Below are 113,381 nucleotides of genomic sequence, written 5' to 3'. Positions count from 1 at the left end.
CACCACGCCGAGCTGGAGTGCGCCGGCCAGCGCCAGCGCCGCCGCCATGGCACCGGCGACGGCCGCATCGCCGGTCACCCATCGGGGAATCGCGGTGTAGGCGGCGAGCAGCAGCGCATTGACCGTCGCCGGCGCCGCGGCTGCGGCGAGGAACCGCTGTTCGGCGTTGAGCCAGGCGCCGACGAGGGAGGCGAGGGACGCCAGACCGACGAACGGCAGCATCAGCATCAGGTAGGTGCGCGCCGGCGCGAGCCGCGCGGGATCGCCGGCGAAGCCCGGCGCCAGCGCCAGCATCAGCGCGGAGGCGGCGAGCATGGCGAGCGCGGTGAGCACCGTCAGCCCGAGCCCGGCCGCGACGATCGCGTGGCCGGCGAAGCTGGCCGCCTGGGCGGAGCCGTGCTGGCGTCGCAGCCGCGCGTAGATCGGCACGAAGCCGGCGTTCAGGGCGCCTTCGCCGAGCGACCGCCGCAGCGCATTGGGCAGCCGGACCGCCGCCAGGAAGGCGTCGGCCACCGGCCCGGCGCCGAGCAGGCCAGCAACCGCGACATCGCGGGCGAAGCCCAGCAGCCGCGAGGCCGCGGTGGCGAGGCCGACGATGAGGGCGGGACGAAGCAGGGACATGCGGGGCGGCGGCTCGAACGGGAGGCGGGAGATCGGGCCACCTGCCTGCGCCCGGCGCACCAGCGGCCGTCGCGGCAGCTGGAGGCGACCCCGTCAGCCCTTCCGCTACGCGCGCGCCCGCGTTCCCACAAGGGGGAAGGCGGCTCCGTCGGTCGCGCCGCGCCGCCGGGCACGGGGGCATAACCGTCACGAAAAGCGGTCGTCCACTTTTCGGCGTCATGCTCTATGGTGGCCTCGACGCCCGGTGCGCGCCGCCCACCATCCTGCCGGGCCTTCAGCCGAAGCCGCCGATGAACCTCACCGTCAGCCCGATCGAGCCGCCGCCCGATCGCGAGCTCGCCGCAGCGCCCGTGGTGCCGCGGCGCTCCATCCTCCTGCTCGGCTTTGCCGCCTTCGTGTCGGCGGGCACGGCGCGCGTCGGCGATCCGCTGCTGCCGAGCATCGGTCACGCGTTCTCGGTGACCACCGGGGAGGCTGCCGCGGTCATGGCGGCATTCTCCATCGCCTATGGGTTGCTGCAGGCGTTCTACGGGCCGATCGGCGACAGCCTGGGCAAATACCGCATGGTGGCGCTGACCGCCTTGCTGTCGTCCGTGGGCGTCGGCGCCTGTGCGCTCGCCGACTCGCTCGAGGCCCTCGCCGCGGCGCGCCTGCTCTCGGGCGCGACGGCGGCGGCCATCATCCCGCTCAGCATGGCCTGGATCGGCGACGTGGTGCCCTACCAGCAGCGCCAGCCGGTGCTGGCCAGGTTCCTGTCCGGACAGATCCTGGGGGTGGTGCTGGGCCAGGCGGGCGGCGGCGTGCTGAGCGAGATCATGGGCTGGCGCCAGGTCTTCGTCGTGCTCGCGCTGCTCTACCTGGTGGCGGCCGTCGGTCTCGGGCTCGAGCTGCTGCGGCCGGGGCACCGCCGCAGCGTTCCCGGCACCGGCGGCGCGCTGGCCGGCATGCGGCAGATGTTCGGCCTGCTCCGCCGCCCCTGGCCCGCCACGGTGGTCGCAACCGTGTTTCTGGAGGGTGCCGTCGTGTTCGGCGCCTATGCCTATGTGGGCGCCGAGCTGCAGCACCGGTTCGGGGTCGGGCCGGGTGCCGCCGGCATCATCCTCGCCGCCTTCGGCATCGGCGGCCTCGCCTACGCCTTCAGCGCCAGGCGGCTGGTGGCGCGGCTCGGCGAAGGCGGGCTCGCCCGGCTCGGCACGGCCGGCCTCGGCGTTGCGCTCCTCGCCATCGCCTTGGCGCCGGCCCTGTGGCTGGCGCCGCTCGCAACGGTCCTCTGCGGGCTGTCCTTCTACATGTTCCATAACACCTTGCAGACCAACGCCACGCAGATGGCGCCGGAGGCACGCGGCTCGGCCGTGTCGCTGTTCGCCGCCGCCTTCTTTCTCGGCCAGACCGCCGGGGTCGCCGTGATCGGCCCCTTCTTCGACCGTCACGGCGGCGTGCCGCCGCTGATCGTCGCAGCGATCATGATACCGTTGCTCGGCCTGTGGTTCGCCGCGCGCCTTAAACGCAGACCGTTGTAGCCGTGGCGGCCCGTCCGCGTTATGGGCGTGTCGTGATTTGCAGGACAAGGTGAGCCGCACCGCCGCCGCCACGCGGCGGAGCGGACAGCGATCGCGGCCGAGAGCGCTTCACGATTGGGTGGAACCACCAAATCGCAGGTGAAGTGCTCCAGATTCAAAGACTTGGAGCATTCCTACCCAATCAGATGACTCCATCTGATCGGAAAATGCCTCGCCGTGGACCACGTCGTGCTCGCGACGCGGCCCGCGGAGCGGACGATTCGTTGGACCAACGAGCTTCGCATCCACCACACGAAACTCCGCACGGAAGGGGCGTGCCATGAACATTCGGACTGGTGGCGGACAGGGTTCGCCGGAAGCGATCGCCATGTCGGCGCGCTTGGGCAAAGAGCACGTCGGCGACATCGTCGAATACCTGAACCAGCGGACGCCCGATGAGGCCGCGGAGATCATCTCCCACATGCCCGACGCCTGGGCGGTGGAGGTGCTCGACCAGCCGGATTTCGAAGCTGCCTCGGAGGTGGTCGAAGCGCTGCCGGACGAGAAGGCGGCGAGCCTGCTCGAAGCCATGTCGGCCGACCGCGCCGCCGACGTGCTGCGCTGGGTCGATCCGGAGGCCAAGGCACGCCTGGAGAGCCGCCTCAGCCCGGAGACGCGCTCGTCGCTCGAGCAGCTGCTGGCCTATCCCAAGGACAGCGCCGGCAGCCTCATGACGACCGAGTTCGTCAGCGTCCCCGCCACCTGGACGATCGGGCGCACGCTCGACCATATCCGCAGCGTCGAGCGCAGCCGGGAGACCGTCTATTCGATCTACGTGCTCGATCCCGCCACCAGGAAGCTGGTGCAGTCGGTGTCCCTGCGCCGGCTGATCTCCGGCGATTCCGACGCCCCGATCCTCTCCGTCGCACCCGAGCACCCGCCCATCACCACCGGGCCGCTGGCCGACCGGGAGGCCGTCGCCCGTCAGATCTCCAAATACGACCTCCTCGCCATACCCGTGGTGGATACGACCGGGCACATCATCGGCATCGTCACCGTCGACGACGCCATCGATGCCCTGCTCGCCGAGACCAGCGAGGACCTTCAGAAGCTCGGCGGCATGGAGGCGATCGACGAGCCCTATCTGCAGATCGGCTTCTTCAGCATGCTGAAGAAGCGCGCCGGCTGGCTGTGCGTGCTGTTCCTGAGCGAAATGCTGACGGCCAGCGCCATGCAATACTATGCGGACGAGCTGGAGAAGGCCATCGTGCTCGCCCTGTTCGTCCCGCTGGTCATGAGCTCGGGGGGCAATTCGGGCTCGCAGGCCACCTCGCTGATCATCCGGGCGCTGGCGCTGCAGGAGGTGAGGCTGAGGGATTGGTACCGGATCGCGCTGCGCGAACTGCCGACCGGCATCGCGCTGGGCGCCATTCTGGGCGTCATCGGCATCCTGCGCATCACCATCTGGCAGCAGATCGGCCTCTTCGACTACGGCGAGCACTGGAGGCTCCTGGCGATCACCATCGCGCTGGCGCTGATCGGCATCGTCACCTTCGGCTCGTTCGCCGGCTCGATGCTGCCGTTCATCCTGAAGCGCGTCGGCTTCGACCCGGCCAGCGCCTCGGCACCGTTCGTCGCGACCCTGGTCGACGTGACCGGCATCGTCATCTACTTCAGCATCGCCTGGGTGATGCTGCACGGGACGATCCTTTAGTCCAGGTCGGCGACGACTGGTCGGTCGATGCCCGACCAGTCGTCGAAACTCAAAGAATGAACCGGCTCAGGTCGGCGTTCTTGGCGAGTTCGCCCACATGGGTGCGCACGTAGTCGCCGTCGATGGTGACGGTCTCGCCGGAGCGGTCGGCGGCGGTGAACGAAATGTCGTCGAGCACGCGCTCGACCACCGTCTGAAGACGGCGCGCGCCGATGTTCTCGACCGACGTGTTCACCTCCACCGCCACCCGCGCCAGGGCATCGACGGCATCGTCGGTGAAGGCGAGCGTCACCCCTTCGGTCGCCATCATGGCCACCGATTGGCGGATCAGATTGGCCTCGGTTTCGGTCAGGATGCGCCGGAAATCGGCCTCGTCCAGGGAGGTGAGCTCGACGCGGATCGGCAGGCGGCCTTGCAGCTCCGGCAGCAGGTCCGAGGGCTTGGCGACGTGGAAGGCGCCGGAGGCGATGAACAGGATGTGGTCGGTCTTCACCGCACCGTGCTTGGTCGACACGGTGGTGCCCTCGATGAGCGGCAGGAGATCGCGCTGCACGCCCTCGCGCGACACGTCGGCGCCGCCGCGCTGCTCGCGCGCGCAGATCTTATCGATCTCGTCGAGGAAGACGATGCCTTCCTCCTCGGTCTGGCGGATCGCCTCCTGCACCACCTGGTCCTGGTCGAGCAGCTTGTCGCTCTCCTCGGCGACCAGCGGCTCGTAGGCGTCGCGCACCTGCGTGCGGCGGGATTTGCGGGCACCGCCCAGCGCCTTGCCGAAGATGTCGCCCAGCGAGATGGCACCGACCGAGGCGCCGGGCATGCCGGGCAGCTCGAACATGGGCAGGCCGCCGCCGCCCGCCTGCACCTCGATCTCGATCTCCTTGTCGTCGAGTTCGCCGGCGCGCAGCTTCTTGCGGAACGATTCCCGCGTGGTGCTGCTGGCCTGCTGGCCGACCAGGGCGTCGAGCACCCGCTCCTCCGCGGCGAGGTGCGCGCGGGCCTGCACGTCCTTGCGCTTGGCCTCCTTGACGAGGCCGATGGCGACCTCGAGCAGGTCGCGCACGATCTGCTCCACGTCACGGCCGACGTAGCCGACCTCGGTGAACTTGGTCGCCTCCACCTTGAGGAAGGGGGCGCCGGCGAGCTTGGCCAGGCGGCGGGAGATCTCGGTCTTGCCGCAGCCGGTCGGGCCGATCATCAGGATGTTCTTGGGCAGCACCTCCTCGCGCAGCGGCCCGGTGAGCTGCTGCCGGCGCCAGCGGTTACGCAGCGCGATGGCGACGGCACGCTTGGCGTCGCGCTGGCCGACGATGAAGCGGTCGAGCTCGGAGACGATCTCGCGGGGGGAAAACGTGGTCATCGCGGCAGTTCTCGTCCTTCAGATCCGGTGCCAGGCATGATCGGAGACGCCCACGCGGCGCAAACGCGCACGCCGGCGCGGCTGCGAGCCGCGTCGCCGAAGGTGGTCATGCGCCGATGCTCTCGATCACCAGATTGCCGTTGGTATAGACGCAGATCTCGGCGGCGATCGCCATCGACTTGCGGACGATTGCGTCCGCATCGCCCTCGCCGTCGAGCAGCGCCAGCGCCGCGGCCAGCGCATAGTTGCCGCCGGAGCCGATGGCCATGACGCTGTGGCCGCCCCGCACCTCGGGCTCGACCACATCGCCGGTGCCGGAGAGCAGCAGGCTCACGTCCTTGTCGGCGACCAGCATCATCGCCTCCAGGCGCCTGAGGTAGCGATCGGTGCGCCAGTCTTTGGCGAGCTCGACGCAGGCGCGCGTGAGCTGCGCCGGGTACTGCTCGAGCTTGGCCTCGAGCCGTTCGAACAGGGTGAAGGCATCGGCGGTGGCGCCGGCGAAGCCGCCGAGCACGCTGCCGCCGGCGAGCCGGCGCACCTTGCGGGCGTTGGCCTTGATCACCGTCTGGCCGAGGCTGACCTGGCCGTCGCCGCCCATGACGACGCGGCCGCTCTTACGGACCATCAGGATCGTGGTGGCGTGAAAGGTCGCCGGATCGTTTGACTGCATGGGCTCCATCGCGTGCGAAGCCCCAGATGTAGGTGGCTTCGCGCCGCTGTGCCAGACGCCGGCGGCGCTCGACCCCGCCCACGCCCCCGGCCGAGCTCGCGTCGCCGCCGATCGCGGCATCGACAGCGGCCCGGCGAGGCTGCGAGTATGCCTCGTTTCCTGGTGGATCGGATGACCGGGGCGCAGCCGCGGTCCGACCGACCTGGGCGGGCCCGGCGTCGGACCGGCTCGTGCAGTCCTGTGGATTACGTGGATAAGTGTGGGAGCGGCACGATGAGTGGCTCGGATTCGTCAGCCGTGGCTGCGGCCAACGGCCCTGTGCAGGACCCCGGCGACCTGCGGCCTGGGGAGGAGATCGTTGATTTGCCGGCTCATCACGATGCCGGCCTCTATTTCATCGGCCGCATCCGCACGCCCTGGCCCGCACGGAGCGCCTGCCCGCGCCAGGGCGACATCGCGCACGGGCCGCTTTGCCGCATCGCGGTCGACGGGCGCTGGGCCCGCGCCCTGACCGGCATCGGCCGGCATTCCCACCTCCAGGTGCTGTACTGGATGGACCAGGCCCGGCGCGACGCCGTGCTGCTCAGCCCACGCGGCGCGGCCGCGCCGAGCGGCGCCCTGGCGCTGCGGGCACCGCTGCGGCCCAACCCGATCGCCAGCTCGACCGTGGCGCTTGTCGACGTCGACGGCTACGTGCTCACGGTGCGCGGGCTCGACTGCGTCGACGGCACCCCGCTCCTCGACATCAAGCCCGTGCGCTGCCCGATGGCCTCGGAGGAACCCATCACGACCTGATGGCGGCGCTCGCTGCGTCACAGCCGCGCGTCATCGCAGGACTTGATCCGGCCATCCATCGACAGGACCATGCCAGCCCGGTGGGGCCGCGCATGCGGGGCCGTTCATAGCGAATGGGGCTCAGGCCCGGCCATGATGGGTGTTCCGCGCCGCCAGCGATTCAGCCGAACTTCGAGAAGTCCGGCGGGCGGCGCTCCAGCACGGCGGCCATCGCCTCGCGGGCCTCGGGGGTGTGCAAGCGCTCCTCGAACACCTTGCCCTCCTCGCCCATGCGCTCGAGCGTCGTCACCGACGCGGTGCTCTTCATCAGCGCCTTGGTCGCCCGCACCGCGCCCGGTGGCTTGGCCGCGAGGCGGCCGGCCACCGCGCGCACCGTCTCTTCGAGCGCGGTCGCGGGCACGACGGCATTGACGATGCCGAGCCCGCGCGCCTTCTCGGCATCGAAGAAGTCGCCCAGCAGCAGCAGCTCGGCGGCGGCCTGATGGCCGGCGAGGCGAGGCAACAGCAGGCTGGACGCCGCCTCCGGCACGATCCCGAGACTGACGAAGGGCAGCTGGAACCTGGCCGTATCGGCGGCGTAGACGAAGTCGCAATGCAGCAGCATCGTCGTGCCGACGCCGACTGCCAGCCCGTTGACCGCCGCGACGAGCGGCTTGGAGAACGCCGGCAGGGCCCGGACGAAGCGAAAGGCGGCGCTCTCCTCGCCGGGCTTGGCGGCGAGGAAGTCCTTGAGGTCGTTGCCGGCGGTGAAGCTGTCGGCGGTGCCGGTGATGACCAGGACGCGGACGTCGGGCGAGCGGTCGGCCTGCGCCAGCGCCTCCGTCATGGCCTCGTACATCGCCTGGGTCAGCGCATTTTTCTTGTCGGGCCGGTTGAGCCGGACGGTCACGACGGCGCCGTCGCGGCTCAGGACGACCGGCTCGTTCACGAGATCCGTGCTCACGCCGGCCTCCTTACGCTGCTGCCGTGGTGGACGACCGGTAGGGCGCGCCGAGCCGGCTGACCTCGTCGAGGGCCTCCAGATACTCGCGCTTCAGCCGCGCCACCAATTCACCGGCGCCGACGATCTCCTTGACCGCACCGATGCCCTGGCCCGAGCCCCAGATGTCGCGCCAGGCCTTCACCTTCTTGCCGTCGTCGCCGAAGTTCATCTTCGAGGGGTCGGAGGTGGGCAGGTTGTCCGGGTCGAGCCCGGAGCGAATGATGGAGGCGCGCAGGTAGTTGCCGTGCACGCCGGTGAACAGGTTGGAGTAGACGATCTCCTCGCTGTCGGCCTCGACGATGCCCTGCTTGTACTCGGCCGTGGCGTTCGCCTCGCTGGTGGCGATGAAGGCGGAGCCGATGTAAGCGAGATCGGCTCCCATGGCCTGGGCGGCGAGGATGGCGCGCCCGGAGGCGATGGCGCCCGAAAGCGCCAGCGGCCCGTCGAACCACTCGCGGATGTCCTGGATCAGCGCCAGCGGCGAGATGGTGCCGGCATGGCCGCCGGCGCCGGCCGCCACCGCGATCAGCCCGTCGGCGCCTTTCTCGATCGCCTTGCGGGCGAAGCGGTTGTTGATGATGTCGTGCAGGGTGATGCCACCGTAGGAATGGATCGCCTGGTTCAGGTCCTCGCGCGCGCCGAGCGAGGTGATGATGATCGGCACCTTGTGCTTGACGCAAAGCTCGACGTCGTAGTCGAGCCGCTCGTTGGAGCGGTGCACGATCTGGTTCACCGCGAAGGGTGCCGATGGCCGGTCCGGATGCGCCGCGTCATGGGCGGCGAGCTCTTCGCGGATGCGGTGCAGCCACTCGTCCAGGAGCTCCTTGGGCCGCGCGTTGAGGGCCGGAAAGCTGCCGACGATGCCCGCCTTGCACTGGGCAATGACCAGGTCCGGGTTCGATAGGATGAACAGGGGCGAGGCGATGGCCGGCAGCGAAAGACGCTCGCTCAGGATCGGCGGGAGGCTCATGCAGTCAAACTCCTTGGGGGTGCGGCCGGGCGTGGCCGGCGCTGTCGATGCGCGATTACCTTCACCCGCCGGTATCAACGCAAGTGTAGATGCACGATCGGCGACCTGACAAGCCGATCGTGGCCGCATGCCGCCGCGGCGGCGGCCCGCTGGTCGGCGCGCGCCCGGCCGCTCGGGACATGCTCCGGCGGCACCCCCACCCCTCGCCCTGCCGCGTTGCCGGCGGCGTCGAAAGCCGCGACAGTCGGCGGGCCCGTGCGCATCTGCGACGCTGGCCCGCAACGAGACACAAGGGGGGAAGATGCCGACATCGACGCGCTGGACGCGCCGTCCCGAAGGATCGACCTGGGGCGATTTCGGACCCGACGATCAACTCGGGCGCCTCAACCTGCTGACTCCCGAGAAGGTGCGCCAAGGCGCGGCAGAAGTGACGGAGGGCCTTGCCTTTTGCCTGAGCCTGCCGCTCGAATATCCCGGTGGCAACGTGCTCAGCCCGCGCCGCTTTCCGCCCGTGGTGCGCCCCACCCTGCGCGGCGACCATCCCAACATGAACGTGCGGCTCGGCAAGGACATCAAGGGCGCGACCGACATCGTCAGCGACGATCTCGTGGTGCTACACCTGCAATATTCCACCCAGTGGGACAGCTTCGCCCACGTCGGCTCATTGTTCGACGTCGACGGCGATGGGGTGCCGGAGGCGGTCTACTACAACGGCTTTCGCGCTGGCGAGGACGTGGTCGGGCCGGAGAGCGCGGCGGATGCCGGCGTGCCCATGGGACCGGGCGGCGCCTCGACCTCCCAGGCCAAGCGCCTCGGCGTCGAGAACATGGCCGTGAAGGGCATGCAGGGACGCGGCGTGCTCATCGACCTCGCCGCCCACGTCGGCCGCGCCCGAGACTACATCGGCTACGATGAGCTGATGCGCATCATGGCGGCGGACCGGGTCGAGGTGGAGACCGGCGACATGGTCCTGCTGCACACCGGCTTCGGCGAGTTCCTGCTCGAACAAGGCGGCAAGCCGACCCATTTCGGGGTCGAGAACACCTGCGCCGTGCTCGATGGCCGCGACCAGCGCCTGCTGCAATGGATCACCGACAGCGGACTGGTGGCCCTGATGGCCGACAACTACGCCGTCGAGGCCACGCCGTCGCGCCCCGGCGGCGACGTCTGCGCCATCCTGCCCCTGCACGAGCATTGCCTGTTCAAGCTCGGCGTGCATCTGGGCGAGCTCTGGTATCTGACGGAGCTTGCCACCTGGCTCAGGGCGCACGGCCGCAACCGCTTCCTGCTGACCGCCCCGCCCCTGCGCCTGACCGGCGCCGTCGGCTCGCCGGCAACGCCGATCGCGACGGTGTAGGGGATGACGCCAGCCCCTCCCGGCCCCGACCAAGCGCGAGCCTGGCAGCTGGAGCGCCTTGCGATGGGGTGAACGACCCGATCGCAAGGCAAGCGCTCCAGCTTGAAACACTTGAGGCATTTCCAACCGATCAGATGCATCTGGTCGGGATAGGCTCTAGAATATGGTCTAGCTCACCAACTCGTGGGGCGCGGCGGGGCGGGCCTGCTCGCCATCCGGCGCCGCGCCCAGGTCGAAGGCGCCGGGGTCCCTGAGATAGGCGAGCAACGGCTCGGCGTTGATGCGCACATCCTCCTCGACGCCGCGACGGGCGGTGGCGCCGTCGCCGGCGCGCAGACCGTCGAGGATGGTCCGGTGCGGGTGGCGCCGCGGCAGGTTGGTCGGCCGGCAGACGAGCAGCGCGTTCATCAGCGGCCCGATCTGCAGCCACAGCGTCTCGGCGAAGCGGTAGTGCAGCGGCAGGTCGGCGAGCGCGCACAGGGCCGAATGGAAGCGCTGGTTCTCGACCAGCGACGCCTTGATCTCGCGCCCGTTCTTGAGCGCGGTCAGGCGCGCATGGATGGCCTCCAGCTCGTCCACCGCGGCGGGTGTCGCCCGTTCGGCGGCCCGCTCGGCGGCACGGCCCTCCATCTCGGCGCGCAGCAGGCAGATCTCGTTGAAGCGCTCCACGTCGATGTGCGGCACCCGCACCGAGCGATGGTCGAGCTGCACCACGGCCATGTCCGAAACGAGCCGGGCCAGGGCCTCGCGCACCGGCGTCGGGCTGACGCCCAGCTCCTCGGCGATATCGCGCAGCTTCAGCTTTTCGCCGGGATTGTAGCGGCCGCCCATCAGGTCGCGGCGCAACCTGTGATAAGCCTGATAGCTCAGGCTCTCGCGAGCGAGGGGGGCGTCGGCGGGGCGGTCGGATAGCAGAGACACGGAGTCAATCTAACCCGCGGGCCAGCTCCTGTCGAACTGTGATTTCGTATATGTGATGCGCTTATTGCGGTCGGCGGGCGTTTGTGCTGCAAAAGATCCCACTCACGACGGCTTGGCCCGAGCGCCCCCGCCGCGATCGCGGACGGTGACCCGGCAGACAAGTCCAGAAAGACAAGGCGGCCACCAGCGCACGCCGTACCAATCACGCGGAGGAGAATGCCATGCGATCCCTCGTCATTGCCGCGTCGCTCGCGCTTGGGGCCGCGGCCGCCTTTGGGGCCTCACTCGCCCAGGCCGACAACCTCAAGATCGGCTACATCGATCCGCTATCCGGCGGCGGCGCTTCGGTGGGCGAGGTCGGCCTCAAGCACTTCCAGTTCCTCGCCGACGAGATCAACGCCAAGGGCGGCGTCAACGGCCAGCAGATCGAGATCGTGCCGTTCGACGGAAAGACCAATCCGCAAGAGAGCCTGATCCAGGCGCAGAAGGCCATCGACCAGGGCATCCGCTTCATCACCCAGGGCAACGGCTCCTCGGTCGCCGGTGCGCTGCTCGATTTCGTCGCCAAGTACAATGACCGCAACCCGGGCAAGGAGGTCCTCTACTTCAACTACGCCGCGGTCGATCCCGTGCTCACCAACGACAAGTGCAGCTTCTGGCACTTCCGCTGGGACGCGAACTCCGACATCAAGATGGCGGCGCTGACCAACTTCCTGAAGCAGCGGCCGGCGGTGAAGAAGATCTACCTGATCAATCAGGACTATTCCTTCGGCCAATCGGTGCGCACCCAGGCGCGCGCCATGCTGAAGGAGAAGCGCCCGGACATCGAGATCGTCGGCGATGAGCTGCATCCGCTGCTCAAGATCACCGACTTCAGCCCCTACATCGCCAAGATCAAGGCGTCCGGCGCCGACACGGTCATCACCGGCAACTGGGGCCAGGACATCGCGCTGCTGCTCAAGGCCGCGGCGGATGCCGGCCTGCAGACCGACTTCTACACCTACTATGCCGGCGGCGCCGGCGGACCGACGGCGATCAAGCAGACCGGGCTTTCCGACCGCGTCTTCGACATCGTGGAAGGCAACGCCAACGACGCCCCGGCGTCGGCGCAGAAGACCGAGCAGGAGTTCCGCGACAAGTACGGCGTCACGCTCTGGTATCCGCGCGCCGTCAACGAGATGCGCATGTTCGCCAAGGCCGCGAACGAAGCCAAGAGCAACGATCCCAAGGCCGTGGCCGCCAAGCTGGAGGACATGAAGGTCGAGGGCTTCGACGGCGGCGAGATCGTGATGCGCAAGGACGACCACCAGCTGTTCCAGGACATGTTCGTGCGCAGCTTCGGCCCGCTGAAGCCCGGCCAGAAGTTCGACGAGGAGAAGACCGGCTGGGGCTGGACCACGCAGGGCCGCGTGGCCGGGAAGGACACCCTCCTGCCCACCACCTGCAAGATGGAGCGGCCCTGATCCAGGGCTTTCCGACGCCGATGGATGGCCGGGTCGAGCCCGGCCGTCCATCTACCCGGTTCTGACCCGCGGGGCTCTGCCGCATGCTCGAGCTGATCACCTTCTCGACGCTCAACGGCCTGCTCTACGGCATGCTGCTGTTCATGATGGCGAGCGGGCTCACCCTCATCTTCTCGATGATGGGGGTGCTGAACTTCGCCCATGCCAGCTTCTACATGCTCGGCGCCTACTTCGGCTTCGAGATCAGCCGGCGCATCGGCTTCTGGCCCGGCTTCGTGGTGGCGCCGCTGCTCGTCGGCGCCGTCGGCGCGCTGGTCGAACGCTACGGCCTGCGCCGCGTGCACCGCTACGGCCACGTCGCCGAACTGCTGTTCACCTTCGGTCTCGCCTTCGTGCTCGAGGAGCTGGTCAACATGTTCTGGGGCAAGCTGCCGGTCGACTACCGCGTGCCGCCCTCGCTCGACTTCGTCGCCTTCCGCCTCTTCGACACCACCTACCCGGCCTACCGCATGTTCATGCTGCTGGTGGCCGTCGCCATGTTCGCCTTCCTGATCGCCGTGCTGACGCGCAGCCGCGTCGGCCTGATCATCCAGGCGGCGCTGACCCATCCGGACATGGTCGCCATGCTCGGCCACAACGTGCCGCGCATCTTCATGCTGGTGTTCGGCGTGGGGGCGGCCCTGGCCGGGCTCGCCGGCGTCATCGCCGGCCCGGCGCTGGTCACCCAGCCGTCCATGGCGGCGCTGCTCGGGCCCATCCTGTTCGTCGTCATCGTCGTGGGCGGGCTGGGCTCGCTGGCCGGCGCCTTCGTCGCCTCGCTGCTGATCGGCCTGGTGCAGACCTTCGCCGTGGCCATCAACGTGTCGCTGGCCGACGTGGTGGGGGCCGAGGCGGCGGCGCGCCTGGGCGACCTCGGCACCGTCACCGTGGCCCAGATCGCACCGGTGATCCCCTACCTGCTGCTGGTGCTGGTGCTGATCTTCCGGCCCAAGGGCCTGATGGGGACACGCGAGACATGAGCGAGGGCGCAATCCTGTCCTGGCGCAGCTGGGCCCCGTGGGTCGCGCTGGCGCTCGCCCTGGTGCTGCTGCCGCGGCTGCTGAGCTCGGGCAGCTCGCTCACCATGATGAGCCTCATGGGCATCATGATCATCTTCGCGCTGAGCTACAACATGCTGCTCGGCCAGACGGGGATGCTGTCCTTCGGCCATGCCGTCTACTACGGGCTCGCCGGCTTCGTCGCCATTCACGCCATGAACGCGATCGCCCAGAACAAATGGGCGATCCCGTTGCCGGTGATCCCACTGATCGGCGGCCTCGCCGGGCTCGCCTTCGGCATCCTGTTCGGCTCGGTGTCGACCCGGCGCGGCGGCACCGTGTTCGCCATGATCACGCTCGGCGTCGGCGAGCTTGTCGCCTCCAGCTCACTCATCCTGCGCAGCTTCTTTGGCGGCGAGTCCGGCATCACGGCGAACCGCACCAAGCTCATGCCCCTGTTCGGCTACAAGTTCGGCCCGCAGATCGAGATCTACTATCTCATCGCGGGTTGGGCCTTCATCGCCATCCTGGCCATGTACGCCATCACCCGCACGCCCTTCGGCCGCATGTGCAACGCGGTGCGCGAGAATCCCGAGCGCGCCGAGTTCATCGGCTATTCGACCCAGACGGTGCGCTTCATCGCCTTTTGCCTGGCCGGGTTCTTCGCCGGCATCGCCGGGGCGCTCGCCGCCATCAATTTCGAGATCATGAACGCGCTGTCGCTCGGTGCCGCCCAGTCGGGCACCGTGCTGCTGATGGCCTTCATCGGCGGCATCGGCCTGTTCTGGGGACCGATCCTCGGCGCCATCCTGGTCACCTTTCTACAGGTGACGCTGTCGGATCTCACCGGTGCCTGGATGCTCTACTTCGGCCTGCTGTTCATCCTGGTGGTGATGTTCGCGCCCGGCGGCATCGCCGGCTGGCTGGCGCTGCACGGGCCAGCGCTGCGCAGCGGTCGGCTCGGCAGGCTGCTGCCCGCCTACGCGCTCGCCGCCGTGCCGCTGGCCATGGCGGCAGCCGGCGCCATCCTCATCGTCGAGCTGGCGCATCACATGCTGGTCAAGGCGAGCAGCGACGGCAGCCTCGTCCACGTCTTCTTCACCACCCTCGACGGGGCGTCGCCCTGGCCGTGGCTGGCGGCCCTGGCGCTGCTCGGCGTCGGCGCGGCGCTGACGCGGCTGGCCTGGGGTCCGGTGCGCAGCGCCTGGGCCGCTGTCCATGCCGCCAGCGCCCCGGTCGACGGGCCGGCAGAGGCGGCCGTCGTCCCGCCGGCGGCGCAGGGAGTGCTGCCCACATGAGCGCCGTCCTGTCCCTCGCCGACGTGCATAAGAGCTTCGGCCCCACGGCCATCATCCGCGGGGTGACGCTCAACGTACCGACGGGCGAGCGCCACGCCATCATCGGGCCTAACGGAGCCGGCAAGTCGACGCTGTTCCACCTGATCAGCGGCCGCTTCCCGGTGTCGTCCGGCACCGTGTCGCTGCACGGCCGGCCCATCACCGGCCTGAAGCCGTACGAGATCTACCGCCGCGGTCTGTCGCGCAGCTTCCAGGTCACCAACATCTTCCCGCGCCTGTCGGTCTACGAGAACATCCGCTGTGCCGTCTTGTGGGCTCTCGGCTACAAATACGCCTTCTGGCTGGGCGTCGACGCCCTGCGCAGCGTGCGCGAGCGCGCCGAGGCGGTGATGACCTCGATCGGGCTGACGCGGCGCCGGGACGTGCAGGCCGGGGTGCTGACCTACGCCGAGCAGCGGGCACTGGAGATCGGGCTGGCCATCGCCGGCGGGGCCGACGTGATCCTGCTCGACGAACCCACCGCCGGCATGAGCCGGGGCGAGAGCGAGCAGGCGGTGCAGCTGATCCGCACGGTGACGCAGGGCAAGACCCTGATCATGGTGGAGCACGACATGAGCGTCGTCTTCGGCCTTGCCGACCGCATCTCGGTGCTGGTCTACGGCCAGATCATCGCCAGCGACACGCCGCGGGCCATCCGCGAGAATGCGGCGGTGCGCGAGGCCTACCTCGGCCAGGCGGTGCACTGATGCGCAACCCGGCCGAGCCCATGCTGCAGGTGGACGACCTGCACGCCTTCTACGGCAAGAGCCACATCCTGCACGGGGTGAGCTTCACCGTCGGCCGCAGCGAGATCGTCAGCCTGCTCGGCCGCAACGGCGTCGGCCGCTCCACCACCATCAAGGCGATCATGGGCGACGTGCCGCCGCACGGCTCCATCCGCTTCAAGGGGCACGAGATCGCCGGCCTCAGGCCGCACCAGGTGGCGCGCCTCGGCCTCGGCTACGTGCCCGAGAACCGCGACGTGTTTCCCTCGCTGACGGTGGAGCAGAACCTGCTGCTCGGCTGCAAGTCATCGAAGCCCACGGGCCGCTGGTCCTACGAGGACGTCTACCGCATCTTCCCCCGCCTCAGGGAGCGGGCGACCACGCCGGCCGGCGTGCTCTCCGGCGGCGAGCAGCAGATGCTGACCATGTGCCGGACCCTGATGGGCGACCCCGACCTCGTCATGATCGACGAGCCGACCGAGGGCCTGGCGCCCATGGTGGTCGAGCTGGTCGGCAACCTGCTGACCGAGATCGCCCAGCGCGGCGTCTCGATCCTGCTGGTGGAGCAGAAGCTCGCCATCGCCCTGCGCATCAGCCACCGGCTCTACGTCATGGGCCATGGCCAGATCGTCTTCGAGGGCACGCCCGACGACCTGGCGGCCAACGCTCAGGTGCGCCGCGACTGGCTCGAAGTGTGATATCGTAAGGCTTTGTTTCGATAGCTCAAAGACGCGGGAGCCGAACGGGCCCGAGGCAGGCCGCCGTGCGCGGGGCTTGGCAGGGCGCGCAGCCGAGCCTAGACATAGTTCACACATAGACCATTCGACAGCTGCGGCAGGACACGACCATGGAACTGAGCTTCACCGCCGACGAGCAAGCCTTCCGCGCGGAGGTGCGCGAGTTCTTCCGGACCTCGTTGCCGGAGCCCATCCGCAAGAAGCTCGAGTCCGGGCACCACACCACCAAGGAGGAGCTGGTCGCCTGGCAGCGCATCCTCAACAAGAAGGGCTGGGCGGTGCCACACTGGCCGGTGGAGTGGGGCGGCACCGGCTGGGATCCGGTCAGGCAGTACATCTTCCGCGAGGAGCTGATGATGGCGCCCGCGCCCGAGCCGCTCGCCTTCAACGTCAGCATGTGCGGCCCGGTCATCATCGCCTTCGGCAATGAGGAGCAGAAGAAGCGCTTCCTGCCGCGCATGGCCAACCTCGACGACTGGTGGTGCCAGGGTTTCTCGGAGCCCGGCGCCGGCTCCGACCTCGCCTCGCTCAAGACCACCGCCAAGCGGGACGGCGATACCTATGTCGTCAACGGCCAGAAGACCTGGACCACGCTCGCCCAGCACGCCGACTGGATCTTCTGCCTGGTGCGCACCAATTCGGGCGCCAAGCAGCAGGAGGGCATCTCCTTCCTGCTCATCGACATGAAGACGCCCGGCATCACGGTGCGCCCGATCATCACCATCGAGGGCGGCCATGAGGTCAACGAGGTGTTCTTCGACGACGTGAGGGTGCCGGCGGAGAACCTGGTCGGCCAGGAGAACCGCGGCTGGGACTATGCCAAGTTCCTGCTCGGCAACGAGCGCGTCGGCATCGCCCGCGTCGGCGCCTCCAAGGAGCGCATCCGCCGCATCAAGCAGCTCGCCTCGGTGCAGCGCGACGGCGACGCCCGCATCATCGACAACCCGCGCTTCCGCGAGAAGCTCGCCGCCGTCGAGGTGGAGCTGAAGGCGCTGGAGATGACGCAGATGCGCGTCGTCGCCAACATCAAGAATCTGGAGAAGGGCAAGCCCGATCCCGCCTCCTCGATCCTCAAGATCAAGGGCTCGGAGATCCAGCAGGCCACCACCGAGCTGCTGCTCGAGGTGGTGGGGCCGGACGCGATCGCCTACCAGCCCGAGCAGGGCGAGGCGGGCTGGAACGAGCCGGCCGTCGGCCCCGACTGGGCGACGACCGCGGCGCCGAACTATTTCAACTACCGCAAGGTGTCGATCTACGGCGGCTCCAACGAGATCCAGAAGAACATCATCGCCAAGGCCATCCTCGGCTTCTGACCGCCGGAGCGCGTCGCGGCCGGGCGGTTCGCCCGCTCCGGGAGAAGCGTTCCAACAAGACGTGTCGGGGCATGTCGGTGCGATCGGATGAGCTCATCCGCCGGCGGCATGCTCCAGGCGGGCCCGGACGGGCCCGCGGCCCCGCCCTTCCAGCACCAAGGTTTTCGCCATGGACTTCGACCTTACCGACGAACAGCGGCTGCTCAAGGACAGCGTCGATCGGCTCGTCGCCGACCGCTACGACTTCGAGGCCCGCAACGCCATCCGCAAGCAGCCGGAGGGCTTCAGCCGCGAGCTGTGGGCCCAGTATGCCGAGCTCGGCATCCTCGGGCTGCCCTTCGCCGAGGAAGACGGCGGCTTCGGCGGCGGCGCCGTCGAAACGATGATCGTCATGGAGGCCCTCGGCCGGGCGCTGGCGCTGGAGCCCTATGTCGCCACCGTGATCCTGGCCGGCGGCGTGCTACGCCGGGCGGGTTCGGCCGCGCAGCGGCAGGAGCTGGTGCCGCAGATCGCCGGCGGCGAGCGGCTGCTCGCCCTCGCCCACGGCGAGCGCCAGGCCCGCTACAACCTGGCCGACGTGGCGACGACGGCGCAGAAGGACGGCGACGGCTGGGTGCTGCACGGTACCAAGAGCACCGTCCTGCACGGCGACGCCGCTGACACCCTGATCGTCAGCGCCCGCGTCTCCGGCGGCCAGCAGGACGCGGACGGCGTCACGCTGTTCCTCGTGCCAGCCGACGCCGCCGGGCTCAGCCGGCGCGGCTACCCGACCCAGGACGCTCAGCGCGCCGCCGACATCACCCTTGCTAACGTGCGCGTCGGCGCCGACGCCGTGATCGGCGCGCCGGGCCAGGGCATCGAGGTGGTGCGCCGGGTCGTCGACGAAACCATCGCCGCGCTCTGCGCCGAGGCGGTCGGGGCGATGGAAGCGACGCTCCATCTCACCGTCGACTACCTCAAGACGCGCACCCAGTTCGGCCGCCCGATCGGCAACTTCCAGACGCTGCAGCACCAGTCGGTCGACATATTCGTCGCCCTCGAGCAGGCCCGCAGCATGACCATGTACGCCACCATGATGGCCCGGAGCGACGATGCGGCCGAGCGCGCCCGCGCCGTTGCGGCGGCCAAGGTACAGATCGGCCGGTCCGGCAGGCTCGCCGGCCAGAAGGCCATCCAGCTGCACGGCGGCGTCGGCATGACCCAGGAGTACAAGGTCGGCCACTACTTCAAGCGGCTGACGATCATCGACCTCATGTTCGGCGACGCCGACCACCACCTGGCGATCCTCGCCCAGCTCGGCGGCCTCATCGCCACCGAGAAGGCGGCGTAGCGCCGCAGTCGCTTGGTTGGGTGGCCGGGTCAAGCTCGGCCATCCATCATACGAGGAAATGCGCCTTACGCCCCCATCAGCTTGATCGCCGCCGCCGGGGCGCTGCCGGCGGCCCAGGGGCGGTGGTTCACGCTGAGCACGCGCCAGTGGTAGGCCTCGGGCGCCCCGCCGAGATGGTCCAGGCGGGTGATCGAGCAATTGTCGATGGTGAAGGTGAGCGCCGCCTCCAGGTCGAGCCGGAGCGCGGCGGCGATCGCCGCCTTGATGGTGCCGCCGTGGGCCACGGCGACGATGTCGCGCCCGGCATGTTCCACCGACAGTTGCTCCACCGCGCCGCGCACGCGGTTGGCCAGATCCTCGAAGCTCTCGCCGTTCGGCGCCCGCACGCTCGGCGGCGAGAACCAGAAGGCGTGGGTGCGCTCGGGACTCGCCATGAACTCCGCGCGGTTGCGGCCCTGCCAGTCGCCCAGGTGCTGTTCCGCCAGCGCCGGTACCGCCACCGGCTGCCAGTGGGCGCCGTAGTCCTCGGCCGCGTGCGCGATCGCCTCGGCGGTCAGGCGGGTACGCTGGAGGTTGCTGGTCAGCCAGACGGCGTCGCGCGGCAGATCGCGCGCCAGCGCCTGGAAGACGATCTCGTCGGTGCAGTCGCACGGCAGGTCGCGCTGTCCGTAGATGTAGCCACCGTCGTCCACGGGCGCGTGCCGCACCCACCACCAGCGCGTCGTCGCTCGATTGCTCGTCGCCGCCATGCTTCGCTCCTCCATCGCCGTCCATGTCGCCGGCCCGCCGGCACCGGCCTCACCAGCGCGCCCCGCGCTCCGGGCACTTTCCGCTGGCACGGAATTCAGCGGGCGGCAACAATCGTTCCGCGTGCCGGTTGCCATTGCCGCGGCTCGTTTGCCGGCGGAAGCTATGGACGGCAGGCGGCACGGATCCTGCTCGTCCGGCGGCTGGCGGCAGGCAGGCCCGGTTCGGCCGTCATGAGGAGAAGCTCGCGTGGTCCGCGGCATCATTGCCAGCATCATGCTCGGGGTCGCGATCGGCAGCGGCATCATCTACCTCGGCCTGCAGCCGACGACGCTGAAGCTCGCCATCGCGGCGGAGGACAAGGTCGACCGCGCCATCTTCGAGGCGGCGGCGACGGCCCTGAAGGACAAGCGCCGCCAGGTGCGGCTCGCCATCAAGCTCAAGCCGACCAACGAGGATGTGGCGGTCGCGCTCGGTGCCGGCACCGCCGACCTGGGCGTCCTGCGCTCGGACGCGACGACCCCGACCGGCGTCGAGGCGGTGCTCATCCTGCGGCGCGAAGCCGTCGTGCTCGTGGCGCCCGAATGGGCCGAGGTCGGCAGCTTCACCGATCTCGCCGACAAGCGCGTCGCCATCGTGCGTCACGGCGGCCCGGCGGGCCACAACATCAACATCCTGCGCGACTACTATGGCTTGGCGGCGGCCCGGGCACACGATGCCGTCATCTCCTTCGAGGAGCTCGAGGAGGCGCTGGCCGCCAAGCGCTTCGATGCCTACGCGCTGGTCGGCAGCCCGACCTCCGGGCCCCTGTCGGCCAGCGTGCGGCGCATCGCCAACGCCTCCGACGGCAAGATCGTGTTCATCAACATCGACGAGGCGGAAGCCATCTCGCGGCGTGGCCCGGACGCGGAGGCGCTCCGCATCCCGGAGGGCACTTTCGGCGGCCGGCCGCCGCTGCCGCGCAAGGAGCTGCTGACGCTCGCGGCGCCCGTCCGGCTGGTGGCACGGCCCGATCTCGATGACCAGCCGATCAGCGAGCTGGCCCGGCAGCTCATCGCCATGCGCTCGGTGCTGCGGCGGGTCGCGCCGGGGGCCGAATCGCTCGAGACGCCGGACCCGGACACCTCGCAGATGCTGGTGCAAGCCGGCGCCCGCGCCTTCCGCGACGGCGACGAGCAGACCTTCCTCGACCGCTACAGCGACTATCTCTACCTCAGCCTGTTCCTCGTCGGCGGGCTGGGCTCGATGGTCACCGCCGTCACCGGCCGATTCCAGCGCCGGCAGCGGCAGACTGTGATGCGGGTCCTGGAGGAGGTGATGCTGACGCTCGACAAGCTGCCGCGAACACCCTCGCTCGCCCAACTCGACGAGGCGGACCTGCACATCGCCGACGTCTACCGCCTTGCCATGCAGCAGGCGGCGGAATGCAACCTGTCGGCCGATGACATCGCTGCCTTCTCCCTGGCGCTCAGCCACGCCCAGACGCGGATCGACGTGCTGCGCACCCGGGCCGAGCTGGCGGCCGCGCAGCCGCCGCGGCCGGTCGCGGCGGTCAGAACCGGTCCCGCTCCGATCTGACCCTCTGATCGCAGGCGCGCTGTCCACGCCCACAACCGCGGCAAAACGGCCACATCCGACAGACCGCTTGCATGGGACGGCTTGCGGCGCAGCCACGATGCAGAAATAGGATAGCGCGGACCCGATGCCCTAGCTTGGCCGCTTGCCCGTGGAGACGACGATGCGCAGCCTTCTGTTCGTGATGCCCTTCCTGTCGGCAGGGCTCCGCTTCGCCCCGGCCCCGGCGCTGTTCGGCGGCCTGCTGCTGGCCGGCGGCCTCATTGCGCCGGCCGCCGCGGAAGGCGTGCCGAGCCTCAACGTGAGGCCGAGCTGCGAGGCGGCCGCCCAGCTGGAATCGCTCGACAAGAAGCAGTTGCAGGCGTGCCTCGACGACGAAGCCACCGCGCGTCAGCAGACCGAAAAGGAATGGTCGACGTTCTCGGCGTCGTCGCGCCGGGAGTGCGAGGACGAGACGAACTTGAACGGCACGCCGAGCTACGTGGAGATGCTCGAGTGCCTGCGGCTCGCCCGCGACGCCAAGAAATACCCCGCGCAATAGAGCGCCCGACGTCTCAGCCCGCGGCCGAGGCATCGGCCGCGGCCTTGTTCGCTGCCAGCATGTTCTGGGCGGCAGCCGCGGCGGCGTCTCCGCCGCCGCCGGCCACCTGGACCGTGGGAAAGGCGAACTTGATGCCGTTCCTCTCGAAGGCCTCGCGGATCATGACGTAAGCACGGCGGCGAATCATGAACTGTTCGCCGGGCTTGGTCATTATCTTCGTCTGAATCTCGATGGCGAACTCGCCGAAGGAATCGATGCCCTGCAGCTTGAGCGGCTGGAGGATATGCGGGGCGAACTCCGGATCCTTGGCGAGCTCCAGCCCGATCTCCTTGATGAGCTTTTTCACCTTGTCGAGATCGCTGTCGTAGGTGACGCGCACGCTCATCTTGTCGATGACCCAGTCGCGGCTGAGATTCTCGACCGCTCCCAGCTGGCCGAACGGCACCGTATAGATCGGGCCGCGGTGGTGGCGCAGCTTGATCGAGCGCAGGCTGAACGATTCCACCGTGCCCTTGTAGCGGCCACAGACGATGTATTCGCCGACACGGAAGGCATCGTCGAACAGATAGAACATGCCGCTGATGACGTCCTTGACGATGGACTGGGCACCGAAGCCGACGGCGACGCCGACCACGCCGGCACCGGCAATCAGCGGGCCGATCTCCACGCCGAGGGCCGCCAGGGCGGTGAGCACTGCCATCGCCGCCAGCACGACGAAGATGATGTTGCGGAAGATCGGCAGCAGGGTGCGCAGCTTGGCCCGCCGGGCTCGCTCGGCGTCGTCATGGCCGGGACCGGCCTGGCTCTCGGCTAGCTTGCGATCGATGAGCGACTTGACGAGCTGCCAGAGCAGATCGGCGACGAGCAGGATGACGACGCCGCTGAGCAGCCCGCGTATCAGCCGCGTGACCATGTTGTCGCGATTGGTGAGGGCGACGAGGTCGATGTTCCAGATATAGGCCATGAACACCGCGGCTCCGGCGATCAGCAGGGCGCGCACACCGCGCTCGGCATAGATCGCCGCGACCGGCTTGGCAGCCGGCTCCTCGTCGCCCTCCGCCGGCGGCGCCGCGACGATGGCGTCGGTGATCTGTCCGGAAAGCTGGATGGCCTTGGGCAGCAGCAGGGCAAGAGCGCCGAGGCAGAACAGGCCGATGAGGCCGCCGACCCACAGCAGCCAGAGTGCGATGCAATAGAGCGACAGCAGGATGTTGACGAAGGTGTGGCCAGTGGCCCGGGCCGGGCCGGCCGCATCGGCCATCCCCGGACGGGGGCGCCGCCACACCACCTCCAGGGCGATGGCGAGCAGGCCGAGGCCCAGCATGTAGGCGATCAGCGCCCGCGACGGCTGGCCGAAGCCGAGCGGGGCGAGGTTGTTCACCGTCGCCCAGCCGAACATGAACCAGGCGACGAACAGCACGATGCGTCGGTACCAGAATGTGGCAGCCCCATCGGCGAGCGGTACCAGGCGCCGGTGACCCTCGTAGGCGGCCAGGCGGGCGGGCACCAGGACGAAGCGGCTGATCGCCAGCACCAGGCGGAACACCACCGCGGCGATCAGGTATTGCAGGACGATCTGCTTGAACACCGGCGGCCAGGCGAAGGCCAGGAAGGCGGCGACGCTGCCCAGCGCGAACACCGCCACGAGCGCGAGGTCGAAGCCGAGCCGTACGGCGATCGCCCGCAGCCGCTGCCAGGGCGTGGCAGTCGGCAACGCCTCCATGAAGCGGCGCGTGCTGGCCGACAGGCGCCAGACCAGCCGCTCGACGCCCCATCCCAGCGCCAGGAAGCCGACGACCAGAATGAGGATGCCGATCGGCCGACGATCCTGAATCTCCGAGCGGAGCACCGTGCCGGCGTGCGCAAGTTCGGGGCCGAGCAGCGGCACGGCGGCCGCCAGCCGGGCGAAATGGGCGCGCAGTTGCTCCATCCGCCGCGTCGCCTCTGCGCCCGCCGACATATCCTGGGGCGCCGCTGCCGCCTCCGCCGTGGCGGACGACGCTTCGGCCCCCTTGCCGTCCTGCGCGGCGAGCCACGTCCTGACGGCCGGATTCTGCAGCAGGCGAACGAGCTCCTGCACGTCGGCCGGGGGCGCGGCGGGCGCGGGCGCTTCGGCCGCCGCGGCGCCCGTCCCGACGCTCATCAACAACGCGAGCAGCGCAGGGGCGAAAGCCCTGGCAAGCATGCGCAAGCCACACTGGATCATTGTCACCCCCTCGACACTGTCTGCATACGGTCCGGCCGGGGCGCTTGCAATGGATCGGCGCGGGGCGCCAATTCCGGCAATACTGCGGACGACCGGTGGCGTGGCGGCATCCGTAAGAGCGTTCCTTCTGTCGGCTATCCGACATTACTGCAACGACAGTAAAGGCAACAAAAAAGATCTCGGCGTGTTGCGATAAATGCCCTAGACGAGTCCGCAGGCTGTCCCGAAGCGTTTGTCGATCCGGGCGGGCCCCTATTGGCTACCGCTCCGGCAGGAGCGACTGGCAAAGTCGAAAGCAACCGCATTCATGTCCATGACGTCCGGATCGTTCGGCCGGAATATCCTTCTGCTGATGATCGCCGGCTTCGCCGCGCTGCTGGTCACCGGCGCGACGGCGATCTGGCTCGTGCGCAAGACCGCGGCCGACACCGAGCTCGTCGTGCACTCGCAGACCGTGCAGAACCTGATCCAGCGCATCTTCAGCTTGGCGCAGGACGGTGAAACGGGCCAGCGCGGCTATCTTCTCACCGGCGACGCCGCTTATCTGGGACCCTACGAACGCGCCACCGCCGGCATGCCCGAAGCGCTGCAATCGCTCCAGCGGATGACCGCCGACAACCCCGCCCAGCAGGCTCGCATCAGCGATCTGACGAGCGCCGTGCAGGACAAGCTCGCCGAACTGGGACAGACCATTTCGATCTACAGGAGCGGGCGGCAGGCGGAGGCATTCGCCGCGGTGCGGAGCGGGCAGGGGCGCGAGGCCATGGCGCGCGTGCGCGCCGCCGTCGGAGAGTTGAGCCGGGCGGAGAGCGAATTGCTCGGGCGACGCTCGGCGGATTCGGCTGCCACGGTCAGCTGGCTGCTCGGCGTCAGCTTGGCGGCGCTCCTGCTGATCGCCGGGGTCGCCGCCGGCTCGTTGTTGGTGGTTCGCCGCTATACGAGCGAACTGCACCGGGCCCAGGCGGAACTGGCGCAGGCCAACACCGGCCTGGAAGAGGTCGTGGCCGCGCGCACCGCCGAGCTGGTCCGGGCGAACGAGGAGGTGCAGCGCTTCGCCTACATCGTGAGCCACGACCTCAGGTCGCCGCTGGTCAACATCATGGGCTTCACCAGCGAGCTCGACGCGTCGCGGCAAGCCATCGCGCGGCAGTTCGAGCGTCTCGCCGAGACGGCGCCCGGCCTCGTCGGCGAGGAGGCGAAGCTCGCCGTCGAGGAAGATCTGCCGGAGGCCATCGGCTTCATCCGGGCTTCGACCACCAAGATGGACCGCCTGATCAACGCCATCCTCAAGCTGTCGCGGGACGGCCGGCGCACGCCGACGCCCGAACGCATCGCGGTCGGCGACATGGTGGCGGCCATCGCCGCCACCTTGCAGCAGCAGACCAGTGCTGCCGGGGCCGAGATCGAGATCGGCGCGCTGCCCGCCCTCGTGTCCGACCGGCTGGCGCTTGAGCAGATCTTCTCGAATCTCATCGAGAACGCCGTCAAATACCTCGATGCGTCCCGCCCCGGGCGCATCGCGGTGCGCGGCCGGGCCGCCGGACCGCGCATCGTCTACGAGATCGCGGACAACGGGCGAGGCATCGATCCCAAGGACCATGAGCGGATCTTCGAGCTGTTCCGCCGCTCCGGCGCCCAGGACCGCCCGGGCGAGGGCCTGGGCCTGAGCTTCGTCCGCAACAGCGTGCGCCGCCTGGGGGGCACCATCACCGTGGCATCGGCCCCCGGCCGCGGTTCGACCTTCACCCTGGACTTCCCCAGAGTCCTGCAACGCAGCAACGAAAGCCTAGCCGCATGACGACACAGCAGCCGGTCCTCATCGTGATGGTGGAGGACGATGACGGCCATGCCCGCCTGATCGAGAAGAATATCCGCCGCGCCGGCGTCAACAACGAGATCCGTCATTTCCCCGACGGCACGTCGGCGCTCGCCTTTCTGTTCGGGCCGCAGGTCAGGGCCGGGATGCCGATCCTGGTGCTGCTCGACCTCAACCTGCCGGACATGACCGGCACCGACATCCTGGCTCAGCTCAAGGCCGACGAGCACACCCGACGCGCGCCCGTGATCGTGCTGACCACCACCGATGACAAGGTGGAGATCCAGCGCTGCTACGACCTGGGCTGCAACGTCTACATTACCAAGCCCGTCGACTACGACGCCTTCGCTACGGCGATCCGGCAGCTGGGCCTGTTCCTCACCGTCATGCAGGTCCCCTCCGCATGAGCGAGGCCGGGGCGGCGGAGGCAGCTCGACGCGTGTTGTATGTGGACGACGACGCGGCCCTTGCCCGCCTCGTCCAGAAGGATCTGCGCCGGCACGGCTACGACGTGACCATCGCCCTCGATGGCCCTCGGGCGCTCGAGCAGGCCCGCCACGGCCGCTTCGACGTCATCGCCCTCGACCACTACCTGCCGGGCACGACCGGCATCGACCTGATGCCGCTGCTGCGCGACCGGGACGATCCGGTGCCGGTGGTCTACGTCGCCGGAACGGACGAGGGCCGTGTCGCCATCGCGGCCCTGAAGGCCGGTGCCTCCGACTATGTAATCAAGGATGTGAGCGGCGAGTTCTTCACGCTTCTCCGCGCCGCGATCGAGCAGGCGCTCCTCCAGGACAGGATGCGCCGCGACAAGGAACTCGCCGAGCGCGAGACGCGCGAGGCGCGTGACCGCGCCGAGATGCTGCTGCGCGAGGTCAACCACCGCGTCGGCAACAGTCTCCAGCTCGTCTCCTCCTTCGTCCGCCTGCAGGCGTCGCACACGGCCGATCCCGGGGCGCGCGACGTGCTGTGGGAGACCGAGGCCCGGATTGCCGCCGTCGCCCAGGTGCACAAGCGCCTCTACACCTCCGACGACATCCGCTACGTGCGCATGGAGGAGTATCTGGAGGGACTGCTCGACGAGCTGGCTGGCACCCTGAGGACCAGGGACCGCCCTCACCGCCTCCTGATCGATGCGGAGCGCATCGAGCTCGCCACCGACCGTGCCGTGTCGGTCGGCATCATCGTGACCGAGCTGGTGACCAACGCCTTCAAGTATGCTTACCCCGACGGCGTCGCGGGCGACGTGCGGGTCGAGCTGAGGCGCGGCACGGACGGCCGCCTTGTTCTGACAGTCGCCGACGACGGTGTCGGCAGCACGGCCGACGCGGCGGTGCGCGGCACCGGCCTGGGCCGCAAGGTCATCGCGGCCATGGCGCAGAGCCTGCGCTCCGACATCGTCTACGACACGGCCCACCGGGGCACGCGCGTGCTGCTGACTTTCGCGACGCATTAGAGCGGCGTGATTCTTCTTCGAAGCACGCCGTGCAAGGTCGTTGTCTGAGCATGATCCGACCCCGCACCGAGGGGCTCCCTTGGGATCATCCTCTGGCCCCAGCGCACATTCATGCGACCGCTGCCGGGCGGCCGGCGCTTGCTTGGGCAGCGGCACGAACGCGGCGCGGTGGGCCGGGCGGATGGGCCGGCATGGCAGGATCGCGAGGCGCTTCAGGGATCGCCGAGGGTAGAGGCCGGCAGCGGGGGTGCGCGGTGGCTGTTCCCAAGCCGTTGAAGTGGGGGCGGTTTTGCGCCAACTCCACATTCCATCCAGCGCGGATTCACTCTAAGAACGGCGTGGGACGGTCGGCGTCGCGGCGGCCGGCGGCCGGAGCGCTTGGCCATCGGGTGGAATCACCCGATCGCTACGAAGCTCCGGATCCAGGGAGTTGGAGCGTGTCTCCGCAATGGGATGGCCAGATCCGATGGCCGAGGCGTGTTCCTGGGAGTTGAGCACATGCGTGTGGGCGAGATAGCGCGCGGGACATCAGAGACCGACATTGCGGTGCGCCTCGATCTGGATGGCTCGGGCACGGCCGAGATCGCAACAGGCGTGGGCTTCTTCGACCACATGCTCGACCTGTTCGCCCGCCACGGCCTGTTCGACCTGACGCTCAAGGCGACGGGCGATCTGCACATCGACCAGCACCACACGGTGGAGGACTGCGGCATCGCGCTGGGCCAGGCGTTCCGCCAGGCGCTGGGCGACAAGCGCGGCATCACCCGCTACGCGGACGTGCACTTGCCCATGGACGAAACCCTGAGTCGCATTGCCGTCGACATCTCGGGGCGGCCCTTCCTGGTGTTCCGCACGTCGTTCAGCGCGGCCAAGATCGGCGACTTCGACACCGAGCTGGTGCGCGAGTTCTTCCAGGCCTTCGCCATCAACGCCGGCGTCACGCTGCACGTGGAGACGCTGTATGGCGAGAACAATCACCATATAGCGGAGAGCTGCTTCAAGGGGCTGGCGCGCGGGCTCCGCAAGGCCGTTGCGATCGACGCTCGCGAGGGCAGTCGGGTGCCGTCCACCAAGGGCTCGCTCTAGGGCATCATCCCAAGAAGTGGACGCCGGTTTTTGGAGACTATGATGCTCAAGACGACAGCTTGGAGTGGGATGATGTCTCGCAGACGAATCATCGCGCTCTAGGCCACCCCGGGATCTGCGCCGATGACTCCGTATGTGCTCTACGTGCCCGAGGATGCCCAGCCCGGCAATGCCGCGGCACTCAAGCGGGCCGAGGTGGTGAAGGACGGCATCGCCTGGTGGGCGGTGCTGTTCCCCCTGCTCTGGTTCATCTGGCACCGGCTCTGGCTCGGCACGCTGGCCGTGCTCGCGGCCGGCGCCGCCCTTAGCCTCGCCTGCTACCTGCTCGACGTCGACCGCTCGGCCGCCAGCCTGGCGCATCTGGCCCTCGTCGTCTTCTTCGCGCTGGAGGCCAACCAAATCCGTGGCTGGACGCTGCAACGACGCGGCTTCGCCGCGGTCGACGCGGTGCTCGACCGCAGCCGGGCGGGCGCGGAGACCAAGCTGTTCGCCCGCTGGCTTGCCGGCGAGGCCCAGGCCGTAGCGGCACCACGGTCCGCGAGCCCGACGCCGCGCGTCTCCGCGCCGGGGCCGGTCGTCGGCCTGTTCCCCGAACCGGGAGGCGGCCGATGACCGTCGCGATCATCGACTACGGTTCCGGCAACCTGCACTCCGCGCACAAGGCGCTCGAGCGCGCCGCTCGCGAGGCTGATCTCACCGCGACCATCGAGGTCACCTCCGATCCCGAGCGGGTTCGCGCGGCCGAGCGCATCGTGCTGCCGGGTGTCGGCGCCTTCGCCGACTGCCGGCGCGGCTTGGATGCGGTGCCGGGCATGATCGAGGCCATGACCGATGCGGTCCACGGGCGCGGCCGGCCGTTCTTCGGCATCTGCGTCGGCATGCAGTTGATGGCCACCCGCGGCCTCGAATACGAGACGACGGCCGGCCTTGACTGGATCGCCGGCGACGTGGCGCCGATCGCGCCCGACGAGCCCGACCTGAAGATCCCGCACATGGGCTGGAACGATCTGGAGCCTCGGCGCGAGCACCCGTTGCTCGCTGGCATCGCGCTCGGCCGTGGGGGCCTCAACGCCTATTTCGTGCACTCTTACGCGCTCACGCCGGCGGCGTCCGCCGATCTGGTGGCGGTGACCGACTACGGCGGTCCGATCACGGCGCTCGTCGCCCGCGACAACATGGCCGGCAGCCAGTTCCATCCCGAGAAGAGCCAGACCCTGGGTCTTGCTCTCCTCGCCAACTTCCTCAGGTGGCAACCGTGATCCTGTTTCCCGCGATCGACCTGAAGGAGGGCCGCTGCGTGCGGCTCGTGCAGGGCGACATGAGCCAGGCGACGGTGTTCAACGAGGACCCGGCCGGGCAGTCGGAGGCGTTCCGGGATCAGGGCTTCGCCTGGCTGCATATCGTCGATCTCGACGGCGCCTTCGCCGGCCGTCCCGTCAACGCCGCGGCGGTGGACGCCATCCTCGCGCGCGTGCCGACCATGTCCGTGCAGCTCGGCGGCGGCATCCGCGACATGCGCACGGTGGACGCCTGGCTCGCCAAGGGCGTCCACCGCGTCATCATCGGCACCGCCGCGGTGCGCGATCCCGCCTTCGTGCGCGAAGCGGCCCGCCGGCACCCGGGCCGGATCGCCGTCGGCATCGACGCGCGCGACGGGCGCGTCGCCGTCGAGGGCTGGGCGCGGCTGTCGGAGATGAACGCCGAGGACCTCGGCCTCGCCTTTGAGGACGCCGGCGTCGCCGCGCTCGTCTTCACCGACATCAGCCGCGACGGCGCCATGCGCGGGCTCAACATCGAGTCCACCCTGAAGCTGGCCCACACGGTCAGCATTCCGGTGATCGCATCCGGCGGGCTGGCCTCGATCGAGGACGTGCGGCGGCTGACGCAGCCCGACTGCGCCATTCTGGAAGGAGCCATCTCCGGCCGCGCCCTCTATGACGGGCGGCTCGACCCGGCCGAGGCGCTGGCGCTGATCGCCGCGCGGGCCGCGAGCCCTGCCTAACCGAGGTCCACGATGTTGAAGGTCCGCATCATTCCCTGCCTCGACGTCAAGGACGGCCGCGTCGTCAAGGGCGTCAAGTTCCTCGACCTCGTCGATGCCGGCGACCCGGTGGAGGCGGCGAAGGCCTACGATGCCGCCGGCGCGGACGAGCTCTGCTTCCTCGACATAACCGCCAGCCACGAGGCCCGCGCCACGCTGCTCGACGTGGTGACGCGCACGGCGGAGGCCTGCTTCATGCCGCTGACAGTGGGCGGCGGCGTGCGCACGGTGGAGGACATCCGCCGGCTGCTGCTGGCGGGGGCCGACAAGGTGTCGATCAACACCGCCGCGGTGACCAACCGGCGCTTCGTCAAGGAAGCGGCCGAGAAGTTCGGCGACCAGTGCATCGTCGTCGCGATCGACGCCAAGATGGTGTCGATCGGCGACGAGCCGGAGCGCTGGGAGATCTTCACCCACGGCGGTCGCCAGGCGACGGGGCTGGACGCCATCGATTTCGCCACCGAGGTGGTCGAGCTCGGCGCCGGCGAATTGCTGGTCACCTCGATGGACCGGGACGGCACCAAGGCCGGCTACGATCTGGCGCTGATGAGCGCCATCGCCGAAGCGGTGCCGGTGCCGGTGATCGCCTCCGGCGGGGTGGGGTCACTCCAGCACCTGGTCGACGGCGTGCGCGACGGCCGCGCCAGCGCGGTGCTCGCCGCCTCGATCTTCCATTTCGGCGAGCACACCATCGGCGAAGCCAAAGCCTATATGGCAGACGCCGGCCTGCCCATGCGGATGGCATGAGATGAGCACCTTCTCCCTCGACGACCTGGCGCGCATCGTGGCCCAGCGAGCGGACGCCAGCCCGGACACCTCCTACACGGCGAAGCTGCTCGCCGGCGGCCCGCTCAAGGCGGCCAAGAAGCTCGGCGAGGAGGGCGTGGAGGCGGCGCTGGCGGCGGCGACCGGAGACCGGGTCGGCCTGACCGCGGAAGCCGCCGACGTGCTCTACCATCTGCTCGTCGTGCTGCACGGCGCCGGCATTCCCTTGCGGGACGTCATGGACGAACTAAATCGTCGCACCGCACAATCAGGTCTGGACGAAAAGGCTTCTCGCCGCTCCTGATGGGAGGCAGAGATCTGCCATGAACCATATGCTCACCGACGCCCTGAACCCCATGCCGACGCTGGAAGCGCATCTGTCGCCCTTCCGCGTCTTCCGCCGCGAGGACTGGGCGAAGCTGCGCGCCGACACGCCGCTCACCCTGACCGGCGAGGAGGTGATGCGGCTGCAATCGCTGAACGACCCGATCTCGCTCGAGGAGGTCGTCGCGATCTACCTGCCGCTGTCGCGCCTGCTGTCGCTCTACGTCGCGGCGACGCAGGGGCTGTTCAAGGCAACGCAACGCTTCCTGCTGGCCGAGCAGGAAAGCAAGGTGCCTTACATCATCGGCATCGCCGGCTCGGTGGCGGTCGGCAAGTCGACCACGGCACGCATCCTGAAGGCGCTCCTGGCGCGCTGGCCCAACACGCCGAAGGTCGACCTCGTCACCACCGACGGCTTCCTCTATCCCAACGCCGAGCTCGAGCGCCAGGGTCTGATGGAGCGCAAGGGCTTTCCCGAGAGCTACGACACGCAGACGCTGCTGCGCTTCCTCGGCGACATCAAGGCGGGCAAGCGCAATGTCTCGGCGCCGGTCTATTCGCATCTGGTGTACGACGTGGTGCCGGGCGAGACGACCGTCGTCGACCGGCCGGACATCCTCATCGTCGAGGGCCTCAACGTGCTCCAGCCGGCGCGGCTGCCGCGCGACGGCAGCGACATCCCGTTCGTCTCGGACTTTTTCGACTTCTCGGTCTACCTGGACGCTGCCGAGGACGTGCTGCACGAATGGTATGTCAGCCGCTTCATGCGGCTGCGCGACACCGCCTTCCGCGACCCGCAATCCTACTTCCGCAAATACGCCTCGGTGAGCGAGGGCGAGGCGTTACAGATGGCCGAGCGGCTGTGGAGCCGCATCAACCTCGTCAATCTGCGCGACAACGTGCTGCCGACGCGCCGGCGCGCCAGCCTGATCCTGCACAAGGGCGAGAGCCACCGCATCGAAGAGGTGGCGTTGCGACGGCTGTAGCCGCTACGGCAGGATGGGGCCGTCGGGCTGCGGCGACGGCTACCCCACGGGGTCCTTGCGGCCGGGCTTGAGCCGCCCGTCACCGGACGGATCCGTCATTGAGAAGGCGTAGATCGCCTCTCCCGCGGCGCCGCGCAGGATCTCCGCCTCCACCGCGAACACCTCGCGGATGCGTGCCGCGCTCAGCGCCTCCTCGGGTCTGCCGGCGGCGATGAGCTGGCCGCCGCGCAACAGCACGACACGGTCGGCCACCGCCGCCGCCAGGTTGAGGTCGTGCAGCACCGCCAGCACCGCGACGCCCTCCCGCGCCAGCCGGCGGGCCTCGTGCATCAGCAGCAGTTGATGGTGGATGTCGAGGCTGGCGGTCGGCTCGTCCAGAAACAATGCCTGCCGCCGCGGCGCGCCGGCAGCCAGGCGGCCGGCCGCGAGCTGCGCCACGGCCCGGGCGAAATGCACGCGCTGGCGTTCGCCGCCCGATAGCGTTTGGTAGCTGCGTCCGGTGAGGTGGCTGACATCACCCCGGGCGAGCGCATCGCGCACCATCTCCTCCCGCCGCCGTGCCGGCAGGGCCCGCCCGACCACGTCGAGGCCGAGGCGCACGACCTCGCCGACGGTGAAGGGGAAGGCGAGGCCGGAGGCCTGCGGCAGCACGGCCCGGGCAGCGGCCAGGCTCCAGGCCGGCCAGCGGCCGAGCTCCTGCCCCTCCCAGAGGACGCGCCCGGTGGTCGGCGCGAGCTCGCCGCAGGCAAGTTTGACCAGGGTGGACTTGCCCGCCCCGTTGGGCCCGACGACCACCAGCAGCTCGCCCGGATCGAGCGCGAGCTCCACCGCGTCGACGAGTTTGCGCCCGCGGACGGCGTAGGATGCGGCATCGAGGGTGAGCAGGGTCACGACAGCGCCCCGAAGCCACGCCGCAGCAGCAGCCACAGGAAGAACGGCGCACCGACGGCCGCCGTGAGGATGCCGATCGGCAGCTCGGATGGGGCCACCAGCAGGCGGGCCAGGATGTCGGCGCCGAGCAGCAACGCGCCGCCGAGCAGGGCGCTGGCCGGCAGCAGCAGGCGGTGATCGGGCCCGGCGACCAGGCGCACCAGGTGCGGCACGACGATGCCGATGAAGCCGATGGTGCCGCAGCTCGCCACCGCGGCGCCGACCCCGAGCGCGGTCAGGAGGATGGCCGCCGTCTTCACGCGCTCGACGGCGATGCCGATGTGAAAGGCCTCCGCCTCACCCAGCAGCAGCGCATTGAGGCCTCGCGCCAGAAACGGCATGAGGACGAGGACCGCCGCCACAGCCGGAGCGACGGCCACGACCTTGGCCCAGGTGGCGCCGCCCAGGCTGCCGAGGGACCAGAAGGTCAAGTCGCGCAGCTGGCGGTCGTCGCTGATATAGACCAGCAGGCCGGTCAGCGCGCCGGCGAGGGCCGCCAGGGCGACACCGGCCAGCAGCATGGTCGTCACCGACGTGCGGCCTTCACGCGTCGCGATCACATAGAGCGCCAGCGTCGTCACCAGCCCACCGGCGAAGGCGGCCAGCGGCAGCAGGGCAAAGGGCACGCCGGTGCCGAGTGCGGCGAGCAGCCGATCACCGACGACGATGGTGGTCGCCGCCGCCAGCGCCGCGCCCGCCGACACGCCGACCAGGCTCGGATCGGCCAGGGGGTTGCGAAACAGGCCCTGCATCAGCGCGCCGGAGACCGCGAGCGTGGCGCCGACCATCAGGCCCAGGACCGTGCGGGGCAGCCGGATGTCGTAGAGGATCAAGGCCTCGCGTGCGCTGGCCGGCGCGTCGGCGAGGCCAAGCCAACCGGCGATGATGGACACCACGCGACCGGGCGGGATCGAGACGGCGCCCGCGCCCATCGACACCACGGCGATGGCGGCGCAGAGCATCACCAACGCGGCGAGGAGCGGGATGGCGCCCGGACGGCGCACGCCCGCGTCGGGCCCGGCGCGAAGCGCATCGGCAGAAGTCAACGGACAATCCCGGTCATCGTCTGCCCCCGCGCCTATTTCGCGCCGGACGGCGGCGCGGCGAGCTTGGGATAGAACGCGACCATCAGGTCGTGCGCCGCCTCCGGCGCCCGCGGCCCGAAGCCGAGGAGGTAGAGGCCCTCCATGGTGACGAGGCGCTTGCTCTCGCCGGCGGGTGTCGCCCCCAGCGCCGGCTGCTTGAAGACGTCGGCCGGCGCCAGCGGCTGGCCCTGGCGCTCCATCATGACGATCACGTCGGGCGCAGCAGCCACGACCGCCTCCTCCGTCATCGGCTTGTAGCCCTCGAAGGCGTCGGCGACATTCTCGCCGCCGGCGAGCTTGATCATGCCGTCGGCGCCGGTGCCGCGGCCGGCGACCAGCGGCCGGCCGTTCTGAAGGCTCATGACGAACATGGCGCGCACCGGCTTGCCGGCGCTGCCGCGGTCCTCGGCCAGTTTGGCGAAGCGCTCGCGGGTCGACCGGGCGAGTGCTTCGGCCTTCGTCGCCTCACCGGTCAGAGCGCCGACGCGGATGATGCGCTCGACGACGCCCTCGGGCGTCGGCTGGTCGGTGATCCGCTCCACCCTGACGCCCGCCTGCTCGATGAGCTTCAGCGCGTCGGGCGGCCCGGCGCCCTCCTGCGCGATGACCAGATCGGGCTGCAGCGACAGCACGCCCTCGGCCGAAAGCTGGCGGACGTAGCCGACGTTCGGCTTCTTCGTCGCCTCGGCCGGATAAAGGCTGGTGGTGTCGACGCCGACGATGCGATCGGCCAGACCCAGGTCGTACAGGATCTCGGTCAGCGCGCCGCCGGCGACCACGATTCGCTTGGCCTCGTCCGCCGCGGCGGCGGCGGGCAGCAGCCAGGCCACTGCGCAGAGGACACGGAGCGTCGTGATCCAAATGTCACAATTGCCGAGATTCAGGACGTCGGAGCGCCTCCACGGACGGGAGCGGCGGGGCGCGGTGCGGGAGTTGGAGGTGCTGTTCGTCATCGATCGCTCTGTGCCGGAAGCAGGGCGGCGCGGCCGCATGGGGCGCCCCCGCGGGTTCATTTGGTGAGTATGAGCTTGCCTTTGGAGGTCACGCGCAGCCGGTAGCGTTCATCATTGTGCACGATGATGACCTCGCGGCCATCGGTAAATAATTCCCGCGCCTCGATAATTCGAGGTTCTGTCGGCTCCTTGCCGGCGGGCGCCGCCGTCGTCGCCGGGGGTCGTGGCCGCTGCTCCATCGGTTCCACTCTTTGTAGCCAATCTAAAGTACAACTTGGATCCGCTCTAAAGAACGGCGACCAACGCATGTATTTGTCACTTTAGAAGACCTAAAAACTACGCCTCCCAATGATTTGACTTGAGTAGGACAAGTATCTAGGGAACGCAAACAGCCGCGCTCTAGAGCGCCGGCGCGACAACAATATAGCCAGCCAGCCACGCGGGCTCCCCAGGGCCCTCAAGCCAGCCAGCCAAAACACCAAAAAATCGAACCCGCTGGGGGCTTACTCGTCATGCGCATCTGGTCAGGCGCCGCACTCTTTATTTCGGTCTCCGTCCTCGCCATCACGGCCGCCCGAGCCGAGGACGTCGTGCTCGACACCATCAGCGTGACGGCGACCAAGACCGAGGAGCCGGCGATCGACGTCATGGGCGGCGCCAGCATCGTCAACCGCGCTCAGATCGAACGCTTCCAGCCGAGCCGACTGTCCGACACCTTCCGCGACGTGCCAGGCGTCTGGGTGCAGGAGAACGCCAACGACCCGGCCCAGTCGATCAACATCCGCGGCCTGCAGGACTTCGGCCGCGTCAACGTGATGATCGACGGCGCCCGGCAGAATTTCCAGGTCAGCGGCCACAACGCCAACGGCCAGTTCTATCTGGACCCCGAATTCGTCAGCCAGATCGACGTCACCCGCGGCCCGATCGCCAACATCTACGGCTCTGGCGCCATCGGCGGCGTGGTGCTGTTCAAGACCCGCGGCATCGACGACCTGCTGAAGCCGGACGAGAAGGTGGGCATCTCCCAGAAGGGCATGCTGGGCACCAACGGCGCCGGCTTCCTCAGCAGCACCATGGCCGGCGCCCGCCTCGGCCCCAACGTCGACGTGTTCGGGCAGTTCCTCACGCGCGAGACCTATAACTACAGAGATGGGCGCGGCACCGTTATCGGCGACACCGGCAGCGAAATCGTCGGCGGCCTGTTCAAGGTCAACGTCCGCCCCGCCGACGGCCACGAGGTCTCGCTCACCGCGTTCCGCCAGAAGTTCGAGTTCGACAACAACGGCTCGAGCAACCAGGGCGCCCGCTTCGCTGATGCGCTCAACACCGAGACCTACACGCTCGGCTATCGCTTCACCCGGCCGGACACGCCGCTCCTCGACTTCAACGTCAAGCTCTACGACAACAAATATCACATGTCGCAGCGCTACCTGGCGGACTCGCCGAGCGGCATCTACAGCACGTTGGGTGCCAAGCCGGGCCTCAGCCGTATCGTCTACGACCTGGAGAGCAAGGGCTTCGACGTCTTCAACACCTCGCGCTTCGATACCGGCGCCTTCTCGCACGCCGTGACCTACGGCGCCGACGGTGTGTGGGACAACGTCAAGAACTTCGACACCGCCGGCGGCTACGGCTCCACCTTCACCCCGTCCGGCGAGCGTCAACTGAACGGCGCCTACATTCAGGACGAGATCCGCTACGGCGGCTGGCTCCGGGTGCTGGGCGGCGCGCGCTACGACTATTACAAGCTGTCGAGCCCGGTGAACACCAGCGACGGCAGCCGGGTTTCACCGAAGATCACGCTGGGCATCACGCCGATCACCGGCATCGAGTTCTATGGCACCTACGCGGAGGCCTACCGCGCGCCGACGATCACCGAGACCCTGATCCAGGGCGTCCATCCGTTCCCGGCCTTCCGGTTGCTGCCCAACCCCAACCTTCGCCCGGAGACTGCCCACAACCTGGAGGCGGGTGTCAACATCAAGTACAACAACGTTTTCACCGCAGGTGACAGCTTCCGCGCCAAGGCGACGATCTTCCGCAACGTCATCGACGACTATATCGAGCTCGAGAATGCCGACACCTCAACGTTGGTGATCTTCATCCCGGGCGCGCCCACCTCGCTCTGCAATCGCATTCCCGGCGCCTTCCGCAGCGGCCTGTGCATGTTCATGCCCGACCAGCAGTACCAGAACATCGCCAAGGCGAAGCTGACAGGCGCCGAGCTGGAAGCCGCCTACGACTGGGGCTGGGGCTTCATCTCGGCCGCGGGCACCTATGTCGACGGCAAGAACGAGGAGACCGGCTACGGCCTCACCACCGTGCCGCCGAACCGCGTCTCCAGCACCATCGGCTTCCGCCTCCTCGACAACCGCCTGACGCTCGGCGGCCGCGTCACCGGCGTCGCCGCGAAGACCAGAGGCGACCTGCCGCCCGGCTCGGCCATCCTGCCGACCAAGGCTTACGGCCTCGTCGACCTCTTCGCCTCCTACAACTACAATGACTGGCTGCGGGCCGACATCAGCATTCAGAATCTGTTCGACAAGCAGTATGTGCAGTATCTGAACTACGTGGCGAGCGCCGGATTCCAGGCGAAGTTCGGCCTTACGGTCAAGTTCGCTTCCAAGTAAGGTGACCGCGATCGCGGTACGGGTCGAAGCCCGCGCCGGCCGCCCGCGCTCGCGAACCCTGTAAGGAGAGACGCATGTTCATCGCCATGAACCGGTTCAAGGTTCTGAAAGAGGCCGTGAAGGATTTCGAGAACGTCTGGCTGACGCGCGAAAGCTTCCTCACCGAGCTTCCCGGCTTCATCGAATTTCACATGCTGCGCGGCCCCGAGAGGGAGGACCATATCCTCTACGCCTCGCACACCGTGTGGGCGTCGCGGGCAGATTTCGAGGGGTGGACCAAGTCCGAGCAGTTCCGCAAGGCGCACCACCGCGCCGGCGACAACAAGCCGATGACCACCGGCCACCCGGAGTTCGAAGGCTTCGAGGTGTTCCAGACGGTGAACAACGTGCCCAAGGCGGCGGAGTAAGCCAGAGCTCGAACCCGGACGGCGCAAGGGTCTCGGCCGGCGCCGGTCTGGTGAGGCAGCCAAAGAGGGAGCCGCCCACCAGCTCCCTCCGCTTCGCTCAAGAGCGCTTGGCGTTCTCTATTCGGGAGACGGAGCATGTCCACGGACATGCTCCCGACTGTTCGCCGCATCCCGTGACAGGATCAGGGTTTACGGGTCCCCTCGCCGACCATTCAGCCGAGCAGGCCGTTCTCGGTGGCGAGGTCCTTGAGGCCGCGCTCGGGCCGGGCACCGAGGTGCTGGATGACCTCCGCTGCCGCGAGCGCCCCCAGCCGGGCGCAGGTCACGTCGTCGGCGCCCTGGGCGAGGCCGACGAGAAAGCCCGCCGCGAACAGATCCCCCGCTCCCGTCGTATCCACCAGCCGGTCGATGGGACATGCAGCGACGGCCCTGGTCTCGTCGCGGCTCACCAGCAGCGAACCCTGCTCCGACCGCGTGACCACGCCGAGCACCGGATTGCGTCGCAATGCCGCGACCGCGGTGTCGATGTCGGCGGTCTGGTACAGGCTCTTCAGCTCATGCTCGTTGGCGAACAGGATGTCGACGACACCGTCGCTCACCAGCCGCAGGAACTCGTCGCGATAGCGATCGACGCAGAAGGCGTCGGACAGCGTCAGCGCCACCCGCCCGTCGCCCGCATGGGCGATCTCCGCCGCCTTGAGGAAGGCGAGCTTGGCCTCGGGCGGATCCCACAGATAGCCCTCGAGGTAGACGATCGCCGACGCGTCGACGACGGCCTTGTCGATATCGGCCGGACCGAGGCCCTGGCCGGCGCCGAGGTAGGTGTTCATGGTGCGCTCGCCATCGGGCGAAACCAGGATGAAGCAGCGGCCGGTGGCGGGCCCTTCGCTCGCCGCCGCGGTCTCGAAAGTGACGCCGATGGCATGCAGATCGTGCGCGAAGACCTTGCCGAGCTCGTCGTTCCGCACCTTGGCGATCAGCGCGCCGCGCCCACCGAACGAGGCAACGCCGGCGATGGTGTTGGAGGCCGAGCCGCCGGACACCGTGACCGTCGCTCCCATGGCCGCGTAGAGCGCCTCCGCCCGTTCCTCGTCGATGAGCTGCATGGCGCCCTTGAGGACATTCTGGGCAAGGAGGAAATCGTCGTCCGCAGGGGCCAGGATATCGACGAGGGCGTTGCCGATGCCGAGGACGTCGTGGCGCTTCAGGGTCATGCGAGGGTTCCGGCACTGGGAGGGGGGTCGGCCCGCTTTACCAAACCCGGCGCCACAGCCAAAGCGTTCTGCCGCGCTTTTGCGATGCATGAGGGCTAACGGTACCGACCCGATGGAGGGGCAGGAATGGAGGTCTGGCCACGGGACAACCTGACCCGATCATAGGCGCGGCCGGCGCAGCCGCACATAGAGGGCGCCGCTGCCGCCATGGCGCTGCCCTGCCTCCTCGACGCCAGCGACGAGGCCCCGCAGGTTGGGCTGCGCCAGCCAATGCGGCACCAGGCGGCGCAGGACGCCGCGCTCGCCGGAGCGGGCGATGTCCGGCTCGACGCCGCCCTTGCCGGTGATCACCAGGACGATGCGCTCGCCCCGGCGCCCGGCATCGACGAGGAAGCGCGTCAACGCGCGGTGCGCCTCGTCCTGGCGCATTCCGTGCAGATCGAGCACGGCATCGATCGGCAGGGCCCCGCGTTTCAGCGCCAGGCGCAGCCGGCGCTCCAGGGGCCCGGGCGGCGCAGCCACCCGGGGCCGCGCCACCTCTGCGCGCGGCGCATCGGCCGTCGGCGCGGGCGGCGCGGCCTGGGCCGGGGCCGGCTCCGGTTGGGGCTCGGCGAGGGGCGGCCGGCCCGGAAGCGGCGTCACCGAGCGCATCACGAGCGCCCAGAGGGCCAGCTCATCCCGCCGGAGGTTGCGGCTGCGTCGCCCCGCCATCGTCGCCGCTCCCGCTCGCTGCCGTCAGTTCGCGCCGGCGGCGGCCGGCAGCAGCACGACGAGCCGCGCCGGCTCCCGCACCAGCCCGGCGAGCAGGCCGGCGACGGCGCCGCTGCCCATGAAGATGTCGCCCCGCGCCGGTCCCTGAATGGCCGAACCGGTGTCGTGGGCGATGAGCAGCTGCGCGAACGCCCGGCGCTCGCCGCTGGGCAGGGGCAGGACCGTGGTCACGAACATCGGCAATCCGTAGCTCCAGATCGATCTGTCGACGGCAAGGCTGCGCAAGGGCGTCAACGGCACGCCCGCGCCGCCCACCGGGCCGTCGTCGGGCCCGAGCTCGTCCGCCGGCCTGAAGAAGATGTAGGACCGGTTCTGCCGCATGATGCGCCGCCCCTCCTCCCGGTTCGCCCTGAGCCAGCCGTAGAGCTTGTCGGCGGTCATGGCGGCGGGCGCAATGCCGAGCCTCTCCACCAGCAGCCTGGCTGCCGACGTGTAGGGATGGCCGTTGCGGCCGGCGTAGGCGAAGCGCCGCACATGGCCGTCGTCGAAGCGCACCCGGACCGAGCCCTGCACATGCGCCATGAACAGATCGACGGGGTCGAGAAAGGCGAGCGGCGCCGCAGCGGCGCCGAGCGCCCCGTCCTCGATCGCCGCCCGGTCAGGATAGGGTTCGAGCGCTCCCCCGCCAGCCACCGCCGGTCGAGAGCGGGCGGCGCTCAACGCCGGATCGAAGACCGCCGGCCTGTTGGCTTCGGTCACCGCGACGAGATCGGCGGGACGGGCCAGCAGGGGCACGGAGCGGATTGCCGTCGGCCGGGTCGAGCCCCCGATCTCCGGTTCGAAATAGGCGGTGACGAAGCCCGCCGCGCCGATCACAAATGGCCGGAAGTGGGCTTCGAAGAAGCGGCGGGCCTCGGCACCGCCCGGCGCGACGAGCGCTGCCCGGCAGATGTCGGCGAGGCCGGGAGGACCCGGGCGCGCCGCACGGACCCCGGCAGCGTCCGCGGCAATGGCCGGACAGGACTTGAGGAAGGCGGCGAAAGCCGCCGCGTGATCGTCCCTCGCCCATCCCGCCAGATCGGCATAGGCGACGGGCTCTAGCGCGACGTCCGGACGCTGCGCGGCCATGCCCGGGGCCGGGCCTAGGACCTGGCCGGATCGGAAGCGAGCATTCGGCCGGATGCACGCGCTCCCGGTGGCTGCATCGGCCGCGCGTCGCCTCGGCTCATTGTCCGGATTCGGTCGCCACCAGCTGCCAGTTCGGGTCCTTGGCCCCGAGGGTGCGGGCGAACGTCCACACGTCGGTCACGTCGACGACAGTGTCGGGGCTGCCGTCGACGACGGCGCCCGAGGCGTTGCGCGTCACCGTGATCAGCTTCGACGTGAAGCGCACGGTGACCTGCGCGTTGCGGGCTTTCACCTCGACCCCCGTCACCTCGGCATTGTCCACCGAGACGAACGTGGTTTCGGCGCGCTCGCCGCGCTTCTCACGCTCGGCGATGGCCCCCTCGAAGCCGTCGAACACCTCCCGGGACAGCAGACCCTTCAGGGTGCGTCGATCGCCCGCGGCAAAGGCGGTCACGATCGCCTCGTAGGCGGCCTTGGCGCCCTGGACGAAGCCGCTGCCGTCGAACGACGGCTCCTGAGCCACGATGGAGTCGAGGCCGGCCGCCACCGGCGAGCCAGGTTCGGCGACGCCCTTCCAGCGCTCCTCCGGCGCCATCTCCATCGCTGGCGCCGTGCTGGTGCCGGGCAGCTGCACCACATTGTCGTCACGCCTGTCGCCCGCCGCCTGCTCGGGCTTGGGCAGGGGCGGCTCACGCCGGGCGAAAGGATCCGTCGGCGGTCGCTCGCTGCCGGTTCGCTGGCCGAGCACCGAGCGCAGCCGCCAGATCACGAACACCGCGAGGGCGAGGAATATGATCGTCGTCAGATCGAAGGAATCTTGCATGGTCGAGAACGTTTAGAGCACGGTGGCAAGGCGGGGCCGTTGATCCCCGCGAACACGAACCTGAGGTGGGGACGACTTCATGCCCTAACTCTCTGAAATCGATCACGTCCATCCGCCTGGACCGGTCGGCCCCACTCGCGGCGTGATCTGGGTGATCGTACAGGAGATCGCAACGTGCCGCCACCGCGGCCATTGGTTCCATACCGTTGCGGCTCTCCCCGCGGGGATCGACGCCCGGTCGGCTGACGCTCCGGCGCGGGCACGGATAGTCCTCGCCGAAGAGCATATAGTCGTTGCCGGGCCTAACATCCACCGGCGCCGGCGACAAGCGCCTGTGACCCGCAGCATGGGAGCCGCGGCGGATCGCACACCGATGACGGGAGGATGGAGATGGACGAGCGTGCAATCGACGATCTGGTGGCCCTGCTGCCGCCGCTGCTCGAGACGCTGGACGCGCTCGGCTTCGTGGCCCGCCACCTCCACCCCCCAGACCTGTCCGCCGTGATGGAGGCGGCCGGCAGCCCGGACGAGCCGTTGCGCGGCGCGCGCACGCAGCTCGCTGCGTGGCCGGACGCCTTCGCCCGCGTGCGCGCCATGCTGGAGGCGGCCAGCGATGCGGCCATCGCCGCCTTTGACGGCCTGCGCGCGGCAGAGGCTCAAGGGGACCTGACCGCGGTCTACCGGGCGCTCCGCTACCTGCCGCGCGCCCAGGAGGCGCTCTACCCGCTCGCAGCGCGCCTGCCGCCGGTCAGTCGCTTCTTCCTGGATCCGGCCGTGCGAGACGACGCTGGTCTTGCGGCCCGCATCGCCGGCAGCGGGCCCCGCGACGACACCGGCATCGCGCATGTGGACAACGAGCCCGGCTCCCGCGGCGGCTTCTCCCTGTACGTGCCGGAATATTATACCGCCGACACCGCCTGGCCGCTCGTCGTGGCGCTCCACGGCGGCGCCGGTAATGGCCGCGGCTTTCTCTGGAGCTGGCTGCGCGATGCCCGCAGCCACGGCGCGATCCTCCTGGCGCCGACGGCGACGGGACCAACCTGGGCGCTCGCCGGCCCGGACACCGACACGCCGAATCTCATGCGCATCATCGCGCGCGTTCGCGCCACTTGGAACATCGACGCCGATCGCCTGCTGCTCACCGGCATGAGCGACGGCGGCACCTTCACCTATGTCAGCGGGCTGGAGCCGGGCTCGCCGTTCACCCACCTGGCGCCGGTCGCCGCCGCCTTCCATCCGATGTTGGCACAGATGGCAGACCCGGCGCGGATCCGCGGCCTGCCCATCCACCTCGCCCACGGCATGCTGGACTGGATGTTTCCGATTCAGATGGCGCGCGAGGCGCAGCAGGCGCTAATGGCCGCTGGTGCAGCCCTGACCTACCGGGAAATCGACGATCTCAGCCACACCTATCCGCGGGAGGTGAACACGGCGATCCTGGACTGGCTGCGCTCGACCTGAGGCGCTGCGGGGGGCTGAGCCCACCGGCCGACGCCGTGCTTGTCGGCCATCCCGTTCCGTGTTAGCCGCCGACCGCCTTCGACGCCTGCAACGCGCGGCGTCTGCGACGACCGCGGGCAGCCCGCACCGAAACGAGGACTCCCATGTCTGAACCCTCCACCAACGGCGCACCCTTGTGGCAGGGCGATCCGAACGGTCCCGCGCTCAACGCGCTGGCGCAGTACACGCGCGACCTCTCGTTCGAGAACCCCAACGCGCCGCGCTCGCTCACGCCCCAGAACAAGCAGCCCCAGATCTCCATCCAGGTGAACGTCGGCGCCAAGCAGCTGGCCGATGCCGACTTCGAGGTCGAGCTCAAGCTGGAGGGCGGTGCGGCCATCGACGGTGAGACGCTGTTCGCGTTCGATCTGACCTATTGCGGCATCTTCCGCGCCCAGAACATCCCGCCGGAGAACCTGCACCCGGTCATCATGATCGAGTGCCCGCGGCTGCTCTTCCCGTTCGCCCGGCAGATCGTCGCGGATGCGGTGCGCGGCGGCGGCTTCCCGCCGCTCTACGTCGATCCGATCGACTTCGCCGCACTCTATCGCGACCGCGCCGGCCAATTCGCCCAGGCCCCGGCACAGGCACAGTAACCCCGTCCCGCCCAGACGAAAGGCCGGGCTCAGCCCCGGCCTTGGCCGCCAGGGACAAGGCGTCGGCCGCCTTGCCGTAGCGTCAGCTCAGCTCGATGTACTCGCGCCAGATGGCGGCGTCGCCCAGGCTAGCTACGAAGGCCGCGTGAACGGCGAGTTCGTCGGCGTTGACGAGCGGCGCCAGCGGGACCGGCCGCTGCAGCGTTGGCGCCCGCCCTCCCCGAGACCCCGGGCCATGGCCGCCCACCAGAATCGGCATCAGGTCGAGCCCCGCCTGGCGACCACCGATCAGCTCGATGTAAACCTCCGCCAGGATCTCGGAGTCGAGCAGCGCGCCGTGCTTGGTGCGACGGGAGTTGTCGATCCCGTAGCGCGCGCACAGCGCATCCAGGCTGTTGCCGGCGCCGGGATGACGACGGCGGGCGAGCGCGAGCGTGTCGAGCACGCGCATCGCCGCGACCGGCGGACGTCCGACCCGGCCGAACTCGGCGTTGATGAAGCCGATGTCGAAGGCCGCGTTGTGGATGATCAGCATGTCCTCGCCGATGAATTCAGCGAATTCGGCGGCGAGGTCGGCGAAGACCGGTTTGTCCTTGAGGAAGTCGTCGCCCAGCCCGTGCACGGCGAACGCCTCCTGGGGCATGGGCCGTTGCGGATTGATGTAGAGATGTAGGTTGCGGCCCGTCGGGATATGATTCAGCAGCTCGACGCAGCCGATCTCGACAATACGGTCGCCGTTGGCCGCGTCGAGGCCGGTGGTCTCGGTATCGAGCACGATCTCACGCGTCACTGACCCGCCCTCCGCCTGGCTTGCCTCAGGAAACGATCGTCACGACGCGTCCTGTGCGGCCGGCGAGCGCCCGCAGAATATCGTCCACTTGGCGGCGAGCGGCAGCAAAGCCGCGACCGGTGTCCACAACGAAATGCGCCCGCGCGCGCTTGATCGCATCGGGCACCTGTTTCACGTGAATCAGCTCGAACTTCTCGGCGGTCATCCCCGGCCGGGCGAGCACCCGGGCACGCTGCACCGAGGCCGGGGCGCTCACCACCACCACCGCGTCGCAACGCCGCTCACCGCCGGTCTCGAACAGCAGCGGAATGTCGAGAACCGCGACCGGCCGCGACCGCCGGGCCGCATCGGCGAGGAACTCGGCTTGAGCGCCGCGCAGAAGAGGGTGAACGATCTGCTCCAGCTGCTTCAGTGCCGCGTCGTTGCCGAGCACCGCGGCACCCAGCTTCTGGCGATCGACGACGCCGTCCGCCGTGGTGCCGGGAAACGCCGCCTCCACCAGCGGCGCCGCGACACCGCGATAGATCGTATGGACGGCGGCGTCCGCGTCATAGACGGGGACGCCGCGCGCCCGAAACATGGTCGCCGTGGCCGATTTGCCCATCCCGATCGAGCCGGTGAGGCCAAGCAAGAAGGTCATCGCGTTCCCTCGATGTCGGCAACGAGCAAGTCCCGCAGCTCCTTGGTCACCTCGGGCCTTACGCCGAACCAGCGCTCGAAGCCCGGCACCGCCTGATGCAGCAGCATTCCAAGCCCGTCCACCACCTCGAGGTCCCGCGCGCGCGCCTGTGCCAGCAACGGCGTCTCCAGAGGAACATAGACGATGTCGTAGACCGTAGCGCCGGCCGGCAACGGCGACAGGTCTAGGGCGAGCGACGGCTGTCCGGACATGCCGAGCGACGTGGTGTTGACCAGGAGCCCGGAGCCGGCCAAGGCGTTCCCGACCTTGTCCCATGCCGCCGGCCTGACGCGTGGACCGAACGCCTGCGCCAGTTGCGTCGCCCGCTCCACAGACCGGTTGACCACGTGGACGGTGCCGACGCCCCGCTCCAGCAGACCGTGGACCGCGGCGCGCGCCGCGCCGCCGGCGCCGAGCACCGTGGCCGCCCCGGCGCGCGCGCGCCAGCCCGGCGCGGCCTGATCCAGGTTGTCCATGAAACCGGCCACGTCCGTGTTGTCCGCCCGCAGCCGACCCTCCTCCAGCCACAGCGTATTGGCTGCGCCGAGCCTTGCCGCCACCGGCGTCAGCTCGTCGACCTGGGCGGCCACGGCCCCCTTATGCGGCACCGTGACGTTGCAGCCGCGCCAGCCGCCGGCCCGCAGCTCGGCAATGAAGGCCGGAAGAGCTGCCGCGGTGATGTGCTGGCGCTCATAGCTGCCGGCGATGTCATGCTGCGCCAGCCAATAGCGATGGATCAGCGGAGACCTGGAATGGGCGATCGGATCGCCGATGACGCAGGCGCGCGGGCTCATGGCGGTTCCTGCCGCAGAACAGTGACGATGTTATCCACCACAGCGCCTCGCGGGTCATCGGGGAGCTGCATCGGAGCAGCGATAGAGATGGGCCCCCGCGACGCAGGCGCCGCATGGCCGGCCCTGTTCTTGTCGCGATGCGAAGCCTGGTCAAGTCCAGCCGGAGCGGCGCCTCACCGCGCCAGCGCACCGAGGCGGCGGAGCGCCTCCAGCAGCGGCAGCAGCGGCAGGCCGAGGATGGTGAAGTGATCGCCGCGGATGGCCTCGAACAGCTGCACGCCCAGACCCTCGACCTGATAGCCTCCGACGCTGCGGGTCGCCGCCTCGCCGACGCGGGCGATGTAGCGCGCGATGAAGGCGTCGGACAGGGGCCTCACCACCAGCTCGGCCTCCGCGTTCAGCTCGGCCAGCACCCGCCCGTCTCGCGCCAGAGCCGCCGCCGAATGCAGCGTGTGAGAGCGGCCGGCAAGCGTCGCGAGCTGCACCGCCGCAGCGGTCGCATCGGCCGGCTTGTCATAGACGCGGCCGGCGCAAGCCAGGGTCTGGTCGGCGCCAAGCACCAGGCGCTCCGGATGACGGCGCGACACCGCCAGGGCCTTCTCGCGCGCCAGCAGGGCGGCAATGCCGGCCGCCGGCGTGCCGGCCGACCGGGCGGGGCCGTCGATGGCGCGCTCGTCGACCAGCGGCGCCGTGGTTTCGACGGGGAGCCCGGCGGCGCGCAGCATGTCGCGCCGGGTAGCGCTGGTGGAGGCCAGGAGCAGAGGCTCGGCATCGAGCCAGAAGGGATCTGTCACGGGATCAGGTCGCGATGAAGGTGAACTGGTGCTCGCGGTAGAGATCGAGGATCGCCGCCGCTGTCTCCTCGATGGAACGGCGCGTCACGTCGATCACCGGCCAGCGGTTGCGCATGCAGATCCGCCGCGACTCGGAGATCTCCTCCGACACCGCCTCCCGGTCTACATAGGACGAGCGATCGTTGGCGTTGAGGCTCAGCAGCCGGTTCTGGCGAATCTGCACGATGCGCTCTGCGCTGGCCACAAGGCCGACGACGAGCGGCCGCCGCACGTTCTCGAGCTTGGCCGGCAGCGGCGCCCCGGGAACGTAGGGGACGTTGGCGGTCTTGATGCCGCGGTTGGCGAGGTAGATGCCCGTGGGCGTCTTGGAGGTGCGGCTGACACCGAAGAGGACCACATCGGCCTCGTCGAGGTCCTCCTGCAGCTGGCCGTCGTCGTGCAGCAGCGTGTAGTTCATGGCGTCGATGCGCTTGAAATACTCCGCGTTGAGCACGTGCTGGGCGCCGGGGCGCGCCTGCGATGACGCCCCGAGGTACGACTGGAACATGTTGACCACCGGCGCCAGCACCGACAGGCAGGGTGAGCTGGTCTCCCGGCACACCTCCTCGAGCGCCATGGCCAGTTCCACATCGACCAGCGTGTACAGCACCATGCCGGGCGCCGCCTGAATGCCGCCGATGGCGCGGTCGAGCTGCTGGCGCGACCGGACGAGCGGATAGACGTGCTCGATGGCAGCGACGCCCTCGTACTGGGCCGACACCGCGCGGCTCACCGCGATCAGGGTTTCGCCGGTCGAGTCGGAGACCAGATGGAGATGGAAAAAGCTGCGGTTCACGGCGACATCCGAAGGCGCTCGGGCTCCCGACTTCGGCATCGCGGCGGTCCGGATGGCCACCTGCGGCTGCGATGCATCCGCCCCGGAGCGGGGGACAACTCTGCGCGTCTGTGGACGGCACCGCGAACCGAAGCGATCGAGGCGCTCCACTCTGGCGCGGCCCGGGACGGCGATCAACAGGGGCGGGGCTGTGGCGCCCTGGCCTGGGGATCGCGGGACGAAGCGGGATGGCGCGCCGCGGACACCGGCGCGCAGGTTAACAAATCGTTAACCGGCCTGCCTTTCGTTTACGGATTGCTAACACCCCCGGGCCGCCGGGTTGACGCAGGCGGCTGGGGAGCGATTGTGGACAGCCTTGCGCCGCGCTAATCCGCAGCTCAACAGAAACTACAGACTACCGATTCAAAGAATTGTTTAGGAGAAGGGTCGCCTGTGGCTAACGTCGACGAGACGTCACCGTTCATGCGGGCGCTCCGCGGCGAACGGAGCGCGATACCGCCGCTGTGGCTGATGCGGCAAGCCGGGCGCTACCTGCCGGAGTACCGCGAGCTTCGGGCCAAGGCCGGCGGCTTTCTCGAGTTCTGCTACACGCCCGCGCTCGCCGCCGAGGCGACCTTGCAGCCGATCCGGCGCTTCGGCTTCGATGCGGCCATTCTGTTTTCGGACATCCTCGTCATCCCCGACGCGCTCGGCCAGCGTGTCCGTTTCGTCGAGGGCGAGGGACCGCGACTCGATGCGGTCACCGACCCGGCCGCCCTCGCCTCGCTCACGGGCGATCCCAGCCGGCTGGACGCGGTGCTGGAGACCGCCGCGCGGGTGCGTGGTAGCCTGGGACCGGAGACGGCCGTCATCGGCTTCTGCGGGGCGCCCTGGACGGTGGCGAGCTATATGATCGCCGGCAAGGGCACGCCCGACCAGGCGCCGATCCGGCTGACCGCGTATCGCGACGCGGATTTCCTGCAGGCGATGATCGACCGGGTGATCGAGGCGTCGGCCCGCTATCTCGTCGGACAGATCGACGCGGGGGTCGACGCCGTGCAGATCTTCGAGAGCTTCGGCGGCGCCCTGCCGCCGGCCCTGTTCGAGCGCTGGTCGTTCGAGCCGATCATGCGATTGGTGCGGCACGTGAAGCACGAGCGGCCAAGGGCCCGCGTCATCGTCTTCGCCCGCGGCGTCGGCGACCGGCTGACGCAGTTCGCGGCCGCTGATGGCATCGACGCCATCGGCCTCGACTGGTCGATCGATCCGGCCTGGGCGGCCGAGACGTTGCAGCCGCGGCGGACGGTGCAAGGCAATCTCGATCCGCTGGCCTTGATCGCCGGCGGGGATGCCCTCGATGCCGCCGTCGCGCGTATCCGCGGCGCCTTCGGCGAGGGCCCGCATATCTTCAACCTCGGTCACGGCATCCTGCCGGAAACCCCGCTCGCCCATGTGGAGCGCCTGGTCGCGCGGGTACGGGCGCCCGGGAACGGCTGACCGGCTGCGCCGCCGGGCGATGGAGCCAGGCTAAGGCCCGGCCGTTTGCATCCCCCACGCTCAAACGCCTCGGGAAAGGACGGATCAGCCATGTACGACTGGTTCAAGGCGCTGCACGTGATCGCGGTGATCGCCTGGATGGCGGGCATGCTCTATCTGCCGCGTCTGTTCGTTTATCACGCCGGCGCGGCGCCGGGCTCGGAGGCGTCGGAGACCTTCAAGGTGATGGAGCGCCGCCTGCTGCGCGCGATCATCACCCCGGCGTCGATCGCGGCGCTGGTGTTCGGCCTCGTCGTGCTGTTTCACGGGGAATGGTGGCGGTTCGGCTGGATGCACGCCAAACTGACGCTGGTGCTGGCAATGTTCGCCGTGCACGGATTCCTGGCGCGCACCGTGCGCGCCTTCGCCGCCGACGAGAATCGGCGAAGCGCTCGATTCTATAAATTCGTCAACGAGGTACCGACCGTCCTAATGATCCTCATCGTGCTCCTGGTGGTCCTCAAGCCGTTTTGACGCGGTTTTGGCTTGAGCGGCCGGGCAAAACGAGGTATCGAGAACGGGTCTTTCCCCAGACGAGTCGGCGTAAGCGGCCCATCCGCTTCATTTTCGTAACGCCGACTGTGGTCGCGCTCGCGCGCTGATTCCACGATTTACCCATCACATATTCGCCGCGCTCGGGCCCCGACGCGGCCCATCCGCGAGAGTCATCCCCCATGCGGGAGATCAAACTACAGGACCTTAAGTCCAAGACGCCGACCGAACTGCTGGCTTCGGCCGAAGAGCTGGAGGTCGAGAACGCCTCGATCCTGCGCAAGCAGGAGCTGATGTTCGCCATTCTCAAACAGCTCGCCGCCCGCGAGACGGATATCATCGGCGAGGGCGTCGTCGAGGTGTTGCAGGACGGCTTCGGCTTCCTGCGCTCGTCCGATTCGAACTACCTGCCCGGTCCCGACGACATTTATATCTCCCCGTCCCAGATCCGCCGCTTCGGGCTGCGCACCGGCGATACCGTGGAGGGGCCGATCCGGGGACCGAAGGAGGGCGAGCGCTACTTCGCCCTGCTCAAGGTCAACACCATCAATTTCGAGGACCCGGAGAAGATCCGCCACAAGGTCCACTTCGACAACCTCACGCCGCTCTATCCAGACGAACGGCTGCGCCTCGAAGGTGAAGACCCGACGCGCAAGGACTTTTCGGCTCGCATCATCGATATCGTCTCGCCGATCGGCAAGGGTCAGCGCGGCCTGATCGTGGCTCCGCCGCGCACCGGCAAGACCGTCCTGCTGCAGAACATCGCGCAGTCGATCACCAACAGTCACCCCGAATGCTACCTGATCGTGCTGCTCATCGACGAGCGGCCCGAGGAGGTCACCGACATGCAGCGCTCGGTGAAGGGCGAGGTGATCTCCTCGACCTTCGACGAGCCGGCGGCGCGCCATGTGCAGGTCGCCGAGATGGTGATCGAGAAGGCCAAGCGCCTGGTCGAGCACGGACGCGATGTCGTCATCCTGCTCGACTCGATCACCCGCCTCGGCCGCGCCTACAACACTGTCGTGCCGTCGTCCGGCAAGGTGCTGACCGGCGGCGTCGACGCCAACGCGTTGCAGCGGCCCAAGCGCTTCTTCGGCGCGGCCCGCAATATCGAGGAAGGCGGCTCGCTGACCATCATCGCCACGGCGCTGATCGACACCGGCAGCCGCATGGACGAGGTGATCTTCGAAGAGTTCAAGGGCACCGGCAATTCGGAAATCATCCTCGATCGCAAAGTCTCCGACAAGCGCACCTTCCCGGCCATCGACATCACCCGCTCGGGTACCCGCAAGGAAGAGCTGCTGGTGCCGGCCGACATCCTCAAGAAGATGTACGTGCTGCGGCGCATCCTCAACCCGATGGGCACCGTCGACGCGATCGAGTTCCTGCTCGACAAGCTGCGCCAGACCAAGTCGAACTCCGAGTTCTTCGATTCGATGAACACCTGAGCGAGAGACGGCGCTCGACAAAGCGGGAAACCGGACGCGCGCACCCTGTGGCGTAGCCGTTCGCGTAAGATGCGCAGGCGGCCCGGCCTTGAGCGTTCGGGCGAGCCTACCGGGGCCGCCGGTTGCCAGCGCCGATGCGCAAACTTGCCTGTCCGCAGGATGCCGCATTGAGCGGGCGTGGTCGCATTGGGCGGCTGGTCGATTCCTTCCCTTGGGGGCTAGGTGTTTTCGAGCGAAGTGGACGCCGGTTCGCGTGAAGAAAACGCGACAAAACAAACAGAAGAGCATTTCGGCGATTCGAAGAAACGCGGAAATGCTCTAGACTCCCTGCTGTCGCTTCGGCCGGCCACGTTGGCGTCAGGCACATGTACTTCTCCGCGGCGGTGATTCACGTGAAACACACTGTAGCCCACGGCGGGGATACGATCTGCGCGCTGGCCACGGCCCCGGGACGGGCGGCCCTGGCGGTGGTCCGGATTTCGGGTACGCGGACTCGATTCGCTCTCGAAACGTTAGCGGGCGCGCTTCCGCATCCCCGTCAGATGAGCCTGCGCCGCTTGCGGGATGGCCAGGGTAACGTGCTCGACACGGCGCTGGTGGTACTCTTCCCGTGCCCGGCCAGCGCTACCGGCGAGGACTTGGCCGAACTGCATCTGCACGGCGGCACGGGCGTCAGCGCGGCCGTGATGGCGGCGCTGACGTCGCTATCGGGCATCCGGTTGGCAGAGCCGGGGGAATTTACGCGCCGCGCCGTCCTCGCCGGCAAGCTCGACCTGACCGAGGCCGAGGCGATTGCCGATCTCGTGGAAGCCGAGACGGAAAGCCAGCGGCGGCAGGCAGTTCGGCAGCTCGGCGGTGAGCTCGGCCGGCGGATTGGCGATTGGCGCGAGCGGCTGCTCGGAGCGCTGGCCCTGGTCGAAGCGGATCTGGATTTCTCCGACGAGGGCGACGTGGGCGATGATCTCCTCGGGCCGGCGCTGGCCGAGGCGATTTCGATTCGGATCCAGATCGAGTCGACCTTGAACGACAATCGCATCGGCGAGCGGCTCCGCGACGGCTTTACGGTCGTCATCGCTGGCCCACCCAATGCGGGCAAATCCACGCTGCTCAATCACTTGGCGGGCCGCGACGTCGCCATTGTCTCTCCCTTTCCCGGGACAACGCGTGATGTGCTCGAGGTGCGGTGCGATCTGGGCGGTCTACCGATCACGCTGATCGATACGGCTGGCGTGCGGGATTCCCACGAGCCAATCGAACGCGAGGGGATCCGCCGAGCGGCCGCTCGTATGAGCGAGGCGGATCTCGTGCTATGGCTGGCAGCTGCCGGGGAGGCAAGCGCGGACTCGCCCTCGGGTGCGCTTAAGGTGCGAACCAAGAGCGATCTGGTCTCAGCCTCGCCCTCACTCGGGGAGATCTCGGTATCGGCCTTGACCGGCGCCGGGGTGACCGACTTGCTCGGAGAGATCGAACAACAGCTACGGGCGCTGGTCGGGGCCGAGCCGGCTTTGATCACGCGGGACCGGCACCGACGGGCGCTTGAGGATTGCCGGGCCGCATTGCTTCGGGTGTGCGAGGGGCGCGTGAAGGCCGCTCGCGAGTATCCGGAGCTGTTGGCCCAGGACCTGCGCGATGCGGTGCAGGCCCTGGGACGTATCACAGGTCATGTGGGAGCGGAGGAGGTTCTCGATCGGATCTTTTCCTCCTTCTGTATCGGAAAATAGCGGACAACATGTTTCACGTGAAACCTGCCAACTTCGATGTGATCGTGATCGGTGGTGGCCACGCGGGGACGGAGGCTGCTGCGGCCGCGGCTCGGCTTGGGGCGCGCGTCGCGCTGGTGACGCAGCGCGCCGCGACCATCGGAGCCATGTCATGCAATCCGGCAATCGGCGGCCTCGGCAAGGGTCACCTTGTGCGCGAAATCGATGCTCTCGATGGTCTGATGGCTCTTGCAGCGGATCGGGGCGGCATCCAGTTCCGCCTGCTGAACCGTCGCAAGGGTCCCGCCGTGCGTGGTCCGCGGGCCCAGGCCGATCGCAAGCTCTACGCCGCCGCCGTGCAGGATCTGTTGGCTCAGCAGCCGAACTTGTGGATTGTCGAGGCGGAGGCGGCAGAGATCGACGTCGTCGATGGCCGGGTGACCGGCCTGCTGTTGGGCAACGGCGACCGATTCGGCTGCGCAACGCTTGTCATCACGACCGGCACGTTCCTTAACGGCCTCACCCATGTCGGCGAGGTCAAGGTGCCCGCCGGGCGCACGGGAGAACCGCCAGCCCTGCGGCTAGCCCGTTCGATTGGCGGGCTGAGCCTGCCGATGGGACGTCTTAAGACCGGGACCCCGCCGCGCCTCGACGGTGGGAGCATCGACTGGGCGAGCCTCGATCGGCAAGAAGGGGATGACCCGCCCGAACCGTTCTCGGCAATGACCGAGCGGATCACCAATCCGCAGGTCGCTTGTGGTGTGACGCGGACGACGGCGGCTGGCCACGACCTCATCCGCGCCAATTTGCATCGGGCCCCCATGTACTCCGGTGAGATTTCGGGACGTGGCCCGCGCTACTGTCCCTCGATCGAAGACAAGGTCGTGCGCTTCGCCGATCGGGCCAGTCATCAGATCTTCCTGGAGCCCGAAGGCCTGGATGACCCAACCGTCTACCCCAACGGCATCTCGACGTCGCTTCCCGAGGACGTCCAGCGCGCCTTTCTGGCCACCATTCCCGGGCTGGAAAGGGCGCAGATGCTGCGTCCCGGCTACGCCGTCGAATACGACTTCGTCGACCCCCGTGCGCTCGATCCGACGTTGCAGGTGCGCACGGTCCGGGGCCTGTTCCTGGCTGGGCAGATCAACGGCACGACCGGTTATGAGGAGGCGGCGGCGCAGGGGATCGTCGCCGGGCTCAACGCAGCTCGCGTCGCGGGCGACGCGCAGCCGGTGGTCTTCGATCGGACCGAGTCGTATCTGGGTGTGCTCATCGACGATCTTGTGACCCAGGGCGTGACGGAGCCCTACCGCATGTTCACCTCACGCGCGGAGTATCGGCTGTCACTCCGCGCCGACAATGCGGACGAGCGGCTCACACCGAAGGGCATCCAGCTCGGTTGCGTCGGCAGGGCACGACGGGACGCATTCGTTGCCAAGGCGAACGCGCTGGAACACGCGCGCGCTCAACTGCGCGCGCTCAGTCTCACGCCATCGGAGGCCGGGCGTCATCAGCTGACGGTCAACCAGGACGGGGTGCGGCGGTCGGCGCTTCAGCTGCTATCCTACCCAAGCATCACGATCGAGCGGCTGGGCAGCATCTGGCCCGCGCTGGCAAGCATCCCCGGGCATCTGCGTGAACGGCTAGAGACCGATGCCATCTACGCCGTCTATCTCGATCGGCAGGCGTCGGACGTCGAGGCGTTCCGGCGCAGTGAAAGCGTGGCGTTGCCTGCTGGATTGGATTTCAACTTGCCCGGCCTGTCCGCAGAACTGCGGGTGAAGCTCGAGGCGACGCGACCCGCCACGCTCGGCCAGGCGTCGCGCATAGAGGGGATGACGCCGGCCGCCCTCACCTTGCTCGCCGCGCTGGCGCGGCGCGACCGCTCAGTCGAGCCAGCTGCGTGAAGCGGGATCGCTCGGGGGCGGATCCGTTCGGCGACCGCGAGCGGGCGTTGGCCCTCCGCCCGGTTTCACGTGAAACAGAAGAGCGCTTCGCCCTCCTGGAGAGCGAGTTGCGGCGCTGGCAAGCGGTCAAAAATCTGGTCGGACCGGATACCCTCAACCGCGTCTGGACGCGCCACATCATCGACTCGGCTCAGTTGCTCGACATCGTCCCGGGCGCCCGGCATTGGCTCGACCTGGGCTCCGGCGGCGGCTTCCCCGGCCTCGTGCTGGGAATCCTGCTCGCCGACAGCGGCGGCCATATCCATCTCGTCGAGTCGAATGGTCGCAAATGTGCTTTCCTTCGACATGCCGCGCGAATCACGGGCGCGTCTGCTACAATCCACGAGGCCCGCATCGAGGACTGCGTCATACGCTTCGCGGGCCAAACCGATGTCGTCACGGCGCGCGCTGTCGCCCCGCTTGACGTCTTGCTCGGCTGGACCAAAGACTTGTTGAGAACCGGCACGGTTGCGCTGTTTCCTAAGGGTCAAGATGTAGAGTCTGAGTTGACGCAGGCCACTAGATCTTGGAAAATCGACGCAACCTTGGTCCAAAGCTTGACGGATTCAGCAGGCCGCATCGTGTTCGTCCGGGGCCTGGAGGGCTCTTAAAGATGTCCATCTCTGCCACCTCGTTGCCGCGCGTGCTGGCGCTGGCTAACCAGAAGGGCGGCGTCGGCAAGACGACCACCGCCATCAATCTCGGCACCGCGCTCGCTGCCATCGGCGAGCGCGCGTTGATCGTCGATCTCGACCCGCAAGGCAACGCCTCGACGGGCCTCGGCATCGATCGCAAGAGCCGGCGGCTGTCGACCTACGACGTGCTGATCGGCGAGTGCCGACTGGTGGACTGCGCGCTCGAAACGGCCGTGCCCAACCTGTCCGTCGCCCCCTCCACCCTCGATCTGCTGGGCGTCGAACTGGAGATCGCGAGCGAAAAGGACCGGGCCCACCGGCTGCGGCGGGCGGTGGAGGGTCTCTGCCGCGACGGCGAGGAGCGGGCGTTCGACTACATCCTCGTGGATTGCCCGCCATCCTTCAACCTGCTCACCATCAATGCGCTGACCGCCGCCGATTCGGTGCTTGTGCCGCTTCAGTGCGAGTTCTTTGCATTGGAAGGCCTCAGCCAGCTGCTGAAGACGGTGGAGCAGGTCAAGGCGGCGCTCAACCCGCGCCTGACCATCCACGGTGTCGTCCTGACCATGTTCGACCCGCGCAACAATCTGTCGAACCAGGTGGTCGACGACGTCCGCAAATATATGGGCAGCAAGGTCTATGATACCGTGATTCCGCGCAATGTGCGGGTGTCGGAAGCGCCGTCGCACGGCAAGCCGGCGTTGCTCTACGACTTCAAATGCTCGGGGTCGCAGGCCTATCTCAAGCTGGCCTCCGAGGTCATCGCCCGGGAGCGGCAGCTCCGCCCGGCGGCCTAGCGTGGGACGATATTTGGTTCAATCATCATCCCGCTCTAGAGCGTTTTCGAGCGAAGTGGACGCCGGTTCGCGTGAAGAAAACGCGATAAATCAAGCAGATAGAGCGTTTTGGCGATTCGAAGAAACGCGGAAAGGCTCTAAGTCTTTGTCTTCGGACGCCTGAGCGCCTAGCGGTCCGGTGGAATCGCCCAATCGCCGGGATGCGCTCTAGTTTCACAGGCTGTGCGCAGCTCCGCGTCATGCGGGGGCAGAAGGCGCGGACCAGCGCGGGCCGTCGGTCCGCAGAGAGAACACGGGGAGAGGATCATGGCCGACGAAACGCGGCCCCGATTGGGCCGGGGGCTCGCTGCCCTCATCGGCGACGTGAGCGACGAGATGCAGGCGACTGACCGGTCGCGGGCGCCGCAGCGCCGCGTCCCGATCGAGCTGATCAGACCCAATCCGCGCAACCCGCGCCGGCACTTCATCGAAGAGGACCTGGACGAGCTGGCCGCCTCGATCCGCGAGCGTGGAATCATCCAGCCCATCGTCGTGCGGCACATGCCGAACCTGCCCGACGTGTTCGAGATCGTCGCCGGAGAACGGCGGTGGCGGGCGGCCCAGCGTGCCGGTCTGCACGACATGCCGGTGGTGGTGATCGAGGCCGACGACCGCACCGCGCTCGAGCTCGCCATCGTCGAGAACGTGCAGCGCACCGATTTGAACCCGCTTGAGGAGGCGGCCGGCTACCATCAGCTCATCGGTGATTTCAACTATTCGCAGAGTGACCTGGCGCAGATCATCGGCAAGAGCCGCAGCCACGTGGCCAATACGCTGCGGCTGCTCAAGCTGCCCGACAGCATCAAGTCGCTGGTCAACGACGGAGCGCTGTCCGCGGGCCATGCCCGGGCCTTGCTGTCGGTCGCCGAGCCGGACGCCGTGGCGCGGCGCATCATCGACAAGGGCCTGAACGTACGCGACGTGGAGCGCATTGCCCAGGAGGAGACCGAGCACGAGGTGAAGAGCTCGGTCGCACGCCTGCGACCCGAGAAGGACGCCGATACGCGAGCCCTGGAGAAGGCGCTGGAAGACGTGCTCGGCATTCCCGTGCGCATCGATCACCGTGGCGAGCGCGGCGAGCTGCGGCTGCGCTATACCTCCCTGGAGCAGCTCGATGTGCTGTGCCAGCGGCTGCGGGGATAGCGGCCGCGAGCCAGATCGACGGCGATCGAGAGCCGGCAAAAAAACTGTCTGTTGGCGCCGGCGCCGATGGCGCTAGGTCTCGCGCGTATGCCAGCATACGCAGGCACTTGGACGATACGAAGCCGGCTACTTTAGTCTCAGCGTAGACGAGCCGCAGCGCGCCGCGCCGCGGCCCCGATGCTCCAGATCGTCGTCTCGGCCGTCGGCGCGCCTAGAGCCGGCATGCGGCGAGCGCGGCCCACCGCTTTCCCGCAATCCTGGACGACCTTGGCCAAGGCCGGAGAGGTCCACAGCCTGAGGTGCCGCTCGACCCGGGCCTTCCGCTTGAAATGGACGCGCATGCGCTCCACCGCCCCTTCCGGTGTGCCGCCACGGTCGATGGCGATGCGGCTGGCAGCGAGCGCCAGGGCATGGCGCAGCAGGAAGCCGACGACGACGCCCGGGTCCATGCCCTCGCTGCGCAGCTTGGCATAGGCCTGGTCGGCTGCCGGGAGGTCGCCGGCAAAGACCGCGTCGACCAGTTCGTCGGCAGCGATGGTCGACACGTCGCCCACCGCAGCGGCGATATCGTCCTCCGTCACCCGGGTGCTGCCATGGGCATAGAGCACCAGCTTCTCGAGCTCGTTGCGGCTGGCCAGGCGGTCTCCGCCCAGCAGCGCCACCAGTTGCTCCTTCGCCTCCCGGTCGATCTGGAGCCCGGCGTCACGCATCGTGGCGTCGACGAGGCCTGCCAGTTCGCGCGGTCCATCGGCGTAGCAGGGTATGGCCAGGGCAGCGGGGGAGCGCTCGCACAGGGTCCGTACGGGTGAGCTGCGGGCCAGGTCGCCCGCCTCGACGACGACGACGGCATCCTCGGGTCGCGTCGCCAGCACGGGCGTCAGCGCCGCCACCAGGCTGCGGGAGGAGGGCTTGATCCAGATGGCGCGGCGGCCGCCGAACAGGCCGATGGTGTTGGCCTCGTCCGCGAGCTTCAAGGGATCGGCCGCGACACCGTCGCCATCGAGGCGCACGAGCTGGAACGGGTCGCCGGGGTTGTCCACGGCGTTCTCGGCGATGCGGCGGGCGCGCTCGGCGACGAGTCCGCTGTCGGGCCCGTAGACTAGCACGACCGCTGCCTTCAGCCGCTTCTGATCGAGGATGCCGGCGATATCGCCCGGCTTGACCGCAACCATCGGGGCGCCTCGCAGCCGGGCCCTTAGGGGCGGCTGGCGAAGTGGGCCGCGAGCTTGGTCTTCAGTTGCTCGGCCAGCACCTTGGAGGCGCGGATCTGGGCATCGCGCGCCGCGCGCACGTCCTGGAAGCGTTGCGGCGTGCGGTCGTAGCCCGCCGACGCCCTCGCCTGGCCCGAGATCAGCGTCGCGCCCGTGGTGGATGACACCAGCTTATAGTCGGCGATGATGGTGAGGATCGCCGCGACGGCCTGGCCCGTGGTTTGGTTAACACTCGACGTGACGAGCTGCTCGGTCAGCGTCATCTCCAGCCGGTATTGTTTCGTCGCCGCGGTGCCGCTGCCGTTCAGATCGAAGTTAAGTTCGTTTTCGACGTAGTGGATCAGGCGTTCCTGGCTCGCCCGCGGGGTGATGACCACATCGACCGCCGCCAGCTGATCCTGAACGGTGACGCCCGACGCAGTGGGGCCGTAGAGCGGACGGAAGCAGCCGCCCAGCAGCAGCGCCGCGGCAAGCACGGCAGCGGTGGCGACGAACCGGGAGCCGCGGTGGCGGCGCGGGCGGCTGGATCCGCCGAGATCAAGCGACGACATTCACGATCCTCTGCGGGACAACGATGATCTTCTTGACGGGCGCATCGCCGACGGCGCGCCGGACGGCGTCGAGGCTCAGCACCGCGGCCTCGATGGCGGCCCGGTCGGCATCACGCGCGATGGTGATGTCGGCGCGGCGCTTGCCGTTGACCTGCACGGGCAGGGTGATCTCGTCCTCGACCAGCAGCGAGCGGTCGGCCTCGGGCCACGGTGTCTCGGCGACGAGGTCCTCGTGCCCCAACTGCTCCCAGCAGGTCTCGGCCAGATGCGGCATCATCGGCGCCACCAGTTGCACCAGCACATCGGCCGCCTCGCGCAGGGCGAAGCCCATGTCGGCTGGCACCGCGTCCGCCTCGCGCGCGCCGGTGAGGGCGGCCTGCAGCGCATTGGCGAGCTCATAGATCTGGGCGACGCAGCGGTTGAAGCGCAGCCGCTCGATGTCGTCCTCGACGCCCGCCAGCGCCCGGTGCGTCGCTTTGCGCAGCAGCAGCGATTCCGGCCCGAGCGTGCTTTCGGCGCCGGCCTGCGGCGCGGCCACCACCTCGACCAGGTCGTTCACCAGGCGCCACAGGCGCTGCACGAAGCGATAAGCTCCCTGCACACCCTCCTCGCTCCAGATCACGTCGCGCTCGGGCGGCGAGTCGGACAGCATGAACCAGCGGGCGGTATCGGCTCCGTAGGCCGCGATGATGTCGTCCGGATCCACGGTGTTGCGCTTGGACTTCGACATCTTCTCGATCGAGCCGATCTCGATCGGTGCGCCGGTCTCGGCGTGCACGGCGCGGCGGCCCTCGCCGCTGCCCTCGATGCGCACGTCCGCCGGCTGCACCCAGCCGCCGTCCGCGTCCCGGTAGGTCTCGTGCACCACCATGCCCTGGGTGAACAGGCCGGCGAACGGCTCGTCCAGCCCCACATGGCCGGTGGCCCGCATGGCCCGCATGAAGAAACGCGAATAGAGCAGGTGCAGGATCGCGTGCTCGATGCCGCCAATATACTGGTCGACGGGCATCCGCCGTCCGGCGATCGCCGGGTTGCTCGGTGCCGCTGCATCCCACGGATCGGTGAAGCGGACAAAGTACCAGGACGAATCGACGAAGGTGTCCATGGTGTCGGTTTCGCGCCGGCCCGGACCGCCGCAGGTCGGGCAGGCCACGTGCGTCCACGTGGGGTGCCGGTCGAGCGGGTTGCCGGGCACGTCGAAGGCGACGTCCTCCGGCAGCGTCACTGGCAGCTGCTCGGCCGGCACCGGCACGACGCCGCAGGCCTCGCAGTGGATCACCGGGATCGGGCAGCCCCAGTAGCGCTGGCGCGAGATGCCCCAGTCGCGCAGGCGGAAGTTCACCTTGCGCTCGCCGACCGGTCGGTTGCCGAGGCTTGCCGCCTCCAGCCGCCGCGCCACCTCCTCCTTGGCCGCGCCGATGCTCATGCCGTCGAGGAAGCGCGAGTTGATCAGCCGCCCGTCGCCGTCGTAGGCGGTGTCGTCGATCTTGAAGGTGGCCGGGTCCACATCCGGCGGGCACACCACCGGCGTCACACCGAGGCCGTGGGCGCGCACGAAGTCGAGGTCGCGCTGATCGTGCGCCGGGCAGCCGAAAATGGCCCCGGTGCCGTAATCCATGAGCACGAAGTTGGCGACGTAGATCGGCAGCTCCCAGGCGGGGTCGAAGGGATGGACCGCCTTGAGACCGGTGTCGAAGCCCTTCTTCTCGGCCTTGTCGATGACCTCCTGGGCGGTGCCCGCGCGGCGGCATTCGGCCGCGAAGGCCGCCAGCTCGGCGTTGTCAGCGGCCAAAGCCTGCGCCAGCGGGTGGTCCGGGGCGACGGCGATGAACTGCGCCCCGAACAGCGTGTCGGGCCGCGTCGTGTAGACCTGGATGTCGGCGGGCGCTGCCACGCCGGGCTGGCCGCGGACGGCGAAGCGGACCAGCAGGCCCTCCGACCGGCCGATCCAGTTGCGCTGCATCAGGCGCACCTTCTCGGGCCAGCGGTCGAGGTGGTCCAGCGCGCTGTTCAGGCTCTCGGCATAGTCGGTGATCTTGAGGAACCACTGGGTGAGCTCGCGCTGCTCCACCAGCGCGCCCGAGCGCCAGCCGCGCCCATCGATGACCTGCTCGTTGGCGAGCACGGTCATGTCGACCGGATCCCAGTTCACCTTCGCGGTCTTGCGATCGACCAGGCCGCTGGCCAGGAAATCCAGGAACAGCCGCTGCTGGTGCTTGTAGTAAGTGGGATCGCAGGTGGCGAACTCGCGCGCCCAGTCGAGCGACAGCCCCATCGACTTGAGCTGCTTGCGCATGGTCGCGATGTTGGCGTAGGTCCACTCCTTCGGGTGCACCTTGTTCTGCATGGCGGCGTTCTCCGCCGGCATGCCGAAGGCGTCCCATCCCATGGGATGGAGCACGCTGAAGCCCTTCGCCCGCTTGTAGCGGGCCACCACGTCGCCCATGGTATAGTTGCGCACGTGACCCATGTGGATGCGTCCCGACGGGTAGGGAAACATCTCCAGCACGTAGTAGCTCGGGCGGGGGTCATCGTTCTTCGTCGCGAAGAGCTTGTGGTCGTTCCAGGCGGCCTGCCAGCGGGGTTCGGCGTCCTTGGGATTGTAGCGCTCGCGCGTCATCGTGCCTGTTGTCTTCTTCACCAAGCCGGAGCGGGATCGCGGCTTGCATCTTCAAGTCGGCGCGGACTAGGACACGATTGCTCGGTGCGGTCAATGCGGGGCGCCGCCCCGATAGGGGCTCAGTTTCGTTGCGATTCCGTTGATGCCGGGCCGGTGCCGCGACGGCCCGGGCCGTTCCAGGATCAGCTATCCCAGGAGGGACGAAATGACCGTGTCAGGGCGGCCGGAGCCGGCCGCCATCGCCGATCGCGTCGCGGCTTGGGCCGCAGTGCGCCAGGCTTGCGCCCGCGACGCGGTCGAGAGCGGCCGCGACCCAGCGACCGTGCACCTCGTCTGCGTCTCCAAGACATTCGGCGCCGACGCCATCGAGCCGGTCCTCGCCGCCGGACAGCGCGTCTTCGGCGAGAACCGCGTGCAGGAGGCGCGCGACAAATGGCCGGCCCTGCGCGAGCGCTATCCCGGCGTCGAACTGCACTTGATCGGGCCGCTGCAGACCAACAAGGTACGCGAGGCGCTCGCGTTGTTCGATGTCATCGAGACCGTCGACCGGCCGTCGCTCGCCGAGGCGCTGGCCAAGGAGATCGCTCGCCTGGGGCATGCGCCGCGCCTGTTCGTGCAGGTCAACACGGGCGAGGAAGAACAGAAGGCAGGCGTCACGCCGGGCGAGGCCGACGCCTTCATCGCCGCCTGCCGCGAGCGCCATGGCCTGGCCATCGAGGGGCTGATGTGCATCCCGCCGGCCGACCAGCCGCCGAGCCCTCATTTCGCGCTGCTCGCCAAGATCGCCGCACGCAACGGGCTGGCCAACCTGTCGATGGGCATGAGCGCCGACTACGAACAGGCCATCATGCTCGGCGCCACCCACGTGCGCATCGGCAGCGCCATCTTTGGCGCCCGGCCGCGGCCGTAGGGGCTGCTGGGGTCGCCGCCCCGCCGCGCCTCCCACCGGCGGGCCGCTGTTCGGCTCACGGTGCGAAGAGGAACAGGATGTAGGCGGCAAACACCACCAGGTGGACGGCGCCGTAAAGGATGTTCGTGCGCCCGGTGCCGAAGCTGATGATGCTGATGGCGAGCACCAGCAGGAGCATCATCATGTCCCGCACCTCGAGCCCCAGGGTCATGGCGCGGCCGCTCACCAGCGCGACGACGACGACCGCCGGAATGGTGAGCCCGATGGTGGCCAGGGCCGAGCCGAGCGCGATGTTGAGGCTGGTCTGCAAGGCATTGCGGCGCGCCGCCCTGATCGCCGCCAAGCCCTCCGGCAGCAGCACCAGCACGGCGATGATGAGCCCGTTGATCGCGTCGGGCCGGGGCAGCCCGAGGCCCCAGGTCAGGTCCTCCAGGCGCTGGGCCACGAACTCGGCGAGCAGGATGACGCTGAGCAGGCTCAGCGGCAGCCCGGCGAGGCTGGCGAGGAAGCGCTCGCGGGCCAGTTCCGCGGCATGGCCGTGGGTGTCGCCGCGCGTCTCCACCTCGGCGAAATCACCGGGATGGCGGATGGTCTGCGCGAACACGAAGGCGCTGTAGAGCAGCAGCGAGACGACCGCGGCGAACAGCAGTTGCTCGCGCGAATAGGTCGGATCCCCCGTCGTGACGGTGAAACGCGGCAGCACCAGGGTGAGCACCGAGAGCGCCACCAGCACCGAGAGATAGGCGCTGGTCGCCTGGGTGCGGTGTTCCTGGGTGTGGTGACGGACGGCGCCGATGAACAGGCAGATGCCGACGAGGCCGGCGCAGACGACCATGATCACCGAGGTCACCGCCTCCCGCGCCAGCGTCGGGTTGGGATCGGCGTAGAGCATCATCGAAGCCACGATGGTGACCTCGATGGCGGTGACCGAAATGGTCAGGATCAATGTGCCGAACGGCTGGCCCAGCCGCGCGCTGACGATCTCGGCGTGATAGAGCGCGGCAAACACCGCGCCCATCATGACGATGAGGCCGAAGACAGGGAAGGCGATCTGCAGCCACTCCGGCGCGATGCGAAGCGAGCTGACGAAATGGTGCGAGAGCGCCGCCGTCAGATACGCGGCGAGCGGACAGAGCAGCGCGTAGAGCGGCATGCCCAACCTGGCGCGCAGCGAACGAGGGTCGCGGCGGCCGGGGAGGTCGTCGCCCGCCTCGCGCTTGCTGCGGTCCAGGTCGGTCATCGCATATCCGTCGGTTCAGGGCCCTGATTCCGTAAGCTCGCGGCTCGGCGTGGCGCCTCGGCGGTGGCAATTCGTCGAGAGCATGGTGGCCGCGGGTGACGGCAGCCGTGTTGGCGGACCCGTCGCCGGTTCAATGAATCACGATGCGTGTGCGCGGCCCGATGCGCTCCAGCAGCGTCCGCAATCGGCCCGGCGGCAGGGCGACGCAGCCCTCCGTCGGCGCCAGGCCGCGGCCGCCGGCCCCCGGCTTGGCCATGTGTATGAAGATGGCGCTGCCGCGCCCGCGCACCCGCGGCCGCGCGTTGTGGTCGATCTCCACGACGACGTCGTAGAGCCCGTCGTCACGCCACATGCGCTCGTGGCCGCCGGCGAAAGGGCGTTTGACAGCCCGGTTGTAGCTGCGGTGAGCCACGTCGTCGCACCAGCCGTCGTCCGGCGCCAGTGGCCGCATCGGTAGCGCCGCTGCCGGCCGGCGCCCGCGATCGGGTCGATAGAAGGCACGCAGTGGCCGGTAGCGGCCCGCCGGCGTGGCGCCATCGCCTTCGCGCTTCGCGTCCGCCCGTCTCACGCCAGCGCGACCGAGGGCGCACGGGACGCGCACGGGGCCGGCGACCACCAGGCCGCGGCTGCGATGCAAGGGCGACCTGTAGACGTGCAGGGCCTCGAGAAGCTTACGTTGGGTCACCGATCGATCCATTTCCCGCACGAGCGCAGCCGCTCGCGGCGCCGTCCGATCTCGCGAAAAGTCACAAGATCAGCAGCGTCAGCGTGCAAATCACCACAAGTGCTTGTTGCACCACAGGCTTTGAATGGTCTACCTCTCGTCGTAGACGAGTTCTGGGGGGAGATTCGCGCGGATGCCACATCGCAGCCATATCCTGATCGTCGACGACGAGATGGATCTGCGCGATACACTGACCGAGCAATTGGTGCTGACCGAGGAATTCGCCGTATCCGGCGCAGAGACCGCCGGCGAGGCGTTGGCGGCGCTCAATTCGGACCGCATCGATCTCGTGGTGATGGACATCGGCCTGCCGGACATGGACGGCCGCGAGGCGGTGAAGCTGTTGCGTCGCGGCGGTTTCCGCAGCCCGATCATCATGCTCACCGGGCACGCGGGCGACGCCGATACCATTCTCGGGCTGGAGGCTGGCGCCAACGACTACGTCGTCAAGCCGTTCAAGTTCGCCGTGCTGCTGGCGCGCATCCGCGCGCAGCTGCGCCAACACGAGGCGAGCGAAGATGCGGTGTTCAGCATCGGGCCGTACACGTTCCGGCCGAGCGCCAAGCTGCTCGTCAACGAGCGCGGCTCGAAGCTCAAGCTGACGGAGAAGGAAACCGCCATCCTGCGCTTCCTCTACCGGGCCGACCAGAAGGTGGTGGGGCGCGACGTGCTGCTGCAGGAGGTCTGGGGCTACAACGCCACGGTCACCACCCACACCCTCGAGACGCACATTTATCGGTTGCGCCAGAAGATCGAGGACGACCCGACCCATGCCCGTATCCTGGTGACCGAAGCCGGCGGTTACCGGCTCGTGCCCTGATGGGGCGCGGATGTCGCTGGATGACGATATCGACCTTCTGACGAACGTCCCCACACTCGCGCTGTTCGAGCCGGACGCTCTACGGCTGCTCGCCTTTGCCGCGCAAGGTGTGCACGTGGACAGCGGCGAAGTGCTGTTTCGCCGCGGCGCACCGTCCGACGGCGCCTATGTCGTCCGCACCGGGTCGATCGCCCTGACGGCCCAGGCCGACGGCGCAGCCTTTCTGGCCGGAACCGGCACACTGATCGACGAGCTCGCCATGTTCGTGGAGGTCGACCGGGACGCCGACGCGGTGGCGCGCGAGCCCTCCGAGGTCATCTATCTGTCGCGCGAACTGGTGCGACGCGTGCTGCGGGAGTTTCCGTCCTCGGCCGTCGCCGTTCGCGACGGCGTCGCCCGCCGGCTGAGCGAGCTGACGCGGGAACTGGCCGACGTGGGCGACCGGCTGCAGCGCCTGGGGTGACGGCGGTTCTGCGCGCACCTCCCGTTCCTCCGGTCGGGCAGGCTCGTCGCCCGTGAACCGGCAAGCGCCCTTGGCCTTCTTGATCCTATTGGAAGGCCGGTGGCTATTTTAGACCTGCAGCGTGACGGTCACCGGGACGTGGTCGGACGGCCGCTCCCAGCTGCGCGCGGCGCGGTCGACCTCGGCCGCTCGCAGTGCCGGCACCAGGTCCGCCGACAGCCACACATGGTCGAGGCGGCGGCCGCGGTCGTTGACGGTGAAATCCGGCGAGCGGTAGCTCCACCACGTGAAGACGCGCTCCGGCTCGGGCCGCAAGTGGCGCACCGCATCGACGAACCCCGCGGCTCGGCGCACGCGCTCGAGCCGCTCGGTCTCGGCCGGGGTGTGGCTGACGACGCCGAGCAGCGCCTTGTGGCTCCACACGTCGCTCTCGTAGGGGGCGACGTTCAGGTCCCCGACCAGAATGCTGCGGTTTGCCGCCGGCTGCGTCCTGCTGCCCCAGGCCTGCATCTCGTCCAGGAAGGCCAGCTTGTGGGCGAACTTGGGGTTGAGCTCGGGATCGGGGATGTCGCCGCCGGCCGGCACGTAGAAATTGTGGATGACGACGCCGGCGGCCGCGCCGTAGCCCAGGCGGACGGCGATGTGGCGACAGTCGTTCCTGTCGCAGAAGCCGATGACGTCCGTGCTCGCGAACGGCAACCGCGAGAGCACCGCAACGCCGTGATAGCCCTTCTGCCCGTTGACGGCGATGTGGTGGTAGCCCGCGGCCCGGAGCGGCGCGAGCGGAAAGCGGTCATCCGGGCACTTGGTCTCCTGCAGGCACAAGACATCCGGCGCGACCTCGTCGAGGTGGCGCAGGACGTGCCCGATACGGGCCCTGACGGAGTTGATGTTCCAGCTGGTGACGACGAGACGCACGGGGCCGCGTTCTTGGGGAAATGGGTGCTCGCGTCAAGCCCGGCCGTGACGCTGCGCACAGGTCGGGATCCGGTAATTCCGCTCCAGATTCGCGATGATGAGCATTTCAGCGCTTTTTGGATGCGCATCCAATGGCGAAGGGCCCTAGCGGCGGTTCATCCTGACATTGTAGAGCGCGACGGTGGTGCGGTAGCCCTGCGCGTCGACGATGTTCCACTGCTTGAGCTGGTTGGCCTTCGAATCGAAGATGAGCGTCAGCCGTGACGTGCCGCCCAGTGTCGAACTGTCCTCCACAGTTACGCGCACGATGCCGGCGGCATCGGTGGCGACGTTGAGCAGCTTGGTGTCGCTGGCGAGATCGACACGCTCGCGCAGCAGGAACTTGAGCGGCGTCTGGCCGATCGAATAGACGTCGTTGGTGCCGAGCCGTTTGTCGCGCACGGCCACCGAGCGCCCGTCGGCCACGACCTCGAGCGTGCTGGGCGGATCGTACTTGAACATCAGCTGGCCGGGCCGCTTCACGTAGAGCGACCCCTCGGCCTTCTGGCCGTTGGGATTGTGCTGGATGAAGTCGGCCTGGATGGCGTCGTAGCTGTTGAGGTAGGCGTTGACGCGCGCCAGCGCCGCCGCCGGCGTCGTCGGAATTGCACTGGCGGCCTCTGCCGCCGCGGCGACCTTGGTCGCCGCCGCGGCGGCAACCGGCGCTCCGGCCGCAGCCGGTGCGGCGGCAGCCGCCGGAGCGCCGGGCGCGTCCTCGGCGGTGCGTGTCGCCGGCGCTCCGAGGTCGCTGGGCCGCCGTGGTGGCAGCGGCGCCTTGGTGACGACGGGCCTGTTGACGTCCGGCTTGGGCGCGACCGGCTTATCCGCAGCCGCTTTGGGTGCCGCGGGTCTCGCGGCCGCCGGTGGGGGGGCGGCTTCCGGCGTTGGGGCCGGCGCCGGTTGTTCCGGGGTGCGGCCGAAGTTCGGCTTGAACGGGTTCCACTGAGCGAAGGCCGGCGGCGCGAGGAGCAGCGGAACGGCAGTCAGGCAGGCAATCGCCCACGGGCGCATTCCGAACGGGGGGCGCCGCCCGATCGCAGCAAGCGCGCCGGGTTCGACGGCCTGGAGCATTTCCATCCGATCGGAAAATACTCTAGCCGGCCAGATCCGCTCGTGCCGCTCGGTCGTCTTGGCCACACCATCAATCCGGTTGGGCGGGCCAGCGCCCGCATGGGATGTATTTAGGCGCGCGGCGACCCGATTGGGAGCCCCGGCCGCGCCGCCGGCTCGAATCGCCGCCCGTCGCGGGCTCCGCCCCAGCCGGCGCACCTTTCGGCGCCAAAACCTTTCGGCACCGGGACAAGATAACGCCGAAAAGGCCAACTTTGGGGCGCAGTGATGACGAACTGGCGGGACGCCCCGTTCGCCTCACTCGTCTCCGTCACTGCCGCCCCCGGATTCCAGCAGGATCTCGCGCTTGCCGGCGTGGTTGGCGGGCCCGACGATGCCCTCCTTCTCCATGCGCTCCATCAGGGAGGCAGCCCGGTTGTAGCCGATCTGCAGCCGGCGCTGGATGTAGGAGGTGGACGCCTTCCTGTCGCGCAGCACCACGGCGATGGCCTGATCGTAGAGATCGCCGGAGGGCGCGCCGAAGGCGCCCTGGTCGAACACCGGCGTGTCGCCGCCCTCGTCCAGCTCGCCGTCGGCCGCGGTGACCGCATCGAGGTATTGCGGCCGCCCTTGCGCCTTCAGGTGGGCGACGACCTTCTCCACCTCGTTGTCGGACACGAACGGCCCGTGCACGCGGGTGATACGGCCGCCGCCGGCCATGTAGAGCATGTCGCCCTGGCCGAGGAGTTGCTCGGCGCCCTGCTCGCCCAGGATGGTGCGGCTGTCGATCTTGGACGTGACCTGGAAGGAGATGCGGGTCGGGAAATTGGCCTTGATGGTGCCGGTGATGACGTCGACCGAGGGCCGCTGCGTGGCCAGCACGACGTGGATGCCGGCGGCGCGCGCCATCTGCGCGAGACGCTGGATGGTGCCTTCGATCTCCTTGCCGGCGACCATCATCAGGTCGGCCATCTCGTCGACGATGACGACGATGTAGGGCAAGGTCTCGAGATCCATGATCTCGTCTTCGTAGACCGCCTCGCCCGTCTCCTTGTCGAAGCCGGTCTGCACGGTTCGCGTGATGACCTCGCCCTTCGCCTTGGCCTCGCCGACGCGCACGTTGAAGCCGTCGATGTTGCGCACACCGACCTTGGACATCTTCTTGTAGCGCTCCTCCATCTCGCGCACCGCCCACTTGAGCGCCACGACCGCCTTCTTGGGATCGGTGACGACCGGCGTCAGCAGATGGGGGATGCCGTCGTAGACGGAGAGCTCGAGCATCTTGGGATCGACCATGATCAGCCGGCACTCGTCCGGCTTCAGCCGGTAGAGCAGTGACAGGATCATGGTGTTGATGGCGACCGACTTGCCCGAGCCGGTGGTGCCGGCGACGAGCAGGTGCGGCATGCGGGCGAGGTCGGCGATGACCGGCTCGCCGCCGATGGTCTTGCCCAGGCAGAGGGCCAGGCGCGACTTGGATGCCTCGAAGTCCTGGCTGGCCAGCAGCTCGCGCAGCACCACCATCTCGCGGCTATGGTTGGGCAGCTCGATACCGATGGCGTTGCGGCCGGGAACGACCGCGACCCGCGCCGACACCGCGCTCATGGAGCGGGCGATGTCGTCGGCGAGCGAGATGACCCGGGAGGACTTGGTGCCGGGCGCCGGCTCCAGCTCGTAGAGCGTCACCACCGGCCCGGGCCGGACATTGATGATCTCGCCACGCACGCCGAAGTCGTCGAGCACGCCTTCGAGCATGGTGGCGTTCTGCTCCAGCGCCTCGGCCGAGACGAGGCTGCCGGCCGGCTGCTTCTTCGGCTCGGCCAGCAGCGTGAGCGCCGGTGGTGTGTACTGGTCGGTGTCAAGGAACGACGGCTGCGCCTCGCGGGCGAGCCGCCGGCCGAGCTTGGGTGCGCTCGGCACCGGTGCCACCCGTGGCGCCGGATCCTCGTCGTCCGCCGGGACCACGGCAGCGTCGGGCGGACGTCGCGCCGAAGGCTCGGCATCGACGGCCGGCTCGCTGCCGCGGCCGCGGGCGGCTTGGCGCACGCGCGAGGCGAACCGGGACGACAGGTCGGCCGCCGCCGCGATTGCCGCGGCGGTCGGGATCACCTTCGACAGGCCCGGCACCGCCGTGCGGCCCGCCCGTGCGGCCGCTTCCTCGGCGGCCACGATGGCGGCCGCCTCGAAGGAGAAGTCAGGCTCGTCCGCCGCGGCCGGCTGTGCCGGCAGGGTGACGCGCGCCGGGCGCGCCGGGGTCACCGGCTGCGGCTCGCCGCGCCGGCGCGGCTCGAGCGACGGCTCCACCTTGATCCGGCCGAGGTCGTGCCCGCCGGCTGCGGCCATGGCCGGCTCGGCCCCGCGGCCTCGCGCCGCCGGCCGCGCCGCCAGGCGGCGGGCGATCGCCGCCTTGACCATCATCAGCCCATGCACCAGCGCGCCGAGGGAGATGATGCCCCAGCCGGGCTCGTCGGCGTCGTCCTCGGTCTGCCGGTCGTCTTGTCGCTCGTCTCGCCGCGCGGCGGCCTCCGGCTCGTCCGCGCCGTTGTCGAGGCCGAAGCCGCAGGCGGCGCTGAGCGCCAGGATGGCGATGCCGGCGAAGATGAAGCCGGCGAGCGCCGCCGCGAGATGGCCGAACAGGCCGAGCACGGTGCGGGCGATCGACAGCACGGCGTCGCCGAGCACGCCTCCGAGGCCCGTGGGCAGCGGCCAGCGCTCGGTCGCCGGCAGCGCGCTGAACACGGCCGAAGCGGCGATGGCGCCTACGACGAGCAGCGGCAGCCGCAGCTTGAGGCGGCCAAGCCGGTGCCCGGTCAACAGGGCGAAGCCCCAGACGGACAGGGGGACGAGCCAGGCGACCGTACCGATGCCGAACAGCTGCATGGTCAGGTCGGACAGGATGGCGCCGGGGCTGCCGAGCCAGTTGGTGACCCGCCCGTCGGTGGCGTGGGTCAGGCTCGGGTCGTTCACCGACCAGGTGGTGAGGGCCACGGCGGTCGCGCCAGCCAGCGCCATGAGCGTGAGCCCCAGGAGCTCGATCGCTCGCCGGGCTGCGAAGCGCCGCAAGGCGTCGGAGACGTCATCGGCGGTTGAGGAGGTCCGTCGGATGGTGCGCATGCCGTCCAGCGTTTCGAGGGTCGCCAAAAAGCCTAAACGGATACGGTTAAGGCGCGCTTACCTCGCCGCCGCTCCGGCAACCGCGGGCCGCGGCGGCTCCCGGACCGCTCTTTGGGGCCCCGGCCGCCCACGAAAAAGCCCCGGCCGAACGGGCCGGGGCTTGTATCCTCCGGGGCGGCCGGGAGGGACGGCCGCCGGTGCGGAGGCTTAGTAGTTGTAGGCGCGCTCGCCGTGGTCGGTGACGTCCAGGCCTTCGCGCTCCTCTTCGGGGGTCACCCGCAGGCCGACGATGAGGTCGACGACCTTGAAGAGGATGGCCGAGCCGATGCCGGAGAACAGCAGGGTGAAGACGACGGCCTTGAGCTGGGCGACGACCTGCGTCGCCATCTCGTAGCTGCCGGCCACGGCCTCTCCAGGCTTGGAGATGTAGTCGGTGAGCCCGACGCCGCCGAGCGCCGGCGCCACCAGGATGCCGGTGGCGATGGCACCGGTGATGCCGCCAATGCAGTGCACGCCGAAGACGTCGAGCGAGTCGTCGTAGCCGAACGCGTTCTTCACCGACGAGCAGAAGATGAAGCAGAGGAACCCGGCGACGAGGCCGAGGACGATCGACCCCATGGGACCGGCGAAGCCGGCAGCCGGGGTGATGGCCACCAGACCGGCGACCGCGCCCGACACCAGGCCCAGGAGCGAGGGCTTACCCTTGGCAGCCCATTCCACGAACATCCACGACACCGCGGCAGCGGCCGTGGCAACGAAGGTGTTGAGGAAGGCGAGCGCCGTCGTCCCGTTGGATTCCAGGTTGGAGCCGGCGTTGAAGCCGAACCAGCCGACCCACAGGAGGGAGGCGCCGATCATGGTCATCGTCAGCGAGTGCGGGGCGAGCAGATCCTTGCCGTAGCCGATGCGCTTGCCGAGCATCAGGCAGCCCACCAGGCCGGCGATACCGGCGTTGATGTGCACGACTGTGCCGCCGGCGAAGTCCAGAGCGCCCCACTTGAAGAGGAGCCCCGCATCCGCGGTCACCTCATCGAGCTTGGCTTGTGCCGCGGCCTTGGCCGCGTCGCCGGAGGCCGCCGCCACGGCCTTGGCAGCATCACCCAGCACGTCGGGACCGCCCCAATACCAGACCATGTGGGCCATCGGGAAGTAGATGAACGTCACCCACAGCAGCACGAACAGCAGCAGCGCCGGAAAGCGGACGCGCTCCGCGATGGCTCCGACGATCAGCGCCGGCGTGATGCAGGCGAAGGTCATCTGGAAGGTGAGGTACGCCATCTCCGGGATGACGACACCATTGGAGAAGGTGGCAGCCGTGCTCGACGGGGTGACGCCGGCCAGGAAGGCCTTGGAGAAGCCGCCGATGTAGTCGTTGAGGCCGCCACCGTTGGTGAAGGCGAGCGAATAGCCGTAAACCACCCAGATGATGGCCACGAGCGAGACGATCGCGAACACCTGGGTGAGAACCGACAGCATGTTCTTGGTGCGCACCAGGCCGCCGTAGAACAGCGCCAGGCCCGGGATCGACATCATCAGCACCAGCGCCGCGCTGATCAGCATCCAGGTCGTGTCACCCTTGTTCGGCACCGGTGCGGCCGCGGCGACCGCCTCGGCTGCCGCAGGCGCCGTCGTCTGCGCGAGCGCCGGCGCCGCAACGAGCAAGGCGAGTCCGAGACCCGTCAAGCCCACCCCCATTTTGCGCATGAGCGTCATCAGTTTCTTCTCCAGTTCCAGTATTACGGTGGCTCAGAGGGCGTCGATATCGGTTTCGCCGGTGCGGATGCGGACGGCTTTCTCGATGCTGGAGACGAAGATCTTGCCGTCGCCGATCTGGCCGGTGCGAGCCGCCGCGGAGATCGCGTCGATGACCTTGTCGACCATGTCGCTGGGCACGGCGACCTCGATCTTGATCTTGGGCAGGAAGCTCACGGCGTACTCGGCGCCCCGGTAGATCTCGGTGTGACCCTTCTGCCGGCCGTAGCCCTTGACCTCCGTCACCGTGAGCCCGTGGACGCCGATGGAGGTCAGCGCATCGCGGACCTCCTCCAGCTTGAACGGCTTGATCACCGCCATCACAATTTTCATCACTGGCATCCCCCGTTACGCCGTCTCCGCCGTGGCGGGCGATCGGCCTGGTGTTGGTGAACGGGCTTAGGCTGGCTCCGACCCGCTCATTTCCGCGAGGAGCAAAACAAGCTGCGTGCCAAGTCGAGGCGGATGCGGCGGCTTCGTGGCCATGCACAGCGATCCGACCTTGACGATAAGAAATGAGGCTCCGCGCCAGGCGAATCGGAGCTTACAATTGATGCAAAAGATTAATAATTATGCATTGTGTCTTAGGCTTGGGCAAGATCTGGCCGCGGCCGGATAAGGCCCTCCTGCGCCACCGAGGCGATCAGGCGTCCTGCGTGGGTGTAGATCAGCCCGCGCGTCAGGCCGCGCGCGCCGGTCGCCACCGGGCTGTCCTGCACGTAAAGGAGCCACTCGTCGGCCCGAAACGGGGCATGGAACCACATGGCGTGATCGAGACTGGCGCTTTGGATGGTGGGCTCGATGACGCTGCGGCCGTGCGGCAGCAGGCTGACATCGAGCAGCGTCATGTCAGAAGCGAAGGCCAGGACGCACTGGTGGATCGCCGGGTCGTCGGGCAGCCGGTCCACGGCGCGGATCCACACGCACGACGGCAGCGCCGCCGGCTGCCGCGAGAAGTAACGGGCGTAGTAGTGCTGGTAGTCGACGGGCTTGATCTCGATGGGCCGCTCGCTGGAAAAGAAGCGGCGCACGTGCTCCGGCATCGCTGCGAGCAGCTTCGGCTCGATGTCGAAATGGCTCGGCAGCTGGTCCGGCCCGGGCACGTCGGGCATCGGCGTGGCGTGCTCCAGCCCCTCCTCGGCGACGTGGAAGGAGGCGGTGAGGGCGAAGATCGGACGACCGTGCTGGATGGCGACGACGCGGCGTGTGGTGAAGCTGCGGCCGTCGCGGATGCGGTCAACCTCGTAGATGATCGGCACCCGCGGGTCGCCGCCGAGGAGGAAATAGCAATGCAGCGAGTGGGGCGCACGATCGTCCACGGTGCGGCAGGCGGCGACCAGCGCCTGGCCGATCACCTGCCCGCCGAAGACCCGCTGCCACCGATCCTGCGGGCTGCGGCCACGGAACAGGTTCACCTCGATCGGCTCGAGGTCCAGAATCGAGAGCAGGTTGTCGACGGCTTGGCTCATGCGCGATCTCCGTTGCGGTCCGGTGGTGCCTCGGAGCAGGGCCCCGTCGGATGTCGATCCGATCGGCGAGGCAGGCTCCAACTCCGCCGATTGTTGCCCTTGTCTTGCGATGGGCTGATTCCCCCCGATCGCGAAGCATTCTAGGCTGTCGTTGCCCCGCCCGGCCCGTCCGGGCAAATCCTCTCTCGCCGCCCGCAACTTCGCAATGGAGCACGACGTGCCGCACAGCAGCCGCTCGATCCTGATCGCCGGCGGCGGAGCGGTCGGCCTCACCCTCGGCCTCGCCCTGAAGCAGGCGCTCGGCCGCCGGGTCGAGGTGACGGTCGCCGATCCGGCGCTCGCCTCCGGCGGACGCGATCGCCGCGCCTACGCTTTGTCGGCCGGCGCCCGCCGCATGCTCGAGGTCCTCGGCGTCTGGGACGAGCAGCGGCTCGCGGCGGAGCCGATCCGCGACATGGTGGTCACCGACAGCCGGCTCGACGAACCGTTGCGGCCGGCGCTGCTGTCGTTCGGCGGCGAGGCCGCGCCCGGCGAACCCTTCGCCCACATGGTCGAGAATGCCGGGCTCACCGCCATGCTGCGCGAGCGGGCCGAGGCGGCGGGCGTCGCCCTGGAGCCTGTGCGCGTCGAGCGCTGGAGCGCCGCCGCGGCCGACGGCGCCGTGCAAGGCCCGGGTCTCGCCCGCACCAGCTCCGGGTCGCGGCCCGCGAGCCTCCTCGTCGCCGCCGACGGCGCGCGCTCGGCCTTGCGTGACCAGGCCGGCATCGGCTGGGTCGGCTGGCGTTACCGCCAGTGCGGGCTGGTCGCCACCATCGGCCATGCGCGCCCCCATCGCGGCCGGGCCGTGCAGCATTTCCTGCCGTCGGGCCCATTCGCCATCCTGCCGCTGACCGGCAACCGCTCGTCGATCGTCTGGAGCGAGCGGCGCGACAATGCCGACGCCCTGTTGACGCTCGACGCCGACGACCAGCTGATCGAGATCGCGCAGCGCTTCGGGCTGGAGCTCGGCGCACTGACCCTCGAGGAGCCGCTGCATGCCTATCCGCTCAGCTTCGGCATGGCCCGCCGCTTCGTCGGCGAGCGCCTGGCCCTGGTCGGCGAAGCCGCCCACGTCATGCACCCGCTCGCCGGCCAGGGCCTCAACGTCGGGCTGCGCGACGTGGCGGTTCTTGCCGAGGCGGTCGCCGATGCCGTGCGGCTCGGTCTCGAGCCCGGTGACGCCGGCGCGCTCGCCGCCTATGAACGGGGCCGGCGTGTGGACGCGCTGTCCATGGGCGCGGCGACCGACGTCCTCAACCGTCTGTTCTCCAACGACGACCTGCCCTTGCGCCTCGGTCGCGAGCTCGGCTTGCGCCTGGTCGACCGCCTACCGCCGCTGAAGCGCTTCTTCGTCCGCGAGGCCGCGGGCCTGATCGGAGCACAACCCCGCCTGATGCGCGGCAAGGCGCTGTAGGCGCCGCTCGGGCCGCTCAGCGCGGTGACATCGACCTTGAGCGGATGGATGGTCGGGTCAAGCCCGACCATGACGCGCTGGGAGACGAAGAGCCTTTGTTATCAACGATATGGCCTGGCCTGACCGGACCATTCTAGTTACAGACCGCGCAGGGCGGCGGCGGCGCCGACCGAGCCGGCCACCAGCGCGAGCAGCGACAGGGCGACGAGGACGAGGAAAGGGGTCAGGAACGGCACCGGTCCGCCGAGCGCGGCGTTGGTGGCCGACACCCCGAAGATCAGCGTCGGCACCATCAGCGGCACGACGATGATGGCGAGCAGCAGCCCGCCGCGGCGGATGCCGGCCGTCAGCCCGGCCCCGACGGCCCCGACGCAGGTCAGCGCCGGAGTGCCGACCAGGAGCGTCACGGTCACCGCCGCCATGGCCTCCGGGGTGAGCGCCAGTAGCAGGCCGAAGAGCGGCGCGGCAAGCGCCAGCGGCAGGCCCGTGGTGAGCCAATGGGCGACGACCTTGGCGACGACGATCAGCTCCAGCGGCGTGCCGGCGAGCCGCATCTGGTCGAGCGAGCCGTCCTCCTCGTCCGCCTGGAACAGCCGGTCGAGCCCGATCAGCGTCGCCAGCACGGCGGCGAGCCACAGGATGGCCGGGCCGATGCGCGCGAGCAGCGCCAGGTCGGGCCCGATGGCGAAGGGCACCAGGGTGACGATCATCAGGAAGAACAGCAGGCCAAGGCCGCCGCCGCCGCCGCCGCGGGCCGCCAGCTTGAGGTCGCGCCCGACGATCGCCGCCGCCGCCCGGAGCATCAGGCCGGGTCGTCGGTGCGGGGACGCGAGCCGTCGGCATGCCGCTCGGCCGGGCCGGCGTCGAGCGGCCAGCCCAGCTCTCCGTCCCAATCCTCCTCCAGGAAGGGGTCGTCCGGCTCCGCAGCCCCGGCCGGGCGTTCGAGCCGCAGGGTGCGGGCCCCCTCCAGGCCGAGCGGCTGGTGGGTGGCGGCGAGGATGATGCCGCCGGCGGCCAGGTGATTGCTCATCATGGCAGCCAGCATGCGCAGAGATGCGGCATCGAGCGCCGCCCCCGGCTCGTCCATCAGCCAGATCGGCCGGTCGCAGGCGAGAAGCCGGGCGAGAGCCACGCGGCGGCGCTGGCCGGCGGACAGGATGGCGACGGCCATGTCCGCCGCGTGGCTCATGCCGACACTCGCCAGGGCCTCGGCCACCGGGCGCGCCGAGGCGCCGAGGAGCTCGCGGGCGAACACCAGATTCTCGGCCGCCGTCAGCTGCGCCTTGAGGCCGTCGCGGTGCCCGACGAGACCGATCAGTTCGTCGAGCGGCCGTCCGCCGCCGCCCTCGAGCGAGACGCGTCCGGCGTCCGGGGCGAGCAGGCCGGCGACGACGGCGATCAGGCTCGACTTGCCGGCGCCGTTGTCGCCGGTCACCACCAGGGCCTCGCCTGCCGCGAGGCGGAAGCCGACGTGGCGAAAAACCGTCCGGCCGCCGCGCCGGCAGGCGAGATCGTGGGCATCGAGGATCATCCCCGTCCTCTGCCACGGCGCCCGGCGCCAGCGCAACGGCGGCGCGCGCCGGGCAGCCGCAGCGCTACATTAGAATCGCTCAGGCCTATGGCGATCGGGCGGGAAACGCTCTATAGACATCGCGGCTGCGCCGCGCGCGTGACGCGCGGGGCCTGGGCACTCCCGGGGCGGCGTGCGCTTACTTGAGCGCTTGGGCCAAATTCTTGCTTGGTTCCCCGCATTCACGCCAGGATCTGCCATGACCTCTCTCGACAGCTTCAAGAGCCGCCAGACTCTCGATGTCGGTGGCAAAAGCTACGCCTATTATTCGCTCAAGGCCGCCGAGGCGAATGGGCTGCCCGACATCTCCCGGTTGCCGTTCGCCCTCAAGGTGCTGCTGGAGAATTTGCTGCGCTTCGAGGACGGCCGTTCCGTCAAGAAGGACGACATCCTGGCGATTGCCGCCTTCCTCAAGAACCGCGGCGCCGATGAGCGCGAGATCGCCTTCCGGCCGGCGCGCGTGCTGATGCAGGACTTCACCGGCGTGCCGGCGGTGGTCGACCTCGCCGCCATGCGCGACGCCATGACCTCGCTCGGCGCCGATCCGGAGAAGATCAACCCGCTGGTGCCGGTCGACCTCGTCATCGATCACTCGGTCATCGTCGACGAGTTCGGCACGCCCCGCGCCTTCGGGGACAACGTCAAGCTGGAGTATGAGCGCAACGGCGAGCGCTACCGCTTCCTGCGCTGGGGCCAGGAGGCGTTCGACAATTTCCGTGTCGTGCCGCCGGGTACCGGCATTTGCCACCAGGTCAACCTGGAGTACCTGGCGCAGACCGTCTGGACGCGTAACGAGAACGGCCAGGAGGTCGCCTATCCCGACACCCTCGTCGGCACCGACTCGCACACCACGATGGTCAACGGGCTGGCCGTGCTCGGCTGGGGCGTGGGCGGCATCGAGGCCGAGGCAGCGATGCTGGGCCAGCCGCTCTCCATGCTGATCCCCGAGGTCGTCGGCTTCAAGCTCACCGGCAAGCTGAGGGAAGGCATGACCGCCACCGATCTGGTGCTGACGGTCACCCAGATGCTGCGCAAGAAGGGCGTCGTCGGCAAGTTCGTCGAATTCTACGGGCCCGGCCTCGACGGCATGACCATCGAGGACCGTGCCACCATCGGCAACATGGCGCCCGAGTACGGTGCCACCTGCGGCTTCTTCCCGATCGACCAGGCGACCATCGCCTACCTCACCAAGTCGGGCCGCGCCGACGACCGGGTCGCCCTGGTCGAGGCCTATGCCAAGGCGCAGGACATGTTCCGCACCGCGGCCACGCCCGATCCGGTGTTCACCGACGTCCTCGAGCTCGATCTCAATGACGTGGAGCCGTCGCTGGCGGGGCCCAAGCGGCCCCAGGACCGGGTGCTGCTGAGCGGCGCCAAGAGCGGCTTCGCCGCCTCCATGGAAAGCGAGTTCAAGAAGGCGGCCGAGATCGCCAAGCGCTGGAAGGTCGACGGCAAGAATTTCGATCTCGGCCACGGCGACGTGGTCATCGCCGCCATCACCTCGTGCACCAACACGTCCAACCCCAGCGTGATGATCGGCGCCGGCCTCTTGGCCCGCAATGCCGCCGCCAAGGGCCTCGCCTCCAAGCCGTGGGTGAAGACCTCGCTGGCGCCGGGCTCGCAGGTCGTGGGCGAATACCTCGCCGCCTCCGGCCTGCAGGCCGAGCTCGACAAGCTCGGCTTCAACCTGGTCGGCTTCGGCTGCACCACCTGCATCGGCAACTCCGGCCCGCTGCCGGCCGAGATCTCCAAGGCCATCAACGACAACGATATCGTGGCGGCGGCCGTGCTGTCGGGCAACCGCAACTTCGAGGGCCGCGTCAATCCGGACGTCAGGGCGAACTACCTGGCCTCGCCGCCCCTGGTCGTCGCCTACGCGCTCGCGGGCTCCCTCCAGGTCGACCTGAGCACCGAGCCGCTGGGCACCGGCTCGGACGGCAAGCCCGTCTATCTCAGCGATATCTGGCCGAGCAGCGCCGAAGTGCAGGCCTTCATCGACAAGAACATCACCCAGGCGCTGTTCCGCACCCGCTACGCCGACGTGTTCGCCGGCGATGACAACTGGAAGCAGATCAGCATCTCGGGCGGCAAGACCTACGGCTGGGACGACAAGTCGACCTACGTGCAGAACCCGCCGTATTTCTCGGGCATATCGATGACGCCCAAGCCGGTCGCCGACGTGGTCGGCGCCCGCGTCCTGGGGCTCTTCCTCGACTCGATCACCACCGACCACATCTCGCCGGCCGGCTCGATCAAGGCGGCGAGCCCGGCCGGCAAGTACCTCCTGGACAACGGCGTGCCGGTGGCCGACTTCAACCAGTACGGCACCCGCCGCGGCAACCACGAGGTGATGATGCGGGGCACGTTCGCCAACATCCGCATCAAGAACCAGATGGTTCCGGGCGTCGAGGGTGGCGTCACCGTCCACTATCCCGGCGGCGAGCAGCTGTCGATCTACGACGCGGCCATGCGCTACCAGGCCGAGGGCGTGCCGCTGGTGGTCTTCGCCGGCAAGGAGTACGGCACCGGCTCGTCGCGCGACTGGGCGGCGAAGGGCACCAACCTGCTCGGCGTGCGTGCCGTCATCACCCAGAGCTTCGAGCGCATCCATCGCTCCAACCTCGTCGGCATGGGCGTGCTGCCGCTCGTCTTCGAGAACGGCACCTCCTGGCAGACGCTCGGGCTCAAGGGCGACGAGACGGTCAGCATCCGCGGCCTCGGCGAGAGCCTCAAGCCGCGCCAGACGCTCGAGGCCGAGATCACCTACACGGACGGCAAGGTGGCCAAGGTGCCGCTCATCTGCCGCATCGATACGCTCGACGAGCTCGAGTACTTCCGCAACGGCGGCATCCTGCACTACGTGCTGCGCCAGCTGGCGGCCTAGGGCCGCCCGCGAGTCGCACTCTGCGCCAGTGAGATGGGAATGGCCGGGCCACGCCCGACCACGACGGAGCGAGAGTGGAGGCGCCTTCGCTCCAGCGTCATGGCCGGGCTTGACCCCGGCCATCCATCGACTCAAGAGTGCGGTGTGGAACCCGGATCGATGCACCGCAAAGTGACGCCCGTGATCCTGTGCGGCGGCGGCGGCAAGCGCCTGTGGCCGCTGTCGCGCGGGCAGTATCCCAAGCAATTCCTGAAGCTGACCGGCGCGTGGAGCCTGCTGCAGGAAACGGCGCTGCGGATCAGCGATCCGGCGCGCTTCGAGCCGCCGCTGGTGATCGCCAACGAGGACTACCGCTTCATCGTGTCCGAGCAGCTGGCCGAGATCGGGGTGCCGCCGCACGCCATCCTGCTCGAGCCGGCCGCGCGCAACACCGCGCCGGCGCTGGCGGCGGCGGCGATGCTGATCGGCGAAACCGCGCCGGACGCGCTGTTGCTGGTGCTGCCCTCCGATCACCTCATCGCCCGGTCGGACGCGTTCAGCCATTCGGTGGCGACGGCCACGGCGGCCGCCGCCGGGGACCGGCTGGTGACCTTCGGCATGAAGCCGACGGCACCGGAGACCGGCTACGGCTATATCGAGGCAGGCGCGTCGCTGGCGCAGGCGCCGGGCGCCCACGCCGTCGACCGCTTCGTGGAGAAGCCGGATCTCGCGACCGCGGAGGGCTACGTGGCCAGCGGCCGCTATCTCTGGAACAGCGGCATGTTCATGTTTCCCGCCGCGCTCCTGGTGGAGGAGCTGTCGAGCCTGGAGCCGGATCTCGCCGCGACGGTCGCCGAGGCGCTGGCGGAGCGGACCGTGGACGGGGACTTCATCCGTCTCGGCGCGCGCTTCCGCGATGCCCGGGCGGTGTCCATCGACTATGCCGTCATGGAGAAGACCAGCCGCGCGGCGGTCGTCCCCGGCGAGATGAGCTGGACCGACGTGGGCTCATGGAACGCGCTCTGGGAGGTGTCGGAGCGTGACGGGGCGGGGAATGCGGTGGCCGGTGAGGCCGTGCTGGTCGAGACCCGCGACAGCTACGTCAAGTCGTCCGGGCCGCTGGTGGCCCTGCTCGGCGTGTCGGACCTGGTCGTCGTCGTCACCGACGACGCGGTGCTGGTGACGCCGCGCCGCCTGAGCCAGGACGTGCGCAAGGTGGTCGAACGGCTGGAGGCGCTCGCCCGGCCCGAGGCCGAGCATCCGCGGCTGGTGTACCGGCCGTGGGGGCACTACGAGGGCATCCACGCCGGCCAGCGCTACCAGGTGAAGCGCATCTTCGTGAAGCCCGGCGCGCAGCTGTCGCTGCAAAAGCACTTCCACCGCGCCGAGCACTGGGTGGTGGTGAACGGCACGGCGCTGGTGACACGCGACGGCGAGCAGATCCTGCTGCGCGAGAACGAGTCGACCTTCCTGCCGCTCGGCTGCGTCCACCGCCTCGCCAATCCGGGCAAGATCCCGCTGACCCTGATCGAGGTGCAGTCGGGCGCCTATCTCGCCGAGGACGACATCGTCAGGCTCGAGGACAGCTACAACCGGGCTTGACCCGCGGTCCGCAGTTCTCAGGCGTCGATCGTCTCGGTCCGCTCAAGCGCCTCGTCCAGCGACCCCTCGAAGTCGATCCGGCCGTGGCTCATGATGATGCCGCGCGTGCAGTATTCGCGCAGCGTCTTGGCATCGTGCGAGGCGAGCACCAGGATGCCGGCCTTCTCCATCATCGTCTCGATGCGGCGGCGGGCCTTGGCCGAGAAGCTCGGATCGCCCACGCCGATCAGTTCGTCGAGGAGCAGGATATCGGGCTGCACCGCCGTCGAGATGGCGAAGGCCAGCCGCATGTTCATGCCGGATGAATAGGTGCGCATCGGCAGGTCGATGAACGAGCCGATCTCGGCGAACTCGTCGATCTCCATCACCCGCTGGCGCGCCTCGCGGATGGACATGCCGATCAGGGTGCCGCGCAGGATGATGTTCTCGGCGCCGGTCAGCTCCGGGTCCATGCCCATGGTGATGTCGAGCAGCGAAGAGACGCGGCCGACGATCTCGGCCGTCCCCGACGAGGGCTCGTAGGCGCCCGACAGCACCCGCAGCAGCGTCGACTTGCCGGCTCCGTTGTGGCCGATGATGCCCAGCCGGTCGCCGTCGCGCAGGCTGAGGTTGATGTTCTTGAGCGCCGCCACCGAGACCACGTCGCCCGTCGAATCGACCGAACCGCCGACGCGGGCGAACAGGCTCTTGCGGATCGAGCGGCCGCGGGCGTTGTAGATCGGGAACTCGACGCTCGCGTTGGCGAGAGTGACGGAAGCCATGGCGCCCCTCAGAGCCAATAGACGATGCGCGCGCGGAACCGCGCCATGAACGGCGAGGCGATGGCGTAGAGCACGAGCGTGCAGATGATCGCCGCGACGTAGGTCCAGACGCCGGGAATGCGGCCGTACAGCGGCTCGGAGACGATCCGCAGGTAGACGGCGAAGGGATTGAGCCCGACGACATAATTGCCGGCTGGCCCGAGCTGCTCGGGCCGCCACATCACCGGCGTCAGGAAGAACGCGACCTGGAGCAGGTTCTGAATGATCAGCGGCATGTCGCGGAAGCGGGTCGAGATGGCGCCGATCAGCATGACGGTCGGAAAGGCGGCGATCACCAACAGCGCGACGCCCGGGATCGCCATCAGGATCGTCCAGGACGGCGTGACGGCGAAAATGAGGAAGACGAACGGCACGATGACGAGGTTGTGCGCGAAGGTGATCAGGTTGCGCAGGATCAGCCGCATGACGAACGTCGTGCGCGGCATCGCCTCCTGGCGCAGATAGATCGACGAACTGGTGAACACGGTCGTCGCGTCCGCCACGATGGACTGGAGCGTGCTCCAGACGACGTAGTTCGCGGCCAGGAACGGCAGGTAGCTGCTCATCTCCTGCTTGAAGAGGGCGGAGTAGACCACGCCGATGCCGCCGACGAAGAGCGCCATGCTGAGCGTGATCCAGAACTGGCCGATGCGTGAGCGCGTATAGCGCTGGCGTATGTCGGTCAGCGCCAGCAACCCCCACACCTGCCAGTCGAGAAGGCCTTTGCGGACGTCCCGGGCCGCCAGGCTCCAGTCACGTGATGAGGGAAGAAGCGTCATGAAGGCCCTGGTTGTCGTCATCGCCATCCGGCGATTGCGGCGAGCCGCAGGCGTGCGCTTCGGCCGGGGCGGCGCGGCGCCGCCATCACGCCTCCGGTGCGCGGGCGGCCAGATCGCGGCCGTTGCTCTACACAGCGGCGTGGGCGAAAGCAACCGAACGGGCGCGCGCCGCTCGCCGCCGCAGCGGTCCGGCAGGGGGAATCGCGGCGTCGCCTCGTTTCGACGTGGTGCCCTGCGGACGCCTCGAAATTCATCATAACTAATTGATTATGATATCATTTCTATGATTTCGACGGCCCCGTGTCAGGGGCGTGGGCACTTGCGGCAACGCGGCTCAGGGCATCGGCCGCGAAGGCGATATCGGGCTCGGCCCAACGCGCCCCCGCTACCCCGTCGTAGAGGTGCTGGTCGTCGACGACGGCGACCAGCGTGGACGGCACGGGGATGAACAGCCGGTGATCTGCGATGGCATCGCCCAGGCTCCAGCGTGTGCCGATGACCGGCAGCCCCATGCTGAGCGCTTCCGCCAGATTGAGGCCGAAGCCCTCGCTGCGGTGCAGGCTGAGATAGACATCGCACGCCAGGTAGGCGTCCTCGATCGAGCTTTCCTCGCGCCCGATGGCAGCGACGCGGATGCGTGCGTCGCCGCTCGCGGCCGCCTGCATGCGGGCGAGCCCCTCGGGGAACGCCGCATGGTCGAGGCAGCGGATCAGATGGGTGGCGTTGACCTCGGCTGGAAAGGCCCGGCGGAACGCCTCGATCGCGGCGATCGGATTCTTGCGCGCCAGCGTCGACTTCATCGAGAACGACGTCAGGACGAGGAAGGTGTCCGGGTCGACGCCGAGGCGCGTGCGGGCGGCGAGCCGCGCCGGCATGGTGCGCTGGGCCATCGGATCGAGGTCGACGGCATAGGGCCGCACCCGCAGCCGGTCGGCGAGATCGGGGAACGTGGCCGTGATCGCCTCGGCAATGAAGACGGAGGGCGTCCAGACCTGATCGCAGCTCTGGATGGCCTCGCGCCAGTCCCGCGGCACCCGGTCGAGCTCCCACAGGAAGACGCCGATGATGGGCACCTGGAAGAGCTCGGGCGCAAGCTGCGTCCTGAGCTGGCCGAACTCCGGCGGGTTGAGGTGGACGATGACGAGGTCGTGGCCGCCCGCCCGCAGCTCCGACACCGGCCGTACCTCGGTCCGCACCAGGTTGCCTGGCAGCCCCAGCTCGCCCGCCACGTCGATGCGGTCGACCAGCGCTCCCTGCGCCGTGAGCTGGCGGGCCAACAGCTCGGCGCCTTGGCCGAGCCCCATGCGATTGGAGAAGATGCCGAACAGCGCGACGCGCAGGCCCAGCAGATCCTCAGGGCCGCCGGGCGGCCGGGCCAGCGCGGCGAGGCGGTGCCTGAGCCGCCGCTCGGCCAGGGGGCGCAGGCCATGGCTGAGCAGATCGCGCATCCATGGCGGCAAATGACTCCCGAGACCTGTCCCTAGCAATCCACCTCTCCGGCGCCGCCCCCGCCGTCCGCTCTACAGGCACCGCGCCGGCTTTCCAAGGCCGGCACGTCCACGATCGCGCGGTGGCGGCGTTCGTCGGTGGATGTCGCCGCCGCGGCGGGCTAGACCCGGGCGGGCTTCGCCCCGGGCAACCCGAGCTGCGGACGAGGCGCCCGGATTCTTTCGAATCGGCGGCGCCTTGGTCAAGCCCGGTCGCGCCGGCCCCTGGTATGAGAGCAGAGGGGAGCGATCACCCCAGGAGATTTCATGCCGCTGTCGCGTCTCGCCCATCAGCTGCGTCGGCTGCGGGGTATCGCCCACGAGTTGCAGGCGCGTGGCTTTCGCCGCGCGGCGCGGCGGCTTTTGCGCGCCGTGCGCCCGCCGCCGGTCCTCGGTTACGACGCCTGGATCACGCGCTTCGACGCCGTGGGCCCGCGTGAGGCCGCCGCCGTCGGCCGCCTGGTCGCCGCGCTCCGGCCCCAGCCGCATATCACGGTCATCGTCTACGGCGAGGCGGACGCGGCGACGACCGCGGCGAGCCTGGACAGCCTGTCGGCTCAGCTCTACGGCGCCTGGTCGGCGCTAGTCGTTGAGCCCACCGCCGCGGGCGCAACGACAGGTGTGGACGCGCGCATCGGCCACTTGGCGCCGGGCGCCCTGCCGCCGGCGGTGGGCGACGCCGTCGCCTTCGTCGCGGCCGGGGACCGGCTGGCGCCGCACGCCCTGGCGGTCATGGCCGTGGCCATGGTCCGCCACCCGGGCGCGGAGGTGCTCTACTCGGACGAGGATCTGATCGACACCGCCGGCCGCCGCAGCACGCCGTACTTCAAGCCGGACTGGAACCGGGAGCTGGCGCGTCACCAGGACTATCTGAGCCGCCTGGGGGTCGTCGTCGGCCACCGCGCCGGCCGGCTGTCCCGCGTGCCCGGCTCGGCCGCCGAGGTCGCGGCGCTGCTCGGCCAAGCCGCGGCGGCGAGCGTCGCCCCTGTGGTCCACGTGCCGCACGTGCTCTACCACCGGCGCGCCGCCGCCGGCGCGATCGGTCCGAGCGTATCGCTGCCGACGACAGCGCTGCCGGGGCCGACCCGCTGGCCCCGGGTCACCGCCGTCATCCCCACCCGGGACCATGCCGAGCTCCTCGCCACCTGTGTCGCCGGCCTGCTCGAGGCCACCGACTATCCGGACCTGGAGATCGTCGTCGCCGACAACGGCAGCGTCGAGCCGCAGACCGCGGCCCTGCTGGCCGAGCTCGGCGGGCGCGGCGTCGTCGTGGTCGATGCGCCGGGGCCGTTCAACTACGCCCGCATCAACAATTCCGCGGCGGCCAAGGCGACGGGCGAGATCCTGCTGTTCCTCAACAACGACATCGAGGTGGTCGAGCCGGGCTGGCTGAAGGCAATGGTCGCCTACGCCTGCCGGCCCGGCATCGGTGCCGTGGGGGCGAAGCTGCTCTATCCCGACGGCACGCTTCAGCACGGCGGCGTCGTGCTCGGGCTGCTGGGCGTCGCCGGGCATGTCCACCTCGGGGCGGCGGGCGACGCACCGGGCCATGGCGGCCGCCTGCTCGTGCCCCAGGACGTCTCCTGCGTCACCGCCGCCTGCCTGGCCATGCCGCGCGCCGTGTTCGCCGCCCTCGGCGGCTTCGACGAGACGCATCTGGGCGTCGCCTTCAACGACGTCGACCTCTGCCTGCGCGTGCGGGCCGCAGGCTACCGCATCATCTGGACGCCCACCGCGCGGCTGGTGCACCACGAATCGAAGAGCCGGGGCAGCGATCGCCGCGGCGCCAAGCTGATCCGCTTTCAAGATGAGATGCACTACATGTACCGACGCTGGGGCGGATCGCTCGACAACGACCCGTTCTGGAGCCCCAATCTGTCGCTCGATGCGACCACGCCGCGCCTTGCGGTGCCGCCGCGGATCGCCCGGCCGTGGCACCGCCGCTGACGCAACGGCAACACCGGCCGCCATTGGACAAGGGGGGACGGTGCTGTATAGGAGCGCCTTTCATCGTGGCGCCAAGGCGCGCGCCAACCGCCTCAGCCCGCTTCCTCGGTCGCGGCCGGGGACCGATATCAAAACAGGAGCACGCGATGGCGTCTACGTTCGAGACCGTCGCCAACATCATTTCGGAAACGTGCGATATTCCGCGTGAGCAGATCACCCCGGAAAGCCACGCGATCGAGGATCTCGGCGTCGACTCCCTGGCCTTCCTCGACATCGCCTTCGCGATCGACAAGGCTTTCGGCATCAAGCTGCCGCTGGAGCAGTGGACGCAGGAGGTGAACGAGGGCAAGGTTCCCGCCGAAGAATACTTCGTGCTCAAGAACCTGTGCGCGCGGATCGACCAGCTCGTGGCCGCGAAGGCGGCGTGAACCGGTTCGGCCCGCGGTCTGGGGCCCCGGGCGACCGTCCTTGAAGGCGCCATAGATCCCGATGCGTCTCGAATATTTTCAAATGATCGACCGCGTCGCCTCGTTCGATGCGGCGGCGCAGGTGCTCTCGGCCACCTCCACGGTTCCCGACGACAGCCCCGTCTTCGAAGGACACTTCCCGGGCCATCCGCTGATGCCCGGCGTGCTGCTGACCGAGACCATGGCGCAGGCGTCCGGCTATCTCGTGCTCGGGCTGCTGAAGTTCTCGCACATGCCGTTCCTGGCCGGAGTCGAGAAGGCGAAGTTTCGCACCTTCGTCGGCCCGGGCGCCGGGCTCGCCATCGAAGCCCAGCTCGTCCACCACGGCTCGGGCTACGCGGTGACCAAGGCCAAGATCCGCAGCGACGGCAAGGCCGTGTGCGATGCGGAGCTGATGTTCCGCCTGATGCCCTTCCCCAATGACATGGCCACGGTGATGCGCGCGCAGGCGCAGGCGATCGGCCTGGTGCCGGAGGCGGCCTGAATGAGCAAGCGCGAGGTGTGGATCACCGGCATCGGGCTCGTCTCCTCCCTGGGCGAAGGCACCGAGACTCACGTCGCGGCTCTCGGCGGTGTCACTCCCTCCGTCGACGGCGAGCGGTTCGCGCCCCACCGGCTCCACCCGGCGGTGCCGCTGGCGTGGGAGCAGCAGATTCCCAAGAAGGCCGATCAGCGCCAGATGGAGGCGTGGCAGAAGCTCGGCGTCTATGCCGCCGGGCTGGCGCTTGCCGATGCCGGCCTCAAGGACGACAAGGAGCGCCTCGGCCGCATGGAGCTGGTGGTGGCTGCCGGCGGCGGCGAGCGCGACTACGTCGTCGACGGCCAGATCCTGACCGGGCTGCCCACGGCCAACGACGCCGGCGCGTTCCTCAACGAGCGACTGATGAACGACCTGCGCCCGACGCTGTTCCTGGCGCAATTGTCCAATCTGCTCGCCGGCAACATCTCCATCGTGCACGGCGTCACCGGCGGCACGCGCACCTTCATGGGCGAGGAGCAAGCCGGGGTCGACGCGGTGCGCATCGCCGCCGCGCGCATCGCTGCCGGCCAGGGCGACACCTTCCTCGTCGGCGGGGCCTATAACGCCGAGCGGCCGGACATCCTGCTGATCTACGAGATGGGCGGCTTCCTGTGGGCGCACGACTTTGCCTCGGTGTGGGACCGGCCGGGCCACGGCGGCGGCTTCATCCCGGGCAGCGGCGCCGCCTTTCTGGTGCTGGAGGCGGCCGACACGGCCGGGGCCCGCGGCGCCCGGCCGCTGGCGCGGCTCGACGCGGTCGCCGCCGACCTGACGCGGCGGGCCCCCGGGTCTGTCGACCGTTCGCTCGCCCGGCTGTGGGCCCAGGTGAGCCCCGGCGCCCCGCGCAGCAAGGGCGCCATCCTGTCGGGCGCGACCGGCGTGGTCGGCATCACCGAGGAGGAGCGCGGCGCGCTCGCCCGGCTCGCCCAGGGCGTGCGCGTCTATGCCACCGGCGACCTCATCGGCCACATGCTGGAGGCGCAGTTTCCGGCCGGCCTCGCGCTCGCCGCCGCGGCGCTCGCCGCCGGCAGCTTCGAGGAGGCCACGGTGACGAGCGTCGGGCACACGCGCGGCGAAGGCCTGGCGCGCATCACGCGCATCACTTGATCGACGGCGCGCGCGGCCCATCTGCGGCTGCCGGGCATGACCTGATCCGCCCCCGGCGGCCGCTGCGGCCGGCCGTCACGACGCACTGGAGGGGACCATGACGACACCCCATCGGGATCGCTCCGGCCGGCCGCTGGTGGCCGTGACCGGCCTCGGCATCGTCACCTCGCTCGGCGAGGGCCGAGACGACAATTGGGCGGCGCTCACCGGCGGCCGCTCCGGCATTCACCGCATCGACCGCTTCGCCACCGACAACCTCCGCACGACCATCGCCGCGACGGTCGATTTCGTCGCCGCCGAGCCGTTCTGCGCTCCGGCTCTGTCGCAGGAGCTGGCGGTGCGCGCCGTTGCCGAGGCCATCGGGCAGGCGGCGATCGGCCAGGCGGGCGACTTTCCCGGGGCGCTGTTCATCGCCGTGCCGCCGGTGGAGATGGAGTGGCCGCAACGCCTGGCCCTGGCGCAAGCCTCGGGCGCGGCGGGCGACGTGACCTACGCCGACCTCATCGCGGCGGCCAGGAGCGGCCGCTTCAAGACCTGGCACGACCTGTTCCTGTTTGGCAGCGTCGCCGACCACGTGGCCGAGCGCTTCGGCACCAAGGGCTCGCCGGTGTCGCTGTCGACCGCCTGCTCGTCCGGCGCGACCGCGATCCAGCTCGGCGTCGAGGCGATCCGCCGCGGCGAGGTCGAGGCCGCGCTCTGCGTCGGCACGGACGGCTCGGTCAATCCGGAGTCGCTGATCCGCTTCTCGCTCTTGTCGGCCCTGTCCACCCAGAACGATCCGCCGGGCGCGGCGTCCAAGCCATTCTCGAAGAACCGCGACGGCTTCGTCATGGGCGAGGGCGCCGCTGCCCTGGTGCTCGAGGACTACGACCATGCCCTGGCGCGCGGGGCCACGGTGCTCGGCTTCGTGCTCGGCTGCGGCGAGAGGGGCGACAGCTTCCACCGCACCCGCTCGAGCCCCGACGGCGCGCCGATCATCGCGGCGATCCGCGAGGCGATCGACGACGCCGGCCTCACGCCCGACGCCATCGACTACGTGAACGCCCACGGCACGGCGACGCCCGAGAACGACAAGATGGAATCGCTCGGGCTGATGGCGGTGCTGGGCGAGCGCATGAGTGGCGTCCCGATCTCGTCGAACAAGTCGATGATTGGCCACACGCTGACGGCGGCGGGGGCGATCGAGGCGGTGGCCTCGCTGATGACCCTCCAGACCGGGCGCCTCCCGCCCACCATCAACTTCCAGGTGCCGGATCCGGCCATCGCGCTCGATGTGGTGCCGAACGTCGCCCGCGACGCGTCCGTCACGCGGGTGCTCTCCAACTCCTTCGGCTTCGGCGGACAGAATACCTGCCTGGTGTTCGGCGCCGAGCCGGCCTGAAACAGACGCCCCACGCAGCAACAGCGGGAGTAGCTATGACGCGACGGGTTCTGGTGACCGGGGGCGGCAAGGGCCTCGGCGCCGCCATCGTGCGCGCCCTCGCCGCCGCCGGCTTCGACGTCGATTTCACCTATCGCGCCTCCGGACGGGAGGCCGAGGACCTCGTCGCCGAGCTCGCCGATGCCGTGCCCGGCCGCAGGGTGACCGCCCTGGCGCTCGACCTCGCCGATGCGACCGCGGTCGAGGCCTTCTGCGCGGCGCACGAGGACAGCGGTTACTACGGCCTCGTCCACAATGCCGGCCAATCCTACGACAGCTTGGTCGCCACCATGGCGCGCGACAAGGCGGAGGCGGCCATGCAGGTGAACTTCTGGTCGTTGACGGCGCTGGTCAAGGCGCTGGTCCGCGGCATGATCCGCCAGCGCGCCGGCCGTATCGTGGCGATTGGCTCGGTGACGTCGTTCCAGGCCAACCCCGGCAACGCCGCCTATGCCGCCTCCAAGGGGGCGCTGACCTCGTACCTCAGGACCCTCGCCCTGGAGACGGGCAAGCGGGGCGTGACGGTGAACACCGTGGCCCCCGGCTTCATCGATACGGACATGATGGCGCGCTACGCCGACCATCGGGCCGGCCTCGAGAAGCAGATCCCGGTGGGCCGCTTCGCGCGGCCTGACGAGATCGCGGCGGTGGTGAACTTCCTGATGAGCGACGCCGCCACCTATGTCACCGGCGCCGCGATTCCCGTCGACGGCGGGTTGATGGCGCAGATCAGCGCCCACCGCTGATTGCGTTGCCGCGCCCGCTTTTGGTGGGACAATTGCTGCGCAGCCGCCGCCGAGGCGATTAGAACGCTCGCTGAAACATGCTTGACATGGAACCAAGACTATCCTTTGAACGATGGACCTAATCTGCGGCAGGACCTTGTGGCGCCCGGATCGGATGACATGCTGGCGACGACGCTCCTACAACCGCACGGTGTGCCAGGCTTCGCGACCAGGGGGACCGGCGGTGCGCGATCCGCTGCGCGTGACGCATGGCCCGCTCTTCGCCGTCTGACCGTGGCTGCCGTGGCCTGCCTCCTCGGCCTTGCCGCATTGGCGATGCCGGCGCGCGCCGCCGACAACGCCGGCATCTACGAGTTCCTGTCCGGCAACAACGGCCGCGCGGCGGCCCGCCCGCAGGTGCCGCGGGCCGCAGCGCCGGCACGCTACGCCCCCTACGCCGCCTACGCAGTCGGCACCCCAACCTATGCCCCGGCCCAGAACACCATCCGCGTGCAGGGTCGCCGGTCGATCCGCAAGACCCCGCGCGGCTCCGCGGCGGCGGGGGGCGGCTCCGCGCCGTCGGGAAAGGTGTTCGCCAACCCCGCCAACATGGCCGATGGCGGCCAGTTCGCGCCCGTCAGCCGCGGCAAGGTGTGCGTGCGTCTGTGCGACGGATTCCAATATCCGGCCGAGAACCTCGGCAGCAGCGACGACGTCACCGAGATGCTGTGCCAGGCGCGCTGCCCGGATTCGGAGGTGCGCATGTTCACGGTGCGCGACGCGGACAGCCTCAATTCCGCCACGGACCGTGACAAGCGCGCCTACCGTGACCTGGCGACGGCATTCTCGTATCAGCGGGAGCGTCCGGCCGCCTGCAGCTGCCGCAATCCCTCCAAGCTCGGCAAGACGCTTTCGCCGCTGGAGGATCCGACGCTGCGGCGGGGCGACACGGTGATCACCGAGGAGGGCGCCAAGGTGTTCAGGGGCTCGCCCGGCCGGGCCCACCACGAGCGCGAATTCGCCGACGCGACCAAGGTCGGCTACCTGTCGCCGTCGCAGAAGGCCGCCTTCGGCATCGCGCCGCTCAAGTCGTTCGTGTCGAAGACCAGGAGGCGCGACGCGCGCATCCTGGCGAGCGAGGAGTACGGCCCGGCGATGCCCGGCGCGGTCGTCGCCCAGCCGTCCACGGCCCAGGACGTCGGCTCCCGCGGCGACCCCCGCGTCATCCTGGCCTCGCCCTTCGCCGACGCGGATGCCTTCAGCAGCCCCAAGGAAGCGCCGCCCCCGGTGGTGGAGCCCACGGCCGCCGACGGCGAGCAGCTCGGCGCGGTCGGCGCCACCGCCGTCGGTACCGGCACGGTCTCCGCCAGCACCGCCACCGTGGCCCGCTGACCGCCGGCATCGGCGCCGGCGCTCTTGTGCTGCCCCGCGGCTCCCTCTAGATCGCGTCGATGACGCGGATCCAACCGATCCGCAGCGCGATCCGGGACACAAGTCATGCGTGCGCTCCAGCTCTTCGGCGATCGCGACCTGCGGTTGACCGACATCGACCCCCCGTTACCGCCGGCGGCGGGCGAGGTTCAGATCCGCACCCGGGCCATCGCACTCAACTACCTCGACGTCTGGGGGTTTCGCGGCATGGCCTTCGCCCGCCGCAAGATGCCGCAGATCGCCGGGGTCGAGGCGGCGGGAGAGGTCGTCGCGCTCGGCTCCGGGGTTAGCCGCTTCAAGGTCGGTGACAAGGTGGTCATGTACGGCGCCGAGACCTGCGGCACGTGCAAGGCCTGCCGCGAAGGGCGTGACAACCTCTGCGAGAACGTGGCCGGCATCCTCGGCTTCCACGTGGACGGCTTCGCCCGCGAGCTGATCAACCGACCGGAGCGGCTGGTGATCAAGGTGCCGGAGGGGGTGAGCTTCGATGACGCCGCCTGCGCGCCGATCGGCTTCGGAACGGTGCAGCACATGCTGTTCGACAACGCCCGGCTGGAGCCGGGCGAGAGCATCCTGGTGCATGCCGGCGGCTCCGGCATCGGCACGGCGGCCATCAAGATGGCCAAGGCCATCGGTTGTACGGTCTACACCACGGTGGGCGACGACGAGAAAGGCGCCAAGGCCAAGGCGCTCGGCGCCGACGTGGTCATCAACTACCGCACCGAGCGGTTCGAGGGCGAGGTGCGCAAGCTGACCAAGCGCAAGGGCGTCGACGTCGTCTTCGAGCACGTGGGCGTCGACACCTGGAACGGCAGCCTGCTCTGCCTCAAGCGCGGTGGCCGCCTCGTCACCTGCGGCTCGACCTCGGGCATCTCGACGACGATGAACCTGATGCAGCTGTTCCAACAGCAATACCGCATCTTCGGCTCGTTCGGCTGCGCGATGCGCAACATCCGCGAGTCCCTCGAGAAGATGGCTGCGGGGATGAGCCCGGTGATCGACACCGCCTACGAGCTCGCCGACTTCCAGAAGGGCCTTGAGCGGCTGGAGGGACGGCAGGCCTTCGGCAAGATCGTCGTGCGGTTCTAGCGGATGGCCGGCCGGGCTTGACCCGGCGGGCCATCGCCTCAAGAAAGAGCCATTCACCTAACGGTAACAGGAATGGCGATGACCGCTTCCAGCAAGTCCGGCAGCAAGACGGACGCCGGCCGCTTCTTCGAGCACTTCCGCATCGGCGAGACCATCCGCCATGCCACGCCGCGCACGGTGACCACCGGCGACGTGGCGCTCTACACGGCCCTCTATGGCCCGCGCGTGGCGGTGCAGTCGTCCGATGCCTTTGCCCAGGCCGTCGGCTATCCCCGGAGCCCGGTCGACGACCTGCTGGTCTTCCACGTGGTGTTCGGCAAGACGGTGCCCGACATCTCGCTCAATGCGGTCGCCAACCTCGGCTATGCCGAGGCGCGCTTCCTGAAGCCGGTGTATCCCGGCGACACGCTGTCGACGGTATCCGAGGTCATCGGCCTCAAGGAGAACTCCAACCGCAAGACCGGCGTGGTCTATGTGCGCTCCACCGGCTCCAACCAGCACGGCGAGCCGGTGCTCCAGTACGTGCGCTGGGTCATGGTGCGCAAGGCGGACGAAGCCGCCGCGCCGACCGGGGAGGGCGTGCCGACGCTCGCCAAGGTGGTCGATCCCGCAAGCCTCGGCGCCGCGGTGCCGGTGCTCGATCGCGCCAGGTGGGCCGACGACCTCGCCGGCGGCCCCTATCGCTTCGGCGACTACGCTGCGGGCGAGAAGATCGACCACGTCGACGGCATGACGGTCGAGGAGGCCGAGCATCAGATCGCCACGCGCCTCTACCAGAACACCGCCAAGGTGCACTTCGACGGGCACGCCGCCCAGGAGACGCGCTTCGGCAAGCGGCTGATCTACGGCGGCGTCGTCATCTCGCTGGCGCGGGCGCTGTCGTTCAACGGGCTCGCCAACGCCTTCCACGTGGCGGCGATCAACGGCGGCCGCCACGTGGCGCCGCTGTTCGCCGGCGACACGGTGTACGCCTGGAGCGAGGTGCTGGATGTGGCCGAGATCCCGGGCCGCGCCGACGTGGGGGCGTTGCGTCTGCGCACCATCGCCACCAAGAACAAGCCCTGCGCCGATCATCCGGACAAGGTGGGCGCCGAGGCCGACCCTGCGGTGATCCTCGATTTCGACTACTGGGCCCTGATGGTGCGGTAGACCAGCCCCGAGCATTCCATCCGAAGGACCACACGCTTAAGCTTGAACGATCCCGTCGTGCGCCGCGCCGCCGGGTCCATGCACGCGCAGGTGCTCCACCAGCTGGCGCGCGTAGGGCAGCAGCCCACCGAGGCTGCGGATGGTGATGGTCAGGTCGCGCTCGGCCCAGGGGTCGCTGAGCGGCACGATGGCGATCGCCATCGTCTTGGCGGCGCGCTCGGCGCTGGTCTCCGGCACGATGCCGACGCCGACGCCGCATTCCACCAGCCGGCACACGCCGTCGAAGCTGCGCAGCTGCACGCGCAGGCGGATCGGGCGGCCGATGCGGGTCGCCTTGCCGGCGAGGAAGCGCTGCAGCGCGCTCGCCCGGTCGAGCCCGATGAAATCGTGGTCCAGCACCTCGGCGAAGGAGATCGCCAGCGGCTGCCCCCCGGCGTCGAGCGGGCGCGTCGCCAGCGGATGGCCCGCCCCGACCACCAGCACGAAGCGGTCGCGGCGGAACGGGAACGTCTCCAGCGCACCCGGATCGACGGTGCCGGCGACGATGCCGATCTCGGCGGCGCCCTCGGCGATCAGGCCGACGATCTCGTCCGACAGGCGCTCCTCCAGATCAATCGACACGTGCGGGTGGCTGGCGAGAAACGACGACAGCGCCTCCGGCAGGAACTCGGTGAGCGCGTTGGTGTTGGACAGGATGCGGATCTGGCCGGCCTGGCCGCCGGCGAAGGAGCTCATTTCGTCGCGCAGCAGATCGGCCTGGGCGAGGATGGTGCGGGCATGCTGCAACAGGGTGCGGCCGGCCTGGGTCGCCGTCACGCCCTGGCGGCCGCGCACCAGCAGGGCGGCACCGAGCGCCTCCTCCATGTGCCTGATGCGGGTCGAGGCCGCCGCCAGGGCCAGATGGCTGCGCTCCGCGCCGTGGGTGATCGAGCCGGCCTCGACGACGTTGCGGAACAGGGAGAGATCGGTGAAATCGAAGCGCATGTCTTAGTCCCTTCGCGGACCGCGAAGGCAGCCTACGTGAAAAGCCAATTGCTCACGAGCCCGCAAACATTACCTTCATTCTAAACCGGACGAAAGCTGTTTCAGAGATGCGGACTTGCCTGCCTGCTGCCTTACCGCGTCCGATCCGGGCCGCGTGCAGAGCCGGAAGCAGACCTGCGGAGGGCGGCCGCGCAAGGCATTGTCGTTTCGCAGGTGGCGAAGTAAGCACCGCTTCGGCAAGGCCAGAGGGGCCTGCGGGCACCATTGCGGGCCGCGCCGACTTTGGATAGGAACCGTTCCAAACTAGCGCGGGCTCGGCATGCCTTGCCGGACCCGGGGGCACCACGGGCGGCGTCGGACGCGGCGCGCCGGGCGGCCCAGATCACCGTTGCCTGCCCAGCCGGCGGCAAAGTGGAGAGCCAAGGATGTCGGAAGTTCGGGCCAGGGCGCCTGGCGCAGGGGTAGAGCAGGCCCGGCCGCTGTCGCCGCACCTGCAGATCTACCGGTGGACGTGGACCATGGCCATGTCCGTCGTCCACCGCATCACCGGGTGCGCCCTCTACGGGGGCACGCTGCTCGTGGTGTGGTGGCTCGTCGCGCTCGCCGCAGGCCCTGGCCCTTACGCCACCGTGCAATGGGTGATGAATTCGATCCTTGGCCGGCTGGTGCTCATCGGCTTCACCTGGGCGCTGTTCCACCACATGCTCGGCGGCATCCGCCATTTCATCTGGGACCTGGGTTACGGCTTCGAGCGCGAAGCCCGCATGAACCTGGCCCGCTTCACGCTGTTCGGCTCGCTCGCCCTGACCGTCGTCGTCTGGGTGATCGCGCTGGCGCTCGCCTGAGGAGATCCGCCATGGCCGAGCCCACGAGAACGTTGCGCACGACACTGTCCAAGATCCAGGGTCTGGGCGCCGCCCATGCCGGCACCGAGCATTTCTGGCGCCAGCGCCTGACCGCGATCGCCAACCTGATCCTGATCATCGCCTTCGTCGGCATCCTATTGGCGGCCGGCGGCCGCGACTATGCGACGGCTGTGGCCATCGTCTCGCATCCGGCGGCGAGCATCGTGCTGCTGCTGCTGGTCATCTCCGTCGCCATCCACATGCGCATCGGCATGACGGTGGTCATCGAGGACTACGTGCACGACAAGGGCATGAAGCTCGCCGCAGTGATCCTCAACACCTTCTTCGCCGCGGCCGTGGCGGCGGCGGCGCTGTTCGCCATTCTCAAGCTCGGTCTCGGCCGCGTCGTTTAGGGCGGGATGATCCTTCCGCGCATCATCCCCTCAAAGTCATTGATTTGAGCATGATCTGTCCCAAAGACCCGCAGCCGCTCTTTGGCATCGTGCTCTAAGGAGGCTCGCATGGCATCCAACGGATCCACCAACGGCGCTGCAGCTCCGGCCGTCAACGGCCGCGCCTATCCGATCACCGATCACACCTTCGACGTGGTCATCGTCGGCGGCGGCGGCGCCGGCTTGCGTGCCACGGTCGGCTGCTCCCAGGCGGGTCTGCGCACCGCCTGCATCACCAAGGTGTTCCCGACGCGCTCGCATACGGTCGCGGCCCAGGGGGGCGTCGCCGCCTCCCTCGGCAACATGGGCGAGGACAACTGGCGCTGGCACATGTACGACACCGTCAAGGGGTCGGACTGGCTCGGCGACCAGGACGCCATCGAATATCTCGTCCGCAACGCGCCGGCGGCCGTCTACGAGCTCGAGCACTGGGGCGTGCCGTTCTCGCGCACCGAGGACGGCAAGATCTACCAGCGGCCCTTCGGCGGCATGACCACCGACTACGGCCGCGGCCCGCCGGCCCAGCGCACCTGCGCCGCCGCCGACCGCACCGGCCACGCCATGCTCCACACGCTCTATGGCGAGGCGCTGCGCAACTCGACGGAATTCTTCATCGAGTATTTCGCCATCGACCTGATCATGGAGGACGGCCGCTGTCGCGGCGTCGTCGCCATCAAGCTCGACGACGGCACCATTCATCGCTTCCGCTCGCATCTCACTATGCTCGCCACCGGCGGCTACGGCCGCGCCTACTTCTCGGCGACCTCGGCCCACACCTGCACCGGCGATGGCGGCGGCATGGTGCTGCGCGCCGGCCTGCCGCTGCAGGACATGGAATTCGTGCAGTTCCACCCCACCGGCATCTACGGCGCCGGCTGCCTGATCACCGAAGGCGCGCGGGGCGAGGGCGGCTACCTCACCAACTCGGAAGGCGAGCGCTTCATGGAGCGCTACGCCCCCTCGGCGAAGGACCTGGCCTCGCGCGACGTCGTCTCCCGCTCGATGACGGTGGAGATCCGCGAAGGCCGCGGCGTCGGCAAGGGCAAGGACCACATCTTCCTGCACCTCGACCACCTCGACCCCAAGATCCTGGCCGAGCGCCTGCCGGGCATCTCCGAGAGCGCCAAGATCTTCGCCGGCGTCGACGTCACCAAGGAGCCGATCCCGGTGCTGCCGACGGTGCACTACAACATGGGCGGCATCCCCACGAACTACCACGGCGAGGTGCTGACGAAGGTCGGCGGCGATCCCGATGCGGTGGTGCCGGGGCTGATGGCGCTGGGCGAGGCCGCCTGCGTGTCGGTGCACGGCGCCAACCGTCTGGGCTCCAACTCGCTGATCGACCTCGTCGTCTTCGGCCGCGCCGCGGGTCTGCGCGCCGCCGAGATCGTCACTCCCGGCGAGAAGCACGCCGAGCTGCCGACCCATTCGGCCGAGCTCGCGCTGTCGCGGCTCGACCGCTTTCGCTACGCCGACGGCAGCATCCCGACGGCCGATCTGCGCCTCGACATGCAGAAGACCATGCAGACCAACTGCGCCGTCTTCCGCACCGGTGAGGTGTTGGAGGAGGGCAAGAAGCTCATCCACGAGGTCTGGGGCCGGGCCAAGGACGTACGCGTCACCGACCGCTCACTGGTGTGGAACTCCGACCTGATCGAGACCCTGGAGTTCGACAACCTGATCGTCCAGGCCGTGGTCACCATGGATTCGGCTGTCAATCGCACCGAGTCGCGCGGCGCCCACGCCCGCGAGGACTATCCGGACCGCAACGACAAGGAGTGGATGAAGCACACGCTGACCTGGGTCGACGATCTGGCCAAGAGCGTGACCATCGATTACCGGCCGGTCCACACCTACACGATGACCAACGAGGTGCAGTACATCGAGCCCAAGGCCCGTGTGTACTAGAGCGCTTCGCGATCGGGTGGAACTCTCTCGCAAGAGAAGCGCTCCAGTTTCAAAAAGTTATGAGCATTCTCTGCCATTGGACGACCTTATTTAATGGCGAGATGCTCTAGGGAACTCTGACCATGGCCGAATTTACCCTGCCCAAAAACTCGCGGATGACCGAGGGCAAGACGTGGCCGAAGCCCGCGTCGGCCCAGCGGGTCACCACGTTCCGGGTCTACCGGTGGAACCCGGACGACGGCAAGAATCCGTCGATCGACACCTATTATGTCGACCGCGACGATTGCGGGCCGATGGTCCTCGATGCGCTGCTGTGGATCAAGAACAAGGTCGACCCGACGCTGACGCTGCGACGCTCCTGCCGCGAGGGCATCTGCGGCTCGTGCTCGATGAACATCAACGGCGCCAACACGCTCGCCTGCACCATGGGCATCGACGAGTGCAGCGACGGCAAACTGGTCAAGATCTACCCGCTGCCGCACATGCCCGTCGTCAAGGACCTGGTGCCGGATCTCACCACCTTCTACACCCAGCACGCCTCCATCGAGCCCTACCTCAAGACCGTGACGCCTTCGCCGGAGAAGGAGTGGCGCCAGTCCCCGGAGGACCGGCAGAAGCTCGACGGCCTCTACGAGTGCATCCTGTGCGCCTGCTGCACCACCTCCTGCCCCAGCTACTGGTGGAACGGCGACCGCTATCTCGGCCCGGCCGCCCTTCTGCAAGCCTATCGCTGGCTGATCGACAGCCGCGACGAGGACACCGGCGAGCGGCTGGACCGGCTGGAGGATCCCTTCCGCCTCTATCGCTGCCACACCATCATGAACTGCGCCAACGTCTGCCCCAAGCACCTCAACCCGGCCAAGGCGATCGCCGAGATCAAGAAGATGATGGTGACCCGCCAGCTCTGAGGCCGGCAAAGTTCGCTTTACCATTCCGCCTTAGTGTTTCCCGCGGGGCAGCGCGGCATCCGGGACACACCCGGCGCGAAACGGCAGCCGGTGCCTCGAAAGCGGCGGGCTTGTGCGCTAGACCTTGAAGCTGGACGCAAGCCCTTGGGCTCTCGGGATCCGGGGGCGTCGGACGACGATGGCCGTCCCGGCGCACCCCCAGCAGCGGTGTCGGATTACACGATGATGCAGGTCGCCGTCGAACGTGCCCCCCAGGCATCCGCCACGCCTGCCGGCCGCCGGCTTCGCGCGGTGTGGGCGCTTCTGCCCGTGGCGCTCGCCGTCGCCGGCTGCCAATCGAGCCGGTTCGATTCTGGCTCGTCCGTCTATGGCAGCCCACAGCGCCGCGTCGCCTCGGCTCCGCCGCTCGAGCCGGACGTGACGGCCCCCGGGCCGACGTCGCGGGTGGACGCGAGCCCGCTGCCGCCGGCCCCGGGCACCTCCATCGCACCTGTGGCGCCCGGCACCCCCGTGATCGACCCGGCGACCGGCCAGCCGGCCGTGGCATCCCTCGGCACGACGGCGACCCCGGCTCCGGCTCCCGCCGCACCGCCGCCGACCCGGGCGGGCGCGGTCGGCCGCTGGACGGCGAAGGAAGCGGCGGGCTCGTGCGGCGTCAACCTCTCCTCGACGCCGGCGCTCGACCTTTACAAGGCCAACACGTCGGGTTGCGCCAACAAGGACTTGCAGAGCGTCAACGCCTGGGAGCTGCGGGACGGAGAGGTCTACCTCTACGCCCGCGGCGGCGTGGTGGCGCGCCTGCGCGATTCCGGCGGCCAGTTCGCTGGCGTCATCGCCAAGTCCGGCGCCCCGCTGACTCTGAGCAAGTGAGCGCGGCCCAAAGCGCTGCTGCGGCTTTGGGCTTTTAAGTCGATGGATGGTCGGGTCAAGCCCGACCATGACGCGGGTGGCCGCCTCAAGCAGCCGGCCGGGCCTCGTCGCGGCCGGTACGCCAGATGCGCCGCTGCAAACTGATGGCCGCCTTGGTGAAGTCGATGGCGTCGTTCATCGCCTCGTTATAGAGCGTGAACAGCGTCGGCGCCTCGGCGTCGAGGTGCGCCACGGTCTCCCACCGGTCGAGCACGAGCTCGGCCTTGAACTTGCGGGCGAGCGCCTGCATGGCCCGGTTGTGGGCAAGGCAGTTCATACGCAGGTGCCGCACCCCGTAGGCGCGCGCACAGCGGATCAGATGCGCGAACAGCTCACGGCCGACGCCCTGGCGGCGCAAGCCCGGCTCGACGCTGAAGGCCGCCTCGGCGGTCGCCGAGTCGCCTTCGTCGGTCGGGTGCAGCTCGGCCGCGCCGCGAACCTCGCCGTCGACGATGTAGCCGAACACGACGGCGCCGCGGGAAAAGCAGCGTGCAGCGTAGCGAGCGATGAACTCGTCGCTGACGCCGCCGATGAAGCGGTTGCGCCGGCTGTCCGCATCGAGCCGCAGCAGGTGGTCGCGAAACAGCGGAAGGTCCGTCGCGAACAGCTTTCTGATCGCGCCGGTGGCGGGGGGAGTCCGGGCCATGGCCAAGTCCTTATTGTTCTTTCAGCGGCGGCTCCCTAGACCCGCGGAATATTGTGCATCGCAACAATGAGGGCAAGAGCTACCTCCTCCGCCATGTGCTCCGGCGCACTCGACACCGGCCGTCGCCGCCGGCAGCCGAGCGCGCCGCGATTGTCGCAATGCGGTAAAGACGCTAAAGCGTCTGCGTGACATCCCTGCCGTCCGCTTCATCCCTCAGCTCCGCTCATCGGCGCGGCCCGGTCCAGGTCCGCTACGATGCCCTCGTCGCCAATGGCGCCATCGAGCGTGACGACGCCCAGGAGCTGCTGGTCGAACGGCTCGACGAGCTTGCCGCCGAGCTCGCGGTGCCCAAGCCGGTCGGGCGCCCGGGCGTGCTCGGCCGCCTGTTCGGCGCGGCCTCCAAGTTCGGCTCGGCCTCCAAGTCCGCCTCCGGTCCGGGCGCCAGGGGGCTCTACGTGTGGGGCTCGGTCGGCCGCGGCAAGACCATGCTGATGGACCTGTTCTACGACGAGGTCACGGTCGCGACGAAGCGGCGCGCCCATTTCAACGCCTTCATGGCCGACGCCCACGAGCGCATCTTCCAGTTTCGCCAGGCGGTGAAGCGCGGCGAACGCAAGGACACCGACCCGATGCCCTTCGTTGCCGCCGAGCTCGCGGCCGAGGCCACGGTGCTGTGCTTCGACGAATTCACCGTCACCGACATCGCCGATGCGATGATCCTCGGCCGCCTGTTCAAGGTGTTGTTCGAGAAGGGCGTGACCGTCGTCGCCACCTCCAACGTGGAGCCGGACAAGCTCTACGAGAACGGACTCAACCGGGCGCTGTTCCTGCCCTTCACCGCCCTGATCGAGACGCATATGGAGGTGTTCCGCCTCGACTCGCGCACCGATTTCCGGCTGGAGAAGCTCGGCGGCTCGCCGGTCTACCACGTGCCGGCCGGCCCCGCGGCGCATGCCGCCCTCGGCCGGATGTTCCAGCGGCTCTCCGGCCTGACGCGCGGGCGGCCGCGCACGCTCATCGTCAAGGGACACGCGGTGGACGTGCCGGAGGCGGGCTCCGGCGTTGCCCGCTTTTCCTTCCCGGACATCTGCGGCAAGCCCTACGGCGCCTCCGACTACATGGCCGTCGCCCAGAACTTCCACACGGTGATCCTCGAAGACATCCCGATCCTCGACATCGACCGCCGCAACGAAGCCAAGCGGCTGATCACGCTCATCGACGTGCTCTACGATAGCCACGTCAAGCTGCTGGCCTCCGCCGCGGCGGAGCCGCCGGAGCTCTATGTCGGCACTAGCGGCCGCGAAGCGTTCGAATTCGAGCGGACGACCTCGCGCCTGATCGAGATGCGCTCGGACGCCTACCTCGGCACGCCGCACGGCCGCGCTCGCGAGGCCGGGGACGGCGCCACCGGGGTGGTCGAGACGTGATGCGCCCTTGGCGCGGCCGGCCACCCTCTCCCCGCCAGCGGGGCGAGGCGCGCTACGGGGCCTGAGCCGATGCGCGCCGCGCCGCAGCCCCGCGGCAGCCGGGCGCCGCGCAATCGGCTGATCGCCATCGCCGCCGACCACGTGCACCGGGTCGGTGCCAAACGGGTGCGCCTCGTCGCCGTCGCCGAGGACGCCGGGATGACCCATGCCAACGTCTACCGCTACTTCGCCTCCAAAGACGATCTGCTCGACGCCGTGGTCGGCGCGGCGCTCAGTCCGATCGAGGCGTTGCTGGCCGACATCGCCGGGGCGCCCGATCCGGCGGACGACAAGCTGGAGCGCATGATCCTGGCGCTCGCCCGCGGCTACCGGGACGTCCTGGAGCGGGAGCCGGAGCTGTTCGCCCTGTTCGCCGGCGCTGTCGAGGCGAACCGCCCGGTGGCGCGGCGGCACCTGGGGCGGGCGCGGCGGCTGTTCGGCGAGGTGCTCGACGACGGCGTCGCCACGCAGGTGTTCGACCTGGAGGATCGCGAGGCGGGGCTGTCGCTGCTGATCGACGCGCTGCATCGCTTCACCCACCCGATGTCGATCCGGCTCGACGCGGACCGCGTGCGCAGCAGCCTCGACGGCCGCCTGCAGGCGACGATGGCGACCGTGCTGCGGGCTCTCAAGTCGCGCGGGGTGTGATCGATTTATAAATTACATAATTTGAAATTTGTCCCATAAAGTCGGGCGAGGTCCGTGTCGTTCCTCGCTTCCGCCACGCAAACGACTTGATGGGCGGGAGAGATTGAGTCAGACAACGCCCGCTCACCGGGGGTCGCCGTGCCCCTCTCGCCCCGAGGTTTCCGCTCCCATGGCCCGCAAGAAGATCGCGCTGATCGGTGCCGGTCAGATCGGCGGCACGCTGGCCCATCTCGCCGGCCTGAAAGAGCTGGGCGACATCGTCCTGTTCGACATCGCCGAGGGGGTGCCCCAGGGCAAGGCGCTGGACATCGCCGAGAGTGCCCCGGTCGACGGCTTCGACGCTACCTATCGCGGCACCCAGTCTTATGCCGACATCGCCGGCGCCGACGTGGTCATCGTCACCGCCGGCGTGCCGCGCAAGCCCGGCATGAGCCGGGACGACCTGCTCGGCATCAATCTCAAGGTGATGGAGGGCGTGGGTGCCGGCCTGGCCCGCTATGCGCCCGATGCGTTCGTGGTCTGCATCACCAATCCGCTCGACGCCATGGTGTGGGCGCTGCAGAAATTCTCGCGGATCCCCCACCACCGCATCGTCGGCATGGCCGGCGTACTCGACTCGGCCCGCTTTCGCCGCTTCCTCGCCGACGAGTTCCAGGTGTCGGTGAAGGACGTCTCGGCCTTCGTGCTCGGCGGCCACGGCGACGACATGGTGCCCCTGGTGCGCTACTCGACCGTGGGCGGCGTGCCGTTGCCGGCGCTGGTCGAGATGGGCTGGACCAGCTGGGAGCGGCTCGACGCCATCGTGGCGCGCACGCGCCAGGGCGGCGGCGAGATCGTGGCCCTGCTCAAGTCGGGCTCCGCCTTCTATGCCCCGGCCGCCGCGGCCATCGCCATGGCCGAGAGCTATCTCAAGGACCAGAAGCGGGTGCTCCCCGCCGCCGCTTTTCTCGACGGGGAATATGGTGTTGAAGACACCTTCGTCGGCGTGCCCGTCGTCATCGGCGAGCGCGGCGTCGAGCGCATCGTCGAGATCGCCCTCGCCAGCGACGAGAAGGCCATGTTCGACAATTCGGTCGCCTCCGTCCAATCCCTGATCGAAGCCTGCAAAGGCATCAATGGAGCGCTGACCTGATCAGATCGTCATCGTAGGGTTTGACGCCCCTGACATACCACCATCACCGCCCCGCCCGCAGGACCACCGGCGCAGAGGAACGTTCCGCATGAATATCCACGAATACCAGGCCAAGGCCGTCATCAAGGAGTTCGGCGCCCCCGTCTCCCGCGGCAAGGCGATCTTCTCGGCCGCCGAAGCCGAGGCGGCTGCGCGCGAGCTCGGCGGCCCGCTCTGGGTGGTGAAGAGCCAGATCCACGCCGGTGGCCGCGGCAAGGGCAAGTTCAAGGAGGCGAGCGCCGGCGAGAAGGGCGGCGTGCGTCTCGCCAAGTCGGTCGAGGAGGTCAAGCAGTTCGCCGAGCAGATGCTCGGAGCGACGCTGGTCACCATCCAGACCGGCGAGGCCGGCAAGCAGGTCAACCGCCTCTACATCGAGGACGGATCCGACATCGACAAGGAGTTCTACCTGTCCATGCTGGTCGACCGTGCCACCGGCCGCGTCGCCTTCGTCGTCTCCACTGAGGGCGGCATGGACATCGAGCAGGTGGCCCACGACACGCCCGAGAAGATCGTGACCTTCGCGGTCGATCCGGCCACGGGCGTCATGCCCCACCACGGCCGCCAGCTGGCGCAGGCGCTGGGCCTCGTCGGGGATCTCGCCAAGCAGGCCGACAAGCTCGCCAGCGTCCTCTACAAGGCCTTCGTCGAGAAGGACATGGCCATGCTCGAGGTCAATCCGCTGATCATCACCAAGGATGGTCACCTGAAGTGCCTCGATGCCAAGGTGAGCTTCGACGACAATGCCCTCTACCGGCATGCCGACGTGGTGGCGTTGCGCGACATCACCGAGGAGGACAGCAAGGAGATCGAGGCCTCCAAGTACGACCTCGCCTACATCGCGCTCGATGGCACCATCGGCTGCATGGTGAACGGCGCCGGCCTCGCCATGGCCACGCTCGACATCATCAAGCTCTACGGTGAGGAGCCGGCCAACTTCCTCGACGTCGGCGGCGGCGCCACCGAGGAGAAGGTCACCGCGGCCTTCAAGATCATCACCTCGGATCCCAACGTGAAGGGCATCCTGGTCAACATCTTCGGCGGCATCATGAAGTGCGACGTCATCGCGCGCGGCGTCATCGCCGCGGTGAAGGCCGTCGGCCTCCAGGTGCCGCTCGTGGTGCGGCTCGAAGGCACCAATGTCGAGCTCGGCAAGCAGATCCTGCGCGAGTCGGGACTGAACGTCATCCCCGCGGACGATCTCGACGACGCGGCACAGAAGATCGTCAAGGCGGTGAAGGGCTGATCACATGTCCATTCTGATCGACAAGAACACCAAGGTCATCTGCCAGGGCTTCACCGGCAAGAATGGCACCTTCCACTCCGAGCAGGCGATCGCCTACGGCACCAAGATGGTCGGCGGCACCTCGCCCGGTAAGGGCGGCGCCACCCACCTCGGCCTGCCGGTGTTTGACACGGTGGCCGAGGCCCGCGACGCCACCGGCGCTGACGCCACGGTCGTCTACGTGCCGCCGCCGGGCGCAGCCGACGCCATCTGCGAGGCGATCGACGCCGAGATCCCGCTGATCGTCTGCATCACCGAGGGCATCCCGGTCCTCGACATGGTGCGGGTCAAGCGCTCGCTCTCGGGCTCCAAGTCGCGCCTCATCGGGCCGAACTGCCCGGGCGTCGTCACCGCGGGCGAATCGAAGATCGGCATCATGCCGGCCAACATCTTCAAGCCCGGCAGCGTCGGCATCGTCTCGCGCTCCGGCACGCTGACCTACGAGGCCGTGTTCCAGACCACCAACGAGGGCCTGGGCCAGACCTCGGCCGTGGGGATCGGCGGCGATCCGGTGAAGGGCACCGAGTTCATCGACGTGCTGGAGCTGTTCCTGGCGGACCCGCAGACCAAGTCGATCGTCATGATCGGCGAGATCGGCGGCTCGGCCGAGGAGGAGGCGGCGCAGTTCCTCAAGGACGAAGCCAAGCGCGGCCGCAAGAAGCCCATGGTCGGCTTCATCGCCGGCCGCACCGCGCCTCCCGGCCGCCGCATGGGCCACGCGGGCGCCATCATCTCCGGCGGCAAGGGCGGGGCCGAGGACAAGATCGCCGCCATGGAGGCCGCGGGCATCCGCGTGTCGCCGTCGCCGGCCCGGCTCGGCACGACGCTGGTCGAGGTGCTCAAGGGCTGATGGTGGCGAGCTTTGGCCGCCATGCACATATAGTGGCGGTTCGCCGCTCTCTGCTGCAGGTGCCGACGCCAGGATCGTTGTCCTGGCGAGTGCTCCCGGAGCGCTCGGCGATGGGGCGGGCTCGCCCAATCGCCAAAGAAGCGCTCCAGATTCAAGCAGCTGGAGCATTCTTCGGCCGTTGGATGGTGTTCATCCCATGGCGAATGCTCCGGCCGCGGCGCGGCGGACGGGCCGGCACGGCTCATCGCCGTACCGGCGACTTCGTGGCGCGGAAGCGCTCCGGCACACCGCACGGATGCCGCGATCTGCGCCCATGTGAACGACCGCGGACCAGCAGGTCCGCTCGACCCGGAGCCCACCGGAGGGCCGAGGGACGAGGCTCGACGAAGCCTTTCTAGCGGCGCCCGCGATTGCGACGAGCGGGCGCCGGTTCCGGCAGGGACATGACTGATGGCACGCCAGGACGCCAACGCGCTTTTCGCCGACACCGCCTTCCTGTACGGCGGCAATGCGGCCTACCTCGAGCAGCTCCAGGCCCGCTACGAGCGAGACCCGCGGTCGGTCGACGCCGAGTGGCAGACGTTCTTCGCCGCGCTGAAGGACGAGCCCGCCCTCGTCGCCAAGAACGCAAAGGGCGCCTCCTGGACGAAGCCGAACTGGCCGGTCGCCGCCAACGGCGAACTGGTGGCCGCGCTGGACGGCAACTGGCCGGCCGAAAGCCCCATCGGCGACAAGATCAAGCGCCAGGCCCAGGGCAGCGGCGTCGACCTGACGGACAGCCAGGTGGCCCAGGCGACGCGCGACAGCGTGCGCGCCATCATGATGATCCGCGCCTACCGCATGCGCGGCCACCTGCACGCCGACCTCGACCCGCTGCATCTCCAGCCGCGCGGCGACCACATCGAGCTGCACCCTTCGTCCTACGGCTTCGACGAGGCCGACTACGATCGCAAGATCTTCATCGACAACGTGCTCGGCCTCGAGTTCGCGAGCGTGCGGGAGATGCTGACCATCCTCGAGCGCACCTATTGCCAGACGCTCGGCTTCGAGTTCATGCACATCTCCGATCCGGTCGAGAAGGCGTGGATCCAGGAGCGCATCGAAGGCCCGGACAAGGAGGTCACCTTCACCGACCAGGGCAAGCGCGCCATCCTCAACAAGCTGATCGAGGCGGAAGGCTTCGAGAAGTTCATCGACATCAAATACACCGGCACCAAGCGCTTCGGCCTCGACGGCGGCGAGGCGATCATCCCGGCGCTGGAGCAGATCATCAAGCGCGGCGGCGCCCTGGGCGTACGCGACATCGCGCTCGGCATGGCGCACCGGGGCCGCCTGAACGTGCTCGCCCAGGTCATGGGCAAGCCGCATCGCGCCATCTTCAACGAATTCAAGGGCGGCTCCTCGAAGCCCGATGACGTCGAGGGCTCCGGCGACGTGAAGTACCACCTGGGCGCCTCGTCCGACCGGGTGTTCGACGGCAACGAGGTGCACCTGTCGCTGACCGCCAACCCCTCCCACCTGGAGATCGTCGATCCCGTGGTGCTGGGCAAGGTGCGTGCCAAGCAGGACCTGATGGGCGACTCGGTCGATCGCACCACGGTGATGCCGCTCCTCATCCACGGCGATGCGGCCTTCGCCGGCCAGGGCGTGGTGGCGGAGTGCTTCGGCCTGTCCGGGCTGAAGGGCCACCGCACCGGCGGCTCGGTGCACTTCATCATCAACAACCAGATCGGCTTCACCACCAACCCGCGCTTCTCGCGCTCCTCGCCCTACCCGTCGGATGTGGCGAAGATGGTGGAAGCGCCGGTGTTCCACTGCAACGGCGACGACCCGGAGGCGGTGGTGTTCGCCGCCAAGGTGGCGACCGAGTTCCGGCAGCGCTTCCACAAGCCCGTCGTCATCGACATGTTCTGCTACCGCCGCTTCGGCCACAACGAGGGCGACGAGCCGGCGTTCACCCAACCGGTGATGTACCGCAAGATCCGCCAGCATCCCTCGACGCTCGAGATCTACGCCAAGAAGCTGGTGGCCGAAGGCATCGTCACCGAGGAACAGGTGGAGGAGCGCCGGGCCGAATGGCGCGCCCACCTCGATGCCGAGTTCGAGGTCGCCCAGGACTACAAGCCCAACAAGGCCGACTGGCTCGACGGGCGCTGGTCCGGCATGAAGGCGGTGCGCGAGGACAGCGACGATCCGCGTCGCGGCCAGACCGGCGTCGCCGCCGAGACGCTGAAGGAGATCGGCGACCGTCTGACGCGGTTGCCGAAGGGCTTCACCGCCCATCGCACCATCCAGCGCTTCATGGATACGCGCCGCAAGATGATCGAGACCGGCGAAGGGCTCGATTGGGCGACGGCGGAGGCGCTGGCGTTCGGCTCGCTGATGCTGGAAGGCCATCCGATTCGGTTGTCGGGCCAGGACGTGGAGCGCGGCACCTTCTCGCAGCGCCATTCCGTCCTCCACGACCAGGAGACGGATCGCCGCTACAAGCCGCTCAACCACATCCGTGATGGCCAGGCGCGCTACGAGGTCATCAACTCAATGCTCTCGGAAGAAGCGGTGCTCGGCTTCGAGTACGGCTTCTCCCTGGCCGAGCCCAACGCGCTCACCCTGTGGGAGGCCCAGTTCGGCGACTTCGCCAACGGTGCCCAGGTGGTCGTCGACCAGTTCATCTCATCAGGCGAGCGCAAGTGGCTGCGCATGTCCGGTCTGGTGATGCTGCTGCCGCACGGCTACGAGGGCCAGGGGCCGGAGCATTCCTCGGCGCGCCTGGAGCGTTATCTGCAGTCGTGCGCCGAAGACAACATGCAGGTCGCCAACTGCTCGACGCCAGCCAGCTACTTCCACATCCTGCGTCGGCAAATGAAGCGGGACTTCCGCAAGCCGCTGGTGCTGATGACGCCCAAGTCGCTGCTGCGGCACAAGCGCTGCGTCTCGACGCTGTCGGAGCTGGCGGAAGGAACCACCTTCCACCGGGTGCTCTACGACGACGCCCAACGCAACCCCGAGGCCAGCGCCGTCAAGCTGGTGCGCGACGACAAGATCCGCCGCCTCATCCTGTGCACCGGCAAGGTCTACTACGACCTCCTGGAGGAGCGCGAGAAGCGCGGCATCGACGACGTCTACCTGCTGCGCGTCGAGCAGCTCTATCCGTTCCCGGTCAAGTCGATCGCCAACGAGGTGTCGCGCTTCCCGAACGCCGATCTGATCTGGTGCCAGGAGGAGCCGCGCAACATGGGTGCCTGGACCTTCGTGCAGCCCTACCTCGACTGGGTGCTCGAGCACCGGGACGCCAAGATCAAGCGGCCGCGCTATGTCGGTCGGCCGGCGGCGGCGTCGCCCGCCGTGGGCCAGATGTCGAAGCATCTGGCCCAGCTCCAGGCCTTCATGGACGACGCCTTCGCGGCGTGAGGCCCCTTCCTCGCCCCGCTTGCGGGGCGAGGGCGTGGGCGGGCGCAGTCGATGCCATCGGCCAGCGTCACCGTGCAGAGGCGCTCGTCTAGCCAATTTATCGCCGGCGGCGGCTGCGGCGGCCGGCGGTCAAAAGCGGCGATCGGGAGGGCATCGGATCCATCGGATCCGCGCCGCCCGTTCGCTTCCGACAGCTCAAGGCGGGCGACCGCCGCCGACATTTCCGATGCGAAGGGGGCCCGTAAGGGCACATCACCATGGCGACCGAAATCCGTGTTCCGACCCTAGGCGAATCGGTGACCGAGGCCACCATCGGCCGCTGGTTCAAGAAGGCCGGCGACCCGGTGAAGGCGGACGAGCCGCTCGTCGAGCTGGAGACCGACAAGGTCACGCTGGAGGTCAACGCGCCGTCGAGCGGCGTGCTGTCCGAGATCGTCGCCAAGGACGGCGACACGGTCGAAGTGGGCGCCCTGCTCGGCTCGATCGGCGAGGGCAACGGCGCGGCCAAGGCTGACGCCAAGCCCGAGCCCAAGGCGGCCAAAGCGACGGAAAAGAGCGCGGACAAGGTGGCCGAGAAGCCGGCGGAACCGGCCGTGGCCCAGGCGGGAGGCCCGGCCGCCGTGACCGGCAAGCCGGGCGCGACCGGCGACAAGACTGGCGCCGTGCTGGGCGGTGCCGAGGAGATCAAGCCGCGCACGGCGGCCGACAGCGGCCCGGCGGTGCAGCGCATCGCCGTCGAGAGCGGCGTCGATCCGGCTGGTGTCGGCGGCACCGGCAAGGACGGCCGGGTCACCAAGGGCGACATGCTGGACGCGGTGGCGCGCATCGGTGCCGCGGCGGCCAAGCCCGCCGAGGCACCGGTGCAGGCGCGGGCGCCCTCGCCGGCCGACGACGGCGCCCGCGAAGAGCGGGTGCGCATGACCAAGCTGCGCCAGACCATCGCGCGCCGGCTCAAGGAAGCGCAGTCGAATGCCGCCATGCTGACGACGTTCAACGACGTCGACATGAGCGGCGTCATGGATCTGCGCAGCCAGTACAAGGATGCCTTCGAGAAGAAGCACGGCGTCAAGCTCGGCTTCATGGGCTTCTTCGTGAAGGCCTGCGTGCAGGCCCTCAAGGACGTGCCCTCGGTCAACGCCGAGATCGACGGCACCGACATCATCTACAAGAACTACTACCACATCGGGGTCGCCGTCGGCACCGACCGGGGCCTGGTGGTGCCGGTGGTGCGCGATGCCGACCGGATGTCGATCGCCGAGGTCGAGAAGTCGATCGCCGAGTTCGGCAAGCGGGCCCGCGACGGCCAGCTCAAGATCGAGGAGATGCAGGGCGGCACCTTCACCATCTCCAACGGCGGCATCTACGGCTCGCTGCTGTCGACGCCGATCCTCAATGCGCCGCAGTCGGCCATCCTCGGCATGCACCGCATCGAGCAGCGGCCGGTGGTGGTGAAGGGGCAGATCGTGGCGCGGCCGATGATGTATCTCGCCGTCAGCTATGACCACCGCATCGTCGACGGCAAGGAGGCGGTGACCTTCCTGGTCCGCATCAAGGAGAATTTGGAGGATCCGGCGCGCCTGGTGCTGGACCTCTGACGGCGGGCGGGCTGCGGCGCGCTCTCGACCGGCAAGGGCTTGACCCGGCCATCCATCGGCACGAGGACATGCAAGTCCGACAGGACGGGCCGGTTGTCGTGCCTGAGTTAGGGGACGGCCGGAGCGGCCGGGCCACGACGCGGGGAGCGGGCCAATGGCAAGCACGCTGGTGGAGTACCTGACGCTGATGTCGGTGTTCGGCCTTGCCGCCGTGGCGCCGGGGCCGGGCTTCGCCATGGTGGTACGCCAGAGCGTCGTGCACGGTCGCCGCGCCGGTATCATGACCAGCCTCGGCGTCGGTGCCGCGCTGCTCGTTCACGCCGCCTACACGCTGGCCGGGCTCGGCTTCCTCGTCGCGCATTCGCTCATCGCCTTCAGCATCCTGAAGTGGGTGGGCGCCGGCTATCTCGTCTATGTCGGTATCAAGACGTGGCGGGCGCCAGCGCCCGGCGAGCCGCCACCGGAGAGCGCGGAGGCACCGGCCACGCGCGGGCTCCCGGATGCCCGCAGCTTCGGCCTCGGCTTCCTCACCAACGCGCTCAACCCCAAGGCCGTCCTGTTCTTCCTCGCGCTGTTCACCACGCTGGTCAGCGCCACGACGCCGCTGGCCGTGCAGGCGGGCTACGCGGTGTCGATGGCGGTCCTGCTCGTGGGCTGGTTCACCCTGGTCGCCTTCTTCTTCACCGGCCGCGCGGTGCGCGAGCGACTGCACCGGCTCGGGCGCTGGTTCAACCGGGTCACCGGCGCGCTGCTCGTCGGCCTGGGCATCAGGCTCGCGGTGCAGCGGGCGGTCGGCTGATGCTCGCGCGGGCTTGACGCAAGGGGGTCGACCTTCCCACCTGGAGCTAGAGGAGAGGAACTGCCATGGCCGCCGGTCCCCATGCCCCGCCCATCCAGGCGCATATCTGCGTGAAGGGCGGCACTGACGCGATCGCCTTCTATGAGAAGGCCTTCGGTGCTACCTGCGTGTTCCAACAGCTCGCCGACGATGGCAAGCGCGTCCTGCACGCGAGCCTGCAGCTGTTCGGCGGCGAGGTGATGCTCAACGACGAGCTTCC

At 69.0% G+C, this 113,381-nt stretch carries 103 protein-coding genes (2 of these 103 cut by a window edge); 64 read left to right on the top strand and 39 right to left on the bottom strand.

What is annotated here, in order from left to right:
• Positions 1–621 carry the start of a murein biosynthesis integral membrane protein MurJ gene (gene murJ / locus IEW34_RS04400; RefSeq protein ID WP_188607862.1) on the bottom strand. It extends 936 nt beyond the left edge of the window, so only the first 621 of its 1,557 coding nucleotides appear in the window; the start codon lies at positions 619–621; its stop codon lies off the left edge, out of view.
• A 290-nt stretch (positions 622–911) separates the two neighbouring features.
• On the opposite strand from murJ, the gene IEW34_RS04395 reads away from it, so the two are divergent.
• A complete protein-coding gene (locus tag IEW34_RS04395) occupies positions 912–2,141 on the top strand; it encodes an MFS transporter (protein ID WP_188607861.1) in 1,230 nt (409 codons plus the stop codon).
• A 319-nt stretch (positions 2,142–2,460) separates the two neighbouring features.
• A complete protein-coding gene (gene mgtE, locus IEW34_RS04390) occupies positions 2,461–3,834 on the top strand; it encodes a magnesium transporter (RefSeq protein WP_188607860.1) in 1,374 nt (457 codons plus the stop codon).
• Between the two features lie 49 nt (positions 3,835–3,883).
• Here the strand turns inward: mgtE and hslU are convergent, their stop codons facing one another.
• Positions 3,884–5,191, bottom strand: a complete 1,308-nt coding sequence (hslU, locus tag IEW34_RS04385) for an ATP-dependent protease ATPase subunit HslU (RefSeq protein ID WP_188607859.1) — start codon at positions 5,189–5,191, stop codon at positions 3,884–3,886.
• 106 nt (positions 5,192–5,297) lie between these two features.
• Complete coding sequence (gene hslV / locus IEW34_RS04380; RefSeq protein ID WP_188607858.1) at positions 5,298–5,861, bottom strand: ATP-dependent protease subunit HslV; 564 nt, start codon at positions 5,859–5,861, stop codon at positions 5,298–5,300.
• Between the two features lie 273 nt (positions 5,862–6,134).
• Here hslV and IEW34_RS04375 point away from each other — a divergent pair, with 273 nt between their 5' ends.
• Positions 6,135–6,656 (top strand): SAM-dependent methyltransferase, encoded by a 522-nt coding sequence (locus IEW34_RS04375; RefSeq protein WP_188607857.1) that lies wholly within the window; start codon positions 6,135–6,137, stop codon positions 6,654–6,656.
• A gap of 160 nt (positions 6,657–6,816) precedes the next feature.
• Here the strand turns inward: IEW34_RS04375 and IEW34_RS04370 are convergent, their stop codons facing one another.
• Together IEW34_RS04370 and IEW34_RS04365 are read right to left on the bottom strand one after the other, a co-directional pair.
• The gene (locus IEW34_RS04370; RefSeq protein WP_244641752.1) at positions 6,817–7,599 is read right to left on the bottom strand and encodes an enoyl-CoA hydratase; all 783 of its coding nucleotides are present in this window, start codon (positions 7,597–7,599) and stop codon (positions 6,817–6,819) included.
• A 10-nt stretch (positions 7,600–7,609) separates the two neighbouring features.
• Complete coding sequence (locus IEW34_RS04365) at positions 7,610–8,608, bottom strand: NAD(P)H-dependent flavin oxidoreductase (protein WP_188607856.1); 999 nt, start codon at positions 8,606–8,608, stop codon at positions 7,610–7,612.
• A gap of 301 nt (positions 8,609–8,909) precedes the next feature.
• On the opposite strand from IEW34_RS04365, the gene IEW34_RS04360 reads away from it, so the two are divergent.
• A complete protein-coding gene (locus IEW34_RS04360) occupies positions 8,910–9,965 on the top strand; it encodes a cyclase family protein (protein ID WP_188607855.1) in 1,056 nt (351 codons plus the stop codon).
• A 168-nt stretch (positions 9,966–10,133) separates the two neighbouring features.
• On the opposite strand, the gene IEW34_RS04355 is transcribed toward IEW34_RS04360, so the two are convergent.
• Complete coding sequence (locus tag IEW34_RS04355) at positions 10,134–10,886, bottom strand: GntR family transcriptional regulator (protein WP_188607854.1); 753 nt, start codon at positions 10,884–10,886, stop codon at positions 10,134–10,136.
• Between the two features lie 221 nt (positions 10,887–11,107).
• Here IEW34_RS04355 and IEW34_RS04350 point away from each other — a divergent pair, with 221 nt between their 5' ends.
• The 7 genes from IEW34_RS04350 (at position 11,108) to IEW34_RS04320 (ending at position 18,828) form a co-directional block, all read left to right on the top strand.
• A complete protein-coding gene (locus tag IEW34_RS04350; RefSeq protein ID WP_188607853.1) occupies positions 11,108–12,349 on the top strand; it encodes a branched-chain amino acid ABC transporter substrate-binding protein in 1,242 nt (413 codons plus the stop codon).
• Positions 12,350–12,432: 83 nt separating this feature from the next.
• Positions 12,433–13,368: a branched-chain amino acid ABC transporter permease gene (locus IEW34_RS04345; protein WP_188607852.1), complete on the top strand. Its 936-nt coding sequence runs from the start codon at positions 12,433–12,435 to the stop codon at positions 13,366–13,368.
• A complete protein-coding gene (locus tag IEW34_RS04340) occupies positions 13,365–14,684 on the top strand; it encodes a branched-chain amino acid ABC transporter permease (protein WP_188607851.1) in 1,320 nt (439 codons plus the stop codon). Before IEW34_RS04345 ends, IEW34_RS04340 begins: the two co-directional genes overlap by 4 nt.
• A complete protein-coding gene (locus IEW34_RS04335) occupies positions 14,681–15,430 on the top strand; it encodes an ABC transporter ATP-binding protein (RefSeq protein WP_188607850.1) in 750 nt (249 codons plus the stop codon). The genes IEW34_RS04340 and IEW34_RS04335 overlap by 4 nt, the downstream gene beginning before the upstream one ends.
• 20 nt (positions 15,431–15,450) lie before the next feature.
• Entirely contained in the window at positions 15,451–16,146 is a 696-nt protein-coding gene (locus tag IEW34_RS04330; protein WP_188607990.1) for an ABC transporter ATP-binding protein, read from the top strand.
• Positions 16,147–16,295: 149 nt separating this feature from the next.
• Positions 16,296–17,498 carry a pimeloyl-CoA dehydrogenase large subunit gene (gene pimC, locus IEW34_RS04325; RefSeq protein ID WP_188607849.1) on the top strand — a complete coding sequence of 401 codons (1,203 nt, stop codon included), beginning with the start codon at positions 16,296–16,298 and terminating at the stop codon, positions 17,496–17,498.
• Between the two features lie 169 nt (positions 17,499–17,667).
• Positions 17,668–18,828 (top strand): acyl-CoA dehydrogenase family protein, encoded by a 1,161-nt coding sequence (locus IEW34_RS04320; protein ID WP_188607848.1) that lies wholly within the window; start codon positions 17,668–17,670, stop codon positions 18,826–18,828.
• Between the two features lie 65 nt (positions 18,829–18,893).
• Here the strand turns inward: IEW34_RS04320 and IEW34_RS04315 are convergent, their stop codons facing one another.
• The gene (locus IEW34_RS04315; protein ID WP_188607847.1) at positions 18,894–19,577 is read right to left on the bottom strand and encodes a histidine phosphatase family protein; all 684 of its coding nucleotides are present in this window, start codon (positions 19,575–19,577) and stop codon (positions 18,894–18,896) included.
• A 247-nt stretch (positions 19,578–19,824) separates the two neighbouring features.
• On the opposite strand from IEW34_RS04315, the gene IEW34_RS04310 reads away from it, so the two are divergent.
• Positions 19,825–21,153 carry a TAXI family TRAP transporter solute-binding subunit gene (locus tag IEW34_RS04310; RefSeq protein WP_188607846.1) on the top strand — a complete coding sequence of 443 codons (1,329 nt, stop codon included), beginning with the start codon at positions 19,825–19,827 and terminating at the stop codon, positions 21,151–21,153.
• A gap of 160 nt (positions 21,154–21,313) precedes the next feature.
• Positions 21,314–21,691 carry a hypothetical protein gene (locus IEW34_RS04305; RefSeq protein WP_188607845.1) on the top strand — a complete coding sequence of 126 codons (378 nt, stop codon included), beginning with the start codon at positions 21,314–21,316 and terminating at the stop codon, positions 21,689–21,691.
• Between the two features lie 13 nt (positions 21,692–21,704).
• Here IEW34_RS04305 and IEW34_RS04300 read toward each other — a convergent pair whose 3' ends face one another.
• Positions 21,705–23,834: a mechanosensitive ion channel family protein gene (locus IEW34_RS04300; protein ID WP_244641751.1), complete on the bottom strand. Its 2,130-nt coding sequence runs from the start codon at positions 23,832–23,834 to the stop codon at positions 21,705–21,707.
• A gap of 370 nt (positions 23,835–24,204) precedes the next feature.
• Between IEW34_RS04300 and IEW34_RS04295 the strand changes: the two genes are divergently transcribed.
• From IEW34_RS04295 to coaA, 10 genes are all read left to right on the top strand, one after another.
• Complete coding sequence (locus IEW34_RS04295) at positions 24,205–25,695, top strand: sensor histidine kinase (protein ID WP_188607843.1); 1,491 nt, start codon at positions 24,205–24,207, stop codon at positions 25,693–25,695.
• Entirely contained in the window at positions 25,692–26,120 is a 429-nt protein-coding gene (locus tag IEW34_RS04290) for a response regulator (protein WP_188607842.1), read from the top strand. The genes IEW34_RS04295 and IEW34_RS04290 overlap by 4 nt, the downstream gene beginning before the upstream one ends.
• Positions 26,117–27,172, top strand: a complete 1,056-nt coding sequence (locus tag IEW34_RS04285) for a sensor histidine kinase (RefSeq protein WP_188607841.1) — start codon at positions 26,117–26,119, stop codon at positions 27,170–27,172. Before IEW34_RS04290 ends, IEW34_RS04285 begins: the two co-directional genes overlap by 4 nt.
• Before the next feature lie 498 nt (positions 27,173–27,670).
• On the top strand, positions 27,671–28,258 hold the full coding sequence (gene hisB, locus IEW34_RS04280; protein ID WP_188607840.1) for an imidazoleglycerol-phosphate dehydratase HisB: 588 nt from the start codon (positions 27,671–27,673) through the stop codon (positions 28,256–28,258).
• Positions 28,259–28,381: 123 nt separating this feature from the next.
• A complete protein-coding gene (locus tag IEW34_RS04275) occupies positions 28,382–28,870 on the top strand; it encodes a DUF2628 domain-containing protein (protein ID WP_188607839.1) in 489 nt (162 codons plus the stop codon).
• The gene (gene hisH / locus IEW34_RS04270) at positions 28,867–29,517 is read left to right on the top strand and encodes an imidazole glycerol phosphate synthase subunit HisH (protein WP_188607838.1); all 651 of its coding nucleotides are present in this window, start codon (positions 28,867–28,869) and stop codon (positions 29,515–29,517) included. The genes IEW34_RS04275 and hisH overlap by 4 nt, the downstream gene beginning before the upstream one ends.
• Entirely contained in the window at positions 29,514–30,260 is a 747-nt protein-coding gene (gene hisA, locus IEW34_RS04265; protein ID WP_373288179.1) for a 1-(5-phosphoribosyl)-5-[(5-phosphoribosylamino)methylideneamino]imidazole-4-carboxamide isomerase, read from the top strand. Before hisH ends, hisA begins: the two co-directional genes overlap by 4 nt.
• 12 nt (positions 30,261–30,272) lie before the next feature.
• Complete coding sequence (gene hisF, locus IEW34_RS04260) at positions 30,273–31,046, top strand: imidazole glycerol phosphate synthase subunit HisF (protein ID WP_188607836.1); 774 nt, start codon at positions 30,273–30,275, stop codon at positions 31,044–31,046.
• 1 nt (position 31,047) lies between these two features.
• The gene (locus IEW34_RS04255) at positions 31,048–31,368 is read left to right on the top strand and encodes a phosphoribosyl-ATP diphosphatase (protein ID WP_188607835.1); all 321 of its coding nucleotides are present in this window, start codon (positions 31,048–31,050) and stop codon (positions 31,366–31,368) included.
• Positions 31,369–31,387: 19 nt separating this feature from the next.
• On the top strand, positions 31,388–32,374 hold the full coding sequence (gene coaA / locus IEW34_RS04250) for a type I pantothenate kinase (RefSeq protein ID WP_188607834.1): 987 nt from the start codon (positions 31,388–31,390) through the stop codon (positions 32,372–32,374).
• Between the two features lie 39 nt (positions 32,375–32,413).
• Here the strand turns inward: coaA and IEW34_RS04245 are convergent, their stop codons facing one another.
• The 4 genes from IEW34_RS04245 to hemP form a co-directional block, all read right to left on the bottom strand.
• On the bottom strand, positions 32,414–33,265 hold the full coding sequence (locus tag IEW34_RS04245) for a heme ABC transporter ATP-binding protein (RefSeq protein WP_188607833.1): 852 nt from the start codon (positions 33,263–33,265) through the stop codon (positions 32,414–32,416).
• The gene (locus IEW34_RS04240) at positions 33,262–34,266 is read right to left on the bottom strand and encodes a FecCD family ABC transporter permease (RefSeq protein WP_188607989.1); all 1,005 of its coding nucleotides are present in this window, start codon (positions 34,264–34,266) and stop codon (positions 33,262–33,264) included. The genes IEW34_RS04245 and IEW34_RS04240 overlap by 4 nt, the downstream gene beginning before the upstream one ends.
• A gap of 116 nt (positions 34,267–34,382) precedes the next feature.
• Positions 34,383–35,342 (bottom strand): heme/hemin ABC transporter substrate-binding protein, encoded by a 960-nt coding sequence (locus IEW34_RS04235; protein ID WP_188607832.1) that lies wholly within the window; start codon positions 35,340–35,342, stop codon positions 34,383–34,385.
• Positions 35,343–35,398: 56 nt separating this feature from the next.
• Positions 35,399–35,581 carry a hemin uptake protein HemP gene (gene hemP / locus IEW34_RS04230; RefSeq protein ID WP_188607831.1) on the bottom strand — a complete coding sequence of 61 codons (183 nt, stop codon included), beginning with the start codon at positions 35,579–35,581 and terminating at the stop codon, positions 35,399–35,401.
• Between the two features lie 273 nt (positions 35,582–35,854).
• Between hemP and IEW34_RS04225 the strand changes: the two genes are divergently transcribed.
• Together IEW34_RS04225 and hmuQ are read left to right on the top strand one after the other, a co-directional pair.
• Entirely contained in the window at positions 35,855–37,972 is a 2,118-nt protein-coding gene (locus tag IEW34_RS04225; RefSeq protein ID WP_188607830.1) for a TonB-dependent hemoglobin/transferrin/lactoferrin family receptor, read from the top strand.
• Between the two features lie 74 nt (positions 37,973–38,046).
• Entirely contained in the window at positions 38,047–38,379 is a 333-nt protein-coding gene (gene hmuQ, locus IEW34_RS04220) for a heme-degrading protein HmuQ (protein WP_188607829.1), read from the top strand.
• A 212-nt stretch (positions 38,380–38,591) separates the two neighbouring features.
• Here hmuQ and IEW34_RS04215 read toward each other — a convergent pair whose 3' ends face one another.
• The 4 genes from IEW34_RS04215 to IEW34_RS04200 all read right to left on the bottom strand — a co-directional run bounded on the left by IEW34_RS04215 (position 38,592) and on the right by IEW34_RS04200 (position 42,255).
• On the bottom strand, positions 38,592–39,593 hold the full coding sequence (locus tag IEW34_RS04215; RefSeq protein WP_188607828.1) for an adenosine kinase: 1,002 nt from the start codon (positions 39,591–39,593) through the stop codon (positions 38,592–38,594).
• Between the two features lie 159 nt (positions 39,594–39,752).
• A complete protein-coding gene (locus IEW34_RS04210; protein WP_188607827.1) occupies positions 39,753–40,304 on the bottom strand; it encodes a Smr/MutS family protein in 552 nt (183 codons plus the stop codon).
• Between the two features lie 24 nt (positions 40,305–40,328).
• Positions 40,329–41,432 carry a murein transglycosylase A gene (mltA, locus tag IEW34_RS04205; protein WP_188607826.1) on the bottom strand — a complete coding sequence of 368 codons (1,104 nt, stop codon included), beginning with the start codon at positions 41,430–41,432 and terminating at the stop codon, positions 40,329–40,331.
• 97 nt (positions 41,433–41,529) lie between these two features.
• Positions 41,530–42,255 (bottom strand): Tim44/TimA family putative adaptor protein, encoded by a 726-nt coding sequence (locus tag IEW34_RS04200; protein WP_188607825.1) that lies wholly within the window; start codon positions 42,253–42,255, stop codon positions 41,530–41,532.
• A 390-nt stretch (positions 42,256–42,645) separates the two neighbouring features.
• On the opposite strand from IEW34_RS04200, the gene IEW34_RS04195 reads away from it, so the two are divergent.
• Both IEW34_RS04195 and secB read left to right on the top strand, forming a co-directional pair.
• Positions 42,646–43,716 (top strand): carboxylesterase family protein, encoded by a 1,071-nt coding sequence (locus tag IEW34_RS04195; protein ID WP_188607824.1) that lies wholly within the window; start codon positions 42,646–42,648, stop codon positions 43,714–43,716.
• A gap of 143 nt (positions 43,717–43,859) precedes the next feature.
• The gene (gene secB / locus IEW34_RS04190; RefSeq protein WP_188607823.1) at positions 43,860–44,351 is read left to right on the top strand and encodes a protein-export chaperone SecB; all 492 of its coding nucleotides are present in this window, start codon (positions 43,860–43,862) and stop codon (positions 44,349–44,351) included.
• Between the two features lie 82 nt (positions 44,352–44,433).
• On the opposite strand, the gene dnaQ is transcribed toward secB, so the two are convergent.
• The 5 genes from dnaQ to IEW34_RS04165 all read right to left on the bottom strand — a co-directional run bounded on the left by dnaQ (position 44,434) and on the right by IEW34_RS04165 (position 48,243).
• Complete coding sequence (gene dnaQ / locus IEW34_RS04185; protein ID WP_188607822.1) at positions 44,434–45,141, bottom strand: DNA polymerase III subunit epsilon; 708 nt, start codon at positions 45,139–45,141, stop codon at positions 44,434–44,436.
• Between the two features lie 25 nt (positions 45,142–45,166).
• Positions 45,167–45,781 (bottom strand): dephospho-CoA kinase, encoded by a 615-nt coding sequence (gene coaE / locus IEW34_RS04180; RefSeq protein ID WP_188607821.1) that lies wholly within the window; start codon positions 45,779–45,781, stop codon positions 45,167–45,169.
• On the bottom strand, positions 45,778–46,614 hold the full coding sequence (locus IEW34_RS04175; RefSeq protein WP_188607820.1) for a shikimate dehydrogenase: 837 nt from the start codon (positions 46,612–46,614) through the stop codon (positions 45,778–45,780). The genes coaE and IEW34_RS04175 overlap by 4 nt, the downstream gene beginning before the upstream one ends.
• Positions 46,615–46,787: 173 nt before the next feature.
• Entirely contained in the window at positions 46,788–47,408 is a 621-nt protein-coding gene (locus IEW34_RS04170; protein WP_188607819.1) for a Maf family protein, read from the bottom strand.
• Between the two features lie 4 nt (positions 47,409–47,412).
• Entirely contained in the window at positions 47,413–48,243 is an 831-nt protein-coding gene (locus tag IEW34_RS04165) for a pyruvate, water dikinase regulatory protein (protein ID WP_188607818.1), read from the bottom strand.
• Between the two features lie 462 nt (positions 48,244–48,705).
• On the opposite strand from IEW34_RS04165, the gene hemE reads away from it, so the two are divergent.
• The 8 genes from hemE (at position 48,706) to IEW34_RS04125 (ending at position 57,958) form a co-directional block, all read left to right on the top strand.
• Positions 48,706–49,719 carry a uroporphyrinogen decarboxylase gene (gene hemE, locus IEW34_RS04160; protein WP_188607988.1) on the top strand — a complete coding sequence of 338 codons (1,014 nt, stop codon included), beginning with the start codon at positions 48,706–48,708 and terminating at the stop codon, positions 49,717–49,719.
• A gap of 90 nt (positions 49,720–49,809) precedes the next feature.
• Positions 49,810–50,232 carry a protoporphyrinogen oxidase HemJ gene (gene hemJ, locus IEW34_RS04155; protein ID WP_188607817.1) on the top strand — a complete coding sequence of 141 codons (423 nt, stop codon included), beginning with the start codon at positions 49,810–49,812 and terminating at the stop codon, positions 50,230–50,232.
• Positions 50,233–50,432: 200 nt separating this feature from the next.
• Positions 50,433–51,698, top strand: a complete 1,266-nt coding sequence (rho, locus tag IEW34_RS04150) for a transcription termination factor Rho (RefSeq protein WP_188607816.1) — start codon at positions 50,433–50,435, stop codon at positions 51,696–51,698.
• Positions 51,699–52,063: 365 nt separating this feature from the next.
• Positions 52,064–53,419: a tRNA uridine-5-carboxymethylaminomethyl(34) synthesis GTPase MnmE gene (gene mnmE, locus IEW34_RS04145; protein WP_188607815.1), complete on the top strand. Its 1,356-nt coding sequence runs from the start codon at positions 52,064–52,066 to the stop codon at positions 53,417–53,419.
• Between the two features lie 8 nt (positions 53,420–53,427).
• Positions 53,428–55,305 (top strand): tRNA uridine-5-carboxymethylaminomethyl(34) synthesis enzyme MnmG, encoded by a 1,878-nt coding sequence (gene mnmG / locus IEW34_RS04140; RefSeq protein ID WP_188607814.1) that lies wholly within the window; start codon positions 53,428–53,430, stop codon positions 55,303–55,305.
• A complete protein-coding gene (rsmG, locus tag IEW34_RS04135) occupies positions 55,302–55,955 on the top strand; it encodes a 16S rRNA (guanine(527)-N(7))-methyltransferase RsmG (RefSeq protein ID WP_188607813.1) in 654 nt (217 codons plus the stop codon). Before mnmG ends, rsmG begins: the two co-directional genes overlap by 4 nt.
• A gap of 2 nt (positions 55,956–55,957) precedes the next feature.
• On the top strand, positions 55,958–56,776 hold the full coding sequence (locus IEW34_RS04130; protein WP_280516256.1) for a ParA family protein: 819 nt from the start codon (positions 55,958–55,960) through the stop codon (positions 56,774–56,776).
• A 306-nt stretch (positions 56,777–57,082) separates the two neighbouring features.
• On the top strand, positions 57,083–57,958 hold the full coding sequence (locus IEW34_RS04125) for a ParB/RepB/Spo0J family partition protein (protein ID WP_188607812.1): 876 nt from the start codon (positions 57,083–57,085) through the stop codon (positions 57,956–57,958).
• Between the two features lie 137 nt (positions 57,959–58,095).
• Here the strand turns inward: IEW34_RS04125 and holA are convergent, their stop codons facing one another.
• From holA to leuS, 3 genes are read right to left on the bottom strand one after another with little or no spacing between them, the layout of a single operon-like run.
• Positions 58,096–59,130, bottom strand: a complete 1,035-nt coding sequence (gene holA / locus IEW34_RS04120; protein ID WP_188607811.1) for a DNA polymerase III subunit delta — start codon at positions 59,128–59,130, stop codon at positions 58,096–58,098.
• A gap of 23 nt (positions 59,131–59,153) precedes the next feature.
• Positions 59,154–59,720, bottom strand: coding sequence for an LPS assembly lipoprotein LptE (locus tag IEW34_RS04115; RefSeq protein WP_244641748.1), 567 nt, complete (start codon positions 59,718–59,720; stop codon positions 59,154–59,156).
• Positions 59,707–62,340, bottom strand: coding sequence for a leucine--tRNA ligase (gene leuS / locus IEW34_RS04110; RefSeq protein ID WP_188607985.1), 2,634 nt, complete (start codon positions 62,338–62,340; stop codon positions 59,707–59,709). The genes IEW34_RS04115 and leuS overlap by 14 nt, the downstream gene beginning before the upstream one ends.
• A gap of 205 nt (positions 62,341–62,545) precedes the next feature.
• On the opposite strand from leuS, the gene IEW34_RS04105 reads away from it, so the two are divergent.
• Positions 62,546–63,250: a YggS family pyridoxal phosphate-dependent enzyme gene (locus tag IEW34_RS04105; protein ID WP_188607810.1), complete on the top strand. Its 705-nt coding sequence runs from the start codon at positions 62,546–62,548 to the stop codon at positions 63,248–63,250.
• Between the two features lie 55 nt (positions 63,251–63,305).
• Here the strand turns inward: IEW34_RS04105 and IEW34_RS04100 are convergent, their stop codons facing one another.
• Positions 63,306–64,490: a calcium:cation antiporter gene (locus IEW34_RS04100; protein WP_188607809.1), complete on the bottom strand. Its 1,185-nt coding sequence runs from the start codon at positions 64,488–64,490 to the stop codon at positions 63,306–63,308.
• Between the two features lie 130 nt (positions 64,491–64,620).
• Complete coding sequence (locus tag IEW34_RS04095) at positions 64,621–65,175, bottom strand: L,D-transpeptidase family protein (protein WP_244641747.1); 555 nt, start codon at positions 65,173–65,175, stop codon at positions 64,621–64,623.
• Between the two features lie 172 nt (positions 65,176–65,347).
• Here IEW34_RS04095 and IEW34_RS04090 point away from each other — a divergent pair, with 172 nt between their 5' ends.
• Complete coding sequence (locus IEW34_RS04090) at positions 65,348–66,034, top strand: response regulator transcription factor (protein WP_188607807.1); 687 nt, start codon at positions 65,348–65,350, stop codon at positions 66,032–66,034.
• Between the two features lie 10 nt (positions 66,035–66,044).
• Entirely contained in the window at positions 66,045–66,497 is a 453-nt protein-coding gene (locus IEW34_RS04085; protein ID WP_188607806.1) for a Crp/Fnr family transcriptional regulator, read from the top strand.
• 108 nt (positions 66,498–66,605) lie between these two features.
• On the opposite strand, the gene IEW34_RS04080 is transcribed toward IEW34_RS04085, so the two are convergent.
• From IEW34_RS04080 to tesB, 6 genes are all read right to left on the bottom strand, one after another.
• Positions 66,606–67,415 (bottom strand): exodeoxyribonuclease III, encoded by an 810-nt coding sequence (locus tag IEW34_RS04080; RefSeq protein ID WP_188607805.1) that lies wholly within the window; start codon positions 67,413–67,415, stop codon positions 66,606–66,608.
• A 144-nt stretch (positions 67,416–67,559) separates the two neighbouring features.
• Complete coding sequence (locus tag IEW34_RS04075) at positions 67,560–68,591, bottom strand: outer membrane lipoprotein carrier protein LolA (RefSeq protein WP_194446510.1); 1,032 nt, start codon at positions 68,589–68,591, stop codon at positions 67,560–67,562.
• 231 nt (positions 68,592–68,822) lie between these two features.
• Complete coding sequence (locus tag IEW34_RS04070; protein WP_188607984.1) at positions 68,823–71,618, bottom strand: DNA translocase FtsK; 2,796 nt, start codon at positions 71,616–71,618, stop codon at positions 68,823–68,825.
• Positions 71,619–71,825: 207 nt separating this feature from the next.
• Complete coding sequence (locus IEW34_RS04065; RefSeq protein WP_188607803.1) at positions 71,826–73,331, bottom strand: ammonium transporter; 1,506 nt, start codon at positions 73,329–73,331, stop codon at positions 71,826–71,828.
• 33 nt (positions 73,332–73,364) lie between these two features.
• Positions 73,365–73,703, bottom strand: a complete 339-nt coding sequence (locus IEW34_RS04060) for a P-II family nitrogen regulator (protein ID WP_188607802.1) — start codon at positions 73,701–73,703, stop codon at positions 73,365–73,367.
• Positions 73,704–73,954: 251 nt separating this feature from the next.
• The gene (tesB, locus tag IEW34_RS04055) at positions 73,955–74,839 is read right to left on the bottom strand and encodes an acyl-CoA thioesterase II (protein ID WP_188607801.1); all 885 of its coding nucleotides are present in this window, start codon (positions 74,837–74,839) and stop codon (positions 73,955–73,957) included.
• Positions 74,840–75,044: 205 nt separating this feature from the next.
• Between tesB and IEW34_RS04050 the strand changes: the two genes are divergently transcribed.
• Positions 75,045–76,292: an FAD-dependent monooxygenase gene (locus IEW34_RS04050; RefSeq protein WP_188607800.1), complete on the top strand. Its 1,248-nt coding sequence runs from the start codon at positions 75,045–75,047 to the stop codon at positions 76,290–76,292.
• A gap of 137 nt (positions 76,293–76,429) precedes the next feature.
• On the opposite strand, the gene ccmB is transcribed toward IEW34_RS04050, so the two are convergent.
• Together ccmB and ccmA are read right to left on the bottom strand one after the other, a co-directional pair.
• Positions 76,430–77,095, bottom strand: coding sequence for a heme exporter protein CcmB (gene ccmB, locus IEW34_RS04045; RefSeq protein WP_188607799.1), 666 nt, complete (start codon positions 77,093–77,095; stop codon positions 76,430–76,432).
• Positions 77,095–77,823, bottom strand: coding sequence for a heme ABC exporter ATP-binding protein CcmA (gene ccmA / locus IEW34_RS04040; RefSeq protein WP_188607798.1), 729 nt, complete (start codon positions 77,821–77,823; stop codon positions 77,095–77,097). Before ccmA ends, ccmB begins: the two co-directional genes overlap by 1 nt.
• A 238-nt stretch (positions 77,824–78,061) precedes the next feature.
• On the opposite strand from ccmA, the gene acnA reads away from it, so the two are divergent.
• Both acnA and IEW34_RS04030 read left to right on the top strand, forming a co-directional pair.
• Entirely contained in the window at positions 78,062–80,746 is a 2,685-nt protein-coding gene (acnA, locus tag IEW34_RS04035; RefSeq protein WP_188607797.1) for an aconitate hydratase AcnA, read from the top strand.
• Between the two features lie 159 nt (positions 80,747–80,905).
• Positions 80,906–82,327, top strand: coding sequence for a mannose-1-phosphate guanylyltransferase/mannose-6-phosphate isomerase (locus IEW34_RS04030; RefSeq protein ID WP_188607796.1), 1,422 nt, complete (start codon positions 80,906–80,908; stop codon positions 82,325–82,327).
• A 17-nt stretch (positions 82,328–82,344) separates the two neighbouring features.
• On the opposite strand, the gene IEW34_RS04025 is transcribed toward IEW34_RS04030, so the two are convergent.
• The 3 genes from IEW34_RS04025 to IEW34_RS04015 form a co-directional block, all read right to left on the bottom strand.
• On the bottom strand, positions 82,345–83,088 hold the full coding sequence (locus IEW34_RS04025; RefSeq protein WP_188607795.1) for an ABC transporter ATP-binding protein: 744 nt from the start codon (positions 83,086–83,088) through the stop codon (positions 82,345–82,347).
• 8 nt (positions 83,089–83,096) lie between these two features.
• Positions 83,097–83,906, bottom strand: coding sequence for an ABC transporter permease (locus tag IEW34_RS04020; protein ID WP_188607794.1), 810 nt, complete (start codon positions 83,904–83,906; stop codon positions 83,097–83,099).
• Between the two features lie 281 nt (positions 83,907–84,187).
• Entirely contained in the window at positions 84,188–85,354 is a 1,167-nt protein-coding gene (locus IEW34_RS04015) for a glycosyltransferase (RefSeq protein ID WP_188607793.1), read from the bottom strand.
• 306 nt (positions 85,355–85,660) lie between these two features.
• On the opposite strand from IEW34_RS04015, the gene IEW34_RS04010 reads away from it, so the two are divergent.
• The 9 genes from IEW34_RS04010 to IEW34_RS03970 all read left to right on the top strand — a co-directional run bounded on the left by IEW34_RS04010 (position 85,661) and on the right by IEW34_RS03970 (position 95,248).
• Positions 85,661–87,340, top strand: a complete 1,680-nt coding sequence (locus IEW34_RS04010; RefSeq protein ID WP_188607792.1) for a glycosyltransferase family 2 protein — start codon at positions 85,661–85,663, stop codon at positions 87,338–87,340.
• Positions 87,341–87,486: 146 nt separating this feature from the next.
• Positions 87,487–87,768, top strand: coding sequence for an acyl carrier protein (locus tag IEW34_RS04005; RefSeq protein WP_188607791.1), 282 nt, complete (start codon positions 87,487–87,489; stop codon positions 87,766–87,768).
• A gap of 61 nt (positions 87,769–87,829) precedes the next feature.
• Positions 87,830–88,291 (top strand): 3-hydroxyacyl-ACP dehydratase FabZ family protein, encoded by a 462-nt coding sequence (locus IEW34_RS04000; protein WP_188607790.1) that lies wholly within the window; start codon positions 87,830–87,832, stop codon positions 88,289–88,291.
• The gene (locus tag IEW34_RS03995; protein ID WP_188607789.1) at positions 88,292–89,434 is read left to right on the top strand and encodes a beta-ketoacyl-ACP synthase; all 1,143 of its coding nucleotides are present in this window, start codon (positions 88,292–88,294) and stop codon (positions 89,432–89,434) included.
• 97 nt (positions 89,435–89,531) lie between these two features.
• Entirely contained in the window at positions 89,532–90,815 is a 1,284-nt protein-coding gene (locus IEW34_RS03990) for a beta-ketoacyl-ACP synthase (RefSeq protein ID WP_188607788.1), read from the top strand.
• Between the two features lie 35 nt (positions 90,816–90,850).
• On the top strand, positions 90,851–91,600 hold the full coding sequence (locus tag IEW34_RS03985) for an SDR family oxidoreductase (protein ID WP_188607787.1): 750 nt from the start codon (positions 90,851–90,853) through the stop codon (positions 91,598–91,600).
• A 282-nt stretch (positions 91,601–91,882) separates the two neighbouring features.
• On the top strand, positions 91,883–92,971 hold the full coding sequence (locus IEW34_RS03980) for a DUF2865 domain-containing protein (RefSeq protein WP_188607786.1): 1,089 nt from the start codon (positions 91,883–91,885) through the stop codon (positions 92,969–92,971).
• A 105-nt stretch (positions 92,972–93,076) separates the two neighbouring features.
• A complete protein-coding gene (locus IEW34_RS03975) occupies positions 93,077–94,099 on the top strand; it encodes a zinc-binding dehydrogenase (protein WP_188607785.1) in 1,023 nt (340 codons plus the stop codon).
• 78 nt (positions 94,100–94,177) lie between these two features.
• Positions 94,178–95,248 carry a MaoC family dehydratase gene (locus IEW34_RS03970; RefSeq protein WP_188607784.1) on the top strand — a complete coding sequence of 357 codons (1,071 nt, stop codon included), beginning with the start codon at positions 94,178–94,180 and terminating at the stop codon, positions 95,246–95,248.
• Positions 95,249–95,284: 36 nt separating this feature from the next.
• On the opposite strand, the gene IEW34_RS03965 is transcribed toward IEW34_RS03970, so the two are convergent.
• Positions 95,285–96,232, bottom strand: coding sequence for a LysR family transcriptional regulator (locus tag IEW34_RS03965; RefSeq protein WP_188607783.1), 948 nt, complete (start codon positions 96,230–96,232; stop codon positions 95,285–95,287).
• 425 nt (positions 96,233–96,657) lie between these two features.
• On the opposite strand from IEW34_RS03965, the gene sdhC reads away from it, so the two are divergent.
• From sdhC to IEW34_RS03940, 5 genes are all read left to right on the top strand, one after another.
• Complete coding sequence (gene sdhC / locus IEW34_RS03960; RefSeq protein ID WP_188607782.1) at positions 96,658–97,077, top strand: succinate dehydrogenase, cytochrome b556 subunit; 420 nt, start codon at positions 96,658–96,660, stop codon at positions 97,075–97,077.
• 11 nt (positions 97,078–97,088) lie between these two features.
• The gene (gene sdhD / locus IEW34_RS03955; RefSeq protein WP_188607781.1) at positions 97,089–97,490 is read left to right on the top strand and encodes a succinate dehydrogenase, hydrophobic membrane anchor protein; all 402 of its coding nucleotides are present in this window, start codon (positions 97,089–97,091) and stop codon (positions 97,488–97,490) included.
• 108 nt (positions 97,491–97,598) lie between these two features.
• A complete protein-coding gene (gene sdhA / locus IEW34_RS03950; protein WP_188607780.1) occupies positions 97,599–99,437 on the top strand; it encodes a succinate dehydrogenase flavoprotein subunit in 1,839 nt (612 codons plus the stop codon).
• A 122-nt stretch (positions 99,438–99,559) separates the two neighbouring features.
• A complete protein-coding gene (locus IEW34_RS03945) occupies positions 99,560–100,345 on the top strand; it encodes a succinate dehydrogenase iron-sulfur subunit (protein ID WP_188607779.1) in 786 nt (261 codons plus the stop codon).
• Between the two features lie 222 nt (positions 100,346–100,567).
• Complete coding sequence (locus tag IEW34_RS03940) at positions 100,568–101,215, top strand: AprI/Inh family metalloprotease inhibitor (RefSeq protein ID WP_244641744.1); 648 nt, start codon at positions 100,568–100,570, stop codon at positions 101,213–101,215.
• 85 nt (positions 101,216–101,300) lie between these two features.
• Here IEW34_RS03940 and IEW34_RS03935 read toward each other — a convergent pair whose 3' ends face one another.
• Positions 101,301–101,900 (bottom strand): GNAT family N-acetyltransferase, encoded by a 600-nt coding sequence (locus IEW34_RS03935; protein ID WP_188607778.1) that lies wholly within the window; start codon positions 101,898–101,900, stop codon positions 101,301–101,303.
• A 185-nt stretch (positions 101,901–102,085) separates the two neighbouring features.
• On the opposite strand from IEW34_RS03935, the gene zapE reads away from it, so the two are divergent.
• The 9 genes from zapE to IEW34_RS03890 form a co-directional block, all read left to right on the top strand.
• Complete coding sequence (gene zapE / locus IEW34_RS03930; protein ID WP_188607777.1) at positions 102,086–103,327, top strand: cell division protein ZapE; 1,242 nt, start codon at positions 102,086–102,088, stop codon at positions 103,325–103,327.
• Between the two features lie 69 nt (positions 103,328–103,396).
• Complete coding sequence (locus IEW34_RS03925) at positions 103,397–104,014, top strand: TetR/AcrR family transcriptional regulator (protein WP_188607776.1); 618 nt, start codon at positions 103,397–103,399, stop codon at positions 104,012–104,014.
• Between the two features lie 169 nt (positions 104,015–104,183).
• Positions 104,184–105,146, top strand: coding sequence for a malate dehydrogenase (mdh, locus tag IEW34_RS03920; RefSeq protein WP_188607775.1), 963 nt, complete (start codon positions 104,184–104,186; stop codon positions 105,144–105,146).
• A gap of 88 nt (positions 105,147–105,234) precedes the next feature.
• The gene (gene sucC, locus IEW34_RS03915) at positions 105,235–106,428 is read left to right on the top strand and encodes an ADP-forming succinate--CoA ligase subunit beta (protein WP_188607774.1); all 1,194 of its coding nucleotides are present in this window, start codon (positions 105,235–105,237) and stop codon (positions 106,426–106,428) included.
• Positions 106,429–106,432: 4 nt separating this feature from the next.
• Positions 106,433–107,317: a succinate--CoA ligase subunit alpha gene (gene sucD / locus IEW34_RS03910; protein WP_188607773.1), complete on the top strand. Its 885-nt coding sequence runs from the start codon at positions 106,433–106,435 to the stop codon at positions 107,315–107,317.
• A gap of 450 nt (positions 107,318–107,767) precedes the next feature.
• Positions 107,768–110,728: a 2-oxoglutarate dehydrogenase E1 component gene (locus IEW34_RS03905; RefSeq protein ID WP_188607772.1), complete on the top strand. Its 2,961-nt coding sequence runs from the start codon at positions 107,768–107,770 to the stop codon at positions 110,726–110,728.
• Between the two features lie 257 nt (positions 110,729–110,985).
• On the top strand, positions 110,986–112,323 hold the full coding sequence (gene odhB, locus IEW34_RS03900; RefSeq protein ID WP_188607771.1) for a 2-oxoglutarate dehydrogenase complex dihydrolipoyllysine-residue succinyltransferase: 1,338 nt from the start codon (positions 110,986–110,988) through the stop codon (positions 112,321–112,323).
• Positions 112,324–112,477: 154 nt separating this feature from the next.
• Complete coding sequence (locus IEW34_RS03895) at positions 112,478–113,122, top strand: LysE family transporter (protein ID WP_188607770.1); 645 nt, start codon at positions 112,478–112,480, stop codon at positions 113,120–113,122.
• A gap of 65 nt (positions 113,123–113,187) precedes the next feature.
• Positions 113,188–113,381: the beginning of a VOC family protein gene (locus IEW34_RS03890; protein ID WP_188607769.1), read on the top strand. Its footprint extends 229 nt past the window's final position; 194 of the gene's 423 nt are visible here — the first part of the coding sequence; the start codon lies at positions 113,188–113,190; the stop codon falls past the right edge of the window.

This window comes from Chelatococcus reniformis, assembly GCF_014640075.1.
GTDB classification, from domain to species: domain Bacteria; phylum Pseudomonadota; class Alphaproteobacteria; order Rhizobiales; family Beijerinckiaceae; genus Camelimonas; species Camelimonas reniformis.
The sequence above is the reverse complement of the archived record's forward strand: the minus strand, read 5'-3'. Positions and strand labels throughout refer to the sequence as shown.

Excerpts from the sequence above, each read along its gene's own strand:
- IEW34_RS04060 (WP_188607802.1), bottom strand. The coding sequence starts at position 73,703 with ATGAAAATTGTGATGGCGGTGATCAAGCCGTTCAAGCTGGAGGAGGTC.
- IEW34_RS04215 (WP_188607828.1), bottom strand. The coding sequence starts at position 39,593 with ATGACCCTGAAGCGCCACGACGTCCTCGGCATCGGCAACGCCCTCGTC.
- IEW34_RS04130 (WP_280516256.1), top strand. The coding sequence starts at position 55,958 with ATGTCCATCTCTGCCACCTCGTTGCCGCGCGTGCTGGCGCTGGCTAAC.
- mnmG (WP_188607814.1), top strand. The coding sequence starts at position 53,428 with ATGTTTCACGTGAAACCTGCCAACTTCGATGTGATCGTGATCGGTGGT.
- IEW34_RS04365 (WP_188607856.1), bottom strand. The coding sequence starts at position 8,608 with ATGAGCCTCCCGCCGATCCTGAGCGAGCGTCTTTCGCTGCCGGCCATC.
- IEW34_RS04050 (WP_188607800.1), top strand. The coding sequence starts at position 75,045 with ATGGAGCACGACGTGCCGCACAGCAGCCGCTCGATCCTGATCGCCGGC.
- IEW34_RS04020 (WP_188607794.1), bottom strand. The coding sequence starts at position 83,906 with ATGACGCTTCTTCCCTCATCACGTGACTGGAGCCTGGCGGCCCGGGAC.
- IEW34_RS04070 (WP_188607984.1), bottom strand. The coding sequence starts at position 71,618 with ATGCGCACCATCCGACGGACCTCCTCAACCGCCGATGACGTCTCCGAC.
- IEW34_RS04100 (WP_188607809.1), bottom strand. The coding sequence starts at position 64,490 with ATGACCGACCTGGACCGCAGCAAGCGCGAGGCGGGCGACGACCTCCCC.
- IEW34_RS04345 (WP_188607852.1), top strand. The coding sequence starts at position 12,433 with ATGCTCGAGCTGATCACCTTCTCGACGCTCAACGGCCTGCTCTACGGC.
- IEW34_RS04395 (WP_188607861.1), top strand. The coding sequence starts at position 912 with ATGAACCTCACCGTCAGCCCGATCGAGCCGCCGCCCGATCGCGAGCTC.
- IEW34_RS04090 (WP_188607807.1), top strand. The coding sequence starts at position 65,348 with ATGCCACATCGCAGCCATATCCTGATCGTCGACGACGAGATGGATCTG.
- ccmB (WP_188607799.1), bottom strand. The coding sequence starts at position 77,095 with ATGCTCCGGGCGGCGGCGGCGATCGTCGGGCGCGACCTCAAGCTGGCG.
- IEW34_RS04295 (WP_188607843.1), top strand. The coding sequence starts at position 24,205 with ATGTCCATGACGTCCGGATCGTTCGGCCGGAATATCCTTCTGCTGATG.
- IEW34_RS04025 (WP_188607795.1), bottom strand. The coding sequence starts at position 83,088 with ATGGCTTCCGTCACTCTCGCCAACGCGAGCGTCGAGTTCCCGATCTAC.
- IEW34_RS04065 (WP_188607803.1), bottom strand. The coding sequence starts at position 73,331 with ATGACGCTCATGCGCAAAATGGGGGTGGGCTTGACGGGTCTCGGACTC.
- IEW34_RS04000 (WP_188607790.1), top strand. The coding sequence starts at position 87,830 with ATGCGTCTCGAATATTTTCAAATGATCGACCGCGTCGCCTCGTTCGAT.
- mnmE (WP_188607815.1), top strand. The coding sequence starts at position 52,064 with ATGTACTTCTCCGCGGCGGTGATTCACGTGAAACACACTGTAGCCCAC.
- hslV (WP_188607858.1), bottom strand. The coding sequence starts at position 5,861 with ATGCAGTCAAACGATCCGGCGACCTTTCACGCCACCACGATCCTGATG.
- tesB (WP_188607801.1), bottom strand. The coding sequence starts at position 74,839 with ATGAGCCAAGCCGTCGACAACCTGCTCTCGATTCTGGACCTCGAGCCG.
- hemE (WP_188607988.1), top strand. The coding sequence starts at position 48,706 with ATGCGGGCGCTCCGCGGCGAACGGAGCGCGATACCGCCGCTGTGGCTG.
- IEW34_RS04200 (WP_188607825.1), bottom strand. The coding sequence starts at position 42,255 with ATGCAAGATTCCTTCGATCTGACGACGATCATATTCCTCGCCCTCGCG.
- IEW34_RS03940 (WP_244641744.1), top strand. The coding sequence starts at position 100,568 with ATGATGCAGGTCGCCGTCGAACGTGCCCCCCAGGCATCCGCCACGCCT.
- hslU (WP_188607859.1), bottom strand. The coding sequence starts at position 5,191 with ATGACCACGTTTTCCCCCCGCGAGATCGTCTCCGAGCTCGACCGCTTC.
- IEW34_RS04375 (WP_188607857.1), top strand. The coding sequence starts at position 6,135 with ATGAGTGGCTCGGATTCGTCAGCCGTGGCTGCGGCCAACGGCCCTGTG.
- sucC (WP_188607774.1), top strand. The coding sequence starts at position 105,235 with ATGAATATCCACGAATACCAGGCCAAGGCCGTCATCAAGGAGTTCGGC.
- IEW34_RS04105 (WP_188607810.1), top strand. The coding sequence starts at position 62,546 with ATGACCGTGTCAGGGCGGCCGGAGCCGGCCGCCATCGCCGATCGCGTC.
- hisH (WP_188607838.1), top strand. The coding sequence starts at position 28,867 with ATGACCGTCGCGATCATCGACTACGGTTCCGGCAACCTGCACTCCGCG.
- IEW34_RS03935 (WP_188607778.1), bottom strand. The coding sequence starts at position 101,900 with ATGGCCCGGACTCCCCCCGCCACCGGCGCGATCAGAAAGCTGTTCGCG.
- IEW34_RS04255 (WP_188607835.1), top strand. The coding sequence starts at position 31,048 with ATGAGCACCTTCTCCCTCGACGACCTGGCGCGCATCGTGGCCCAGCGA.
- IEW34_RS04290 (WP_188607842.1), top strand. The coding sequence starts at position 25,692 with ATGACGACACAGCAGCCGGTCCTCATCGTGATGGTGGAGGACGATGAC.
- IEW34_RS04010 (WP_188607792.1), top strand. The coding sequence starts at position 85,661 with ATGCCGCTGTCGCGTCTCGCCCATCAGCTGCGTCGGCTGCGGGGTATC.
- IEW34_RS04320 (WP_188607848.1), top strand. The coding sequence starts at position 17,668 with ATGGACTTCGACCTTACCGACGAACAGCGGCTGCTCAAGGACAGCGTC.
- hisB (WP_188607840.1), top strand. The coding sequence starts at position 27,671 with ATGCGTGTGGGCGAGATAGCGCGCGGGACATCAGAGACCGACATTGCG.
- IEW34_RS03965 (WP_188607783.1), bottom strand. The coding sequence starts at position 96,232 with ATGCGCTTCGATTTCACCGATCTCTCCCTGTTCCGCAACGTCGTCGAG.
- sdhD (WP_188607781.1), top strand. The coding sequence starts at position 97,089 with ATGGCCGAGCCCACGAGAACGTTGCGCACGACACTGTCCAAGATCCAG.
- hemP (WP_188607831.1), bottom strand. The coding sequence starts at position 35,581 with ATGGAGCAGCGGCCACGACCCCCGGCGACGACGGCGGCGCCCGCCGGC.
- IEW34_RS03985 (WP_188607787.1), top strand. The coding sequence starts at position 90,851 with ATGACGCGACGGGTTCTGGTGACCGGGGGCGGCAAGGGCCTCGGCGCC.
- IEW34_RS04015 (WP_188607793.1), bottom strand. The coding sequence starts at position 85,354 with ATGCGCGATCTGCTCAGCCATGGCCTGCGCCCCCTGGCCGAGCGGCGG.
- IEW34_RS03975 (WP_188607785.1), top strand. The coding sequence starts at position 93,077 with ATGCGTGCGCTCCAGCTCTTCGGCGATCGCGACCTGCGGTTGACCGAC.
- sucD (WP_188607773.1), top strand. The coding sequence starts at position 106,433 with ATGTCCATTCTGATCGACAAGAACACCAAGGTCATCTGCCAGGGCTTC.
- IEW34_RS04340 (WP_188607851.1), top strand. The coding sequence starts at position 13,365 with ATGAGCGAGGGCGCAATCCTGTCCTGGCGCAGCTGGGCCCCGTGGGTC.
- hmuQ (WP_188607829.1), top strand. The coding sequence starts at position 38,047 with ATGTTCATCGCCATGAACCGGTTCAAGGTTCTGAAAGAGGCCGTGAAG.
- IEW34_RS04350 (WP_188607853.1), top strand. The coding sequence starts at position 11,108 with ATGCGATCCCTCGTCATTGCCGCGTCGCTCGCGCTTGGGGCCGCGGCC.
- IEW34_RS04225 (WP_188607830.1), top strand. The coding sequence starts at position 35,855 with ATGCGCATCTGGTCAGGCGCCGCACTCTTTATTTCGGTCTCCGTCCTC.
- odhB (WP_188607771.1), top strand. The coding sequence starts at position 110,986 with ATGGCGACCGAAATCCGTGTTCCGACCCTAGGCGAATCGGTGACCGAG.
- IEW34_RS03945 (WP_188607779.1), top strand. The coding sequence starts at position 99,560 with ATGGCCGAATTTACCCTGCCCAAAAACTCGCGGATGACCGAGGGCAAG.
- pimC (WP_188607849.1), top strand. The coding sequence starts at position 16,296 with ATGGAACTGAGCTTCACCGCCGACGAGCAAGCCTTCCGCGCGGAGGTG.
- IEW34_RS03995 (WP_188607789.1), top strand. The coding sequence starts at position 88,292 with ATGAGCAAGCGCGAGGTGTGGATCACCGGCATCGGGCTCGTCTCCTCC.
- IEW34_RS04305 (WP_188607845.1), top strand. The coding sequence starts at position 21,314 with ATGCGCAGCCTTCTGTTCGTGATGCCCTTCCTGTCGGCAGGGCTCCGC.
- mltA (WP_188607826.1), bottom strand. The coding sequence starts at position 41,432 with ATGGCCGCGCAGCGTCCGGACGTCGCGCTAGAGCCCGTCGCCTATGCC.
- IEW34_RS04125 (WP_188607812.1), top strand. The coding sequence starts at position 57,083 with ATGGCCGACGAAACGCGGCCCCGATTGGGCCGGGGGCTCGCTGCCCTC.
- IEW34_RS03925 (WP_188607776.1), top strand. The coding sequence starts at position 103,397 with ATGCGCGCCGCGCCGCAGCCCCGCGGCAGCCGGGCGCCGCGCAATCGG.
- sdhA (WP_188607780.1), top strand. The coding sequence starts at position 97,599 with ATGGCATCCAACGGATCCACCAACGGCGCTGCAGCTCCGGCCGTCAAC.
- coaA (WP_188607834.1), top strand. The coding sequence starts at position 31,388 with ATGAACCATATGCTCACCGACGCCCTGAACCCCATGCCGACGCTGGAA.
- IEW34_RS04335 (WP_188607850.1), top strand. The coding sequence starts at position 14,681 with ATGAGCGCCGTCCTGTCCCTCGCCGACGTGCATAAGAGCTTCGGCCCC.
- leuS (WP_188607985.1), bottom strand. The coding sequence starts at position 62,340 with ATGACGCGCGAGCGCTACAATCCCAAGGACGCCGAACCCCGCTGGCAG.
- IEW34_RS03905 (WP_188607772.1), top strand. The coding sequence starts at position 107,768 with ATGGCACGCCAGGACGCCAACGCGCTTTTCGCCGACACCGCCTTCCTG.
- IEW34_RS04030 (WP_188607796.1), top strand. The coding sequence starts at position 80,906 with ATGCACCGCAAAGTGACGCCCGTGATCCTGTGCGGCGGCGGCGGCAAG.
- IEW34_RS04240 (WP_188607989.1), bottom strand. The coding sequence starts at position 34,266 with ATGCTCTGCGCCGCCATCGCCGTGGTGTCGATGGGCGCGGGCGCCGTC.
- IEW34_RS04285 (WP_188607841.1), top strand. The coding sequence starts at position 26,117 with ATGAGCGAGGCCGGGGCGGCGGAGGCAGCTCGACGCGTGTTGTATGTG.
- ccmA (WP_188607798.1), bottom strand. The coding sequence starts at position 77,823 with ATGATCCTCGATGCCCACGATCTCGCCTGCCGGCGCGGCGGCCGGACG.
- secB (WP_188607823.1), top strand. The coding sequence starts at position 43,860 with ATGTCTGAACCCTCCACCAACGGCGCACCCTTGTGGCAGGGCGATCCG.
- IEW34_RS04360 (WP_188607855.1), top strand. The coding sequence starts at position 8,910 with ATGCCGACATCGACGCGCTGGACGCGCCGTCCCGAAGGATCGACCTGG.
- IEW34_RS04115 (WP_244641748.1), bottom strand. The coding sequence starts at position 59,720 with ATGTCGTCGCTTGATCTCGGCGGATCCAGCCGCCCGCGCCGCCACCGC.
- IEW34_RS04175 (WP_188607820.1), bottom strand. The coding sequence starts at position 46,614 with ATGAGCCCGCGCGCCTGCGTCATCGGCGATCCGATCGCCCATTCCAGG.
- IEW34_RS04315 (WP_188607847.1), bottom strand. The coding sequence starts at position 19,577 with ATGGCGGCGACGAGCAATCGAGCGACGACGCGCTGGTGGTGGGTGCGG.
- acnA (WP_188607797.1), top strand. The coding sequence starts at position 78,062 with ATGACCTCTCTCGACAGCTTCAAGAGCCGCCAGACTCTCGATGTCGGT.
- IEW34_RS04275 (WP_188607839.1), top strand. The coding sequence starts at position 28,382 with ATGACTCCGTATGTGCTCTACGTGCCCGAGGATGCCCAGCCCGGCAAT.
- IEW34_RS04330 (WP_188607990.1), top strand. The coding sequence starts at position 15,451 with ATGCTGCAGGTGGACGACCTGCACGCCTTCTACGGCAAGAGCCACATC.
- IEW34_RS04195 (WP_188607824.1), top strand. The coding sequence starts at position 42,646 with ATGGACGAGCGTGCAATCGACGATCTGGTGGCCCTGCTGCCGCCGCTG.
- rho (WP_188607816.1), top strand. The coding sequence starts at position 50,433 with ATGCGGGAGATCAAACTACAGGACCTTAAGTCCAAGACGCCGACCGAA.
- IEW34_RS04005 (WP_188607791.1), top strand. The coding sequence starts at position 87,487 with ATGGCGTCTACGTTCGAGACCGTCGCCAACATCATTTCGGAAACGTGC.
- mgtE (WP_188607860.1), top strand. The coding sequence starts at position 2,461 with ATGAACATTCGGACTGGTGGCGGACAGGGTTCGCCGGAAGCGATCGCC.
- hisF (WP_188607836.1), top strand. The coding sequence starts at position 30,273 with ATGTTGAAGGTCCGCATCATTCCCTGCCTCGACGTCAAGGACGGCCGC.
- sdhC (WP_188607782.1), top strand. The coding sequence starts at position 96,658 with ATGTCGGAAGTTCGGGCCAGGGCGCCTGGCGCAGGGGTAGAGCAGGCC.
- IEW34_RS04300 (WP_244641751.1), bottom strand. The coding sequence starts at position 23,834 with ATGAGCGTCGGGACGGGCGCCGCGGCGGCCGAAGCGCCCGCGCCCGCC.
- mdh (WP_188607775.1), top strand. The coding sequence starts at position 104,184 with ATGGCCCGCAAGAAGATCGCGCTGATCGGTGCCGGTCAGATCGGCGGC.
- IEW34_RS03990 (WP_188607788.1), top strand. The coding sequence starts at position 89,532 with ATGACGACACCCCATCGGGATCGCTCCGGCCGGCCGCTGGTGGCCGTG.
- IEW34_RS03895 (WP_188607770.1), top strand. The coding sequence starts at position 112,478 with ATGGCAAGCACGCTGGTGGAGTACCTGACGCTGATGTCGGTGTTCGGC.
- IEW34_RS04210 (WP_188607827.1), bottom strand. The coding sequence starts at position 40,304 with ATGGCGGGGCGACGCAGCCGCAACCTCCGGCGGGATGAGCTGGCCCTC.
- holA (WP_188607811.1), bottom strand. The coding sequence starts at position 59,130 with ATGGTTGCGGTCAAGCCGGGCGATATCGCCGGCATCCTCGATCAGAAG.
- IEW34_RS03970 (WP_188607784.1), top strand. The coding sequence starts at position 94,178 with ATGACCGCTTCCAGCAAGTCCGGCAGCAAGACGGACGCCGGCCGCTTC.
- hemJ (WP_188607817.1), top strand. The coding sequence starts at position 49,810 with ATGTACGACTGGTTCAAGGCGCTGCACGTGATCGCGGTGATCGCCTGG.
- IEW34_RS04235 (WP_188607832.1), bottom strand. The coding sequence starts at position 35,342 with ATGACGAACAGCACCTCCAACTCCCGCACCGCGCCCCGCCGCTCCCGT.
- coaE (WP_188607821.1), bottom strand. The coding sequence starts at position 45,781 with ATGACCTTCTTGCTTGGCCTCACCGGCTCGATCGGGATGGGCAAATCG.
- IEW34_RS04085 (WP_188607806.1), top strand. The coding sequence starts at position 66,045 with ATGTCGCTGGATGACGATATCGACCTTCTGACGAACGTCCCCACACTC.